Genomic DNA, 100,070 nt, shown 5'->3' with positions numbered 1-100,070 from the left:
AAACAGACGGTATTAAATGATTTAACCTTTAGTAAGATGATGGTTGCCATGAAATCCGTAATAGCTACTGAATACACAGCGAAATGCCCGGTTTGCGGTGAGAAAATGGCTGTCGGCGAAGGGGTTTTGCGTGGAGAGGTAGGAGAAAAGGGAGTAAACCATGCCTATGTGTTAGCGGAGGTTGATATACACTGCTGCCCTAATATCAATTGCGGACACTTTATAGTAGAAAAGGGGTGAGGAATAATGGAAATAAAGTATTGTGTAGGTACAGAAGGATTTGACCTTATAATTACTCCCCTCAAATGGGTTTGGGGTATGGGCATGTATCTGGTGAATGAAAAGCATGAAAAAGAATTTGTTCAATATATGTATAGGACTGTATGCAAACGGTATAAAGGCACTAGATTCAATAGAATAGTACCAGAACGCGGGAGGGGAAAAGAAGAAATTAAATGCATAAATGGCCGTGTTTATCAGGTAGCTGATATGCAGCATACTATACAGTGGTATTTCGACAACGGCTTTTTCTATATCGACCCTCACTATGAAGAAGAATTCATTCGCAATAAGGGAAAGGTTGATTTTAAGAATGCTATGAGGATTGAAGCATAGCAAGTTTAACGGTCAGGGTTAATTCCTGGCCGTATTCTTTCTTGGAGCGGGCGACGAGATTCGAACTTGGGACAGCATCAATATTTCGCTAGAAATTTGATGCTATATACCTCGGTGCTATCCTTGACTTTTTATACACTCCTATAGTACAATAAATCTGCATTAGGAAGCCGGTTAAAAAGACGGCTAGAGGTTGATATATCTAGGTTTGCTGAAAATCAATTTCTCCTTGGGAAGTATACCTCAAGCCGTTTTTGAGGTATATTAAATCTTACTGATTTAGTGTGAATTCAGTAAAATCAATACTTTTGCGGGCGTAGCTCAGCGGTAGAGTACCGGCTTCCCAAGCCGAGGGTCGCGAGTTCGAATCTCGTCGCCCGCTCCAGAGAATTTTTAACCTTCCAGGTATTTCTGGAAGGTTTTTATATTAAAAACTGCAGAATAAGTTATAGGAGAGGTGAAATATGATGACTATCATTGCCGTTAACGGCAGCCCGCGGAAAAATTGGAATACTGGTATTCTGCTGCAAAAAGCGCTGGATGGTGCAGCGGCAGCAGGGGCGCAGACCGAACTGGTCCACTTGTACGATTTAAGTTACAAGGGCTGTACCGGTTGTCTGGCATGTAAACGCAAAAAGGGAGCCAGCCTGGGACGCTGCGCCATCCGGGATGATTTGCAGCCGGTATTGGAGCGTATCGGGGAGTGCGACGGTTTGATTCTGGGCTCGCCGATTTATTTCAGTGAGGTCACCGGTGAGATGCGTTCATTTTTGGAACGGTTGCTGTTTCAGTATCTGTCTTACGACCAGGAGCGTGTTGCGCGCACGCCCCGGCCAATCCCCAGTGCCTTTATTTATACCATGAACGTGCAGGAAGCGATGCTGACCAATATCGGCTATACAGCCAGGCTTGAAGGCTATAAAAGTCTGCTGGAACGGGTTCTGCTGAGCCCCTCCCGTTCATTAGCCGTTACGGAGACACTGCAAACCGAGGATTATAGCAAATATCATATGAGTATGTTCGATGAGGTCCAGCGCCGCAGCCGCCGTCAGGAAATCTTCCCGGTTGACTGCGAGAAGGCCTATGCCCTTGGCGCCGCCCTGACAGCAAGATAGAAAACGGCAGACGATATGTCCGGCGACCATAAAAACGAAACAGGAATGATGTCAATGATCTATGAAAATATCTGCTCCGGAATCTTTCTTTCCCGCCCTAACCGGTTTATCGCTCAGGTGGAGATCAACGGCAGGATCGAGACATGTCATGTGAAGAATACCGGCCGCTGCGCGGAACTTTTAATCCCCGGCGTGACGGTCATGGTCCAGCAGGTAGACAGTCCTGGCCGCTTGACCGGGTATGATTTAATTTCTGTCTGGAAAGGCGACCGGCTGATCAATATGGACAGCGCCGTGCCGAATAAGATCTTTGCCGAATACCTGCGGAGCGGCCAATACATAAAGGGCCTGACTCTCATTAAGCCGGAAACGGGATTTGGCAATTCACGCTTTGACTTTTACCTGGAGGCGGGAGAACGGAAAATTTTTATCGAGGTCAAGGGAGTGACGCTGGAAGAAGACGGCGTTGCCCTGTTTCCCGATGCGCCTACCGAACGCGGCGTGAAACATCTGCGGGAATTGATCCGCTGCCTGGATGCAGGCTTCGAGGCTCAGGCAGTTTTTATCATCCAGATGAAAGGATTGCGCTATTTTACCCCCAATGTCAGAACTCACGCCGCGTTCGACGAAGCTTTAAAAGCTGCGAACAAAGCCGGTGTAACCGTCAGGGCCATGGATTGCTGGGTAGGGGACAATCGTATCGCAGTTGCTGATCCGGTACCGGTAAAATTATAAGCAGCTTACGGGGATGGCAGTCTAACGGAATAGGCACAGTCCGATGTTATGTAAGCTTGTTTAGCCTTTAGCGCTTTTGCCGGAGGCTTTTGTTCTAATTTATTCCAAAAAAAGGATGTTGACGATTGGTGTAGAAGTTCAATAAAATGTTGTAATTGTTTCCGAAGTTATATGGTGTGTTCCGCAGGCGGAAGGGGTGAAATATCGGATGATCTTCGCGATTAGGCCGATCAAACTGTTAAAAGCATTGTCGCAATCCCTTGAACTGACTGTCAACAAGACGTCTCAGCATCATTGGCGGACGGCAATGATTGCCTATCGGATTGCCGAGTATATCGGCATGAATGAAAGGACGCAACAAGCTCTGGTATATGCCGCTTTATTGCATGATATCGGCGCCGCTTCGGATTGGGAAGAAAGACGAAAACTGCAATCGTTTGAGATCAGCAATGAGATGCATCACCATGCCTGGTCAGGGTATGTCCTGCTGAAGAATTCACCCCAATTGGGCTTTTTAGCCGATTATATCCGCCACCATCACGATTTTTGGGACGGGTCGAGCCCGAACGGCAAGGCCGGGACGGAAATTCCCCTGATTAGCCGCATTATTGCACTGGCCGACCGGATTGAGGTATTGCTGCAGGACGATGTATATATACTGGACCAACGCCGGGACATATTGACGGCAGTTCGCAAGGGAAGCGGCACTGTCTTTGAGCCGGAATTGGTCGGGGTGATCAGTGAAATTTCCTGCCAGGAGAGTTTTTGGCTGGACTTAATGAACGCCAACTATTATACAGGATTTTTCGAGATGTTTGACTGGGGACGGTTCCGTTACAGCATTGATGATATGCTGGATATCGCTGAAGTATTTGCGACGATTATCGACCGTACCAGCCAGTTTACCGCCGCCCATTCCCGTAAGGTTTCCTGCCTTTCCGCCTTCTTAGCCCAGGTCAAGGGCTATAGTGAAGAAGAAATTAAATTGATGCGGATTGCCGGATTGATGCATGACCTTGGGAAACTGGCGATTCCCAATGAAATTCTGGAAAAGAACAGCCAGTTGACTGAACAGGAATACGCGATCATTAAACAGCATACCTATTATACTTACCGGCTGCTGGAGCAAATCGACGGATTCCAGATGGTTGCCGAGTGGGCAGCATATCACCATGAAACCATTGACGGCACCGGCTATCCCTTTCGGATCGGAGGCGCCGGCTTATCTCTGGGGTCCCGCATGGTAGCGGTTGCCGACGTGTTTGCCGCCTTGGCTGAAGACAGGCCATACCGGAAGCCGATGGAGTTTGCCCAGTTGGTCAAAGTAATGCAGAGCATGGCGGAATGTGGGAAAATTGACGGCAGCCTGGTGAAGGACCTGTTTAGTCATAAAGAAGAGATTTATGCCCTGCTGGCCGGAATCCAAAGTAAAGTGGCAGTATAGCCTGAGTGCAGGCGATTCTTGACTTTGCGTCAGCCGTGCGCTATAATATTAAGGTGTTCACGCCGGTATAGCTCAGCTGGTAGAGCATCTCATTCGTAATGAGAGGGTCGCAGGTTCGAATCCTGTTATCGGCTCCAGAAAAGCATAGAAGTTTCGGGCCCTAGCGGGTTCGGAACTTTTTTATTTATGTTAATATATGTCCCTTTCTGTGTCCACAAGAGGGTAAAAAATAAGATTTATGCAGTTTTAAACAGTTGTAAACACAATAAAACACTGACAATCATTTTTTAAATCTCTCCTCCAGTGCCTTGAGCGATTCTCTTTTCTCCAATGGGATGAAGTGTGAGTACTTATTATAGGTAACATAGATATCGCTATGGCCCAAGCGCTTGGACACATAAAATAAATCTTCCCCGGCGGCCAGGAGATGGCTTGCATGAGTATGGCGGAGACAGTGAAATCCGAGCCGGGTGATACTGACCTTCTTACAGAAGTCCGGGAACCAGGAACTTATGGTATCGGGATGGCTTTGCAGGCCATCTTCACGGCAGAATACGAGCCCAAGTTTATTATATTTATCTTCTAGGCGAACTTTAAACGGTGCCTGTCGGCACGCTTCGGCCCGAAAAGCATTCAACACCTCATCGGTGACCTCTATACGGCGCCGCTTTTTATTTTTTGTGGACTTAAATTCGTATCCGTTAAGCTTAGTATGTACCAGGGCGCGACGGACCCAAATAGTATTGTTTTTAAAATTAATGTCTTCCCATCGTAGGGCCAGTAACTCACCTCGTCGCATGCCCGTCCTCAGGGCGACCGCGATTAGATTTATGTAGGGGGCGGCCGCAGGATCGTCGGCGGCTGCACTCTCTAGTTTAATAATTTCGTCCTGGGTGAAGACCTTGACTATTTCTTCTTCGTTGTCGTCGTCTACCGTTGCGACTGGGTCCGGCAATGTCATTTTTATGGCAACGTTTTTTTCTAGAATTCCATCCTCATAGATAGCGTCCTGGAGCAGCCGGCGGATGAAGGCATGATGATATTTAACGACATCTATGCCTACTTCTTTTCGCTCCTCAGTTTCGCCGCGCAGTTTTTTAGGATAGATTTTCGATGGTTTGAGATTATCAAGATGTCCCACGCCAATAATCTGCTGATAAAATTTATTTAGATCATCTCGCGCCAACTCCCGAGGTTCAATTGTCCCGATCCATGGTATAATTCGTAAATCGGCACATCTCTTGTAGCTTTCATAGGTCTTAGACTCTAATTTTTGGGCTGCTGGTGTTTTAAACCAATGTTCAATATATTTTTCCAGTGTGATATGACTGGGCGGTTTATATGTCTTTTGAGCTAACTGCAGTTCAATTTTCAGCTTTTCTTGCTTGGCAATTTCTTCGTCTGTTGTTTCGATGACATATGTATCCTTTTTTCTCTTCTGGTCAACCGGATCAATACCATGGTCAATAATCATAGTTATTGATTTTTTTGATCGTTTCTCATATCTGACTGTAGCCATGATTCCTCCTTCGAAAAAATATGTTGTTTGATGGTCGGAAAAGTAACCTAAAAGGAACGATTGAAAGGCACTTCTTTGTCTTTGATTACAAGGGGTTGTACTTCCCTATTCTGAACTACTTCAAGTCGCTTTAACACCCAATCTGCGGACGTTTGATCCGTGAATTCTTTAAATGCGATGTTACAACTGTTCTTACTAGAATGTGCGCAATGAATATTGCTGACCGAATATGAATTCCATATAGAGATCCATTTGCCTATGTAATACATTTGGTTCTTAAAAACAACTGGATCGCCAGGGAACCAGCTTGAACAATATGCGTATAGTTTCTCGCTTTTTGGAACAACTTGCTTGATATAAGCAAGACTATTATATTCACAAAATGCCTGTAGCAAGCTGGTTTGAGGGGTATATGCTGAAAAGCCATGTTCTTTCCCTGTTAGCATAAACCAAAATAATCCTTCGCCTTTTCGCTCTATATCTATTATTGATAATTGCTGATGAAAATCGTTTAGTTCGTTCCGCGTTGGATGAAAAGATTTACTTTTGGGAATTTCTAGAACGTTTTTAATAAATGGATCAATCTGATCGCGATAAAGCGTTCCACCTATACTGAAATACATAACTGTGTCAGAATTATCAAATGGCCACATTGCAATACCTCTCGATCTCTTACTGATGAAGGACTACCACTTCTTTTTTGACTCCAATACTCTGCCAATAATGCAAACATGCTCTAATTCTTGACCGGTTACAATTCTAGGAGGATACGCCTGGTTGAACGAGTGCAAAAACAGGCTACCGTTATTTCTATAAACTTGTTTTACCATGGTTTCGTCGCCAATTGATAGAACTGCAAGTTGGCCGTTATCAACAGATGATTGTTCAGCAACAATGAGATGATCACCCTCTTTAATGTCGGGGGACATACTATCGCCACGTACTTTATAAATGATGCAATTTTTCCCGGCTATCGTTGTCTTTTCAACGCGTTCCCAATCAATAATGTCAGCCTCGGCATAGGAAATCCCATTAGGTCCCCCCTTGACATCGGCAAGTATGGGCAACCAGACGAAGTCTGAATGGTTTATTGATTGTGATTCAGTTCCTTCGGCAAACTCCTGAAATATAGATTTGTTAGGATTGTTTGATCGCCCCAAAAGATAATCCGTAGTAACTCCAAAGAAATTAGCAAGCTTAATTAACATATATGGATCTGGGGTAGCCTTATCGGTTTCCCACTTTGCAATGGCTTGTTGGCTCATTCCAAGATGAGTCGCTAAAGCTGACTGTGAAATATCTTTCTTGGCTCTTAATTCTTTTAGTCGTTGCACAAACACAATAGAAGCCTCCTTTTATTTTCATTCTACTACTAATAGTAGTGAAATAAAAGGGCGATATTTAGTAAATTTAGTAGTTGAAATACTATTGACAACTACTAAAGGTAGTATTACAATAAAATCAAGAATTATACTGCCATGGGTGATTGGATGGAGGTGATGATTGTGCGTGAAAAGCTGACTGAATTTCGCGGTGAACGTACCCAAGAAGAAATGGCAGGTTTATATGGTGTTTCTCAGCAATTGTGGAGTAAATGGGAAAGAGGAGCTTGCTGCCCCTCTCCGGCAATGATGAAGCAATTGGAGGTGGATACAGGAATACCAATGGAGACTCTTTTTTTTGACGCTTTCAACAACCAAATGGAGTTAAAAGACGAACCTGCAACCAAAACAACGGCGTAAAACGGTAAGAAAGTGAGGTGAGAATATGAAATGTTCAAAGTGCTCTACTGCACTTAACGGAAATGAAAAGTTTTGCGCAGAGTGTGGCACTCCGGTACCAAAACCTGAACCAAAGATGCCAGAACCACAAGAAAAGATATCTTCGATCATGACAATGAGCCAAGCTGCCAAATTCATGAAGGTATCGCGTTGCCAGATATATGTCCTGATAAAAAACGATGGATTACCGTATTTCTGGCTTGGAAAGCGACGCCGGTTTATCAAAGATGAACTGCTTGCTTGGTCGAAAAACAGACAGGTTTCTGCGTAAGAAGGACTAGCGGCCTACCCAGTGGGGAAGGACGGAAAGGATGGCATTCCTCGTGAGTATGCAACATGTGTATGTAGTTGATCTAAAAGGAGCCAAATGGGAAACCCACCACGGAGTCTGTTTTGTGGACCCCAGGCATTTGAGGGAATTCGTGGATGTGAGTATCGGCTATGGAGATACTTTAGTTTTTATCCCGCATCGGCCAGAGACGGATGTTTGTGAATCAATTCCGCTTGACGGACCGGATGATGAGTTTTAACTTTTCGGGACTGATACCAGCGGCGATAGCTTCGTCAATTGCTTGATTGTAAGCCGAACGATTATTGGATGCGTCAACGGCGTCGTCCAACAAGTAACTAGGCGGCACGTTTAATGCTCTTGCCAGAATTACAACTTTTTCAATTTTTGGTGTGCGCCGGTTGTTTTCAATATGAGTTATATATGATTGGGTAGCGCCAACTTTGGTCGCTAACTCTTCTTGTGAAATTTGAAGCAATTCCCGCGCATGCTTGACTTTATCGCCGAATTTCATGTGATTCCCTCCGTGTAAACATTATCCAGTAATCATAGTTTAGTGTTTTTGATGTCATTAGACAAGGGGGTGATAAAACTGTTTGACGGCAAAGAGAAACCCGCCTCTGCAGCAACAGAGACGGGCCAGGTACATCCACTATTTAAAAGTATTATCAATGCTCATTTTAACATAATGAGCGAAGGAGGACAAGTAGATGAATGGATTAATCGATCGGGAAAACATGGTGAAACGTTTGCTGGCACTGCCGGCGGAAATATACGAAGCGGAAAAGAAAGTGGCTGCAGCCTATGAAATTCAAAAAACAGCTCAATCGCTGTTGAAAGATTTGGAAGACAGCTTGTTGTTTGCTGTTAAAGAGGACGGCACTAAGTTTATTTCGGGAAAAAACGAGGCTGAACGGTCAGCGCAGATTCGTGAACACACAAAAAGTAGTCGGGAGACATTGCAATCGTTGGAGGACGCGGTCATTACCAGTCGGCTAGAACTAAGCAAGCTGCAAAATGAGTTGGCGTCTATGAAAGCCATTGCGCGGCTGCTGGAGGTATCTGCATGAACGATCTGTTGGAGATTGATACCAAAAAGTACAATGTCTTAGCTCCAACGCCAAGCTTAAAGAAAATTTCGCAGTGGCAAAAGGCGAGTTTCACAGAGGTTTCCGTCAACCTGGACCCGGATGCCGGCGATATCTTCAAGGTTGGCAGTCGAATGGTAGGGCAGGGCGACAAAAAAGAATTTGTTGATTTATACAGTCCGGCCAAACCTTTATTAATGCGTATAGCAAATGCGGCCGGTGTCGTTTGGAACTGGCGCGACAGCGGCCCCATTGGACAACCAACCCGCGACTATATCATGTACCGGGCGATTGGAGCAGTGAAACTTCCTGACGGGACCTATCAGTCAATCATGGCAACGAAGGAACTTGACCTGACAATTATTGAGGATGAACTGCGCGAACAATTCACCAAAAAAGCGGGGTATCCGCAGGACGTTAACCTGCAGTACAAATACAAAGGTGAGATTAGAAAAAGGAAAGACACTAAAGGGAAGGACGTTGAAAAGTTCTACCTGTCAGATGTAGATAAGCCGCGCTGGGTAGAAGACAACGTCAATACGAATATGATTCAGTGGCGCAAGAGCAAAACGGCTAAAGCGGAGACAGGCGCCATTCTCAGGGTAATCAGGTTGGCGTTTGGGATGAAAGGGCAGTATACCAGGACGGAACTTGAAAAGCCTTTTGTGGTTCCTCGGTATGACTTCTGCCCGGATATCTCCGATCCGGATGTTCGGCAATTACTGATCGCTCAAGGCAACATGTCCCTTAATAGCCTGTTTGGGGCGGTGCCGGAGTCGATGATCATGCGGCCTCACGTATTGGAAGTGTCGGGCGATGATGAAGAGGATTCAACCCATACCGTTTATCCCTTGCCGCCCGATGAATTGCCGGTTGAAACAAAAGAGAGCGCCGGCACTGATAAGGCTCAGGCGGCGCCGAAAAGCGACAATCCAGTCCATAAAGATGTTTGCAGTGACTGCGGCAAAAGCATTACGGCAAAGGTTGCCAAGTACAGTTCTGATAAGATTGGCCGTGCGCTTTGCATGGATTGCCAGAAAAAATAAGGGGGCAACGGCGGTATGAGAATAGTGAAAATGGCGCATGTAGCCGACGCGCACTGGGGCCTGAACTACCCGGGCCCCAACCCTTCCTCCAGGTTCGAAGATATTTCTCGAACCATGGATTGGGTAGCGGATAAAATCATTGCTGAACGCTGCCAGTATGTGTTGTTCAGCGGCGATGCTTTCAAGGATTCTAATGTGATGATTAACCGGGCCAGCGTCGAGATTAAAGCATTTGTGACATGGATTCGGAAATTGACGGCTCACGGCATAAAAGTGGTTATCATATCGGGAACTCCGAGCCACGATTCTGTAGCTGCCTACGAGATCATTAAGGAAATGGATCTGAAAAACACTTATATCTACACCCATCCCGGGATTATTGATTTTAGTGACTTTGAAGTAGTGTGTTTCCCAGGATTAAACCGGTCATCGATCCTGACGCAGGAAGAATACCGGGGGCTACAGCCGCATGAAGTACATCAGGAAATGACCAGTAAAATCGCCATTGCCTTGAAGGGGCTGAGGGCACAATGCTCTTGCAGTGAAACACCGGTAGTCTTGATGTCGCATATGACTTACGCTCAGGCCGATACTGGATTCAGCGACTTACTCATGCAACATGAACCGGTTTTGACGGATGAATCAGTATCGGAATTCGACCTGGTTGCGCTGGGACACATTCATAGACCCCAACAGGTTAGGAACGTATTTTATTCAGGAAGTCCGGAGCGTCTGAGTTTTAACGATGAGAGTGTGAAGGCCGGCTTTTATGTCCATCAGTTGGAAGACAAGAAGGTACAGTCGCGATTCATTGAAACGCCGGCACGGAAGTTTGTGACTCTGGACTTAACTGAGAAAGAAATCTCCGATTTCGTTGAGTATGATGCCATGGCCGACTGGGTGCAAGATACGGCCGAAAAAGTAGCTGATTCCGTTGTCAGGGTGCGGTATTCGTGTTCAGAAGACCTGAACAAGCGCTTCAACAAAAAAGCCATGGAACGAGTATTGGTGAGCGTGGGAGCACATTTCATACATGCCATTGAAGGGGAAATCCAGAGGACAGACCGGCAGCGATCCGAGGAAGTTACGGAATCTCTTACCCCGGTGATGGCAATGGCAGTTTGGGCGCAACAACAAAGCATTAGCCCGGAGGAAATTTCCGAACTTTCCGGCATGACAGAGACTTTGCTGGCAGGAGGGATGGAAGTATGATTCCACTGCGGATTAAAATTCAGAACTTAGGGGCTATCCCACAGGCGGATATCGACTTAACCAGCGTAGGGCTTTGCTCACTGGTTGGCCCGAATGGCGCTGGTAAGAGCACTGCCCTGACATGGGCGCCGTTATTCGCACTGTATGGGGAAACGAAAAACGGATGCTCGGTTGACGACCTGGTTCGCCGAGGAACTACAGAAATGGCTGTGGAGTTTGATTTTGAACACCATGGCGACACTTATAAGGTGCTTCGAACTCGGTCTACAAAAGGCCGGGGGAAAAGCACACTGGAACTGCAAAAACAGGCCGGCGATATATGGGTGAGCGAGTCAGGAGCGTCGATTGCTGAAACTCAGGAAAAGATTAACCGGCTGTTGGGACTTGATGCGAACACAATGGTTTCGTCGTCGATGATTCTCCAGGGAAAGTCTGGAGAATTCACGGCGAAATCCAAGGGTGAACGCAAAGCAATTCTGGCGCAAATACTGCAGTTGGACCAATATGGCGATTTGCAGGAAAAGGCCAGGGCGAAGGCTGCGGTATTAAAAGCAGAAATCGACAAGGTGAACAATCAAATTGAAGTTCTCAACGGCAGGTTGACCGGGATGGAAGAAACAGAGGCTGACTATCAGGCCGCTAAGGTAGAATTGGATATTCTTGCGGCAGCCGTAGCAATTGATGAAATCGAGTTGCAGAAGGCGGATGCTGAACTGGCCCGGGTTAATGCAAGGGTTGAACAGATAGACAAGCTTTTTGCAGAAGCAGATACCATCCGGGCTGATGTCATAAGGAAAACTCAGGACCGAGACGGTTATCTGAAACGCATTGAATCGGCAAAGAAAATCCTTGACCAAGAGTCCGAGATAACGGCCAGGGTTGCTGAACATGAACAGGTTAAGGAATCCATCACCGTCCTGAAAACCAAACAGCAGCGGTATGGACAGGTTCTTAGCGAACTATCTAAGGCGAAAACTGACATGCTTGAAGTAGATGCCGCAGTGGCCAAGGTTGCAAGTCAGATACTGAGCGTGAAAACGCTTCTGACTAATACTGAAACACTCAAAACGGCGGCTGCCGAATATGACCTACTTGCCGACAAACTCACCAAACTGGACCAGTTACACAGCCAATACGTGGAATTGGGCCGGCAAAAGGCTGAGACGAACGCTAAATTGCTGGTTGCCAAAAATGAACTGACCAGTAAGCAAAACAAGTTAAAAATGCAGATTGAGAACTGCGCAGTAGCCGCGACAATGCTACAAGATTGCGAATGCGTTGACATTGAAAAAGCGAACTGCAAATTCCTCGCCAATGCAAAACAGGCTTCGGCCGATCAGGTCCAGTTTCAGGCTGATCTTGATGCCTTGAAAAGTGATGATGTTGACATGTATGCCGACGAATTACTGCTCATGGATGAACAAATTCAGACTCTGGGGTATTCACCCGAAGAGCATTCGAAGAGTAGAACAGAATCGATGCGGTTGAAACCTCTGGCAGACCAATATGCGCAGTTATCCGGAAAAACAGAATTACTGGTCACTCTCAGCGAAACGGAGAAGGGGCACTGGGAACGGAAATCCAGCCTGGAAGCCAAAGTGGCTGAACTCCAGGCAGAACACGATTCTTTACTGAAAGAGTTGTCTGGATTATCTGCCATGCAAGACAAGCTACAGCGATTAGAAATTTGGGTAAATCTGCAACAACAGATCCCGGCCGCGAGGGAAATCCTGAATACAACCCAGCAGCTGGCTGATCGTCTGGGTACGGAAATTACGGCAGGGACCACTAAGGCAGACGAACTCACGGAAGAATACCTTAGCACGGTTTCTGGTGTTAAGGATGAGCAGAAAACGGCTCAGGAACGGTCGGAAGAACTGCGGCGAGGGGTAACCCTCAAGAGGGGACAAGAAAACGCCCTACACGCCAAAATTGGTGCATTGGAGACGAAGATTGCCGATATGCAGATGGCTGGGGAAGAACGCAAGAGACTGGTCGCAGAACTTGAGCCACAAACCAAGAAACTGGTTCGATGGCAGACGCTGGTGAAGGCATTCGGGAAAGACGGAATTCCCGCATTGATCATCGAAAACGCGGTCCCGGAACTGGAACGAATCGCCAATGAGATTTTGGGACAGATGTCTGCCGGCAAGCACCATCTCCGCTTTGAGACGCAACGGGAACTGAAATCCCGGGAAGGGGTTGCTGAGGCTCTGGATATCATTGTCGGCGATTGGTCCGGGGAACGGCCGTACGAAACGTTCTCGGGCGGGGAGCAACTTCGGATTGACTTGGCGATACGGTTTGCATTATCTGAACTGCTGGCGCGTCGGGCCGGGTCCAAGGTTGAGTGGGTTGTCATCGACGAGGCACTTTCGAACCAGGACGCAAAACATCGGCAGATGGTTGTGGACGCGATCAAGAATGTTGCTGACCGGTTCAAAAAGGTAATTGTAATTACTCACGATCCGGAGTTGATGGATGCTTTTGGACAATCCATTCAGTTCTCCATCAAAGAAGATAATACCCGGGAAGTGATGGTCGCTTAGCTGAAAGGATAGGTGGTTTCTATGCCAATGCTCACTGTCTATGTCAGCGATCGATTGTATGATATGTTGGTCAAACATTCTGAGTTGAGAAATAAGGAGCGCAACGGCGAGAAATGTCACATGACTACTCCGGAACATTCTTTGGCTGTTGCTGCGCATATGTACCTAGATGAATTATTCTCAGAATCCTACGCTCCTGATGTCAGTGAAGATAAAATTCTAGAGTGTTTTGAAGGGGGTGGCGATCGTGCTAAAAAGAGCGTTTCGCTGGGTAAATTGGGACAAGTATAATAAACAGCCTATTAAGACTCGGGTTTACTTCATGTTTCGGATATGCTGGGCGGTTGTTAAAATGATTTTCTTGGTTTTCCCTTTGTGGCTATTGTCTATGGTGATAGTAGGTTTAGCTTTAATGATCAGTTCGGTTGCCGTGGGTCTTAATGCTATTGATGATGTGACCATCGGCAAGTTTAGCCGCTGGCTTATGGGGGGAGATCCGGTGTTGCGAATGACTTTAGAGTGTGCAGTATATCCCCCTCGGGAACACAAAGTGCATCGGCCGAATGCAGCCGACTTTAGACCACCGAGCACTGCCGAAGTAAAGGAGGTAATTGAATCATGTCAGGAATAGTAGTGACTGCCGAAGTTGATGTTGATGTAACTGCAGTCGAAATCGTAGACCAACTTGAGGACCAAGAACTGATTGACGAATTGCAAGAACGGGGTTATATGACCAGCGGTAGTTCGTTGATGGATATATCAAATTTTCTCGAATCGGAACGCGGCGCGCAGGTTTTTCGCACTTGTATAGATGACACTTTCTCGCTTTTCATCGATGGTGGCGATAGGGCGCCCAAATCGGTTTCGGGCCGTGGGGTTGCAACTGTCATTATCATCAAAGAGTAAAAGTGCTTCGACGACGGACAAGAACTCAAAAAAAGTGGAAAGGATGTGTCATTATGGGTTTAGATTTCAGCCACTGCCAAGCACATTGGGGATATATAAGTTTTAATCGATTCAGAACCAAGTTGGCCGCTGAAATAGGAATGAATCTGGATGCTATGCAAGGATTTAATGGGGATAAGCCGTTTAGCGATTACAATGATCCAATTATTCCGCTGCTTGATCACTCTGATTGCGATGGTGAACTTACACTGGAAGAATGCAGACAAGTGGCTCCACGCTTGCGCGAACTGATTTCCAAGTGGCCTGATGATGATCGGGATAAGCAGGAGGCGCTGAACTTGGCTGACGGCATGGAACGCGCCGCGCAAAACGATGAAAGTTTGCAGTTTTATTGATAAAGAGAGGATTGAGACGATGCTCAAGATCACGATTGAAGGCGAAAACATGATTTATGTCGATTCGATAGTTCCGGGGCAGGCTTACAACATTATTGAAATGCTTGTCCGATCAAAAGCAAGAGTTAGGGGAGTTTTTATTCGGGAAACACCGAATGATAAGCTGCAAAATGAAGTATGCTACCGCGACGCCAACGGAGGGCCGGATGAATGAGCGAGATTACCATGTGGCGTTATCACATACCACCCGAAGACGGACTGTCAGGGTGGGGGACTTTCATTCTTGATTCTACTGGGTTTTTCGCCGCTGTCACTGATTTTGGGAACTTTGCTTATCGGTGGACTCACCACGGACGTAAGGATTTCCGCGAGTTCATCATCGAATTGGCTAGGGACCCATATTATCTGCTCGGGAAAGTACGCCCTTCTGGCGAGGTATACAACGGCGAAAAAACTCTTAAATCCATCTGGGAACATATCCGCGAATATCGGCGTTGTGGTTGGTACACCAAAGAATTCGCCCGTGAAGAGTTCAACCTCATTCGCGAGTGTGATGACCTTGATGCAGAGCACGATTTTTATGACTGGGTCCGTCAAACAAACATCCAAGACGCCTATGAGCATCACCAAACAGCCTACCGTATCGACGACCTTTGCTTCGCAGACGGGCTAATGCCGCGCCTGGCCGAAGCGATTAAAGCAGAGTTTCAAAAGCTGTATCATGAAAACTGATTCTGCCGGCAATCGAAAACGGGTGGACCATAACCATTGTAGACTGCCATATTTGATTTTACAAAAATAAAACTGGAGGAATGACGATCATGGAATATACCGGAGTATTAGAAAAGGACGCAACAAAAGAAGAAATCGCGAAGGCTAAAAAGACCGTGCAGGTTATCATTGAAATTGATGGCAGAAAATATGTCACTAGCCATGACGGAACGACCGCACTAGTGGTAATGGCTACGAGCGGAATTCAAGGAACTGGAACGGTTTCGGGCGATGAAAAACAACTATTCATTATAGTAAATAAAATACTGGATCAATTGCCACAAGAACTGCTCACCCTGATTTTGGCGAAACGTGTTCTGCAGTTAAAACCGTGACGGGATAAAGTGCAGTGCTAGTAGGAGGTACGTAATGAACGAAAAGCCAAACACCGACACAAACGGTCACGTATACGCTAACTCCAAACGTGAGGCTGAAACAAAGCTCAAAGAATTCCAACTCCAAGGAAAAGTGGCGCGGGGGAATGTACTGGTTCACCCGGCAGTACAACAATATCACTTTGCGAATGGACTGCTCCGCTGGCACTTCCGAGTGGAGAAACTGGCTTAAATAAAGTAGAGAGGGGAAATAGCATGAATTTGACATTGGGGAATGATATCGGGTTCGGAAACTCAAAACGGTATTCTCTCGGGAGTATCCCGGCAATCATGCGCTCCTATGTGGGAGCCTTCCGGGAACAGTCGGTAGCTGCCGGGGCGAACGATAGTCCTATAACCGTATTGCCGCCGGATGAACATACTAATATGTCTATTAAGCAAATAAACCGGATGGCAATTGAGTACGAGGGCAAGCGGTATGTCCTGGGGCAGGGGGCTGTGGATGTCAGCGATGCCCAAAACACCACGGATAAGAACCGCACTATTGAAGAAGAGGGGATCGTCCTGTTCGCTGCCATGCTGGCACAATTCGCCGGCGAAGGCGAACACACGGCTAAGATAGTAGCCGGCTTGCCGGGGTTTCATTATCGCTCAAAGGGGATGCGAGAGAAATACCATGAAGGAATTTGCAAAACCCATAAGGTTAAAATCCTCCACCCGACCGGTGCGGAAATTTTTGAATCCGTGATTGATGTGACCAAGAGTATGATTCTCCCGCAGCACTACGCTACCGGCTATCACATTGCCACCCAGCATAAGACGGATTTACAGGGAAAGCGATTTGGGATTCTCGACTGGGGACAGTACACTGTTGGCCTGACATGGATAGATCCCGGTATCAGTTATAACGAAACAAAGTCAACCAGCATTTCAGATTGGGGCATGATCCACCCATTTAGGGAAATCAGAAACAGACTGGCGCAGGAACTTAATATTGATGTCCAGATTGAACATGTAGATCCCATTGCAAAGTCCAGGAAAGCAATGTCATACGGCAAGATGATCGATGTCGGGCACATTATCGACGAAGTCTATCAGGAAATGGTGCCGGTTATTTTGTCCAAGATTAAGTCCGAATGGACGGACATGTGGCGCCTAGAGGCGATTTATCATACCGGTGGCGGCGCCGATCCGTTATCCCCTTTCTTGATGCCGCAGTTTCCAGATGAACAGGCCCACATTGCGCCGAATGCGCCAATTGCAAACGCACTCGGGATGGGAGAGTTAGCGGCAGGTGATTGGTAATGTACCACTCCCAGATAGATCTGTTTAACCGCTGGAAACATGCTTATCCGGTGCCGGCCGTAGCCATTGCACTGTGGCATGAACTGGCGATTATTTGGCGGGATACAGGGTATCTATCATCGTTTAGTTATCCAAACCAGAATCTACAGGCTCTATGCGGGTTAAGCCGCCGGGAGTTCGATCGGGCACGAAATGTGCTCATCGACTCCGGGCGCATCCGGTATCGGGAGTCAGGACAAAAAAATAAAGCCGGGGAATATGAGTTTATACCGCTTACTGGTAACGAGCAACAGACTGTACAACGAAACGTACAACAGATTGAGCATAAAGCCGTACAACAACCTGAGCAACGAACCGATGCACAGCCGGAAATGGCTAAAATTGTACAACAGACTGCACAGCAGAATGAACCACTAAATGTACAACGGAATGAGCAACAAAATGAACAAGCTGATAAAAAACCGGCAGGATTGTTTTCTCAGTTTTCCGTTATGGCGCGTAAGGAGTGATGATTATGGCGATTATTCGGGTTAAAAAGCGTGAAAATCCTTATGTGATGATGGACAAGACAGGACTTAAAGACCCGAATCTTTCTTTCAGGGCAAAGGGGATGCTGAGTTATTTATTGAGTAAGCCGGATGATTGGCAGCCAGTTCTTGAAGAAATGGTGAAGGCCTCAAAGGATGGATATGATTCAGTCAAAAGTGGATTTGCAGAACTTCGCCGGTGCGGCTACATGAAGAAGATCCCCATACACGGCCCTGACGGGAAATTCATGGGGTGGGAAAGAGCAGTTTATGAGGTTCCATTGCCGCCGGAGGAACGAAAACCGGACAGAAACAGCCACAAGGAGGGAAAACCACCCGGTGGAAAAACCACCGAGAGGAAAAACCATTCGGTGGAAAATCCCCGACTAATAAATAATGATTTATTAATAAATAAAGATTTAAATAATAATATTGTCCCTTTTGCTGAAATCATTGACTACCTCAACACGAAATGCGGTACCAAGTATCGGGTTATTGATTCGAACCGGAAGCATATCCGTGCTAGATGGGAAGAGGGGTTTCGCCTTGATGATTTTAAGACCGTGATTGATAAGAAGTACGACGAGTGGGTTGATACGGAGCAGGCTAAGTACCTGCGGCCTGAAACCCTATTCGGAACGAAATTCAACAGCTATTTGAATCACCCTGTTGTTAAAAAGGCGGGGAAACAGAACAATAAACCGGTCATTGGAAAGGGGGATGCATGTGCAGGAGATTACAGCGAGTATGACCGATGATATGCGGAAATTCATTGCTGAGTCTGGACTGACGATTCAGGAGAAAGATGTGCCGGATTACTATGTCATGATCAGCGATGCTCTTGAAAGTGCAAATATGTGCCGTGACTGCAAGGGACTGAGTCAGTGTAAAGCCGTTGGTGACGGAAAGGGGATGCAGTACGTCCTGCGGATGGACGACGGCGGCAAAATATCTCCGGCGTACCGAGTATGCGGATATGGGGCAATGTACAATCACGCGAAGAGGACTGAACAGGTTTTGGCTTCAGCGCGGGTGCCGGAATTTTTAAAGGAAAAAGCCTTCGGAAATTTCTGCAGGGAGAATAACCCCGAGGCTTTTATGGCCGCCCAAAAGGTTGCCAATGATGTTGGAGGAAGGGGTGTTCTGTTATACGGCAAGCCCGGGACCGGTAAAACGCATTTGGCGGCGGCTATCTTGAATTTGCGATTAGCGCAATGCTATGAAGCCATATTTGTTACCGTTCCTGAACTTTTCGCGGATATTCGGGAAACGATCCGGCGGGAGAAGGATACCAGTGAGTTGCTTGAAATCGTGAAAAGTACGGATTTGCTTGTCATGGACGACCTAGGGGCAGAGCGAATGACGGCATGGGTGGCGGAGCAGATGTTTTCGGTTATCAACGCGAGGTTGCTGCGCAAAAAACAAACCGTCATCACGACAAACTATAGTCCGTCTGAACTCATCGTGAAGATGGCAGTACGAGACAAAAGCGGCAACATTGAGGATGACATACCGGGAAAACGCATTGTAAGCCGTATCCTCGAAATGTGCTACAAAATAGAGGTTTGTGGACGCGACCAAAGATTGGGGAGTGCTGCGGTGTGAATACGATGAGAATTGCGATAGCCGGGGCGCATGGGATCGGCAAGTCGTTTCTTGCGAATCAACTTGTTGAGCAATGCGGGTATCCCCTGTTGACTGGTGTGGCGGGAAAAGTAGCAAACGTTATGGGAGTAAAAACCATTAAGGACATGGAGGATGAGTCCATAGAGACGAAGATGGCGTATCAGTCTCTGGTTTATTGGGAAATGAAGGAACTCGAATTGGAACACCAATCATTCGTTGCGGACCGGTCCCTGTATGATGTGATTGCCTATATGGTATGGTACGGGATTCCGGCGCATGTTGGCATGTTTTATCACGAATTGGCGGAGAGCCAACCGTATGATTTGATCATCCACTGCCCGATTCCTGACGGATTCGCGCCTCCCGAAGTGCGGAATGGATATAAGGGGAACAGCCGACACGAGTTGTTTAATGGCATTTTGGAGGTATTGCTTAGAAGATCCCAGAGAGACAAACAGATTTTGTGGTTGCCAAAGGAGCGGGACCAATGGTTGTCTATTTCGATGAACGCGATTAAAGACATGTTGAATTAGGGGGTTAGACGATGAATATCACAGTGGCTAAGGCTGACATAAATAATGCCCTGGCGATAGTAGCCAAAGCATTACCAGGGAAATCAGCGTTTACAATTTTGACTTGTGTGAGCATCCATGCCGAAAACGGCAAGGTAACATTACTCGCCGGCGATGGTTGCACGACAATACAACATGCCGTTTCTGCGGATGTGAAAGAGCCTGGGATGGTAGTTGTGTCTGGAAGAAATCTTATAGATATCTGCAAATCACTCCCGGGCGATGTGGAAATGGCAACGGATGGGACAATGTTAACGGTAAAAAGTGGACGCTCTAAAATTAATTTAATCTCTGTGGGCGAAAAACACCCCGATAGTATTACCGGTAGTATACCCAGCGGCAAAACAATTATTCTGCCAGGCGAAGTGTTGAAGTTCATGGTCCACAATACAGCGTTTGCGTGTGCATCTAAAGAAGCAAGGCCTGTGTTTAACGGTGTATATTTTGAGTTTGGGGAAAAGACGGTGGCGGTGGCCAGCAATACGCATAGGATGGCTACTGCAACAGAAAAAACTCCGGAAATAGGGCCTGATGAATCTGGGAATGTGATTGTTCCGGGTACTGTTGCTAAAGACGTAGCCAGTATGGTTCAAAGTGATTCCGATGTTCAGATAACTTATGGTCCTGCAATGATTGAGTTTTGTTTTGGTGATACGGTTGTAAGGACAAGGCTCATCGAAGGTATCTATCCAAATTTCCGACGGGTCATTCCAGAATCATCTACGATTACGGCAAAAGTAAAGTCCAATGAATTTCTAGACGCGCTGAAACGGGCTGCAATCGTTGGCAAGAACAGTGAATATAGCACTGTGAAATTACAGTTTGAAAATGAATCGGTAATGATTACTGCGACTGATGCTCATGTTGGACAGTTAGAAGAATCAGTTCCTATTGAGCTCTCAGGGGAAGCCGTAACGATGGCAGTGAATGTGACATATTTGCTGGATTATCTACAGACTTCGACCAGCGAAACAATTACGTTCAGAATGACCGGACCGCTTGTCCCGTGTTTACTTCAAGACGAAGATGACTCCCGAGTGTATATCGTGACTCCGGTGCGTATGCATTGATATGCCGAAAATCATGACAAAATGGAGTAGCTGAGACTGGAAAGGAGATGAGACGATGAAAGTCCTGACAATGGTCGTAATGATGCTGCTTGCCATGCAGCAGATGGCAATTGCAATTGGCAAAATCCCGGCACTGGAAGGGATGAAAAACAATTCGGTTGCCGAGACACGAGGGTATGTCATGACTGTAACGGCCACCGCCTATACGCCCTTTGAGCCCGGCATGACCAGCGGCACAGGACTGGCATATGACGGCCGACCGGCGATCCCATATAAAACGGTAGCCGTGGACCCAGATGTGATACCTCTGGGGAGTCGGGTGTGGGTTCCGGGGATAGGATTCATGCTCTGTCATGATACCGGCAATTTGATTAAGGGGAACATCATTGATGTTTGCCTAGAAACAGAAGAAGAAATGATCCAATGGGGCCGTAAGACATTGGAAATCTTAGTTATTCCACCGGATAAGCCCTATTTGATGAATTGGTAGGTGAATGACAGATTGCAAAAATTTATACGAAAATGCGAAGTATGTGGCACAGAAAATAACAGGGTGTGCGTATACAGACCAACCAATATGCTATTGTGCGAGAAACATAGAGCACACATGCGCAAATTCGGAAGGATTTTAACTGTCACAAGATTTGACAGGAACGAAGTTATATACGGCGATATCTTTGCAATCATCGTACTGCGAGACACTAAGCATATAGTGCGTGATTTCGCGGTTATAGATTGCGAAGATGTCGGGAGAGTATCAAGACACAAATGGCATTTAAGTGATAATGGATATGCAAAAACAAGGGTTAACAAGAAAACAACGTACCTGCACAGGTTTATCATGGAAAGTCCGGATGATTTGTATGTGGACCATGTAAATCATGACCAGCTTGATAATAGAAAAATCAATCTGAGGGTCTGCACTCCACTGCAGAGTAGCTTTAATCGTGGATTAAGAAGTTGCAATACATCTAATGCGATAGGAGTTAGCCGTTGTAGTCATAGGCCAGACCTTTGGAGAGCAAGGATTACGGTCAATCATGAGGAGATGAATTTGGGAGTTTATAAAAATAAAGACGATGCTGTTTGGGCGAGAGAAAGAGCGGAAAGAAGGTATTTCGGTGAGTTTAGATATCAAGGCCGACACTGAGTTAGATACTAAAGTGGCTGAGTGGGGACGGCGAAGCGTGGAGATTCTGGTGGTGCCGCCTGAAAAACCGTTTAGGATGGAGTGGTGATGAGATGCTGGTAGAACATACGCTTTTCGGAATCAGAGATAAAGTGCAGATAGCAATTGACCGGATACGCCAGTTTGAGCCGCCAGAAGGGTACTATGTGGCGTTTAGCGGCGGGAAGGATTCGTGTGTGACTCTTGACCTCGTGAAGCACGCCGGCGTGAAATATGACGCCCACTACAACCTGACTACCGTTGATCCCCCTGAATTAGTGCAGTTTATCCGGCGGGAGCATCCGGAAGTTGAGCGCCATTTACCTAAAGAAACAATGTGGCAGTTGATAGCCCGGAAAGGAGATTTGCCATTAAGACACCGCAGGTGGTGTTGCGCTGTACTAAAAGAATGCGGCGGAAAGGGAAGACTGGTTATCACTGGCGTAAGGTGGGAAGAAAGTTCAAGGCGAAAACGGCGCGCAATGGTTGAACAATGCTATACGGACAACTCAAAGCGGTATTTTCATCCTATCATAGACTGGACTTACCATGACATTTGGGAATACATTCGGTCAGTAAAATTGCCTTATTGTAGCCTATATGACGAAGGGTTTGAAAGATTGGGATGCGTGATGTGCCCGATGCAACACGATATCTCCAGAGACGCAACCCGGTGGCCCAAAATTTACGAAGCTTATAAAATGGCCACTCAGATGGGATGGGATATCCTAAAAAAGCGGAAAGACGCAAAGGGAGAAATCATGACTTGGCAATCTGCCGAAGATTGGTTTAATTGGTGGGCATATGATCGGGACGGTAAAGGCAAAGAGAATCCAGACCAGACCGTAATGTTTGAGTAATGGTGATATTTGCGGCGATAGCCGAGATTGAGAGGTTAAACCGTGCAAAAGAAAATTCTTGACGCATGCTGCGGATCGCGAATGTTCTGGTTCGACCGGGCAGAACCGCATACGGTCTATGTAGATAACCGGGAAACGATCGACACGCTCTGCGATGGGCGGCAATTGATCGTCAAGCCTGATATCATCGCCGACTTTCGAAACCTGCCGTTCCCTGACAATAGCTTTTACCTTGTCGTATTTGATCCGCCCCATTTAATCAGGGGGGGAGAAAAGGGCTGGATGGTCAAGAAGTACGGAAAGTTAACCGGGAACTGGCGCGACGATATTAAAACCGGATTCTCCGAGTGCATGCGGGTGCTGAAGCCGAACGGAACGTTAATCTTTAAATGGAACGAGGAGCAAATCCCGCAGAAAGAAGTTCTGCAGGCTATTGGACACAAGCCGCTATTCGGGGATCGGAGAACCAAAACACACTGGATGACGTTTATGAAATTTGATGCCGAGATTGAGAGGGGAAAAGATGGAAGGCAACCTACTTGCGAATAGAACCCACGAAAATAGAAGTCCGAGCGACTTTTACCCTACACCACCGGAGGTAACGATTGCCCTGTTAAACTATTTAAAACTTCCGTACAACACTCGGATATGGGAGCCTGCCTGCGGAGAGGGGCACATGGCTAAAACCATAAAACACCAGGGATATCCATTTGTAATAGCTACCGAACTCCGTGACAGGGGATATGGTCGAACCGGAATGGACTTCCTGATATCGCCATTTAATCCCTGTGACTGGATTATAACAAACCCGCCTTTTTCGCTGTCGGAGCAATTTATCCTCCGCAGCATTGAACATGGCAAGCCTTTCGCCTTTTTATTAAAATCGCAGTATTGGCATGCAACCAGTAAGCTGAAAATCTTTGAGCAATATAGGCCGGAAGCGGTACTACCGCTTACATGGCGCCCGAATTTTCTCTTTGACCAAAAAGAACGCAAGTCGGGCAGTCCCCTGATGGAGGTTTACTGGACGGTATGGGGCAGCAAGCCGGCCAAGCAGACAATATACTGCCCGTTGCCAAGGCCGAAAAGTGACAAAAAGCGTGGTGATGAGTATGGACTATTCAAAAATTATTCGAGTATTCCCCAGGCGGAATAGTTATACGCCGGATGACGATATGTGCTTTTTCGGTCCTCCTGAGTTGTTTATTCCTGCCCATGATGAAGTTCATGTTTGTTGTGTATTTACCTGGGATAGAGAGTGGTGCCAGGAACTGCAGTACCAATGGGGGGGAGCTACTGATAAACCTGTTAAGATTGGCGGGCCGGCCTTTGGCGATGCCGGCGGCGATTTTGTTTCAGGAATGTATGTCCGCAAGGGCATGACATTCACGTCCCGAGGATGCCCGAATAACTGCAGTTTTTGTTTTGTTCCCAAGAGAGAGGGGAAACTACGCGAACTGCCGATTACTGAAGGGAATATCATTCAAGACAATAACTTTCTGGCGTGTTCTCAGGAGCACCGGGCGAAAGTATACGACATGCTCAAGAAACAGAGCAGGATAGAGTTTAAAGGCGGACTGGAGGCAGTTCGATTAACCGATTGGGATATTGAACAGATGCGGTCGCTGAAGATTGATAAACTATGGTTTGCAGCGGACTGTGACGGCTCGGTGCCGGGGATAAAAAAAGTTGCTGCTAATCTCCTAAAGGCTGGGTTTAGACGGGACAACTTGCACTGCTATGTGCTCATTGGCGATGATATGGCGAAAAACGAAGCCAGATTAAAATCGGTAGCGTTTGCCGGAATGTTGCCTCGTGCACAACTATACCAGCCGAAAGAATGGATAGAGTACAGCGAGGAATGGAAGAAATTTCAACGATATTGGTATAGACCGGCCATTTACTGCAGTGATTTAGGATTGCGGTCGAAGTTTCCAGTGGCAAAAGAACATGAAGGGGAGTGGACAAAATTAATAAAGTCATACTCGTTGGACATTTGGCAAAAGATCCAGAAGTCCGTTACACACAAAGCGGAAAAGCCGTAGCGTCTTTTACTGTAGCCGTAAATAGGCAAAGTTCGTCACCGGAGAAACGGGAGGCGGATTTCATACCAGTAGTCGCCTGGTCGAAGCTGGCCGAGGTCGCCGGTAATAATCTGACCAAGGGCCGGCGGGTGCTGGTGGAAGGACGGATGCAGGTCCGTAGCTATGAAACGGCTGAAAAACAGCGCCGCTATGTAACCGAGGTTATTGCTCAAAACATTGAGTTTTTGGACAGTAAGAAACAAGGTGCCCCAGAAGCCGGGTCAGCGCCCGTAGATATGAGTTCATTCGGTAAGGACGTATTTCCAGATGAGGAGATTCCTTTTTGATTAGCGAGATGGGACGTGATTCCGTGAACAAAGAAAGTGTCATCGCCAAAGCCATACTGGTCATGCATAGTACTGGACATGTGCAAGCCGACCAGGCTCAGAAGATTTTGGATCGGACTCCTGGCCGGATGGTTGAAATGATCAGGGATATTCTGTATCGGCGGGGGCTCCTGCAAAAGAGAGTAGCGACAGGTGATTACAGCCTGTCGTCGCTCGGAGAAAAATGGTTAAAAGACAATGCCGAGATTCAACAGCGTTTCTGATTTGATTAAGGCTGGTGTGCGAATCCCTGATGGTGTGCTGAGGGAATTAAAGGCGGCCGACAAAACGCCGAAAAAACAAAAGTATAACGCCACAAAGACTGAAGTTGACGGCATTGTGTTTGCCAGTCAGAAGGAAGCGGCAAAGTACCAGGAGTTGAAACTTCAAAAGAGGGCCGGGATTATCCAGGACTTTCGAATCCAGGTGCAATATATCGTTCAGGATGCGTTTAAAGCCGGCCGCCAAAAAATCCGGGCCATTGCGTATATTGCAGACTTCGAGGTAGATGAGTTGGACGGGTCCCTGACGGTGATTGATACCAAAGGGTATCGAACCCCAGTATACATGATGAAAAAGAAGATGTTTATGAAGCGGTATCCGCATATCAGATTTGTTGAGGAATAAGGTGAGGAGGTTCTAACATGCCAAAGATTGATGATGTTTACTGGCTGATACGGGCTATAGGTGATCGTGACTACTCTAATGCCAGACGGCAAATAGTAGCGATGATTGCCAACGAGAAGAGTAATGGTCGAGATAAGGCAGTAGCACAGTTGGAACAGGCTTTGAAGTCGTGGGGAGACAATAATGCGAAATTGGTTGAACTCCCCCAGAATATTAAGTCGATGTTGTATCAACCGGAGTGTCAGAAGGATTTGCCCCAGATGTTTTTGGTGGACGAAGTTCTGGCGGCAGTAAATGATTTTATGAATGAAAGGGATTTCGCTGAAAATTTAAGAGAAGCAGGACTGCTGACCCGTAATAGAATTCTGCTTGCCGGTCCGCCGGGGAATGGAAAAACAACGTTGGCGGGAGTGATCGGGAAGGAATTAAACCTGCCGGTACATATTCTGAAACTGTCTGGCGTAGTTGATTCGTATCTCGGTTCTACCAGTAAAAATATCAATGCAATCTTTGAATACGCATATGGCAACCGTTGTGTACTGTTTTTGGATGAGTTGGACGCCATTGGAAAGGCGAGAAGCGGGGCGGTAAGCGGAACTGGCAAGGAGTACAGTCTAACCCTTAACACGATGCTTACTTGCCTTGATAGACTACCGGCCAGTGCGGTACTTATCGGAGCCACTAATATGCCAAAACTACTCGATCCGGCTCTTATACGAAGGTTCGAATTGAAACTCTGGTTGGACAATCCGAAGGCAGAAGCAATTGAGCAATACATTACGGATTATATGGAAAAACACACAGTTTATTTTGATCGTAGTCATAACCTTATCGGGCAACCATGGTCGAAAGTTGAGGAATGGTGCATAGAGAAGCATAGGAACGTTATCCTCGGCAGGGACGGGGGATGCACGACGAACTGGATCGGGGGCTACGAATGAAGGAAATGGGTGGTGGGCCGACATGAAACGATTTTGGGCCAGCTGGTATTCAGGAAATTATGTTGATGAAGGCTGCACTAAACCACCATTCAAGATCTGGATATCCGAATATGAAGAATATGAAATTGTTCTTCGTGATGATAATTCTGGCCGTGAAGATTGCACCATTTATGCTGTAATCGACATTGAAAATGAAGAGATGTTGTGGGCTTTGGTTGAAGAACATTATCCGGATTTCAGAGAAAGATTCTGCATTGAAAAGCCATTAGACTGGAATCCGGGAGAGAGATTTCGATAAAAAAATGCTACAAAGGGGGAAGCAATGTGGCAACGGATTACAAAAAATTAACTGATGACTTAATAAGGGCCAAAAGCACCGCAGTAGCGTCTACATCAGGGAGTGACGATGGAGGAACGGCCAATAGAGATACCATGGTTTTGCGCATTCCGAGAGCGAAAGAGGACAAGGTGTTGGAGGCAATAAAAGCAGCTGGGTTGCATTGCCGAGGAAAGAGCAACTGGCTTGGCCCAGGATACTTTATTTATCCACCGGGTGGTGGTCAGGGGAATTCCCGGGCGAAAGCTGTTGAAGCCATGGCAAAGAGCATGGAAAGCGATGGTTGGAAAGTACACATATATTATCAAATGGACTGAATGCCGGTCTTTCTATGACAAAAATTATGACAAAATGGAGTGATGTAATTGCTAAGGGCACAAATTTACGAAAACAAGGTAATTCATCTATGTTGTGGCGCAGGCATGGCAGCATTCGGGATGCAAAAATCTATCGGAGAATACAAAGGAGCTGTCGGTCGATTCCGGACATTGAAAGGATTTGACGTTGATCCGCTGGCTTGCGAAGATTTTGAAATGATGACTGGAGCACCAGCAGTCAGAATGGATTTCTTCAGCTGGCAAGATTATATTGACTTTCACGGAAAGGAACCACCTGAAGGTTGGCGGGAAGTGACGCCTGATGATATATACGAGGCAACCGGTGGGGAATACCCGGATACCGTATTTATTTCCGGACCGTGCAAAGGGTTTTCAGGGTTATTGCCGAGGAAAGCAGCTGAAAGTAAAAAATATCAGGCTTTGAATCGCCTGACGTTGCGATGCATATATCTGACTCTTAAAGCGTTTGAGCTCAACTTGCCGGGAATCATCATTTTTGAAAATGTGCCACGGATACGGACTAGAGGAGCGGAATTGCTGAAAGAAATCAGACGTATGTTGAAATCGTTCGGTTATGAGATTGTACATAAAGAAAATGAAATCCACGACTGCGGCGAGATCGGAGGGCTGGGGCAGAGCAGAAAAAGATTTTTGTTGCTTGCCAGACAGCCTGATAAAGTACCGGCGTTTGTATATAAACCGCCAAAACTTCCGCTCAAAACAGTTGGCGATATAATTGGCCCCATGCCATTGCCTGATGATCCGGCCGCCGGCCCGATGCATCGGATGCCACGGTTGCAGTGGAAAACTTGGGTACGCCTAGCGCTTATTCCTGCTGGCGGCGACTGGCGGGATCTGCAGAACATAAACCCGGAGCAGTACCGTATTGAACATGAACCGCGTAAAAGCACTTTTGGAGTTATGGACTGGGAAGAGCCGAGTGGAACGGTTACCGGAAATATGCGTCCCGGGGGAAGCACGGCAGCCGCCATACCAGACCCGAGAATGACTTTAAATGCGGATAGTACCCATAAAACAATTTACAGGGTCAGCCGATACGATGAGCCAGCCAATACGGTGACTGGGGCGTTTAGACCGAACAACGGTGCTACGGTTATTCCTGATCCAAGACTGCAGGCATGCGAAGGGAAGCATCCGGCAGTTTACCGGGTTGTAAAGTTTGACGAAACAGGACCATGTGTGACGGGAACAAGATTCGGTAGCGGGGCGCCGGCGATATCGGACCCACGGTTTAATTGTAAGATGTATCCGGATAGCTACGGTGTTCAAAAATGGGATGAGTCTGGTGTCACGATTCGCGGCAACATGCAAGTCATGGCTAGTAGGGCTTCAATATCAGACCCACGGATAACCAGAGAAAAAGGCTTTAGCAACAAATATCAGGTTGGCGAGTGGGATAAGCATGCAACAACGGTAACCGGAATACAGGACATACAGGCTGGTGCTCAATCAATCCCGGACCCGCGTTTTGGTTGCACCGTCAGAAACGGTACGATGGGCGTAACCCAATGGGACGAACCGGCAAAAACAGTAATAGGCTCTGCAGATGTTCACGCTGGAACGGCGGCGGTCGCCGATCCGAGAATCCCGGCGGACAATGAATCCGGTGTGTATGTGATTATCGCTGAGGATGGGACATGGCACAGACCGCTGACTACCCTTGAACTGGCTGCTTTACAGTCCATACCTCTGACCATGCCAGACGGTTCACCCCTGGTACTGGCCGGTAAATCGGATGCTCGGTGGCGAGAAGCAATCGGGAATGCAGTTCCGCCGGCTGCGGCTCAGGCGATGGGAAATCAGATATTAGTTGCCTGGATGGCCGGTAAGCTTGGCTGGGAATGGGAGCTTTCTAACCAAGAAATCTGGGTGAAACAGGATGAAGAGTCGGCGATAGAGAGGGGATTGTTATGTCGATCATAACGGCCATTAAAAAGCTATTTGGAAAGCCGGAGTATAAATACTTTGTGTCATATGCCTGCCAGACAGAAACAGGGAACGGCTTTGGAAGAATAACCTTCAATACCAATTTTAAAATTAATGAAATCGGCGATATCGAACGCATTAGTGATTTGATAGCACAAAAAGGAAAATGCAAAGCCGTTGTTGTCTTAAACGTTATTCTGCTGAATAAGCGGAGGGGATAAAAGCATGAAATTGACAGTGAAAAACATCTGCGCAGAACTCCTTAAAGAAGAAAACAGCATATGCCCCTTCTGCGGGGCTGATGCTGAAATCTGCGCTTTGGGTGGCAAGAAACAATACGAGGTCAGGATTGTTTGCAATGATTGCGGCGCCCGGATAGACTTCCGGGACTGGCTGATCAAGTTGGAACGAGGGGAGGAGATGGGAAAATGAGCATATTAGACAGGCTTAATCGGGGAGAAATAACCGTCAGTATCGGGGTGGACAATCACAACAGAACCGAAGATCAGATTATGGCGGCGGGGGAACTTCTTGAACTGGCCATGGCAGGGGATCGCATGCGGTGGATACCGGTTACAGAGAGAATGCCGGAAGGCGGGGAGCCGGTTATTGTCGCGGTAGGAAAACCGGAAAGATACGTCTTAAAGTACGCAGCTTATGTACCATCGGGCATTGAGGAAATAGAGATTGGAAGGTTTGGGACCATGTTTGCGTCAGATTTTGCGCAGGGAGACGATTACACGCCCGAATTTATTCCGGAAGGGTGGCATGAAATCCAGAATCTATTTGGTGATACTGAACTTTTGCTTGAAGTGGACGAAAATGTATTTGCATGGATGGAGCCGCCAACATTGTCGGGTAGGGAGATGGCGAGATGACATTGGATGAGCATATTTATTCTTGCTCCGGGACAGAGCATGGATTGGAATTGAAAAGGTTGTTACAAGAACTGAAGCACCGCCGGGAAACCGAGATCAGGCCGGCGACGCGGTTTCTGGGAAATACGCTATTGCAGCAGATCGGGCACGTTCAGAGTGAGAACCTTGAAGAGAAAAAAGCGCTTGAATGGTACCTTGCACATCCTTCCCCGAAATCGAAAGAGGAATATGCGATGGAACTTGTTGACGGTCAGATGAGCCGGGAAACCGAACTTGCAATCCTGGGGTATGACGATAAGGCCCGGGCGGAAGTCAGGCGGAAGGTGATCGAAAAGAATGCGGCGAGGGGGTATTACGAAGATGCCAGGTAAAAGGGGATTTGAAAATACGTTTAAACCGTACAAACCGGACGGAATCCAACTCATTGCTGCCGAAAGAAATAGGGAAATAGCTCCAAATCTGCGGCATGATTATGACGAATTAGCTTTAGCTGCGGCAGCATATGCCATACCGGCCAGGCTGAGAGAGCGTTTTGCGGATAGAATTGGCGGAAGCATAATAATCTGGTGGCCTTGGCAAATAAGATGGTGGCGACCAACCCCAGACAACCGGATTCGCGAATTGACCAAGGCCGGGGCGCTGATTGCGGCCGAGATAGACAGGTTGATTGCCGAGGGAGGGGTGAGCGGCGATGAGTTGTAAACATGATGGCGGCTTTGCTGTAATCAGATCAAAAGAAACTGGTAGATTAATGGACGCGGTATGCGAAGATTGTAATGAATCGCTCCTTGTGATTATCGAGGGGCAACGTGATAGGATAGAAGCACTAGAAACTGCCATAAAATCCATACAAAAATCCCCACGGATAAATTCAGCCGTCAAGCGGATTTGCGTGCAGGCGTTGGGGGTAAGCGGCGATGAGTGAAACAACCTGCGTTGAATATCAATGCTCATTAAATGAGGTGGAAGAGGATGATTGAAAACAAAACACTTCTGGAAGAGTTGCTTACACGGCCTAAAACAGGCTATCCGAACCTTGACCGGATATACGACAGATTGCGAGGAATACCCGGTTGGGCCAGGGAGTTGATCGGAAAGCTGATGATTGATGTTGAGTTGCTGAAAAAAGAGGGTGTTGGCCTGCGGCGGCAATGCGATTCGTTGCGCGGTACTATCCAGACTATGGCTGACAATCACGTCGAGGAAAAGGCAAGGTTGGAGCAGGAGCGGGACGCCGCCCAGGCCAGGGTGGCGAAACTGACGGCGGCGCTGGAAGAAATTGCGTGGATTGAAGTTGACGACAAGAACGATTGGATTAATCGTCCTGAGTTGTATAACGTTGTCATAATGTCCCGCGTGGCCCTCTCCGCCCCGAAGCGAGAGGAGCGCGAAGCATGAAACTGCGCTACAAAGCCCCTGAATGGATGACAAAAGAGCAGATAGAGCAGTTAAACGATGTCGCTAAATTTTGGGGACTTGGAATGATGGAGTGCATGTTGAACGAAATGATTAGACGCCATGAGGTGGCACTAGCCATTAAACAAAGACAAGCGAAGGAGGAACATGATGGGTGACAAATTACCCGAAAACATAGTCCAACTATCCACTTTCCGCATCAATCGAGGGAAAGAAAAGCATTGCTCCTGCTATGAGTGGATGACCTTCCCCAAAAAGCCGCTTGCATTTGAATTCGATCCAAAAAACCGAGAAGTATTCTGCCGGCATTGCGGAAATAAGATCGATGCGTTTGACGCGATGCTCCTGTGTGCCGAACAGGACGAACGGAGGAATAGCGAGCTTAAACAGCTTTTCGAACAGGCCAAGGAACTATCCGAATACAAGCCATGGCTGATACGAGCGCGTGAATTCGAACGGGAATTACGGGCAGGGATGATACCGATATGCCCACACTGCAGTCGAGGTATTTTACCGGAAGAACTTACCAGATGGGGAAATAAAGAGCGTGAACTGCAGGCGAGAAAGTTTCAAAAGCAAAAGGAGGAATCCTGATGGACAAGATGACGTCGGAGAAGGCGATAGAGATACTCAGAGACAAATTTATAGAGTTTTATCCGTCGGTTGCAGGCGTGAAGCCAATATCAATTCGCAGAGCAATGGAGATAGTTGATTTCATCAAGGATCAGCAGTCCCGAATTGTGGAGTTGGAGACGGCATTATTGGCAGCCAAGCCATGGCTTGAAGACCGCGGGAACGATGTGGGCGATGGTTCTGTTCTAACTTTACTATACGAGGCATTGAAGGAGCGTGAAGCCGGTGAGTAGGGAGATAAAATTCCGGGGGAAAAGCTTAGCGACCGGCAAGTGGGTAATTGGGTACTTAGTTAAGATGTTCGGTGTAATATCGATCATGCAGTTCGGTGACGAAAACACGGTTTATTCTGTTGATCCGGCCACGGTCGGGCAGTATACCGGATTTCAAGATCTTTACCGAGGCGATATCTGCAAGGACGAAACGGGAGCAATAGTTGAAATTATATGGTCTGACCGCCACCAATGGGCCGGACTGGTTATAAAAGGACACCGCTTATCTCAAGGGCAGACTTTCCCGCTATGGCAATGGGACCCGTCAAAAGCGGACTTAGGGCAGAAACTTGAAAAAATCGGCACTAGGTGGGACAACCCGGAACTGTTAGGAGGCGCGTCGTGAAAACAGAGCGGGAAATAAGGGATGAAATCGAAGCTACGCAACGAGCCGCTCAAAATTGCCGTAGATCGTATCAGAACAAGAAGATATCCCAAGAAGTCCTAAAAGACATGCTGATTGACTGCCAAGCAACCGAAGATGCTTTGCGTTGGGTACTTGGCGAAAACGATCGGTATGATTAGGAGGCGGTCAGGATGGTGCTTGAAACACGGTATATACAGTTAGCCATGTGCCCCAAAAAGAAAAGGGAAATAAATATAGCCAAATGTGACAAATGCCCTCACTTAATTGGACAAAGCGATATGTGGCACATCGAATGCACTTACAAGCCGAGGAAGAGGGGAGGCGACGGAACAAAATGAAAATAGGAGAATTGGATCAGCATTGTGCGAATTGCAGTGTTGGGGAGTTTTGCGGAAGTCCATGGGGGTATTGCCTTTGTCGCGATGATAGGTTCGTCGCCGTAGAGGACAGCGAATACTGGGATATTGCCCAAGCCGCTACAGCAAAACCTCTTGACGTTTGTAATGGGTGCAATCGCCCGGATTGCGAACCGTATAGATACAGCGACGTTGATTACGCGGATGAATCCTGCGAATACAGCGACGAAGCACGGGATTATCGTTGCGAACAGATAGCGGACTATGCAGAGAATACCTTGGGGGGAGGCGGTAAGGATGCCTAAGACTGGGTTTATTTGTGTCTGCGGTGAACCAATGCGATATATCCATGGTGATGACGGATGCGGCGACATACGGTGCATTGCCTGCCTGAGATCGTCGGGATATTGCGGGAGTATTTCGGAAGCAATGCGCGAATACGAGCGGATCAACGGGAAAAATCCATTAGAGGCGGTGAAAGACGATGCGTGACCGGGCCAGGGAAAAGGAGATTATGGCGGCCAAAACTCCAGGAAAATGTCTGTACGAATACCAGGAGGGAGACGGCCATGTGCTGCGAATGGGGACAGCCTTAGTAAGTCGAGCAAGCTATGAAACACAGCACATTATCAATTATGATCATAACCTTTACCCCGAAGATGGCGAACAATTTGACGAAGCGAAAGCGAATGCCCAGTTTATTGCCAGGGCGTGGACCGGCTGGCCGGAGGATATGGAAAGGTTGGAACGGTGCGAAAGAATGCTGAAACGTATTCAATTTTGCTGCGGTCAAATATATGGAGTTTGCCTAGTGTGCAGGAGGGAACGCGATGCTGGGCATAAGCCCGACTGCGAACTTGCCGAACTGCTGCCGAAGGAGGACGTCCATGTTTAATTGCCCGTCAGAAAAAGAATGCCAGAGGAAATGCCAATTATGCGGGGAGCATCCGGGAACCCATGTCATCAAAAACAAAATAAACGGAACAACATTAAATATATGCCATGTCTGCCTGACTGAACTGGGCATAAGAAAGGAGGCTGACAGTGATGTGTGATTGCCAAAATAGAGTTTGTACCGAGCTGAAAAAAGCATTTCCCACGGCGCGTAGAGTTATTATGCCAGTGGAACTTTTGTCGAACCGTATTTATATCGAAGCCACAGCGGATGTTATAGGTGAAAATGGTAAGTTAAAAGATAAAAAAATCAAGGTCATGGTCAGTTATTGCCCGTTCTGCGGTGAGAAATACCCGGAGAAGGGAGAAGAAAGTGTATAGAAATGTCGATCTTAAAAGACACCTTCCGTTATTAGGCTGCTTGTCGCTATTCAATTTGATTGATGCGTTAGTGTTATATCCATATGAAATAAACTATAGGGTCGTTGTGAGGTCCGAACTGCCCCGGTTGTGGGAAGAAGCGGATGACGCGAAGCTTACCTTTGACGATAAGGTAATAGATGTAAAACCATATGTTATCAAGATATTGAGGGATATGCGAGACGAAATAAACGCAGCAGAAGCGGCGGCGCAAAAGGCCATACGAGAACTGGAAGAGTACAAGAAAAAGAATAAGGAATTTGAACTGTTCAATAAGTTTAAGGAGGATCGAGGATATGGTAGGTGATGACTATGACTAAGTATCTTGCCGATTGCGACCAGGCTACCCGGTATCAAGTGTATCACAATACTCCCAATGACACGGCGGCGGCCCGGTTATTAGGAGTATCGCATAAGATATTTTCGACTTGGCGTAAAAATGCTGGACTACCAAAAAAGCGAGATGGCCGCACAAAGAAGATGGATTATTCCCTGACACTATCAGGCGGAGTACCATTCCGGAATGTTTTTCAGGGGGTCGAGCGACAAAAATGCGAGATATACCTGAAAATGATTGCTACTGCAGGGCAGGACCGAAGCCGGCCGATCGGGGATATATTGCATGCAATACATGTTTATTCCCAGGGAGCAGATATTATGGGACTTGGCTGACTGTGTCCCACTTAGGCACGGGATACGGCTCCTGGCTCCACTAATTACCATAAGGAAAGTGAGGAAGTATCAAATGGGGGGTACTGATTATGGACCAAGTACCGCAACAGATTGAACGAAAAGAGCTCATTGTCCAAGCACTGAATGCCTCAAGGAGAATTAGTCAGGCCGCGATTAAACTCGGCGTCACAGAGCGGCACCTTCGGAGGTTGATCGAAAAGTACAAAATCAATAGCCGCTGGCATTAACGGGTAATCGCAGGATGAAACATTCCTGCGATATTTTTTTGGGAAATACGGGAAATGTCCGGTTTCGGACATATGTTGTGGTTTAAAATTGCATTAGACACAATATATGGTGATAAAAGAAAATAATTATTCATTGAGAGGGGAAATAGGACTGTGAAAAAATCATTAATTTTGGGAGTGTGCGGGGTCTTTTTAATCATCATTTTGTTATTCGGCATGATAACAACAATTGAAACCGGTGAACGCGGGGTAATAACCCGCATGGGCAAGTTACATGGGATCATGGACGAGGGCTTGAACTTTAAACTGCCGTTTATCGACAGTGTGAAGAAAATGAGCATCCGAGAACAGAATTTTCCTCTGTCCTTGGAGGTATCTAGTAAGGACATGCAGACAATTAAGGTGGATGTGAGTTTGGTTTATGCCGTGAACCCCGGTGAAATCGGAACAATCTATCAAAGATTTGGCACTGAATATCAGACTATTTTGGTGTCGCCGACGTTGGCCGAAACTGTTAACTCCATGGTTGCGGAATATCCGATTGAATCATTTGTGGAACGGCGCCAAGAAATTAGCGCCAGGATTAAGGCAGTATTTGTTGAAAAAACGACTGGCAACGGTCTAGTTGTCAAGGATCTCTTGATTACTAATCATGATTTCAGCGACGAATATAATCATGCAGTAGAAGCCAAGAAAATCGCAGAACAGGGAGTTTTAACGGCACGGTATAACAAGGAGCGGGTTGCCCTGGAGGCTGAGGCTCAAAAGACGAAGCATACCAGCCTGAGTCCGATGGTATTACAGGAAATGGCGATTAATAAGTGGGATGGAAAGCTGCCGGCTTATTGGGGTGGCAATACGCTGCCGATGCTGAACCTGAACAAGTAGGCACAATGAAGCGAACGCCACTAAAAAGAAAGACGGCGCTCCGAGCTAAAACGGCGTTAGGGTCCAAAACGAAGCTGAGAGCCCGGGGCAAGAAAAATAAGCCGGGGCGGATAGCCGGGGAAGCACTTGCGAGGCTCAATGAGGATATATGGGAACGAGATGAGGGTAGATGCATTATCTGCGGCAGGCCGGTTCATCAGGGAGTAAAATTTCATCACGAACCTACTAAATCACATGGGGGAAAGGACCGGTTGGAAGACGGCTGTGTTCTTTGCCAAGATGGGCCTGACCCGTGCCATTATCGACGGCATTTTGGGAAGGATGGAAGCCAGGATATTCGGCAGAGATGTTTGGATTACCTGTATGGATTGTATCCAGACACGAAATAGGGGGTTGGCTATGGAAACTATTGAGGGAGAAATAGAAGTTCTAAAACACAACATAGCTGTGCGACTAGACGATTATATTGCCAGCATACGTCTATGGCGAGATGAAAATTATCGTCACAAAGAGATAGTATACCGATTGACTTGTGCGGTTGCGTCGATATTCATGGACGAGATCAATATCCGCTATCCGACTACATGGTGGGATGGGTTCAAAGAACAATACTTCCCTGCGTGGTTTCGAAAACGGTTCCCCGTGCGATATACGGAACACAATTACTCGGTTAAGGAGTATTTCCCTAAGATGCCGATCAGAGACGATCAGGCGAAGGTGTATTTTGTGAGGCTCCAGACTCCACTGTTAGCCTACCAGGAAAAAGAAATCAAAAAGGGGGAAGCAAATTGAAAGCGACAGGAATTGTAAGGGAACTGGATGATCTCGGAAGGATCGTAATACCCAAGGAATTGCGGCGAATTTACGGCATTGATACTGGAACGCCAATTGAAATTTTTACTGACAACGACAAAATAATTCTCCGCAAGTACAGCCAGGTGTGCGCCGCCTGCAATCATCCCGAGGTTGTGAAGGAAATCGGTCATATCGGTCTGTGCCAGAAATGTGTTGGCCAAGTAAAACAATGACTGCCGAACAGTTAGTCCAGCACTGCCAAGCATTGACGAACGTTTACCGGGTTATCGCCGAACTTGAAACACAACCGCTGACTGAAAAAGATTTGATCCTCGATAAACTGCAGTACATAAGCGCGGTGAAGGCCAGAGTAGGCCGGCTGGCTGGGGAAGCGCTGGAATTGGCCGGAATAGCCGAAGCGGAAAGAAAGAGCGGAACGGCTGAAGACTGGGTAAGCCGGCACAGGGAATATATCACACAAAGCCAATCCTTTACCGCCAAGCAGCTCGACATGGAAGCTGAAGCGGCGGCAAAGGAAAAACGGCTGGCAGAAGCGAGGGCCCTTGGACTATACGAAAAACTCAAAAACTTGCGGAGTGACCTGGAAAGTGTAGAGAACACACTCAAATTCCGGGGCCGGATGCTTTTCGGAGACTGGAAGGACGCATAAGGGGATAGGTGTATGAAAAAGAAGTGGAGTGTGAGTACCATTGATTGAGATTATTGAGCGTTCCTGCTACAATGAAACCTTTGGCACTGAAAAATTACCTATCGCTAAGGTTGAAAAGATGGAAATTAACGGATTAAGGGTCCAGGCGAGTTATAATTCGGATGGACATTTAGTCGTAAGAGCACTTCAAGGGAAAGGGTCTGATGGATATCCAAATGACACACTAGTAGTCTTTGATCAGGCTGCCAGTGATGTGATTATTTCATTCTGCCGAACGATCGGTATCAATGAACAGTTCGTTAACCTGGTGGCTAAGCATGCCACTCAACTGCCGTTTTAAGCGAGTGGAGGTGGGCGCCATGACTGTGTTCGAGAGCATTCAGGAAATCATTATGAACCAGACGAAATGCAATATGGCGGATGTGACTATTGAAGCCGATCTGGTTCGGGACTGTGGCTGTGACTCATTAGACTTGCTGGAGATCGTCCTAGAAGTAGAAGACAAGTACAATATCGACGTGACTGAGGAATCGGCCGGCAAGTGGAAAACCGTCCGAGATCTTGTGGAGCATGTGAAAAAGGCGGCAGGAATTGATGAGTGAACGATATGACTCATCATATGATTCGTATTGGGCATTGGTTTTATCGTCAACCCCGGACTTCCCGGGGCCGTGTGTGCTGAAAAGTCAAAGCAAGCGTGAATTGCACATTTTAGTTCGCCAGGCAAAGTGGCGGCGAAGGAACAAAGCTAAAACACAAAGAGGTTTAAGAGGATTGACTTTCTACGCGGGAGAGTGAACAGTAATGAGAAAATTTTTGAGCATGATAATTCTGGTTGTCGTAATGTTTGCGGCGGGATGCACAAGTCAAAACGCTACAAAGAACTTCGGTGGGGAAACCGTAATAGAGTTGCCAGCCAAGACAAAATTCGTAAATGTCGAATGGAGCAAAAGTGACCTTTGGATTATTCAACGGCCCATGCGGACAGAAGAATATCCTGAAACAATCACAATAAAGCAACATTCTTCATGGGGCGTGTTGAGCGGGACAATCATAATTAAGGAGAGTCGGTAGCAATGGATAGAGTGGGCTTAGAACCAGGCAACTTAGTTATCACTGTCGGACTGCCTTTGAGCGGTAAGAGTATATTAGCGCGGCGGTGTGCAGAGTCTGGCCCCAAAATTGTTGTCGTGTGCCCGGATACAATTCGTTTGGCACTGCATGGTAGTCAGTTTGTGGGTAGCGCAGAACCGTTTGTATGGGCTATCGCCCAAACCATGGTCAGAACCCTTCTAAAAGAAGGATATACCGTTATCGTTGATGCAACAAATACAACGGTAGAGCGGCGCCGGATTTGGGTGCAGATGTCCAAAGAATTCGGCAAGCGGGTAGCTATCTATCATGTGGATACTGATTATGCAACTTGTTGCGCGCGAAATCAGCGGCATGGGCGACTGGATTCGGCGATTATTGACCGTATGCATCGACAATTCGAACCGCCTGCAAAAGCGGAAGGTGATATCTTTACGGCAGCACAGGTCGAGAAGTATCTGGATGAGTCAACGGATGACTGTGACGTCACTGATAGGTAAAAAGTAAATAACAGACAAATAGCGTCGTGGTTTCGAAAGCCGGACGCTATTTTAAGGTGGTGGATACATCGTAACTGGGATAAAATGCGGAACGTGCAAGTATTGGGACCCGAGCAAAAAAGAACCGAAGGTCTGCAAGAGATGCGCCCATCCGAGGGGATGGAACGGGACCGTTAGGCCATTTTGGAAAAGAAAAGAGGTGCAATATGGGGGAGAAAGCAACGTGGTATCCAGAGACAGAAAGAGTCATTAGGTTATATTTTTGCAACAAAAGCCGGCTGGATCGCCTAAGGGCTACTGAGAAGACCCTGCAGGCCAATCTGTATGAAATCCAGCAGACACTGGGCAGTTACAAAAGAATCCCCGGGTTAACAGCAAAATATGGGCTGTGTATCGGCGGCGGGAATATGAATGCTGGACTTGAATCCCTCATGGGGGAATATGAGGAGCAGACTGAGCAGATTGTTAAGCAGATGGGGAAGACAAGCCGGCGACTGATAAAGATCCAGTGCCGGCGAAGAGAACTTGAAGAATGGGCGGCGCCGTTCGATGCGTCCATTGAAAGACTGAGCCGGGAAGAGCAGACACTGCTGGAACAGAGATACACATACCGGCGGAGCAATTATATTATTGCGGAACTTCTGCATTGCAGCGAGTACCGGGTGCGGTATATGTTGTCCGGGATCATTACGGAAATGGCCGGGTGGGTACGGCCTAAACAAAAGGCAGAAAACAAAAGAACCCCGGACTAGATCCGAGGTTCTTCTTTTATTCGTCTATGTACTCCATGATGTCACCGGGCTGACAGTTGAGGGTTTTACAGACACGGTCAATGATTTCTATATTGACTGTTTTATGTCCTGATAGCTTAGCCACAGTGGCGCTTGAAAGACCGGTTATTTCGGCGAATTGGCCCTTCGATATTCCCTGCCGCTGCAGCATATCCAATAACTTATAGTATTTTATTGCCATGATGCACCTCCTGCCTATAGACTACCACTATTTCAAACGTTTGTAAATATATTTATGCGATCGGTGATTTATTTTCGCAAACGCACTTGACAAGAATTTATATACGCGATAATATTTAATTAAACACAAAGATAAATTTACAAATACATAATACGGAGGCGGTAAGGATGAAATTAAAAAATATTGTTGTATTAAAAAATCAAAATAGAACTGTTTTAAAAAGATTAAACAAACAAACTGGTGTTTATTGTTACGTCATTATATTAAATGATAAAACTAGAAAACCATTTATACTAACCGACATGTATGGAAGGCAAATGCTTTATAAAAACGGCGTTGATTTCCGGCAATTATCGCAAAAACAATCTGGAAAGTTTGAGATTTGGAATAAATAACATTGCAGAGCGACGGCCTTCGGGCCAAATAAATAACCGGCGGGTAACAAGCCCGCCGCGAAGGGGAGAAAAAAGCCAATGAAATACAAATACAACGTCTATAATAACTACCTCCCAAACCGACCACACATAATGACCATCGAAGCGAACAGCCCGGCAGCCGCCGTTAAAAAGGCATATTTCGATTTTGTGCTGCAGGAAGGTGGCAAAGTAGAAAAGACCAGGCGCGGCAAAGGCTACACCAACACGGCAATCTACATATATTTGCCGGAGCAGGTCGCTGCAGGAGCCGGGCCGGAATGGACAATGGAAAGAGTATTCTGATTCAGCCCCGGCCTAGCCGGGGTAATGCGGAAAGGAGAAAAAAATGAAAACATGGGACGTATTGGTAACGAGAGATTGCACAGAAAGTACGATTATCCAAGTACAAGCGCAAACACTACAGGAGGCTATGGACTTAGCCGTGGGAAAAGCTCAGCAAGATTATACGCTGACTTGGACAAGGGACGGCAGCGAGGATATTCCCTATATAGTAGACGATAGTTGCGTTGAAGAAAATGACCCCGCCTGAAGATGGCTACACGGGAAGTGTAAAAGTGAAAGGATGGATGGAGAATGTTTGCAAAGTTTTGCCCCTTCTGCGGAAAAGAAACTGTATCCAGCACCCGCCCTGCATATATCGAAATTGGAGAATGGGACGAACATGCAGATAAGTGGGAAGAAGAGTACGGAGTAAGTGAATATGTTTGCAGTGAGTGTAATTGCAGGTTCTTTGCCTAACCCCGCCTGAATGAGAGCTTGGAGGGACCAGGCCGAAACCTACCGGCGTTCGCCGGGATGGTCGCGGGATACCGTAGAAAGGATGAGTGTCCATGGCAAAGATTAGTGAGTCGATGAAAGGGACGACGGTAAAACAGAGGGCCAATGCGGCATTTAACGAGGAAAACGATCTCTTTTGTGAATACCGGGAGGCGCCGAAAGATGATCTGGCACTACCCGGCATAAGAAAAACGATCAAGATGGTCCAAAAATCCCTTTCTTAACAGATGCGCCCCGGACTTCGGTCTGGAGCTTTATTTTTTCTATAAAAAGTTTCAATTCCTTATTGACGTTGAAATAATTATGGTATATACTTAAATTAAAGATAAGGGAGAGCGCAGGAGCGACAAGGCTCCGGCTTACGGAGGAAATGAAAATGAAAAGCACGATTCAGTTTGAAACTATCACCGACATTCTGAGCGAAGAACTGTACCAAACCCGATACATGATCGGGCAGATCGACGAAAAACATTACATCTACATATGGACTTGCCGCACAGGAGAAGAAGTAGTTGAAGTATCAACCGAAATGTTAAACTCGCCGGCCCACGACCACGGTGCTATGATCGGAACCGCTCAAGAGATCGCAGACCATATTGAGGTTTGTGTAGGACTCCACCGAGACGACCCCGACGAAGTTACCGCAGAAGCAGCCGAGGAAGTTGTAGCCGAATTACGCGAAGCCCTTGGCCTGTAAAGAATACGCCGAGCCGGGCGGCTAAACCCGGCAGAAGGAGGAATGAAAGTGGAAAATTTTGAAAGGGTTTTAGCCAAAATGAAGGGTCGAACTAATACTATAAATCATTTTGAAAAAGAGGCAAGTTCCGACCCGGTTATAATTCGCGAACTGGAAAACGCCCGAGCCTCCATGCATTGGGCGGTGGAAATTCTTAACACAACCGACTTAGATCATCATTGGTTTTTTGAACAGGATACTATTTTTCATGAATGGCACGTAGGCCGGGTAGCGTACCCCAGCACGGGGAGATCATGGCTTATCCCGCTGGATGTTCCGAACATTTATGGCGAATACCCCGAGGAGGAGTGACACGTATGTCTAATTGTCCATTTTGCGGCCGGCCGACCATCGGCCGCGCCCGAATATGCGAGTCAACAGAATGTGCCAAGCGACAGCAGGATTCATGGTTTGATGGCCAGATTTCAGTTCCGGACGGATTTCTTACGGCAGCCGACTTCGCGAAGGAAAGGGGAATATCCCGTCAGATGGTGACTCGAAACTGCACGAACGGGAAATATCCTGGAGCCTTCCAAGACCCGCAGTCTGGCCGCTGGTATATCCCCGATGACGCTGCCAGCAGTGGAAAGGTTGGCAGGCCGCCGGTACTGGACCGGCGAAAGGCCAGGCAGCCGATAAAGGCCACAGACGCCGAATGGAAAGGGATTGTCGAAAAGGCAGCCGTAACGGGACTGCCGGTAAATGAATACATGATTCGAAAGGCTCTCGACAAGCCTATCAATAAGAAAAAATAGATTAGCCCCGGCTCTGGTCGGGGCCTTTATTTTTTTGCAAATAGATAAAAATAACCACAAAAACATATTGACACATATACGTATATATAGTAATATATAATCAAGAGGTAAGGAAATACCTCAAATAAACTGAGACGGCTGGCACAGCGCAGCCGCAAGGAGGATAATATTATGGATTTGGTAAAAACGGAAAGAGAATTTGGCAGCGTGGAGTTTGAAGGCAAAAAGTACATCCTAACCAGTCAAGCAGACCTTACCGGCAGATTAATCCAACACAACGGCTACAATGACCCGGATGACAACGGCGATTATGATTTTGAGATGTCGGCCAGTGCGGTTGACGAATGCGGAGATGAATACACGGTGTACTGGATTTTTAACACCAGAAAAGACGCAGACGGCGTTGATAAAGAACTTGACCAGTATGATTATGACGAGGTTGATCGGGTAGTAGAACGGTACTAAAAACACATGCCGAGCCGGGCGGCGAATCCCGGCGCAATGAATGACGGGGCCGCAAGGACCCTGCAATATTGGAGAGAAAGATAATGGAAACAGATAAGTGCTCCAATTGCGGCATTAGAGACGCCCAAATCAAGGGACTCTGTCAAACATGTTACAAAAAAGCGTACCGGCAGAGCTTTATTGATAAGGGCATTTGCCCTGTATGCCGCAAAAATCCTCTGGCAGAAGGGCTTGCGACATGCGAGCAGTGCCGGGAGAGGATTAAAAGGGTAAAGCGCAAGGAAATGGCAAATAACGGCCCTCCAAATGGCTTGTTTTGTAGATATTGCGATAAACCTTTAACTGGGCATGCTCGTGTTGTCTGCGATGACCCAGAGTGTTTGCGCAAGAATCACAACAAAAAAGAAAGGGAAAATTATGAAAATAGAAAGCCTCAGCGCGACTTTGGGAAAAATATTACTTGGATTAGTAAAAAAGGTGTGCCTAAAAAGAACACGATTTACAGGGATAAAACACCCTTGCTAAAAATATCCAAGCATAACATGCTGTCTTTTAACCCTGCGGCGAATCTGCAAAATACAATTGGTTGTGGAGTAGGGGACCGTATTGATGTAGGTATCGTGGGTGATGATGCAAAGACCATAGCCGTCAAAAAAGGGAAAACGTATAAATTGACAAAACAGCCCCGGGGGAGCGCACTGTATGTTGTGTCAAAGCTAACAAAGGACGCTTTGGTGGAATGTGGGATTAAACTCCCCGCAACATATAAAATATCTTACATGGAAGAGTTTAAAATGCTTATATGCGAATTACAGGAGGGACCAAACTGTGAAGAAAACAATATGGATGAATGACCCGCTGATCCGCCTGCAGGAATCACTTCCGGACGCGTCAAGCCCAAAGAATAGACGATCCGGTGGATTTAGTCAGAGACTAGGGGACGTGGTGGAACGGTATGAAATAATGCTCAAACTGACTCCGGCACCGGCACTGACCGAGGAAGAAACGATGATCATGAGCGAAGTCGTCTGCGGCAGTATGGTCAGCGATCTGAGCATAAAATACATGCAGGACAGTATTCTGGACGCCGCCACCGGCACAGCGGAGGAAAGGAAGGCTCTGTCTGAAAAGGCTGCTGGGTGGTCGCCGACAGAGCGCCTGGCGTTGATCGAATCGATGGGACAATGATGACCGAGGATTGGATCATAGGGTTTGTCTGGGGCATTGGAACTATATCCGATGCCCGTCTATATATCCGTTATCACGATAGGGAACTTTTGCAAACCATAGCTGAAACGATCAATACTAGGTCACGTCCGTTCAGTCCGACAGTCGGCAAAATAGGTTTGCGCATACGTTTGGATCATCCCTTTTGTCAAAAGCTATTACAACTGGGGTGGACGGGGCGAATGGATAAGTCCAGGCTATACCCTACAGGAGAAATCGATCATATTGAGTTTATCCGAGGATACTGCTATACAAAAAGCGTTGTAGATACCTGGAAGAGAAAGACTAGAAAGGGTGATGTTATTCGATCGCCGCGTTTACGTATTTATGGCAGTCAGGATATTGTCTATCATATTGATCAGTATTTTGCGAAAAACATTGGCACTACCCCGAAAAAGCCGGCATTGCACACAACGAAGCAGGGTGATTGTTGGGTAATTTACTATCTATCAATTAAAGAAATACCGGTATTGGTAAGCATACTGGAATTATCACAGAAGAGTATACAAAAGCAGTGACCGTGCCCCTGCCGAGAGGTAGGGGCTTTCGTTTATTTACCATCAGCCAACTTCTTTACAAAACGTTTGTTCGGTGATATGATGATAACAAACACATGTTCTAAAAGGAATGAAGGAAGAATAGGGGGCGGCAACTATGAAATATACCGTTAAGGGCATGATACACGGACAAGACGTAGAGGTGACATGGGAAGATGGACGCCTAACGGGCGATCCTGATGTTATTAGCCTGGTGCAGTTAAATGCCATGGCTAAAGAGGGGACGGAGGTTGGTTGGGAAGGGCAGCGAAAGACCAAAACAAATCACTTAGACGACCCTGGGACAGCCGCCTATCTCATATACATAGAGATGGACGAGGTAACCGAATTTATAGGTGATAAGCTACTAATTGCTGCCGGGTGAAAATCATCGCAAAACAATCGCAACAAATAGGAGAAAAGCAGATATAATAAAAGTGTGGATGAACCGAAAATCCACCATGCTGTTGCCCTCCTTTCATACAATGCCCTGGGCTAGTACACCAGGGCAGAAGACAAAAGCCACTCAGAATAAATCTGGGTGGCTTTATTATTTGCACGAGGAAGTGAAAGCGATGTGGATTAAACTTAATCAACAGAACATAGCGAAGTCGGTGGGAACTGATGTATGTAGAGGGAGATAGAGTCATTGTCCCAGTCAAAGGAAGGATAGTAACGAGACGCTCCAAAACAGAAATGGAAGTAGATGAGAAAAAGCGGTTTGACATATCGCTGGAAGTCCCCGGACATGATGGATACCTGGAGAAGGATTATAATACCGAAGAGATCCAGTGCTATGATTGTGAAATATCAGAAGAGCTACGGCAACTAGGAGACAGAGTTATCTCCAAAAGGCCGGAGCTCTTTTATATTGATGAGTATATCGGCAGGGAGAACATTTGCTATGTGCTGTCATACGAACCGAAGATAGACAGAAAAACCGGTGGAGTAGTATTTGCTGATTGCCGGATGGTTACAGGGCCGTTTAGGGCACTGATGGATTACCGGTATATAGTGACGTTTTACGATCCGCACGTCCAGGACTTGACGGAAAACCAGAAAAAGGTATTGATGCTGCACGAGTTGTTGCATATCAAGGACGATGGAAAGATTAGGCCCCATGATATAGAGGACTTTTCGATGATACTAAGGCAATACGGCCTTGATTGGAATGACCCGTACAGGACGATAGATATTCCTGACATATTGAGTGAATACGGTGGTGGAGATGATGACGCAGGAAAAGCAAACGAAAAAAAGCCAGGAAAGAAAAAGACCAAAAACCGTTAGTGTTTGGACACCACGGCCTGAATTGGTCAGAGTGACTGAGATGCTTTTAAATCCTGACGATAGAAGGTCAAAGGCGGAGAAGATAAAAGCCGCTGGACTAACAGAACAGGTTTTTTACCGGTGGATGAAGGATGAAAGGTTTGTAAACTATCTCAATAAACAGATCGATAAATACACCAACAGTGAAATAAATGAAGTCTGGAAGGCACTGGTGCGCAAATGCAAGATAGGTGATACCAGCGCAATAAAGCTGTTTTTCGAACTAAAAGGTCTATATAAGGACCAAAAACAAATCGAGCATACCGGCAAAGATGGTAAACCGATAGAAACTGAAACCCGTATCATTATAGATTACGGCGATGGTGCAGATGGCTAATGTCATTCGCGTCCAGTTTAATCCCATTTTTCGCGAATTCAACAGGACAAGGTGCCGATATCGTGCGGCAAAGGGTAGTGCCGGTAGCGGGAAGTCGGTCGATATAGCCCAGGACTTTGTTGTAAAGCTGATGGATGATAAATACGCCGGAGCGAATCTCCTGGTAGTCAGAAAGATTGACGAATCAAACCGAGATAGCACATACGCAGAAGTCAAGGCCGCAATCAACCGTGTTTGCGGTGACATGGCTAGTGCGTTGTGGACAGTTAGGCAGAGCCCGCTTGAAATGGTGTGCAACAAAACAGGAAATAAAATCATCTTTCGTGGCATGAAAGACGATAGCCAACGAGAAAAGATTAAGTCCGTCACGTTTGAACGTGGGAAACTCTGCTGGATATGGCTTGAGGAAGCCACTGAGTTCGATGAGGACGATGTTGACATCCTTGACGACCGCCTGCGCGGCGAACTGCTGAATCCTAATTTGTATTACCAAATGACATTCAGCTTCAACCCGGTTGACGCGAATCATTGGATTAAAGCGAAATACTTTGATATTGAAAGTCCTGACATTTTTACGCACCATAGCACATACCGAGACAACCGGTTTATTGACGAAGCATACTATCGACGCATGGAACTGCGTAAGATTCAAGATCCAGAAGGGTATAAAGTATACGGCGAGGGAGAATGGGGCGTCACTGGAGGACGCTTTTTTACTTCCTGGAGTAAAACGATCCATGTGTGCAAGCCTTTTGCAATCCCGACAGGATGGTTGCGGTTCAGGTCGATGGACTGGGGGAGTTACCGGCCATACGCAGTTGGGTGGTATGCGGTTGATTATGACTCCATGATTTGGAAGTACCGTGAATTGTATGGCTATGGAGGCAAGCCGAACGTGGGAACTGGAGAAAACGCCAGGCAGGTTGCAATGAAGATAGTCGAGGCAGAAAAGGAAGATAGGGAAATTTCATATGGGGTACTTGATAGTGCGTGCTGGAATGCATCTGGTACGACTGGGCCTACTGTGGCCGAAGAAATCAACAATGTTTTGTCAGAGTATAAAAAGACCACATTCGCTAAATCAGAGAAAGGCCGGGAAAATGGTGCAGAGCAGCTGAAGTTGCGACTGGATGGATACAAAGGGCGTGATGGTAAACAGGTTCCGGGGATCGTCTTTTTCGAGACTTGTTTCCACAATATCCGTACTATACCGGTCTTAACGCATGATAAGCGGCAACCTGAGAAGGTCGATACAACCGGAGAGGATCATTGCTTCGACGAAACTGCCTATGCCTTGACGTCACGACCGTGGACGCCGAAGAAGCCAGAACCAGAAGGCAAGCGAGACGCATACAGTCGCAAGCGTGACAATGGACTTGACTGGATGGCAATGTAAATAGTTATACAATTCCGTGCATAAAATGATCAAAATGCCGGGGTTATATAAAAATAAAACGAAAAATTATTCAAAAGGGAGAGAAGAAAATTATGAGTGAAATGATTAAGGTAGCTGCAAAATCCGATTCTAACAAGGTGGCCGGCGCGATTGCCGGCATGATTCGCGACGGGAAAAGCTTTGAGATCCAGGCAGTAGGCGCAGGAGCATTGAATCAGGCTATGAAAGCTATTGCGATTGCAAGAGGGTTTGTGGCGCCGAATGGAATTGACCTTGTTTGCGTGCCAGCGTTTGCCACGGTGGAGATCGATGCCCAAGAGCGGACGGCGATTCGGCTGATTCTGAAAACAGCATAGGATAGGATGGAGACTGCCACAATGCGGTGGCAGGGGGTGGGATAGGGGTATGGTGTTTAGTCTTTAGGGTGATAGGCCCCGTCGAAAGGCGGGGCAGTTCATTTCCTCCAAAGAAAAAAAGTAAATGCAAAGGAGAAAATATGGACGCAATACTCAAAATTATTGTTTCTACCTGCATAATCATGTCTCTTGTCTCAGTGATTGGCATGGACGACTATGTGAGAGCAACGTACTTCATGTCGTGGGCGATTTTTAATTTAGTACTATTGTCATGGGACCGTTAGGGGGAAGGTAAAATGTCTGACGTTATAGGCAAAGTAGTGATCAATGGTGAGCCCTATGCCGTAGTCAGAGACAGGATTTTAGACGTTGAGACGGAGATTGTAGAGGTAGGATTGCGCCTCATGCAGACGCCGCCACCCGAAAATCTTACCGATTACGGTAAACAACGATGATTTTATTGTAAACTTAACGGTATTTCCCAAACATAAAGCCTGCAAGGCCAGTAAAATCAACAAAGTGCAATTTACATAAGAATGGTTATTGGTCGCAACGATGATTATTAGTCGTGCAGGATATGGAGTAGTGATAGTGATGAACAGGCCTAAAATTACATCGATCATTGGTGTGCGTGGAGAAGCTGGCCGCGCAATGTTTATTGACCATGTTGTTTTCTTCGACGATGGGCGGCAAATTAAAGTAAGGGAGTCCGTCAAAAAACGTGGTCAGCACTTATCAAGGGCAGAAATTGCGGAAATGGCGATAGAATACCGGAGAACCCGGGCGACTATGGGAGGGGAATAGCAGTATGGAGATACCGGCAATAATTTCAATTAAGTCTGATCTGGTTGATTCCGGCAACGCCAGAGAATATGTCGTGACGTTTGCGGACGGAGATGCTTACGGATTCATAACGCAGGATATCAAAGAAGACATGGCGGCTGTTATTGCTGCCGCCATCTGTCGGCGAAAATCCGAGATGATCGACGCTAAACGATCCCGCCAGGGAGAACCTGTTGGCACAATGCTGCATCAATGCCACGATATTATTTTTGGTGATTGGAAAATAAAAAAATACAATACTGGATGGAGACTGTATGCGCCAGATACGTACTTTAATGTCGCGATTGCTTATTGCCCATTCTGCGGAAGACGACTACCGCAAGCAGGGGAAATGCTGTATCGGTCCCCGGCTCCGACAGACCTATCTACTGTTTCCCATGACGGCAAGATGATTTGCTGGCAAGAAGGAAATGTTAATGGGCAAGGGCCGGAGGGCGAATAAATGGAACGGACCATCATTGACTGGATGTTCGAGCATCCTTGGCTGACGACTTTTATTTTGTGGGCGTTTGCCGCAGCTCTTGGACGGAGATCCAGCGCGTAAAACAAGAAAGGATAGGTTGCAAGGATGTTCATGATTGTTTTGTTGTATCGAGTTGAAGGGAAATACCCGATGTCATACTTTCCCTTGCTTGCAATTGTGTACCCCGTATTAGCGATTCTCTGTATTCTGTACATGTTTCGTGACTTTCTGTTTACGGATGAGCAAGAATACTCCTTTGAAGTCGGCAGACTTTCGATTCACAACAAAGTGCAGTGGGACTTGATGGATGCATATAGACCATTGGTTTGCTTTCACTGGTATATAAAAGATGGATCAAAACGAATTTTGTGTATTTAAATAACGCCGCCTTCGGGCGGTTTCTCTATGTCCGAAGGAGGTGGTACGTTGGCAAAGGTAATTCCAATCAGCGTGGGAATAGCGCGGCGGTGGTTTAAGGATGCTGTAGACGGCATGCAGGACTGGCGGCGAGAAGCCAGGGAAGATTATGAGTTTTATTTCGGAATACAGTGGGATGAGGGAGCGATCGACAAACTGCGGAAGCAGGGGCGACCGGTCATCACAATCAACCGGGTTAAGCCCACGGTAAACCTGCTGTCTGGCTATCAGCGCCTGAACCGCTATGAACCATCATTCAAGCCCCGCACTGCCGACGACCTGAAAAAGTGCAAAGTCCGGGAGGGCATGACTAATTTCGTCTTTGATGCCAGCGACTTCGAGTCAGAAGAGAGCGACATATTCTTGGATGCGGCCATTGCCGGCAGGGGATTCGCAAAAATTACATATGAGGTTGACTACGACACGATGGACGGTGAGGCCCAAATTAAGCGGGTTTCGCCGTTTTCTATGTATGTTGACCCGGAGTGCCGGAAAGCAGACTTATCGGATGCGAAGTTTGTCTGTGAGGGGCGCTGGGTTGATAAAGATGAGGCAATGGAGGTCTACCCGGAGCATGCCGAGGCCATTGAACAGATGGTGCATGAGTATGATACCGACGAACAGGACTCATATGGTAGCGACATAGCGGAGCCATTGTGGTATCAAAAGGACGGACATAAGGTCCGGCTCATCGAAATGTGGTATCGCCAAAAGCGAATGACCAAGTTTTTTGTTATGCAGGATGATTCGTTGCTCCCGCAATCACAAGTGCAGATCAACATGCTGTCGCAAATGGTCATTGTCAATGGTCAACCTCAGACGGTCGAAAAGCCGCAGAAGGTAGTGCGTGTTAAGGTCATGCTGGGTCAGATTGAACTTGAAGACATTGAGAGCCCTTACCAGCATAGGGACCTGCCGTATGCGCAGCTCACCGCTTACTATATTGGCGAGGGAGATACCCCGTCCGGCGTTGTCAGGAATATGAAGGACTCGCAAAGGGAAATCAACAAACGGCGTTCTCAGCGTCTTCATATTCTTAACACCCAGGCGAACAGTGGCTGGATCGCCGAAGATGGGGCACTGACGCCAGAGCAAGAGCAAAACATTCGGAACTTCGGCGCCACTCCTGGTGTAGTAGTCAAACACCAGAAGGGAAGCAGCCTGCAACGAATTACCCCTTCCCCATATCCGACCAATGTAGCGGAGGAAGAACAGATATCGACAAACGATATCCGGGAGTTGACCGGTATTAACGAGGCCATGATGGGTAGCCAAGATGCGGCAGGTCAGTCTGGCCGGGCAATAGAGCTACGGCAGAAGCAGGCTATCACCCATGTGGCCGCACTGTTTGACAATCTGCGGAAGTTTAAACGCAGGATACTCTATCTTCTTTGGGGCAAACGGAACTGCCCGGGGATTATCCCGCAGTATTATACCGAGTCCAAAACTATCCGGATCATCGGCGAAGATGGCCATGACGATTTTATCCAGGTCAATGACGCACAGGTTATTCAGGACCCTAACACAGGGCAGTGGTTTGAGACGACAATCAATGACCTGTCTGTTGGTGAATTCGACATTGTCATCACGGATACGCCGTCAACTGCCACTCAGCGCATGGCCCAATACTATATGCTCCTGGAGGCGGTTAAGGCCGGAATACCGGTTCCGCCGGACGTGATACTCGAAGAGTCCGACATCCCGCGCCGGGACGAAATTGCCCGAAGAATCCGGGAAGAAAAAGAAGCTCAAGCCCAAGCGGCGGCGCAAGAAGCGCAGGCAAAACAACAACCGCAGACCAATCCTCCCCGGATATCTCTGAATTATCGGGACTTACCGCCGGATGGAAAGATGCAGGCGGCGGCGCAGGCCGGCATTCAGATTCAGCCGCCGGTGGACATGGGTCAAATAGTACAGCAGGCGCAAGCCCTGCAACAGCAACTTGCGACATTGCCGCCTGAACAGCAAATGGCGATCATTCAGCAGCTGATGATGGGCGGCGGACAACAACCGGTTATGCAACAGCAGATGCCACAACAAGGGCAGGTGCCACCGATGCCGCAGTCCCAACCTCAGGGACAAGGAATGCCTAGTTGGCAGGGACCGGCGATACCGCAGAATCAAGTAATTAATAGCATGAGAGCGGCATTATAATCAAAGGAGTGTGAATCATGTGCGAGTCGGATACATCTTATATTTATAGCGAAGAACAATTGATTGTGCTTTGTCGGGAATGGCAGCAACGCCTGAGACTGGAATGCTGGGAAGTGGCTTTGCGCATTGCACGTCAACGAGATTTTGATTTAAAGAATGCTCAGGGGGAGTGTTGTTACACGAAAGAAACCGCCCTGGCAACAATCAAAATATTAGATCCGACTGATTACCCGCAATCGCCGTTTAAGTATGATATGGAGATAGTATTAGTTCATGAATTATTGCATTTACATTTTTGCATGTTTGATAAAACCGAGTACGGTTCATTAGATGAAACTATGATGGAGCGCTCAATTGACCATATCGCTAAGGCATTGGTTAAACTGAAAAGGCAATCAGGACTGAAAGCCGAAAACGCGGTAATGAGGGGGCGATATCCGTGACCTGTAAGGGCAAAGGAGGCAACAAGCGCAAAGGCGGCAGAAAGACTTAGGAAAGGTGGACATTCCATGCCACTACCGAAAGACCATATGTTCTTTGGCCTTGGGCCGAAGCTGACTGCTAAGCAGAGACAATATGTTGATGCGGTTTTTGACAAAAAGGTCATTGTGGTTCCGTCCAAGGCGGGAACGGGGAAGACACTGCTTGCTGTAGCGGCCGCCAAAGTAATGGAGCGGGATCTTGTGTATGTATTCCCCAATGTGTGTGAAGATGAGTTCGGGTATTTGCCGGGTTCGCTGTGGGACAAGTATTATCAATACCTGGGCCCACTGTTTGATGCACTGGATGAAATTCGCGAGAGACCAATGACCTGCGTGTCGCGGGAGGATGCAAACGAAGATAGCAACTCCGGAGGATGGAAAGACGGGAATGTCTGGGTGTACCCAAAGCCGCATACTTTCCTGCGTGGCCGCAACCTCAAGGGGAATAAGATCATCATGGTTGATGAAGCCCAAAACCTTACCAAGCCGCAACTCAAGAAGATTATCACCCGGGTACATGATGACTGCACGGTGATACTGGCCGGTCATATGGGACAGTGTGACCTACCGGACCCGTCAAAGAGCGGCTTCCCCGCTTACATTGATTTTTATCGGACGCGGGATTATGCGGCGGTTGTGGAATTGACGCAGTGCTTCCGGGGTGTGATTGCTTCGGAAGCCGACGAAGTATAAAAAATAGGAGGATGATTTCAGATGAATGGTATGAAGTATGGGGTCGGTATAACCGGAGCGTTTGCCGGTGGTTACGATGGAAACGATTGTGCTGCCCAGCAGGTCCAGCGAAAACAAGGCCAAGTCGAAAAAAGTCTCAACGAAATTTCGGACATTGCGGACACTACGCTGCGACTGGCCCGTGAGATTTTGGATGCGGTTTCTCTTCCTAAGCCTCAGCAGGCATGCAATGGTGCTGGTGTACCGGAATCATTTGACACCGTAGCGGGGCGGCTGCAGACGACCGGTTCTGTTTTGATTGAAGCGAATAACCGTCTGCACGAGATCCTTGAAATTCTGCAAGATCAACTTGGCGATCAAAAGCTGGTGTAACCTATGGACTTTTAAATAGTCGGAAGGATGGTTGAGATGGTTCAATGGTACCGTAAGAAACCTGTCAAGGTTCCAACTCTGGAATGGACGGGAAGTAACCATAGGGAAATGTTCGACTTTCTAACGGGGACTCATGATAGACCAATGGATGTTGTGGGCGAACATTTTTACATTGATCACAATAAAGTTCACGGTGGCTTGATTATCAAGACCAAAGAGGGAGAACATTTGGCGTCAATTGGTGATTTCGTTATTAAGGGTGTTGTTGGCGAATTCTACCCATGCAAGCCGGATGTCTTTGAAATGACTTACGAGAAAGAAGAAACCAAATATGTAAAATTACAACACGACCTGCTCACGAGCAAATATACCGAAGTTTACCACGAACCGGGAAGCGAAATGCAATACGGCGCACCACATCGCTTTACGGTCATTGGAAACCATGATGACTACTTCGGTATTCCGCTGGCGGAAATTCATTTCCAAGAAGGTCCTATTAAAGAATGCGGCGTAAATGGCGTCTGCAATGAGGACTTGATTGCCATGGTCATCTGCCGGCTGGAGCATTTCCAGAAAGGACAGTTTGCCTGCAGGGAAAACGCTTTGGCAATTACCAAATTGGAAGAGGCGCTGTTGTGGCTGCGTAAGCGGACAATGGGCCGGGAGCAACGTGGCGTTGAAGGAACCAATCAAGTATAAATAATTAAGCAGAGGGTGAATGATATGGGAATCCAAACAAAAACGCAAACCGACTTACAGATGAAAGCGAAGAAGGTCATTGAGGAGTTCGTTGATCTTACGCTTATGGCAATTGATGAACAAAAAAAGCGTCCGTTTAAAGATACCTACGCAATAAACCAATTGGAGCAAAGCGTCATGTCGATCTATGCAATTCTGTTAAATCGGGGTGATCGTCAATGAGACAAACCAGACCAAAGACCGAGAAGAAAGCCGAAATAGCAAAAGTCGCTGAGAAGGCAATCGGCAAAGCGGTAAAACTTCCGGCTGATGCTCCATCGGGTATTGCAAGGAAAGACGTTCCGCAGGAAATCGAGGTTGTACCCGCTATGGCCGGTGAGAGAGTTGACGCGCCGCCTGAGATGAAACACTTGGCAGAACTCGTGCAAGAACCTGGCGTGATTAGTGTCGCCGAACCGGCTGACCCGGCGGTGGCGGAGTTTAATGAACTCCGTCTGAATTATGCTAAGGTATGCAACAAAATGGCAGAAAACGTACTCAATGGCAGAGTGGTTGATAATAGTCATATTGATATTCTCAATGCTCTGACTGAGGCAGTGCTGGCTACCAGCACACCTACCTATGTTTTAAAGGGATAAGCCCGGGAAACCGGATTATCATATATTCGCGGCGCGACCGGCGTACTGGCCGCACCAGACCAACCGTTTGTGGTGGTCTTTTTTATTGCCCTTTTTTCGCGACGACGGCGATACGGTCGTAATACATCGTCCATCCGGACGTAAAACGGAGGTTGGAAAGTATGGCTAAAAAATCAAAACTGCCTGATTGGATGAGCGAACTGGAAGAACTTGATGCTGATGCGGCAAGTGATTTCGCCCGTGAGAATGGTTTAACCGGCGAAGAAGATGACGGCGATACTGGCGCCGATAACAACCAGGATGCCGAGGATGACCAAGACGCTGACGAAATCGAAGAGTCAGATGACTCTGATGGCGATGCCGCAGATGAAACCGGCGACGACCAGGACGACGATCAGAGCGATGAGGACGGCGAGGAAGATTCTGCTGAGGATGACCAACCCGACGAGGACTCAGAGGAACCCGATGATATACCTGCCCCTGATGCTGGAAAAGACAAGGGAAAAGGGAAGGTAAAACAGGTTCCGTATGAAGCCCTTCACGCGGAGAGAAAAAAACGGCAGGATCTACAACAACGGCTAGAGGCGCTTGAGTCTCGCATTGCACAACAAACCGTACAACAGACCGCACAACAAAGCGTACAGCAAAATGAGCAACAAGACGTACAACAAACCGAACAACAGCAAAAAGAACAGGCCAATGCCTATGTTGAGTGGATGGAAGCGGAAGCCGAAAAGCAATTCAAGGCGCAGTTTGGGTATGCCCCGAATGAGCGGATTGCCGCCAGGGCTAAGGAAGCGTTCAATGAAAAATTCGGGCGTGAACCGGACAGGTACGACGAAGATGACGGCGCTGCCATGGATGACATTAAGGCCGACCTGATTAAACGTGATACGTCCCGACTTGCAAGCATTTCCACTCAGATAGGTCAGCATGTTCAATCACAGTTGCAGTCCCGGCAGACGGAACAACAACAGCGGCAAAAGATGAACAGTGACTATATGAACAGCTTCAAGTCCAAGCCGGATGCTCAAAAAATCTTCGACTATGCAAATCAGCGGTATGCAAAATTGACGGATGCTGAAAAGGCGGTTTTGGGCCCGGCGGCAGACCGCGTCGGGAAAGGACAGGGCACTGCTGATGATGTCTTTGCCTTCAAGACCTTTATGGATTTATCCGAAATGGAATGGCGCCAGCAATCCGGAAAGGCCCCGGAGGAATCAACGCCGGGTGAAGAGCAAAAACCGACAGCTCAGCCCAAAAAGAAATCGACCTCGCAAAAGGTCAATGAGTTAAAGAAACAACCACGGAGTACCATGATCGGTGGCAAGGGCGATTCGAGCGGCACCAATAGAAATGCTGAGGCTGACCGAATCATGCAAACCGAACCATACGAGAAATGGCCGAAGTGGCTAAAACGAATGTTCGAAGGGGGATAAATAAATGGAAGTTGACAATCAGACCAGGGTACCAGCGAATCTGGTAGAACGCTACTGGAGACGGGTACTTTGGGAAACTACCAAGAAGGAACTGTATTGGAATAAATTCATCGGGGAAGGCCCGAATAGCATCATCACCAAAATGACGGATCTGAAAAAAGAAGCCGGCGACAGAATTGTCGTTCCGCTGCTGCCGAAATTAATCGGTCCCGGCGTCACCGGCGACGATGTCCTGGAAGGCAATGAAGAACCCTTAATGTACCAGGATTTCAGCGTTGTGGTGGATCAGATTCGCCATGCTACGATCATCAAGGGTCGCTTCGAAGAGCAAAAAACCCAACTCAAAATGCGCCGTGATGGACGCGATGGCTTGTCGATGTGGCTGAAAGAAAAGATTGACTATGATATCTTTAAGGCTCTGTCCACGACGGCCAGCCCGAACCGACAATTATCCGCAGGTAGTAAAGCCGAGAACTTGCTCACTGATACTGACAAGTTCACGGCTTCTTTAATTTCCAGGGCAAAACGCAAGGCAAAGCTGGCCGGATCGCCGGTAAATGTAACGTTGACCGGCACTGTTGCTGTGCAAGCTGATTCGTACATTATCACTGGCACAACCACTGAATTTACCACCGAATTAAAGGTGGGCGACGTGGTAACTGTAGCGTCTCAGGAACGTATTATTGTCGAAGTATACAGCGACACTTCGGCAAAAGTGCATATGAAGTGGAAGACGGCGTCTTCCGGCAATGCAATGGGTTGCAAACGCTACCCTGGTGCGCGTTGCAATATGCGCCCTGTAAACGTCGACGGGCAGGAACTGTTTGTCATGGTCATTCATCCGTGGCAGGAACGCGATCTGTGGGCCGATCCGGTCTGGTACGAGGCACAGAAGTATGCTAACGTTCGTGGGAGCAAAAACCCGATCTTTACCGGCATGACAGGGATATATGATGGTTGTGTGATTCATAGTCATGAAAACATCAACATTTCTCTCTCCGGCGCTTCTGGCGCGAACGTCGCCCATTCTCTGTTCTTGGGGGCACAGGCCTGCGGCATGGCAATTGCGCAGGAGCCTGAATGGGTAGAAGATGAAAGAGATTATAAAAACAAAGTTGGTATTTCGACTGGCATGATCTGGGGCGCCGAAAAAGCCAAGTTTAACGGCGAGGACTTCGCCTGCCTCAAGGTGCTGACTGGCGCAGCCGCCGACTAGGGTTAGTTACAAGAGGGGCAGGGCATTCCTGCCTCTCTATTATTTATTATTGGGGGTGCGATCATGCCCGGTCTATGGGGACAAGCAGCAGGTCTGGCTACTATTGACGACCAGAATATCAGCACAGATAAGGTATGGTCAAGCGACAAAACAAATGCGGTAATTACAGAAGTAGCGGATGAAATTCGAGAACAAATTGAAGAGATAGAGGGCGCTCAGGGACCACCCGGCCCCACCGGTCCGCAGGGACCACAGGGGTTAAGAGGGGCAATTGGCCCTCAAGGTGAACGAGGGCCGCAAGGACTGACAGGTCAACAGGGACCACAGGGGCCAATGGGATTGCAAGGACCGCAGGGAGACGTTGGTGAACAAGGGCCAGAAGGTCCTGCTGGGCCAACCGGTGAGACAGGTCCGCAAGGTGTTCAAGGACCACCGGGACCGCAAGGAGAACAGGGACTGCCGGGACCTGCGGGACCTGTTGGGCCGGCTGGGCTAACGTGGCGCGGATTATGGGATAATGGAACGGCCTACGTTAAAGACGATGCGGTGGGCTACAGTGGAGCATCTTATTTTTGTCTAACTGAACATACAAACGTTCCGCCAACCGGAGACCCGTCATCAAGTACTTATTGGGCCCTACTTGCTTCTCAAGGTGCTGTAGGTCCGCAGGGACCACAGGGCATTCAGGGATCGCAGGGGCCGCAAGGACTACAAGGTCCTATAGGACCTGTTGGGGTGAATTGGCGCGGCGAGTGGGATGACTCCGAAACATATGTAGAGCGAGATGCTGTACGATACGATGGTTCGGCTTATTATTGCTTAGAAAACAACTCGGCTATCTATCCGACAGGAGATGTAGCTTCAGAAATATATTGGAATCTCATCGTCGAAAAGGGCGAAACCGGTCCGGCTGGTCAACAAGGAGATCCCGGCAATATAGGAGAACCGGGACCGGAAGGACCGCCGGGGCCAATGGGTCCCATGGGACCGCAAGGAGAACAGGGGCCGCAAGGCATGCAAGGAGTTCAAGGACCAATCGGGGAGCCTGGCTTGCAGGGGGCTCCAGGAGCGGCAAGTCCTATCGGCCTTGCGTGGCAGGGTGCGTGGAACTCAACAACAACTTATTTTCAGAACGACGCTGTTGGGTACGAGGGAGCATCGTATTTCTGTTTATCCGGGAACACGAACATGCCTCCTAGTGGCGACGAATCGTCAGAGTCGTATTGGGCACTTCTGGCGATGTATGGTCCACAGGGACCGCAGGGTCCAAAGGGACTACAAGGATCACAGGGACCCGCCGGTCCACAGGGACCGCAGGGTATTCAGTTCCCTCCATGGATTTCAGGGGCAAACTATACCATAGGAGAAATCATTTTCAGCACTAAGCTTCCCAGTTATGCTTATGCCGAATGCGTAATTGGCGGTATTGCTTACGAGACAGAACCGGAATGGCCGGCACTTGGAGAGATAGTAACGGATGGAGCTGTCACGTGGATTGTAAAGGATAGACGAAACGCAAGAAAACTAGATACTGCACGAACAATCTCTCTTGAAGGCGATGTAACTGGAAGTGTCAGTTTCGACGGTAGCGGCGACGTTGTTATAGAGACAAGTATTGGTCAGGTCAGGCAGGTTGCGCCCAGTGTCGCAATACCAATTATCAATCCGGTCAACAATTCCTGTTCTGCAATTCTTTTACTGCGGTCTGCCAGAACGTTAAAAACTTTGACAGTACAATCAACAGATAATACGAGTTTAAATGCAGGCATTGTTCCTAATTCCGAAGTCACATTAAGACTATATAAAAACGATGCCGAACAATACAGCTTTTCGTTTTCGACTGCAGAGGCGACAACTGATGTGACAGCAGTGCCATATGCGGTGGGGGATACCTTCTGGTACAAGGTCGAGAGTGCGGCGACGAACATTAAAATGCTCAATGTCTATCCGGAATTTGAATAGGAGGGCTTATGGAGTTAGTTAGTTCGATTGCAATATCGCCGTCTGGCACAGCGGTAACGGTTGGCGGAGGATATTTGTACGTATTTGTGTATCATCCAACGGCTATACGGAGATATAATTTAGACACTTTGGCACTGGTCGATAACACGCAAATATCCTCTGTATCTTCGAACGATATTCGTGGCGCAGTGTATAGTGACGGATTAGTGTATGGGGCTTACTATTCCGGGGCTTATGTGTTGAAAGTCGATTACGCGGCAGGCTTGATTACTCCCGTAGCCAGGGCAAACGGGAATATGCTACATGCGGTTACTACAGACGCTAACTATGTATACTTTATAATGGCAAACGGATATAGGGACAAATACACTAAAGGGGGCCTCTCTTTAGCAACAAGGTATTATTCTTCTGACGCCCGCACCAGAACGTGTTCTGGTGCAGTTATAAGCGGCAGGTATCTTTATACAGCTAATAGCATGACGCCAGGTGCCTTTACAAAAATTAATTTAGACACCTTGGAGACTGTTGCAAACCTATCCTTTCCCACAGTTATAAATAACCGTTGTAATGATGTCAGTATAATCGGAGATCATTTGTATTCGCCAATGTACATGGCCCCTGGAAAAATTGCGAAAGTCGATTTAAGCAATTTCACTCAAGAGGGTGTGACTGTAACGACCCTTCCTTTGGGGGCGGGTAACAATGAAAATACCAACCCTGAAAGGTGCTTGGCAGTAGGTGGATATCTATACGTACAATGTCGCACAAGTCCGAATAGCATTATCAAGGTTGACCCGAATACGATGCAAATTGTCGATACAATTTGGCACGCGGATTTAGGTTCTTTTGTGCAGTGTAGGGGGTTGGCATATGCAGATGGGTACTTGTATTCTTTGACAAACACTCGTTTGGCAAAGATTTATGTTGGCGGGGACGAGCCGGCGGTGCAATCTTACTCTTTTGTGATAGGGGGCGACCTATGATGTACGCATACCTAATCGAGGGAGATACGGCAGTAAAAACCTACTATGGCGACAACCCGCCTGATGGTTGGTATCAGTCCAAATCTCCTATTGATTGGTCGAAATATTATTGGGATGGCAACGGACCTGCCCTAAAAGCTGTAGAGCCGCAACCAGAACCTGAGCCATATGTGCCGAGTCTGAAAGATTACAAGCAATGGAAAGTTGCGGAAGTTAACGACGCCTGCGGCCGGATATTGCTATCTGGTTTTTATTGTGATGTTCTGGGCGAACAGCACCGGTACGATACTGATATAGTTGATCAAATTAATTTTGCTCAGGCTATGCAAGTAGCACAGTCAACCGGGAAACCGACATCATACCGCATATGGAATACTGATGATGTCACAAAGGAATGGTATCCGCATACATACGAGCAATTTCAGGCCGTGATGATTGCCGCAGCAGATTGGAAATATCGAAAGTTATATTTATGTAGTGAGTACAAAAACGCCATCGAGAGGGCGCAGTCGATTGAAGAGATTGACACCATTGTGACAGGCGTTGACTGGGAACAAAAAGTTAACGTGTAATTCATTGAAAAAGAGCCGCAAGGCTCTATTTTATTTTAGGACGGTGAGACAATGTTAGTCTCAGAACTCGTAGAGCGTGTCCGATATCGGATTGTTGATACACAGAACATTGGGTACAAAACACCAGAATTATTGGATTACATCAATGAAGGTCATAAATTTTTGCGGCGCACTGTTTCTAAGCATGCGCCGCTTATGCTTTCCACGGCTGAAACTGGATTTACAGAACCAGGCGTTGCGACTAGTAACTTGTCCTTGAAGGCGGTTAAAATACTGGAGTTGCGGATCAACGGAAAAAAGATTACAAAAGTAGACCTTGATTCAGTCCAAGACTTAACATCTACGGGAGTGCCAAGTAAATATTTTTTACCGAACTTCATCCACTGGGTTCCAATCCCGGATGGAAGATATCCTTTCATTGCTGTTTATATCCCGGAGGCGCAACGGTTGTTGGAGAAATTTGATTCCGGTTGGCCTTCTGATTATGAAGATTTCATCGTTGAGTACGCAACGATCCGGGCCGGCATGCGCAATGAGTTTTCGGTTAATGTGGAAGAACAGTTTATGGCAATTTTCGGCGAACAGATTAAGGACTTGCTGAATAACATGACGACTGACTTTACCCTGGTCAAGGGGTATTTTTGATTCAAATAAAGGTGGTGACTTCTGATGTTTCGATCAACAAAACATAGAACGTCGAACGTGATTGACCTATCAGATTTTCGCCGTGGCATTGTTTATACATCAAACCCGGAATCACTACCGCCGGATGCTCTAATTACAGGAACAAACATAGAATTTGATAATATCACCGGCGAACTGAAAACAGTGGCCGGGTATCGTGTGAGGATGCGGCATGAAACACCTATTATAGCCGCAGTTTACGATGAGATTCATAACACAATTTTGTTTGTGGCTGATGTTGGGAAAAAAGTCCGTGGAAACCTTTATAGCTATGACAGAACGACAGATATGAAAACCTTAATAGGAGAACTATCCGGCAGAGAAAAGCCGGTTTTTTGCTTTTATGGGCGAGCTGTTTTAATTGCTTCCGGCGGACTGTTGCAGGCTTATGGTGTTTCAAGCTTATTCCCCGTTGGAGATGTTGGCGAAGGATTGCCCATTACAACACTAGTTACTGCAGGGAATATGGGGTTTGCTACCATTAACACGCAGGCTCCATGTAACATTGTCTTTCAGCGAAATGGCCGAGTAGTAGTTTCCTGTACCGTGTCTGCTAACATTACGACATATGGCGACGAAGGCAATCCAATCATAAAAGACTGTAAAGATTATCTTAGGTATTCCGGTACTGGAGATTTTCTAAACTGGGAATTTGATACGCAGGCTGCCAATGCAAAGTTCATTGAAGTGGGATATCAGGACTCTGGTGATATTGTCGCCATTGTTCCGTTATCCCAAGACATTTTAGTGTTTAAGTCCAACAATATCCTTTACCGTGTGATCGGTGAGTATGAGTCAAAAGATTGGAATGTGAAGGAGATATCGCGCGGAGTGAATTGCATGAATGCCTTTTGTGCAATATCTGCGGCAAACGATGTATTTTTCATGGGACAATATGGATTCCATAGTTTAGCCACGGTTCAGGAATATGGGTCTATTAAATCGAATGAAGTTGGACGAAATATAAACTCCGTCTTGGCGCCAACGATGAGCCAGGATGCCAGGGTGTGGCATATTCCAACCAAACAGCAGGCTTGGTTAAAACCCAACAAAAATGGGAGCGTGTATATTTACCACTATTTTACGCGGTCGGCTGACTGGGTTGGGTCCTTTACTCACCGATTATTTACTCAGGACCTTATTGATTTAATGCTCATTCAAGAGAACATGTGGGGCGTTATCGGCGATACCATTGTTGAGTTTGATGACGAGCTGTCTACAGATGACGGCGTGGAAAAAGAAGCTCTGATTGGCACAAAATTGTTTTCAACGGCAGCGGATGTTGTCATTAAAAAAGTTGAATTGTACTGGTTTCCGACTACGGAAGGAACCGGCGTTGTCCAGATCGGCGATATATGGTTGCCTTTTGTCTTTGAACAAGGCGGCATTGAAATTTATGGAGACGAAGAAGATATTTTCGGTGACTACGATGATATCTGGGAGAAGCCGGTTACGGAAAAATATGAGAGGTTTAATTACCGGGTTGATGAGTTTGATGTAAAAATTCTGATTCAATCCGGCAATATCACCATACGCAAAATTATTATTCATGTGGCGGAGGTGGGGTCATAGTGACGCATTTTAACAGGGCACATTTTTTGAATATAGTAAAGGGCGGAACAAAAAGGATGCAGGGATTCCAGCTGTTAGATGCGGCTGTTGATGCTCTGTATGAAAACGACAATGCCCTTTACGATGAAATAGGAAGCCGTGTAAATAGTTTGCCGCAATTACCGAGCGAAAACAGGCAGTCGATTATTAGAGGAAGAACCGCCACCGGCGGTTTTGATTTTTTAGAGACGGGATCTAACGCGCTGTCTTTGACAATTAAAGCCGCTGTCACAAGCCTAATCGTTACGTTCGCTGATGGATTTAGCGATGAGCAGGGGGCTGTTGACTATATTGAATCTGTTACAGATGATGTGGTTAACGCATACAGTAACTTGCCGGCCAATTCAACGGTATACCTCTACATAGAACGAATCGATAAAAACTCTCTACAGTTCGGCTATAGCACGATCCAGCCAAAATATCAAACGATGGCCCCGGCAATGGATAATGGGGCTCATTGGTTTGACACATCATCCATGAAGATGTTCTATTACAATGGGACTACTTGGATCGGGACGAAGCGATTGTTTATTGCCCGGGTGCAAACCGGTGCGGATGCTATTGATTCGGTTTTGGTAGTAAGCAGATACCAGGATTTCATGACCAGGTCGCAGGGCGACTTGTCTCCACTCATTGATTATAACTATAATCAGGCTACCGACCAAATAGAGACGATTCCTATTATTTCAGACGTGCAAGGGATACCGAGCGCTGGGTTTATTATGTTGAAAGGAGTCCCGGCAAAGGAAAACCCGTCTACTTTGAAAGTCTCTTTCCTTGATTGGTTGAGGGGCCCTATACTGAACACTACACAGACGAACATAGCAGTGAATGATCTTAACCTTTATAAGGTGAATGACATTATTGTCATTGGAAACGAAGCCATGAAGGTTACGAATAAATCAAACTCCACTATAGTAATCACACAACTGTCTGCCGCTATATCCAGTACATCCGCAACAAGTATTTCGGTAGCGTCAGGGACCGGTTTTTCTGGTGTTGACGTCATTCAAGTTGACAATGAAAAGATGCAGGTTGCTTCGATCAACGGGAATACATTAACGGTTACGCGTGCTTATGGCGGAACTACAGCGGCCACACATAGATCGGGAGCGAATGTGCTTGGCCTTACGAACTTAATTGTGCAACGGGCGCAGGAAGGCACTCTTCCGGACATTCATTTGGGTCTTGATTATGTTCGTATCCGAATGACAGAGGTTCCGACAGAACCGACACAGGGGCAATTCTTAGCGAATTATAATACCCAGGGCGAATGGAATACGGGGAAAATATACTTTAATGAAGAGGACGTAGGAAAACCTGTTATTGCTGATTATCAAAGTATTGGCAGGTTGGTTAGAAGGTATAAAAACGAGAGCGAGAGCGGCGTTCCAGATTGGCTGCGGGATTTCGGTTCAGGGATAGACGGAAATTATATTAGCACGACGAGAAATGTCGCACTGTCCGAAGGGATATATGAGTTTAATAACTTTATAGTATTACCAGGGCATACCCTGTCGCTTCCCACTTCAACAATCATTAAATGTCGTGGAACTGCGATGATTTTCGGTACGGTAACCGTTGCTCCACACAATGCAGGAAAGGGGACTGGCGGTGGTGCTGGCGGACGTGGTGGCAGAAGCCATAGCAGTGCCGCTACTGATAACGGATATGTGTCTGAAATAAACATTAATGATACCACTTTGTTGGTGGCCTCATCAGGAAATACTCCGACCAGTTATTGGAAGCGAAGAAGCTTAATGTACCAGCAATTAAAAAAAGGGGGGAATGGAGGGAAGGGGAGTAGTTTCTTTACTGGTCTAAATACATACGCTGGTGGCTCCGGTGGACGTGGCGGTGGTTGTTTAATATGTATTGCCGAATCTTTTCTGTTTACTGGTACCATTAATGCCAAGGGGGAAAATGGAAAGACCGGAGTTGTTTCTTATCGTACTGGCGGTGGCGGTGGCGGCGGAGGTGGATGTGTTATTTTATCGACGCGCAATATGATGATTGACACTGGTACAATTAACTGCGATGGAGGAATTGGCGGTATCAGGGGAGAGCAATACGACAGTGGTTATCATGAAAATGGTCAAAAGGGAGCCGCCGGATGGTGGAAAAAACTAATTGTCTCGTAGGATGTGATCCAAATAAAATCATACGACAAATGGCTATCGTTCTACAAATCCAAAGCAAACAGCGAACCATTCTTCGAGAAAGAAGATATTATCATTTATGATAAAAGAAAAGGCATCTTCTCGTATCAATACGATGAAGATGCCTTATATATTAAGCTCGTAACTGGAGACGGGGAGCATTGGCAACGGTTTGCCGAGGCTCTCTGTTCTCGTTTGGGGCTGTTTGTTGTTTTGTTTGCAACCAGAAGAAACCCTAAAGCATGGGAGCGAAAATTTGGGTATCACCTGGTGCGAATATCGCAAGGGTGGTGTATTATGAGAAAATTTATTGAAGGGGGTATTCCCAGTGGGAAGCGTAAAGAAATCCCTATTTGGAAGTAGCGACAAGATAGTCCGGCCGCAGACGACGCAGGAACAAAAGAATCTTGATACTGGACTGTCACAGTATGGACAAAACATGCTCGGCACTGCTAACCAACTAGGCACGATGGCCAATGATGCGGTGACCCAAACGAACCTGCCGAATTTATTGCAATCGTCCATTGCCGGGCAGCAGGCGGTTGCTAATCTGGAACTGCCGCAAGAGTACATGGACAAGAAGACCGGACTGGTCGCCCAAAACATGAATGAGGCGAGAAGCAACAACATAGCGCAACTCGGCCGGCGCGGCGTGATTAACAGCTCTTTGTTCCAGGATTCTGAGGACGATTTAAACAAGTATGCTGCTAATGCGATTAACAGTAACATTGACCAGGGCTTGCAGTTATACAGTCAAATGGCGAATCAGCCATACCAAACGGCTGTGAGTGGCATTGGTCAGCTGGGATCTCTGGGACAGTCGTTTACGGTGCCGGCGGCCAGCCAGTTGGACAGGTTGAATCAACAGCAGAATGCTGCTACCTATGTGAAACAAGGCAGTTCTGGATTGCTTGGCGGTGCGCTCGGCGCTGTGACTGGCGGTTTAGGTTCTGCGTTGGGTAATCGCTTGGCGAATCAGTGGAATGGGAATAGTACGCAGGCACAGCCGGCATATTCGTTCCCGTCATGGAATCAATTCAATTCGATGCCTCAGAACTATCTCCCGAATACCCTGGGAGTTAATTATGGCTTTGGGGTACCGAATCAAGGTTGATGGGTGGCGACGATTGCCTTAGCTCTTTCAATTCTGCCAGTATCATCTCTGCCGCCATCGTTGGGTACGGCATAAGTTAGAAACAATTTGTATGATGCGATTGCTTCTTTTTTCCTACCAAGAAGTTCATTGGCTAACCCCTTGTTGTAATATGCAATTGCCTCAGTAGGATTATAATGGATTGCTGAATCGAAATCGGTGATCCCCTGTTCGTATAACGACTTTGCGCAATACATTACGCCGCGGTAAACATATGCTTTTGAATAACTCTTGTTCAACTCAATGGCTTTGGAAAAAGCCATAATTGCATCGTCGTAACGGCGCTGGACATCGTACTGCTTTCCGATCAAAAACCATTCAGTTGCCTTTGCAACATCGGGAGTTTTGACCTTCTCAGGGTCAACCTTAGCTTTGATTCTTACATAGATCATTACGGCGTTGTTTTCGGTGAAGACTCTCTTTTCAAGGATAGTAGTCTCCATCATGCCGGCAGCCATGGAACGAATTTCGTCCCGGGTTAGCTGGTTGTTCACCACTTCGATATAGGATTCGAGATATGTACCAGCCTGCTCCATGGCGATGCGCTTAGCCTGAATAATGGCGTTTTGTTCGGCGCTGGACATGTTTTCATTGTTTCCAACGGAATAGGTGTATTCGGCAAAAATTTCTTGGGGCTCAGCAAAACTGATAGATGTAAAGCACATAAAAAGTATGGATGTCCAGATGAGTAATGATTTCCGCATATGGCATACCTCCGAGCAAAATATTCTATGGAATTTATTTCTGCGGCAAAAAAGGGAATTCCTTTGTGTGGCGCGGTAATGCGTATTCTTTACAATCCGAAAGGAGGATGTAAAATTGATTGTCTTACGGGGTAATCCCAATGTTGAAAATGTATCCAATGCCCTGGGTCAGGGATTAACCCAGGGGTATTCGGCTAAAATGAATGATCTTGCTTATCAGCAGATGGTTGCTGACAGGCAGCAAAAAGAGCAAGATGCCCGGAATAAGATAGTGGATCTTTACGGGCAGATTCAGCAACGGAAGAAAGAATCTGAGATTTCACCGTCGTCGGCTATGGGCGGCTACGATACTCAGCGTCGATTAAACGATGAGGCCAATGCGCTGAGGACTCAACTTCGCCAATATGGCATTGATTCAAGCCAGATTGAAGAAAATACCCTGAGTGGTGATGCCCAAAGCAACTGGAACAAGAATGTGGCTATTGAAGATGCCGCCAGGAGATACGTTGCTCAGAACCTTGACCCTGCGGCGGCCGCCGTCAAGGCAAGAAATTTCGTATTGGGCGGCGGTGGCACGAATTTCGATGAAAACATGTTTAATGCCGCCAATCAATATTATCGGCAGCAGGCTCTTGGAAACAAAAAGTTCACTACCGAGAATAGGTCAAAAGATGGGATTCAATACGCGCAGGATTACATGATCGACGAAATGTCCGGGTTGCGGGTTCCTGTTGGAAAAGAGCGCCAAGTAAGCGACCAGGGCCAGTGGGCGGCCAATCAGCAGCGGGCGTTGGCGTCAATACGAAGTGCTGGCAGCAGAGGAAACGACAACTCACCCGAAACGCTTGGCGGCCTGGACGTGGATCAAATGAACGCCATTGCAGACAAGGGGAAAGAACTGCAACAGCAGATTGGCGAAAATACTATCACGGCGGATCAGGTAAAAGGGCAGATTGGTCTTTTGGCCAGAAAATACGGATTGAAACCTGATGAAATAGCGTTATTGATGGGGTTCCAAAGAAAAGGACAGGTGTCGGCTAACATGCAATCTCAAGCACAGTTAAATACGCCGTCGGCAGGTAATGGCAGAAACCCGACGGCGATTACTGGTTTCAATGATATCCCGAACGTGAACTATGCGGAATACCTGAATGGATTTGGTCGGTAACTGCGAAAGGGCGGTGTAGATAGAATGGCGAAAAAGAAACAAGGGTGGACAGAGGAAGAATATCAGCAGCAAATGCAGACATTAGATGATTTTGATTTTTCACCGACTATGCCCACGGAGACACCTACCCCCCAAAAGAGGAAGGACTTTTCTCCTTTCTGGGGAATTTGTTCGGTGATAATGGTGCAGCGAATGCACCTCAGCCTCCTGCTATGCAAGCGGATTATCAAACTCAACCATCGGATATTGATTCGGTTATCAACAACTACAATGGAGCGGCTGCTCAACAGAGCAAGCCGCTTATTAATTTGCCGGCGTCTTCCGGGCCGGCCGAACAAGGTAATATTGATCTTTCCAATCGCCCCGTTGTGCGCAATGCAGACGGATCGATCAGCACGGTTCGGTCTATGAGCATTAATATGGACGGAAGAGAAGTGCTGATTCCCACTGTTAGCGACGATGGCAGGATATTAACCGAGAACGAGGCCGTAGATCAGTACATTAAAACCGGCCAGCATCTTGGCAAGTTCGACACGCCGGAAGCGGCGACGGACTATGCGAAGAAGTTACATGATCAGCAGGACGAAATGTATTCCCAGAGACCAGCGAGCTTAGATGATTTTGACTTTCAATCCACCCCGGTTCCTCCCAAAAGAGCGACCAATGACTTCATCGCCGGATTTGGTCAGGCACAATCTGGCTATGGCACTGGTATGCGATATATGTCCAATGCTCTTAATGCTCCTGACTTAGTAAGTGATATTGTAAAAACCACGGCTAGTCCAGTGATTGCCGGGATTGCGGCTCTGACTGAAAAAGAAAAGCAGGTTAAACCCATCCCGGCCCCGCAGCCAGGGTCATTCACTCACTGGCTGGAGAATAAAGGACAGGAGTGGGAACAAAGCGGCAGAGAAACTTATGAGAAATATAAAAGCGATGATCTTACGGAAGAAGACCGGGAGCGTCTTGGCCCTATCCAGTCAGCGCTGGTCGAAACCTGGACGGATGTCCAGCGAAATATCCCATTCACTATTACCAACCTGCCGTTAAATGCTATTCCGGTTGTTGGTACTCCCCTGGCCGCCATGGCTGAAGCATCGGTAGAAGCAGGCAACCGATACGATGAGGATTATAAACTGTATTATGATGAAGGCATGCGGCAGGGAATGTCCTTAAAAGATGCGGATGAATACGCCCGGGGACAGGCAGTGAACCGTGCTGATAAGGTCATGGTCGGGAACACCGCTCTGCTGGCTGTAACGAATAAGCTGGAATGGGGACTGTTTACCCGTGGTGCCGGACCGATAGCAAAACGGTTTGGCGGAAGGCTTGCAAAACAATGGGACAAACTGAGCCCGGGGGCTAAGGTAGCCGCCACATTGATAGCTAATGGCCTGAGTGAATCCGTTATGGAAGAACTACCGCAGAGCAATATCCAACGCTATGTCACGGGGGAAGGAATGGACTGGAACCCGTTCTCTGATGAGAACTTCCGAGAAATGCGTTCAGCTTTTGCAATCGGGGCGGTATCCGCTGGTGTCGGCGCAGCCGGACGTGGGGTGATGGACTCCCGGCGCCGCAGCGGAGTCACCAAAGAATTGCAAACTCTTTCCGGTGGGGCGGTCGATCCCGTTACTCAGAAACAGGTCGAAAATGCGGAAAGAGAACTGCAAAACCAGATAACAGCGAATTTTGACTTAGCCCGTCAGGGAGAAAAGGCAATCAAGCAGGGGAAGACGGAGCAAGAAACACAAAAGGGTCAATTCATGATCGATCTCGCCACCAAAAATCTGTCGCAAATGGATGCCCAATATGGGATATTCAACGAAGCAGGTAAAATCAATATAACCAACTCCACTATTGCGAAGGCAGGGGTAGATTACGGTGTTTTCAAAATTACCCCGCAGGAACAGCAACAAGAGCAAGTACAGGACGAACAACAGCAGGGTCCATCCTTGAATGATGAGGATTTTTTCAGACTGGCAACGGAATTTAATGCCAATCAAGCCAGTCAGGCAACCGAGGACCAAACTCCTGCTCCGGTGTCGATACCGCAACCGCAAGTAGTCGAGTTTTCCGATGCCCGGCAGGCCGAACAATTTGGTCAGGCTAATCCCGCATGGCGCCGGTATAATGTGGGGGGCGTACAATACTTTCAGGCTCCGTCGCCTGGCGTAACTCCGTCCATACCGGGCGGCGATCCGGGTACATCCATTGAAATCCCTTCCGGCAGTGGCATAACGCTGACACAGGCAAGGGAACAGATTCCTCAATCCGTTGATGGAATGACCAACGCACAGAGATTCGCCGTTGAAAAATCAATGGATAATGCGGCTCGGGCGGGAGACTACCGGGCGGCCGCCGGTATGGCCCGGCAGCTTGGCAGTGAACAATTGGCGCGTAAATACGAAGAGGCTGACTCCGAGGAACAAATTACACGGGCATTGAACAGTCGGAATTACCAGGAGGCAGCCAGACTGGCGCAGGCTAAAGGAGATGCCGCAAGGGCTCAGAGATTTATATCCTTGGGAGAACTCATAGCCAATACGCCGCAGCAACAGACTTTTGCCAAACAAGGTCAGCCGGGTGAAGCGAATACCAATGCGGCCTTATTCCGGGAACAGCGGCGCATGGCACAGGCCTACCAAAACCTTTCGGGTGACGAACAGTACTTCCTGGATATCCTTCGGTCCTATAATGTAAGCTTAGATGCGGTCAGGGATGAAATTACAGGAGAAATAAACTCCCGGATACAGCAAGAAGTTCGTTTGTTGAAGCAGGAAGCGGCAGAAGGCGGCGTAGAATTAATATCTAAACAAGATGGTGAGGGGAAAGTCCGCGCAAGTACTAATCCTGATTGGTATCGCCAATTGTATCCGATGAACAATCAGAAGTATCACGATTTGGCTGTCAGTATCCTGCGCGGCAGCCGGCGCCATTGGTCTGTAGATGAAACTATCAGCGATGAGTTTAGCGCACTGGAGGCGACTGTAAATGCAATCGAAACAACCCGGGAAAACATCAACCAGCAAGTCCCCGAGTGGGTTCAACCATCTGTCGCCGGCGGCACAGGCGGCAATCGGGATCTTCGGGGGGCAGCGGAACAATTCCAGTCCTTCGGCCGATCCAGTATCGAGTCAGAGGAATCCCGCGCCGCACAGTCCCGAAAACAAAAACAAGTAGAAGAAGCACTGCGCAGCGAAGCCCTACGGAAGAAGATGGACACTCCGGAAGGCCGTGCTCAGGTTGAAAAACTCCCGGATCACATCCGGACGGCGCTGAAAGAACGGCAACAGCAGGAGCAGGGTGAAAGCCAGGTACAAAAGGCAAAACCCTTTTTAGCGCAAACGGAAGTGGACCGACAACAGGAAAGACAGGAACTTGCTGCGGAACTGGTTTCTCAGGGAATGAGCGAAGACCATGCGCAGCAGACTGCAAACAGCTTCATTGAGCGCAGGAAAGCCCCGCGCGTTGTTGATGAAACCATTGGGTATCAAGTCAAGGGGCAATTCACGCCCACAGTAGAACGGGCGTGGGATGAGTTTAAAGCGAACGGCCGGCAGTTTGCCTTTGCTAACGTGGACTTCCTCAATCTGGGCGGGTTGAATGGCGTTGCTGGAAACGAAGCGGCTGATAAACACTTACGAGTGATCACCAAGATCGTTTCCGATGAAGTGGGCGCCGTTGCTGACCATGCACAATATTTCAGATGGGGTGGCGACGAGTGGCGCATATTGACCCCGGATATATCAAAAGAAACGTTGGATACTGCGTTACAGCGTGCTCAAGCCCAAATTGCGGACTATGCTAAGTCGAATGGCTTGGATAAACTGATGCACGGTAAAAAGACTCACCTGCAAACGGGTATTGGTATCCACTATGCGGCAGATGAGTTTAATGGATATCCGTCATACCAAAACATGATATCCGACTCGGAACTCGCTGTTTTAAACAAAAAGAATCAGTTGTTTGCTGAACTGGAGAAACAACTGAAAGAACAAGGGGGAAATTCTAATGTCATTCGAGTCGAAACTGAAAGCGTTGGGTCTGGAGCATCTGGCGAACAATCCGGAAGAACTGGACAAGGAAATCAAGAGACGGAGAGCGGAAATCGCCAAAAGGAAAACAACATATCAGAATCCAAAAGTGGATCGCGCCCAGTAAATGAAGCGGAACCGTCAATAAAACAACAAGGCGCACAACAGACCGTACAACAAAGCGAACAACAGTCTGTACAACAGACTGAGCAACTTCCCGAATCCGGCAATAATATCACCGGATTCGATGGGAGCCAGGCAAATCGGGATAGGCTTCGCAATCAACTCCTGGAGTTAACCGGCAAGAAACCGAAGCAAAAGAAGCTGAATATCGTGGATGACAGCGATGCGGCTTTAGCGCAGGCCATGAAAGAGCTTCAATCCGAACTCAGCAAGATTAGTTCCAATCCCGTATTTAACCCCACGTTAATGGGAGCGGCGTTTAAGGTCGGTGCCATTCACATGCAGCGGGGTATCAATAACTTCTCTGATTGGTCCGCTACAATGGTAGATACGGTGGGAGAAAGAATCCGGCCTTATCTGAAAAGCGTTTGGAATTCCATCACGGCGTGGCCGGAAGATGTCAAATATAATGATCGGGTAGCCAACTCTTTGTTTGAATATGCGGGAATCCTCTATCAGGACGGGGTTACGAATCAGACTGGGATGGAGCAGCGGATACAAGAGGATCTGGGGGCAGATTTTGTCCCCATGGTAAAAGCAGCATTTTCCGGCGTTTCTGAATGGCCGGGATTCGAGGGAGGGAGTCAGTATGGTGAACGTGGCCGCGAGAATCTGGAACGAGATAACGCAACTGTGCCCAATCGAGACGGGGTGGGGCCAGAAGTACTTCGCAATGAATCAGCAGGAAATCGCCGAGGCGATGGACAAGGAAGCGAAGAGACTGGAGAAACAGGGGATCGACAGCCGGGTAATAGACGGGTTCCTTCTGGTGGCGCCGCTCGTGGCGGAAGCGAAAGGAATCAGGGAGTACGCGGCGGAACGGCCGTGGATCAGGAACGTGCTGCCGGAAGTGAACTCCCTGGAGGAAGCAGCCTATTTAGCGACGAAGGAGTACAATCTGACCCGTCAGCAACAAAAGGACTTGCTGCAATTGCTGCAGACCGAACCGAAACTGAAACCGGCGGAACATCCTTAGCTTCCAAACTAGAGGCACAGAAAAAAGCTGAATCCATACCAGTAAAGGTGGCGAACCTGGAGAACATCCGGAAAACGCTGCCTTTTTTAATGCCTGAACAACAGAACGATGTCCTGTTTGCGGAAGAAAGGTTTTCGAAGCCCGACGGCTATGGCGTATTGTTTACCAACGGGACTGGTACGGGGAAAACCTTTACCGGAATTGGCATTGTGAAGCGCTTTGCCAGACAGGGAAAAAACAATATTCTCATTGTTGCCCCTAACGATAAAATCATTGCTGGGTGGATTGATGCCGGGAAGAACATGGGATTGGATATCACAAAACTTGAGGATACCAAGAGCGCCGGCAAGGGTATTGTCATAACCACTTATGCTAACCTGGGGCAAAACCAAGAATTGGCGAAACGGCATTGGGACCTAGTTGTTCCCGATGAGTCCCATTACCTGTCCAGTAGCGAACAAGGGGATATCACCGGTGCAGCGTCTGCGCTCCGAGCTATTACCCTTCATCGCAATGGGTATCGTCAGCGATTTGATGACCTTGAACGGGATTTGGTTGAAAAAGAACGCAGCGCCTATGAAGAACTTAGAAACTTTAAGCCCGGAACGAAAGAGGAACGGGAACAGTATGATGCTCTGGAGAAAAAATCCAGGGACTTATCCACTGGTATTGAGAATCTGCGCAAAGAACGGTATGAAGAGTGGGACGCTGTTCCTCCAGAGAAACGAAGCAGAGTGGTTTTCCTGTCGGCGACTCCTTTCGCCTATGTAAAAAACGTCGAATATGCCGAGGGATACCTGTTTGGTTATGGTCAGGATACGGACGAATACCGCGGGTATAATCAACCGGACTCCCGGGAGAATTTCTTCATTACCCACTTCGGCTATCGGATGCGCTATAACAGGTTAACATCTCCGGATGCCAATGTGGATAATGAGATTATGGAACAGCAATTCCACGAGTGGCTGAGAGGCCAGGGCGTATTGTCCGGCCGGATGCTGACGGTGGATAAAGACTATGACCGTAACTTTGTACTGGTCAATGATGCCATAGGCGGCAAGATCGATGAAGGATTGAATTGGCTGTGGGAGGCAGAAGACAGAAAGTATAGCCCTCTGTATGATTTCATCGACGACCAGTTTGCTTATCATCAAAAGATGTATCTTCTGGAGTCCATTAAGGCCAAACATGCGGTAGGATTGGTCAAGGATTACCTGAAACAGGGTAAAAAGGTAGTGTTGTTTCATGACTTCAACAAGGGCGGTGGATTCCATCCGTTCAGGCCGGAATTCATCCCCGAAGACCTTCGGAGTTTGTATCATGAATTTACTGCCAAGCGCCCGGATTTGCTCAAATTGGACCTTTCTGAATTGCTGTCGCCGATAGAACAGGTGAAACAGTCATTCGGCGAAGATGCTATGTTCTTTAATGGCACAATTCCCAAGAAGGTGCGCGGCAAGAACGTCGATTTATTCAATGATGATGACAGTGGTAAGGACCTTATCGTAGTGCAATCTGATGCCGGCCGGGAAGGGATCAGCCTGCATGACCGGACAGGCAAACACCAACGGGTCTTGATCAACCTGGGCATGCCGGTCCGTCCTACGGCGGCTATTCAAATTGAGGGCCGTATCTATCGAACGGGTCAGATGTCGGATGCCATATTCCGCTATCTGAATACTGGAACCACCTTTGAACGCCTTGCCTTTGCCACTAAAATTGCAGAACGTGCGTCTACGGCAGAGAACCTGGCGCTTGGCGGTGAGGCGCGGAGGCTAAAGGATTCGTTCATTGAAGCCTACGAAATGAGCGGGGAATTTCCGGCTGGGATGGACGCCGAAGGAACGGGCGGAAAAGCAAAAGACCGGGCAAATCGGCGGGAGATGACGGAATTCCAACGGGCAAAATCCTATTATTTCTCTCAGCAGAAGAAGACCAGTCAAAACAAGTCGGCAGAAGGCAATGATTACTATGCGACGCCGGAACCTATTGGATATAAAATGGTGGAATGGGCGAACATGAAGCCCGGGGAACGGGCCATGGAACCTTCTGCGGGACATGGAGCTATTGCCAGGTTCTTCCCAGGCCATGCAGATCACGTGATGATTGAACCGAGCCTGCAATTGGGGCCCCGTGCAGTGATGGTCAGCCCGGCAAAACTGGTATCCAACCGGTTTGAAGACTATCATATTATCAATAAATTTAATGCAGTGGTTATGAACCCTCCCTATGGCCATGGCGGGAAAACCGCTATAGAGCATTTAGGGAAGGCGTATAAACATCTTTACGACGGCGGCAGGATCGTTGCGCTTCTTCCTGATGGCGGCCTGGCAGATAAACGGCTGAATGCATGGTATGACTCCGAAGAGGCAACCGGCGCCTATCCGGTTGCTGAAATCAAATTACCGTCCGTTACGTTTGAAAGAGCCGGCACAGGAGTGCGAACCAAGATTGTTGTCATTGAAAAACATATAGATGCTGCCGGCACGGAAGAGATAGACAATCGTCATATTGATTTGTCCGATGCCGAAACAATCGGAGAATTATTTGACCGGATCGAAACCATTTCTCTCCCCGACAGGCTTCAGGTTCAATCGGCGCGGTCTGCAACCTCGCCAATCTCCAGCCAATCCCGTGAAACCGAAAGCGCAACGGAAGAAGCAACGCAGGAAGATAATTATTCAAAACATGAATTCCGCCATACGAAAAATAAAAATCTGATCTATATCGCCAAAGCGAAGAAGTATCTGCGAGACAACTTTGATCAGCACATGAATATTGCAAAAAGACATGATGGATGGTGGAATAGCTGGGAAAAAGGGGATGCCGTCAAGGGGTTCGCCTTTAACACGGATGCAGACCGGAAGGCATTTATCGAAGAATCCAGCAGCGCCTTACGCGAAGCTAAGTTCTCCAGCGACGCCGGGATCATCGACAATGCAGAAAGTGTTGACCCAACCACGAACGAACAGCGGATCATAGACCTTGCTAATAATTTAGGCGCCAAGGCCGAAATAATAGACCACGCAGATACTTCCCTGCGTGGTTTTTACATGGATGGCACACTGTATTTAAACCGTAACGGCAATCTGTCGCTGGAATGGACGCTGGGCCATGAATTTACTCACTGGTTAGCCGAAAATCGCCCCGGTGTGTATAAGGCGATGCGGTCAGCGGTCAGCAAGGTTACGGACGCGCAAGTTGATGCATACCGCCGGCGTCTGGGAGAGCGCGGTAAAGCGATGGACCGGGAAGCTGTCATTGAGGAAATGATAGGCGATGAAGTTGGTAACGGCTTCGGCAGTGAATCACTGTGGGAAAAAATACAGAAGAAGTCGCCGGCGCTGTTTAAGCGTATTGTTCAATCGGTGCAAGAATGGTTGCAGTTTCTGACCGGGAAACGTTCATACAGAAATAGCGGCTTAACTCGGGAGCAAATTTCGGAAATTGAGGCAGTGCTGCCGGATATTGTTATTAGGTCGCTAAAGGACAGTGGCTATGAGGTTGGCACGGCAGGTAAAACTGCTGCTTCACAAGATAAAAAGTTTGCACCGGCGCCGAAGGGTGTAAAGCATGTCAATATTGCGGGGATTCCTGCCGAGATGCTTAAAGAGTCCTGGGTACGGTCGTGGGCCGAGCACTTCTGGGATACTGTCGGAGTTAAGTCGCCGTTCTTCCGCAGTTGGTTTGGTGATTGGCGCGTTAACGATCAGACCCATGTTCCCATTACCACTATCACGGGAACAGAGGCAACCCAGTCTAAAAATGTAAAAGCTGCTGCTAAAGAAGCGACGGCATGGGCCAAGAAACAGCCTGAATTTCGTGGAGAACGAAAAAATAAAGATACTGGATGGGATATTAATATTTCAAAAGCAGTGCTGAATGAAACGTCTTATTATGCCATCACAAACGGGAAAATCGATTCCGTCAAGGCCATTGCTTCCATTCCTGATATTGTTGAAAATGCCATATTAGTTTCTACTGAAACCAATAGGCATGATGTGCCAGAAGTTCCATTTGTACACACCTTTGTCGCTCCGCTTTCAATTGGCAACAATGATTATTTAACTGAGCTAACAGTGAAAGAAACATTAAAAGGAAAACAGGCTTATCATCTGAATGCCATAAAAATTACACCGCTGGATTCTCATGTCCTGGGCCGGAATAAATCTGCCCCAGGATTAAGTGAGAAAACCAACGGTGTTTCTGCTAATACAGTAGCAGATTTGTTGAATCTCGTCAAGCCGCCTACTGGCACAAATTATGGGAAGAGTTCGGCCGTTGTTGACAAACAGGGTATGCCGCTCATTGTCTACCACGGTACAAAACAATCATTCTCTACTTTCGATCCACAAAAGATAGAAAGTGAGGACGGATTCTTCTTCACTACTAACAGGGATACTGCCAAAGAATATGGCAACATCATTCCTGCGTATTTGAACATTAAAAATCCATACCGCTATACCAATAAGCAATGGCAAAATGGCGAAGGATTTGATTTAAAACAAGCTAAAGAGGCCGGGTTTGATGGAGCTATTATAAAAGGGCAAGACGGCGGGGACACATATATTGCTTTTTATTCCAATCAAATTAAGTCTGCCACTGATAACATCGGTACATTTGATAGCAGCAATCCAGACATTCGTTACTCCGGCGGCGGTCAGCCTCAACGCTCAAAACAGAGCTATACACCCAAAGAAATTATGGACAATATCAATACCTTTTCGAGAGAAACCCTTATTGATCTGTTAGAACAAATTGACCCGAATGGTGTATGGTCGGACGCGGATAACGCTGCCGAAGGATATGACCCGATCACCCTCCGCGAAAGCAGAGACTATGTTCGTCAAAAGTTCGATGATATGAATATGCTGGAGCAGCAGGTCAGAAAACGTGGATATAAATTATTGATAGATGCTGATAAGGTTCGCTTCTCAAAAGACGCGCAACTTCCGGACAAACTGACCTTCTCCAAAGTCACCCAGAAAGGCGATAACTATAAAAAGCTTATCCAGGCGCTGAATGAGCGCAACTGGACCCGCGAAGAAAAGCCGGACGGGACAATCATTTACACTAAGCCGACTCCACAAAAGGAACCGATCCAGAAAAAGCCGGTCGCCGGTGATAGGTTCACATTCCAAAACGAGGAGACACAAAGACGGGCGGAAAAGGCCATGCAGGGCGTTATTGGTGCCAAAGAGTCCACCAGTATTAAAGATAGCCTAAAGAGCGCGTGGGACTTGTTAAAACGCAAATTTGGCCGGGAGTATGAGCATATGCCGCATACCGCTGAGTTCTCCGAAATTCGCTTTGCTCTGCAGAAGCTACAGCAGCAAAAAGGGGTAGCCAACGACAAAGTCATCAGGATACTCGACGATATCACGAAGAATCTGTCCAAGGACGAATACTACCACTTTTCGCTGAAAGTCCTATTGGATGATCTGCAACATGAAGAAGGATCGCTACCGTTTGGACTGACCAAGGAAACGTTACCGGTTGAACAGGAACGGCTTGATGAGCATATTGCCGCCAACTATCCCAATGTCACAAAGGCAGTAGAACAACGGAAAGAAGTTTGGTCTGACATTAAGGACAGGTACATTGCCGTCATGAAAAAAATCGGCTTCAATGTGGAGAACAAATTCGCCCGGGAAGATTACTACCGACACCAGGTGTTGGCGTACATGGATCAGAAGAGAATAGCCGGTATTGGCCAAAAGCTGAAGGCGCCGACGAATAGGGGATGGCTCAGACGCCGTGAAGGCAGCGAAAAGGATATCAACCTAAATTATATGGAAGCCGAATTCGAAGTCATGCGTGACATGCTGTATGACATGGAGGTAGCCAAGACGATCAAGTTGGTGGATGATCAATACAACATCATCGACCGGCTGAAGGCCGAAGCACTCACGATGAATGACCAGAATGTCATGCAGGTATTCCGTGATATGGTTGAAGAGTTTGGCATTGTGAGCGATGATATGACCGTCGAATCCATGGCGCGGAAAATGTATAAGCAAACGTTGAACCGCAAGCAGGCTATGGCTTTCGCGAAATTGAGCGAACTGGCGGCAAAAGATGAATTGCCATATGGGCCGAATAATAAGTATCAGGACGTTGTTGAAAATCTGGCGCAGGAATACTTTGCCCGTAAGGAATCATCGGATGCACAGGGGATGGAGGATGCCGTTGCAGACAAACTCCAGGATCAGGAGCAAAATCACGCCAAGCTCATGGAATATGCCGCCTACTTGCTGAAAGAGCAGGGCGGAAAGCCTGGCAGTGGAGCCGCCGCAATGCTGTTCCGGGGGATACAGGACAAGAAACAGTTCGTCCGGGGTGCTCTTGGCGAGCGGTATGTTACCTGGCGCGATTTGATCCCCGAAGGATATTCTGAATGGCGGCCGAGAGAGGGAAATGTATTCTTCCGGGCCCGTACCGTCCCAGAACAGATGGTTGAAAAACTGATGAGTGAATCGCTCAATTCCCTGGGCGTATCTCCCGAACAATTGAAAACCGCTCTGATTATAGGCGGCCGGCGTGAAGGGTATATTGTCAAAGAAGAAATTGCGGCTACATTGGAGAAAATGACGCCTGATTTCGTGAATGACACGGGAACCAAATGGTCCCAATATGTGATTACTCCATGGAAAATATGGCAGTTAACCAGTCCGTCCCGGATCATTAAGTATAATTTGAGAAATATGACGAGCGACTTAGACGCGGTATTAGCCGGGAATCCATCTTCCTTGCGAAAGGTAAGCCAATCTATGAAGGACCTGAATCGGTACTTCTATGGAGACGGCGAAATGACGAACGAACTGCGGGAGTGGTTCGAACGTGGCGGAATGCAGACCCTTCTGCAAGTGCAGGAAATTGGCGATATCAATAAGTTGAAGTTGTTTATCCGGTTCAGTGAGCAAAAGGATGGTCTGGAAAACGCATTAAAAACCGGTGCGGCGAAGGTATGGGATGGATACTGGGGCCGTGCCCGGAAGGTTACGGATTTGCGGGAGGCACTGCTCAGATACGCGAATTATCTTGAATATCTTGAGCAAATAGAGAGCAATAAAGGCAGGCCGAAAAACTTCGGGGCAAGCATGTCAGAAGAGGTTATGGCTCTATCGGACAATCGGGACAAGGCTTTCAAGTTGGCCAACGAACTCCTTGGAGATTACAATGCTGTTTCCGTTGCCGGCAAGGAACTGCGAAAACATCTCATTCCTTTCTGGTCTTGGACAGAGGTCAACGCAAAACGCTATATTAACCTGTTCCGGAACTGCGCGTCCAATGAAGGTATCGCGAAAACAGTCGGCAAGAGGCTCTTGACGAAAGCGGCTGTTTACTCTCCGTACCTGGCGGTTCAGGTCGGGGAGTTTGCAGTAAAGGCTACTGGGATGTGGATTCTTCTGCAGATGTATAATTTCGCGCTCTGGCCGGATGAGGAAAAAGAACTTCCTCCAAATATAGCTGGGCAGCCGCATATCATTCTCGGCCGCGATGCTGATGGCAAGGTAATGTACTTCAATCGCCTCGGGGCATTCGCTGATTTCCTTGAATGGTTTGGACTGGACACACCGGTTAAGACCGTTACAGACTATCTGAATGGCAAAAAGACAATTGCGGAGATTGCCGGTGACATGGTTAAGAATCCGGTCAATAAGTTCGTCCAGGGCATTACGCCAACCATTAAAACCACGGGCGAATTGTTGATCGGGCGCCGGCTGTTCCCAGATGTCTTTAAGCCCCGGCGGATTCGCGATTATCCAGAGTACATTTTTGATAGCTTTGGGCTGGGAGACGAATATCGTTTGGCCGCCGATAAGCCGCATCCTCGATATGACGTAATGAAGTTTCTACTCTATAAAACTGAGCCTGATAAGACGGCCTATTACAACATCATGGAGGAAAAGAATCGTTTTTTAAAGAGCATTGGCAAGGGCGGCGATGGAGACTATATGTCTGACCAGTCAGAAGCAATCCGAAACTACAAGATGGCTCTGCGATATGGTGATAAGAAGATAGCCGCAAAGTACCTGATGGAGTATAAGGCACTGGGAGGCACGAAACAGAGCCTTGCTACTGCCCTGGCTAATATGTCCCCATTGGCCGGACTCACAAGGGATCAGAGAAAGAAGTTCTTACAGGGGTTGTCTGGTGAGGATAAAGCCGAATTATTAAAGGCAGAGCGGTATTACAAGACGGTATTGCTGGGCGGGTTTAGGTCACGTAAAACAAGTTCCGGAACTGAAAAGGTGACAATCCCTTGGAATGTCGATCTTCCTAATAAAAAACGATAGGAGAGGTTTAAACCTCTCCTATTTCCTTTCTAGTGAAAGGGGGTGGTATGAGGTACTGCGCATTGGCGCTATTTTTATTTGGAGGCGATGTGTTTGGATTGTGTACAAAAACTTATTCGGATGCTCAAAAATGGTCTTGAAAACATTATGGACTTTTGGCCAGTAAAGGTATTGGCGTCAGCACTATCATCTGCATTTGTGTTTCTTTTCGGAGGCAGCGAGGTTATATTCGCTGTCGTTGTTGTGTTCGTGCTGCTGGATACGCTGACGAAATGGGCGGCGATCACAAAAAAATATTTACTCAGTATCGGTGTATCGGCTGAATCTATTAACGCATGGACGATATTTTGGGGCTTTTGGAGTGCCTGGCGGCCGGGGTTTCTGACCAGCACTGAACTGCGACAGCGATGGAGTGAGAAGATATTTACCTATGTGGTGCTGGTCGTCTGCGCCGGCTTAGTCACGAAACTACCGGAAATTATATTGTTTGGAACACCGGTGAACCGGTCTATTTCCGGAGGAATTTATACGGTTATCGCGCTCACGGAATTGATATCGATCACTGAGAACCTGGAGCAAATGGGGAATACACGTCTGGCGCAGCTGAAACAGATTTTTGCCACATTGGCAAACCGGGTCACCGGCGGTAATTTTAATCTGCCAGTGCCTGGCAGCGATAAGAAGGAGAAGTAGAATATGAAAGTATTCATCAACCCCGGCCACGCTCCAGACGGCAATCCAGACCCCGGTGCCGTCGGTCCGTCGGGTCTCCAGGAATCTGACGTGGCAGCTGCGGTAGGCCGGATGGTCGCGAATATTCTGGATGGTGCCGGCTATGACACGTTCTGCTATCAGTCAGATAGTTTGCAGGATATTTGCGGCCAGGCAAATTCCTGGGGTGCTGACCTATTTATTAGTATCCATTGCAACGGGCATGACGATCCAGCAGCACATGGAACTGAAACATGGTGTCACTTGGACAGTCAAAGGGGATATGACCTGGCTCAGTCCATTCAGATTGAACTGGTAAACGCCACGGGGCTTATTAACCGTGGCGTTAAGCTTTCTGTTGGGTTATACGTCCTGAAATATACCAATATGCCGGCGGCACTGGTTGAATTGGCGTTTATTACCCATTCAGCCGAGGAAGCGTTGCTGGGCACTGAGGCATATCAAGACGCGGCTGCGAGAGCAATTGCGTCTGGTATAGAAAAATATTTATTAAATGGAGGAATGTAAAAATGGCTAATAAGGAAGAAATCAAAGAAAAGGCAAAAGAGGTAGGTAAAAAACTCGATGAATCCGGACATGAACTGGACGGATGGGTAAGAGGGAAGGCTGAAAAACATAAGTTCACGAACTTTCAGGTTTGGGTGGGCCTGGCTATCTTGGGCCTGGCACTGATCGGCCTGGCGAAGGTTGCAGGCCTTTTGTAAGATAGCGCATTGATTGGAGTTAGGATGAATAGCGGCTTTTACAGGAAACTGCAAAAGCCGCTTGTTGTCCTAATACAGAAGGGAAGTGCCGATCGTTGGATAAACATCTGAAATATCTTTTAGAGGTGTTGCTATGCGAGAACCTGATTTAATAATTAGGGGTATACCGATACATGTCGATTGCAATATTACTGCTGATGAGGTAAAAAAATTGGTCAATGAGGAAATCGACATGTTGTCCAAGCAGAAGTTTCCTCTTGCGTCTATTCGTATTTTTCAGAATGACGGGAAACTAATGATCCAAGCATTGGCGAAAATAAAAAGACTGAGAAGAATCACCGGATATCTTTCCAGTATTGACAACTTTAACGATGCAAAGAAAGCTGAACTAAATGCGCGAGTGGCGCATATTGACCCCGGTAAGAACGCTTAAAGGGGGCTATGCGATGAATGAATTTCGGGCTATCGTCGTTTTCGTTGTAGGGGTAGCAGTCGGTGCCGTCGGAATGTATTTCGGCCGGCCGGCGGAACTCCGAGTGGAAAGGGTTCCGGTTGTAACTGAAAAACTGGTTACAGTGACCAATACAGAGGTCAGATATGTCCCCAAAAGTGGCCCGGGGGATGCAGATGTTGAGGCTAAAATCGATCAGCCTGGTGTCAGTGTCCGGGTCAACGATAAACCCTATCAATTTTCCTTGTTGCAAGACGAAACACAGAAATTTGAACAGGGGAAGGTCAGTCTGCAGCAGACGTCCGATATTAACCTGCGCATTGAAATTCAACCCGAAGATAAGACGAAAAAACGCTCCCTAGGAACTGGCTTCCTGGGGAGCGAAGTGTTTGGATCAATTGGCTACACGCCCAATAACCATATCGAATATAAGATAATTGGCAACCGGGATCATCAGGGCGGGATGGTTGAACTTCGCTTCTAACGTAGGCCCGGCTCCGGTCGGGCTTTCTTTTTTTTGGTCTATAAATCGCGCGTGGTGGAATACATATATAAGCGAAGAACGCTGTTAAGGTAGCAATCTCACTGCAGTCATTTAGTAGGGAGCAGAAAAAAGAGATGGCCGGAATTTTTGAAAAAATATTGTAAACGGGGTTAAAATATTTGAATTCGGGGAAAACTAACCACTGTTTATGAATTCACATTTTCAATGTTTGGAACATAGTATAACAATATAAAGAATGGTATTAAGAATAGTATTTTGACCGTTGCTTGACTTTTTATTCAATTTGGTATTGCTATAGTGATAATCAGTGTCTATAATGTAATTATCGGTAATCCGTTATAGTCTTATTATTTCCTTTTTGGGTAATAATAAAACGAATGGAATGGAGAATGTATATGGCAACTAAGAGTTTTATAAAAGAATTTGCCGTTAGCAAGCGAAATGCTAATAAAGTGGCGTTTGCGCTGAAATCGCCCAAGCCGATAACGTTATGTTCAGGCGTAAGAACAGAAGATGTAAAGAAAGATCAAATTAAAAGATTTTTTAATTTGGAAAATTAATCCATGGCTTTTTCCGTAATACATCTTGGCGATATGATTGATGAGCTTGGCGAGGATGAGTGTAAGAAACATCTCGCCGTCTTTTCGTGTTCATTGGACGGTGATATTGAATTTTTTTTAAAAGAAAAGGCTATTCTTTTTCAAGTGATGGGAGTTTCTAGAACCTATCTTGTCTACGCATCTTATAAAGACAGTCCTATTTTAGTAGGGTATTTCTCTTTAGCCTCTAAAGGATTAAGCGTAAGGAAAAATGTTAGTGGGTCATTACGCAAAAAAATCACAGGGAGCAAGTCTAAGGAGATATCAGCAATTCCGGTATTTCTTATTGGACAAATATCTAAAAATTATGCTAATGACATGGACAAGCTCCAATTAATAAGTGGTTCTGATTTGTTACGATTAGCACTTATAAAAATTAAAGAAGCACAGCACATTACTGGAGGCAGAATAGTCCTGATTGAATGCATCGGCCATAATAAATTAAAGGAATTTTACGATAAGCACGGCTTTGTTTTTTTAGACCAAGATGGAAATGATGGATTGTTGCGATATATAAGAGAAATTAACCATATAGATATAACTTGATATGTAGTTTTAAATTGTTTAAATAGCAGTGACCAATTGGTCACTGCTATTATTGTGTCCAAAGTAGTGTCCATGGACACAAACAGTAAAATATACTTCCATGCATTTATGGACAAAAATACTGTGGTTGCGTCACCGCAATTCAACATAATACAATAATGTACATATGGTAATTCATTCGTAATGAGAGGGTCGCAGGTTCGAATCCTGTTATCGGCTCCAGTGAAAATTAAGGGTTTGCGGATTGCCGCAAGCTCTTTTTTGGTTTCATACGGCAGAATGATATTCATTAATTTTTCACAATCTTATGATATGATTTATCATGAGTAGAATTAATTTTTTGAAATAGGGAGGCTGTCATGATGGCTTATACTGCCCTGATCGTGGATGATGACGTTAAAATAGCCGCCTTGCTGAAAGCTTATTTTGAAAAAGACGGGTTTATCGTGATTTTGTCCCACGATGGGGGGCAGGCGGTGCAGATTGTGCGGGAGAAAAATCCGGACATTGTTATTTTAGATATCATGCTGCCGGGGCTGGACGGCTGGGAAGTATGCCGGCGTTTGCGCCGGAACAATGATGTGCCGATTATCATGCTGACTGCCCGGGACGAGGAAACGGACCGTTTGATCGGTCTGGAGATCGGCGCCGATGACTATGTGACCAAGCCTTTCAGCCCCCGGGAGGTTGTGGCCAGGGCCAGGGCTATTTTGCGCCGCCTGCAACGGATTACCAGGAAACCGGACGTTATCCGCATCGGTCATATGGCGGTTCATTTGCAGGAACATATCGTAACCGTGAAAGAACAGCCGATTGAACTGACGCCGACAGAGTTTAAAATTTTGGAACTGCTGGCCACCAATCCGGGACGGGTGTTCAGCAGGCTGCAGATCGTGGAGCAGGTGCAAGGATTCTCGTTTGAAGGATATGACCGGACGATTGACGCCCATATCAAAAATTTGCGCCGCAAGCTGGAGCCGCAGCCGAAAGAGCCCCAGCTGATCCAGACTGTATACGGCGTCGGTTATAAGTTGGCCGGGGATGGCATGGAATAGGGGATAGCCGCGGCAGAACGGTAAGAAGGAATAAGTAAAGGCCTTTGGCAAACCAAAGGCCTTTACTTATTTTAAAAAATTCCTAAAAACTTGCCTTTTTCTTTAGGCGGCGGAAACTTTATAGCAGCATAGTCCGTTACCGCGTTATAAATTCCTTCAGCCGCAGTGCCGGGCACGATGTCCTGCCACCGGTGGGCGTCATAGGTGAACTTGTTACCGGGGCCTACCTGTCCATCAGAGGCCAGATCAAAAGAGCTCATCAGCTGAATCTGTTTTGTATTCAACCGGAAGTAGTATTGCTGCAGAACGATGCTGCTGGATGCGGTCCTATTCGGGGTAATAACACGGACCCAGGCTTCTACCAGTTGCTCATCCCGATAGGGGTCATTGATCTTCTGGAGAGTGTGCGTATCAAATTGAAAGGTTTGACCGCCGCCGCTATAAGCCCACTGATAACGTTCTGACGGTCTTTCCGGCTGCGGGGTATTCTGTCTATCCTGGGGAGTTGGGGTGGTATCTTGCTGGGTATTCTGAGTATCTTTGGGAGCCTTTGCGTTAGCGGGTATCGTCGTCACGCACGGTACTATAACCGCAATGAGCACCAGGCAGCAAAGAATCCGGATCAGAGTATTTCGCATTGCTTGATCACCTTTCTCAGTTACTTTGTTCATACTCTACGAATCACATGATTTTTATTTCTCATCATCATCCAGGCAGTTACGAATATAGCGCGCCAGGATCTTAACGGCGTCGTCCTGGGAACGGCCTGGGGCGCCGGCTTTCAGCTGCTCCAGGGCGGCGTTGGCGGTTTGCTTCTGATGCCACTGAGAAAAATGATGTAAGAAAAGCGGCGTCAGAAAGCCATGCTCTGCTGTTAGGCGATCAATTTCCCGAGTATATTCCCGGGCGCGGGGACCGCGTTTCATCTTTTCAATGGCCTCCTGGGCTTCTTGTTGTGTCACATCATCCACCTGCCTTATATTGCCTTGCTATTCTCTGTAACAAATTCGACAAATAGCAAGATATTCCTACGGATGATGGTCCCGATTGCGACAAATTTTTTGGAGGACAGATTCCAATAAAAAAGCATCGCCTCCGCGATCTTGTCAGTGGCTTGGGATTGACAATGCAGGTTTATTTGCTGCAGTAATAGAAGAATATGACAAGTATCGCAAGCGTGAAAATAGGATAGAAGCCGGGGGAGTTGCCCATGACAGCCGGTAAACCGTTGTTTAGTCTGCAAACCCAAATTACCATACTGGTCTGCGGTGTGGTTGCCTTGTCACTGCTGGTGGCTAATGCTCTGATTACCACCAGCGTGGCGGGCATCGTGGAGGAGGAAATCGGAGAGAATGCAGCCGATATTGCCCGCATTATGGCTCGTTCGCCAGTGGTAGTGGAAGGGCTGACCGGTAAGCGGGACGAAACAGATATCCGCGGCTTTGCCGCTGAGATGCGTAAAGCCACGGAAGTGGAATATATTGTGATAATGGACATGAACGGGATTCGCAAATCTCATCCCAATACCAGCATAATTGGCAAGCATTTTGTCGGCGGTGACGAGGGTCCGGTGCTTTTGGACAGCCGGGAGTATACTTCCACTGCCAGAGGGACGTTAGGCATGTCACTCAGGGCCTTTTCCCCGATTTTTAACACTGACGGCAGGCAGGTGGGCGCGGTATCAGTAGGTATTTTGCTGGATAATGTGCAGAAGACCATCGCACAAAGCCGGATTATCATTTACTTTGCCACCGGGGTGGGGTTTTTAATCGGCATTGCCGGCGCTTTGGCCCTGGCCCGGAATGTAAAGCGGACCTTGTTTGGACTGGAACCCTTCGCCATTGCGGAGCTTTTGGAGGTGCGCAGCGCCATGCTGGAGTCAGTGCGGGAGGGTATTTTAGCGATTGACCAAGATACAAAAGTCACCATGGTGAATAAAGAGGCTGTCCGGATTTTGAATCTGGCAGGTATCGAAGAAGATTTAATCGGCAAACCGATAGAAGAACGCGTGGTCAACACCCGGTTGAAAGAAGTGCTGGAAACAGGGCGGGTGGAATTGGATCAAGACCAGGATATTAACGGGGTGATCATCCTGACCAACCGGATGCCGATCAAGGTAGACGGACAGGTGGTAGGCGCCATTGCCACCTTTCGCGATAAATCCGAAATCCGGCATTTGGCCGAACAGCTGACCGGCATTCGCAACTATGTGGAGACTCTCCGGGCCCAGGCTCATGAATTTATGAACAAACTTCATGTGATCCTGGGGATGGCCCAGATGAAATGTTACGATGAACTAGGGGGCTATATTAACGGCATCGCCCAGCAATACCAGGAGGAAGTCGGTTTTGTGGACCGCCGGGTCAAAGATCCGGTGCTGGCCGGATTTGTGTTGGCCAAACTGAGCCGGGCCAGGGAAATGGGAGTGGATTTGGTTTTGGCCGATGCGAGCTATCTTCCTAAGCCGGCAGCCTCCTGTATGGTTCACGAACTGGTCACGATCATGGGCAATCTGATGGATAATGCCATAGAGGCTGTCAGTCAGTCAGATGCGAAACGGGTGGACGTATGGTTTGATTACACCGATGGGATCCTGAGCCTGGAAGTGACTGATACCGGACCGGGCATTTCACTGGAAATACAAAAAGAAATATTCGCTAAGGGGTATTCGACCAAGGCCGATAACCGGGGACTGGGCTTATTCCTGGTACAGCGCAGCGTGGCTAAGCTGCAGGGCGATATGAAACTGTATTCTCAGTTAGGGCAGGGAACCCGGTTCCGGGTGGATTTGCCCTATCAAACGGGAGGTGATGGGAGTGATTCGGGTTCTGATTGTGGAAGATGATCCGATGGTAGCGGAGTTCAACCGGAGATATCTGGCTCAGATAGAGGGCTTTATCCTGGCCAATATGGTCCGTTCGGCTGCGGAAGCTTTAATTGTATTGGAGAAACAGGAAGTGGATCTGATTTTGCTGGACATTTTCATGTCCCACATGAATGGACTGGATTTATTGTCCCAGATTCGAAGCATCGACAGCAACGTGGATGTTATTGTTGTATCGGCAGCCTGCGATAACCATACGATTCAGAAAGCATTGCGCTATGGTGTTGTGGATTATCTGATCAAACCCTTTGAGTTTGAACGGTTTCAGGCGGCCTTGTCCGCCTACAGGGACCGCCTGCTGTTTATGCAGGGGCAGGACAGCATTCAACAAGCGGAGCTGGACCGGAAAATCCTGTTGAAAGACCAGCCGCTGCTCAATGAATTGCCGAAAGGCATTGACCGGAATACGCTGAAAATCGTTTGGGAGCATATCAGAGACGGCGAGGGACATGATTTTACCACCGAAGAAATGGCCAGACGGGTAGGCGTCTCCCGAGTATCCATGCGTAAATATCTGGCCTTTTTGATGGCCCTGGAAATCCTGCGCCGGGAGGTGGCCTTCGGGTCAATCGGCAGGCCCATGTATAGGTACCGGTGCATCAATCCCAGGCCGGACCTGATCAACCGGCTCCAATAACCGGGGCCGCCTGTAAATATGAGGTTAAGAATTAGCAGAGGGCAGCTTCTGTTGATTCTTAACCTTAGTTATTTTCATTACTAATCTACTTTAATTACAAAAAGATAAGTTTAATTTCCTTTTGGCTTTTTTAGTTAATTAAACTGTCAGAAAATAAAAAAATATTTATGATAGTTATAAAAGTATAAAAACTTTACATTCTTTCTTTTGGCTGCTTGGAGGTGATACGGTCAGTGTGCCCGTAAAATCCGGGAACAACAAAATGGAAGGGGATTGGACATGAATAGAAAACTTTTGTATGGTCTGATTACCGTCGGAGTCGGAGTCTTGATCTGGCTTCTGCCCGTACCGGCCGGGCTCAAACCTTCGGCTTGGCAGCTCTTTGCTCTTTTCGTCGCTACTATCGTTGGTTTTATTCTCCAACCTATGCCGATTGGAGCCATCGCATTTCTCAGCGTAGGTTTGGCCGGCTTTATGAAAGTTATTTCTCCGGCGGATGCCCTGTCGGGATTCGGCAATACTACCATCTGGCTGATCGTAACCGCATTTTTATTTGCCAAAGGATTTATTAAAACCGGTTTGGGACGGCGCATTGCCTACACTATTATGAATCTGATCGGCGACAGTTCATTAAAACTGGGCTATGCCCTAACCCTGAGCGACCTGGTCATTGCGCCGTTCACTCCCTCCAATACCGCCCGCGCCGGCGGCATCCTGTATCCGATTGTCCGCAGTCTGTGTTCGGCCTTTGACTCCGAGCCGGGGCCAAGCTCCCGTAAGATCGGTTCCTATTTGATGAAAACCAGCTTTCAAATCAATGGTATTACCTCGTCTATGTTTATTACCGCTGTGGCTCCGAATTCCCTGGTCGTCCTCCTGGCGGCAAAAACCGCCAACCTTAATATCAGCTGGGGAATCTGGGCCTTGGCAGGTATTGTTCCTGGCCTGGTGGCTTTGGCCGTGACCCCTTATATTCTCTATAAACTGTATCCGCCGGAAATCAAGCATACCCCCGAGGCCAAGGAACTGGCTTACAGAGAATTGGAAAAAATGGGCCCCATGTCGCGGGGCGAAAAAATTGTCGCCAGTGTCTTCCTGCTGGCTCTGACCCTTTGGGCCACATCCTCCATTACCGGTCTGGACGCTACCATGGTAGCCATGGTTTGCGTTGGCATTATGATCATTGGCCAGGCTATTGAGTGGAAAGATGTTGTGGAAGAAAAAAGCGCCTGGGATACCCTGATTTGGATGGGAGCGCTGATGAGTCTTGCAGGCGCCCTGACCAAAGTGGGGCTGATCGCCTGGTTTGCCAAAGAGGTCAGCGGGCAGTTAGCCGGTGTTTCCTGGTGGGTTGCCCTCGGCATTCTGCTGTTGGCTTATATGTATTCCCACTATGCCTTTGCCAGCCTGTCCGCCCACGTTACCGCCATGTACGCGGCATTTTTGGCTGTGGCTGTGGCTGCCGGCGCTCCGGTGTTTTTGGCCGCTATGGGTCTGGGCGTTATCTCGGGTTTCATGGGCGGGATCACTCACTATGGAACCGGGCCGGCTCCGATTTATTTCGGCGCAGGCTATATTTTCCAGGGTACCTGGTGGAAACTGGGCTTCGTTTTATCCGTCAGCAACATGATTATCTGGATCGGGCTGGGTGGATTCTGGTGGAAGTTACTCGGTTTGTGGTAAAATAGATCTAAAATATTAAAGGAGAACGACAGTATGGAAAACCTGACCAATCGGGAGGAAGCATTGAAAATTCGCCAGGAGCATCAAGGCATCCTGGAAGTGGCGGGGAAGGTGCCGCTGAAAAACCGGCACGATCTGAGCGTTCTCTATACACCCGGAGTAGCTGAACCATGCAAGGACATCAAGCTCAATAAAGATTTGTCCCTTGAACTTACCTGCCGCGGCAACATGGTAGCGGTAGTCACCGATGGCACTCGGGTCCTGGGACTGGGAGACATTGGCCCGGAGGCAGCTATGCCGGTTATGGAGGGAAAATGCATCCTGTTTAAGGTTTTCGGTGACGTGGACGCTGTCCCCATTTGCCTGGATACAAAAGATCCGGCCAAGATCATCGAAACCGTGAAACTGCTGCAGCCTACCTTCGCCGGCATCAACCTGGAGGACCTTGCCTCACCTAAATGCTATGACATTGAGGACACTCTCAAAGAGCAAATGGATATTCCCGTATTCCACGACGATCAGCATGGCACGGCCATTGCGGCCCTTTCGGCCGTTATTGGCGCCCTGCGTCTGGTGAAAAAAGACCTGAAAACGGCCCGTATCGTCGTCAACGGCGCCGGCGCCGCTGGCAGCGCCATCGGCAGGCTGTTGGTCAGTGCCGGGGCCCGGAATTTGACTATGGTGGATATGAACGGCGCCCTGTATGACGGCATGCCGGGTCTGAACCGCATTCAGGCTGAACTGGCAAAAAGCACCAACCCCGAGAAAAAACAAGGCAAACTGCCTGAGATCGCCAAAGGCGCCGATGTCCTCATCGGCGTGTCCGGTCCCGGTCTGTTCACTAAAGAGATCATTGCCGGCATGAATAAGGATTCAATCGTCTTCGGTCTGGCTAATCCGGTGCCTGAGACCACCTATGAAGACGGGAAGGCAGCCGGGGCCCGCGTCGTTGGAACCGGCCGCTCCGATGCTCCCAACCAAGTCAATAATGTCACCGTGTTTCCCGGCATCTTCCGGGGAGCGCTGGATGCAAGGGCTCGCCGGATCACTGAGGAGATGAAGCTGGCTGCGGCTTACGCCATTGCCGATCTGATCCCGGAAAAGGAGCTGCGGGAAGACTTTGTGGTAGTGGATGTCTTTGATCCCCGGGTAGCTCCGGCAGTAGCTGCCGCTGTGGCTAAAGTGGCGGTAGAGACCGGCGTGGCCAGGGTGAAAGTCGATCCGGAAGAAGTAAGGGCTAAGACTGCAGCCCGGATTAAAATGGGAAAATAGGATTCTGGCTGACACACGAAAAAGGGGTGTCGCAAAACGCTTTTTGAAAAAGCGCAATGCGGCCCCTTTTTTTGTATGAACAGGAAAGATCGACTATCTGCCTGAAAAGTAGTGTAACCTGACTAAATCAGCCCTGGCAATCAGAACCAAATAAGATTGACATAATTATCATAATTATCATAATTATATATAATATATTATATATATTACAAATTGTTCCAGGATTCCGGGGTATTGTGGGAAAAGTAGGTTTTGTATAGTCTGTCTGACTGGGGATGGTCCTGCCGTTTTTTGCTGGAAAGCCGGAACACTATATGAAAAGGAGTAACGCAATGGGATTTTTAATTGCCCGAATTGTCGGTAGATTAAGCCTGAAACAGAAATTGATTGCTTGTTTTATTTTGGTTGCAGCTATTCCACTTATCTTGACTACAATGGCCACATCCTATCTGAGTCATTCAGCTTTGGTTGATTCCATCTATAAGGATAACCGGCAAGCGGCCAGGTTCCTTGCCAGGGAAATGGATAATGCACTGATTTCTACGGTCCAGTTATTGCAGACCCTGGCGGAGACTGCCGATATCCAGTCAATGGATAAGGCTAAGCAACTGGCAATTATGAAAAAAGTGACCAGCCGGTCTGATATTATCAAAACGATCATTGTCAATGACACTAAGGGCGTTCATACGCTAAGAACTCAGGGGAATTTGGCCAGGAACGGCGAACGAGAGTATTTTAAACAGATAGCTGATGGAGCGGATTACGCTTTCTCGGATATTCAGATTGGCAGTAGTACGGGCCAGGCATCGCTCGTTATTGCCGTGCCCATTAGAGATACGCAGAAGAACTTTCAGGGAGCTTTGCTAGGGGTTATCGATCTTGAACAATTAAGTAAGAATATTGCTACGACCAAGGCCGGACAATCCGGCTACGCTTTCTTAGTGGACCGCCAAGGTAAAATCGTCACCCATCCCGATCGAATGAAGATGCAGCAAATGGCAGATTTCAGCCATCTTGCGCCGGTTCAAGGAGCTATTAGCGGACAAAACGGCGTGGCGGCTTATACTGATGAAGAGGGGGAAAAACTGGCCGGATACAGTGATATTACCGTGAGCGGTTGGGGTGTTGTGGTTCAGCAGCCTATGAGTGAAGCCATGGAAAAAGTCAACGAGATAAGACTCACAGGCATTATCCTCACGCTGCTCGTGATCTTGTTCGCCGTGCTGGTAGGCATTTTTGCGTCCAAAGTTATCACTAAGCCGATATTTGAACTGGCGGGGATTACTCGCAAACTGGCGGCAGGCGATTTGACTGCCAAAGCCAATGTAACCGCAAAAGACGAGATGGGTCAACTGGCCGAAGCCTTTAATACTATGGTAGAGCACCTGCGGCAGATTATCAGGACCGTAACCTATACTGCCAGTCAGGTCGCATCGTCTTCACAGCAGCTTTCGGCTACAGCCAACGAAGCAGAGCGGGCTGTCAACCAAGTTGCTACCACTATGACCGGTTTTGCCCAAGGATCTCAGAAGCAGACGGCAGAAGTCGAAAAAACACAGAAGATAGCGGACAATTTGATTGAGATATCGCGGGATGCAGCGAATAAAGCTATGTCGGCATCCGACCTGTCGGCCGACATGGCCAGAGCGGCTGAGACAGGTGGGAGCGCAGCTGGTAATGCCATAGAAAAAATTAATGAGATCAAGGAAGTCACCGTAACGACAGCTGAGGTGGTCGCTACGCTGGGGGAAAAAAGCAAGCAAATCGGTCAGATCCTGGATGTCATCAGCGGCATTGCCGGGCAAACTAATTTACTGGCGCTCAACGCCGCGATCGAAGCTGCCCGGGCGGGTGAACAGGGGCGCGGCTTTGCTGTAGTAGCCGAGGAAGTGCGCAAACTGGCCGAACAGTCCCGGCAAGCCACCGAGCAGATTTCCCAGATTGTTTGCGAGATCCAGCAGCAGACTGATGAGGCCATCCGGGCGATGGACAGCGGTAATAGCAAGGTCAGCGAAGGCGTCGATGTGGTACAGGCTGCCGGACAGGCACTGCAGAATATCCTGGCTCAGATCGGCAGGAGTGTAAGCATGATCAGCGATATTAATACCGCTAGCAATCAACAGCTCCAGGGAATGCAGCAGATGGTCAGCAGTGCGGGGAATGTGGCGGTGATTGCCAGAGAATCCAGCATCGGCGCCCACACAACAGCGGCAGCCATCGAGGAGGTGACCGCTTCTATGGAGGAAATCAACAGCGCAGCCGAGGCATTGGCTAAAATGGCCGGTGAGTTGCAAATCATGGTGACCAAGTTTAAGCTCTAATATATTTTCAATATTTGTCTGTGCTGCATTTTCAGCAGTCCATCCCCTCTCGATTCAAAAAGAGCGCCGCCAACGTTTTCCCTGAACGTTTGGCGGCGCTCTTTTCTTTTTGTTGCTGCGTTATCGCTGCAAATGAGTCACGCAGGACACCTGAAAGGAATTGACCGGTTGTCCCACAATCAGCTTGACCACATCGCCGAACAGGTTTTCAACCTCCCGGATCTCAATACCGGCCTGGAGGACCAACGGGACTGTAGGATGGTTGATATGATTACCCAGCAGCCAGACGGTAACCGGATTCAGCCAGTCCATAAATTTGCCCAGCCAGTCCTGGCTGCTGCGCATGTATTCCACCAGAATAATCGTGCCGTCGGGCCTGCAGACCCGGCTGATTTCTTTCAGGCCTTTCAGCGGGTCCGGCACGGTGCCGAAGACGCAGGTGGCAATGACCGTGTCAAAGCTGGCGGTCGAAAACTCCAGGGACTGAACATCCATCTCGTATAAAAATATTGGGACTCGCGCCTTATTAACCCGGCGTGCTGCTCTGTGCAGCATGCCCAGACTCGGGTCGATGCCGACCACTTCGGAACAGGCGGCAGTGTACAACGGCAAATTGAAGCCGCTGCCTACGCCGACCTCCAAGACCCGGCCATGGGCAAAGTGCAGCGCCTTCAGACGCCACTTTTCCGGAACCAGGTCGTTCACGATGTCTTGGATAATGGCAATGCGGTCAAAGTTTTTCTTGGTTTGGCTGCTGTCGTTTTTATGCATTGGCTGCTCCCCGGATGGAACCTTTTACAGTAGTTTACTGTAGGATATGCATAGATGAGCCCAATCATTCGTTTATCCCGGCGTCAGGCTTGATCCACCAGCTGTCATGTTGCTGATAATTTTTTCTGACAACCGAAAGTTCCTTGCGGCTGGCGATATAATCATCTTTGATGCCCTCCAGCAGTCTGCCGTGTTCGGCCATGCCGGCGGCTGAAAAACGCGGGTGCCCGGAGGGGACAAAGCGGAGGGCGATGCCGGCATCGGCGGCAGTAATCCGCCCGGTACAGTTGCACATCACACAGCGGATATCACCGGTGGGTTTGAGCTGCAGGAGACTGCTGCCACAGGCCGGGCAGCAGCAGTCCGGCCTGGGAGTGACGCCGGCTTGTCCGGGGATCAGACGTTCTGCCAGTTTCCTGGCTTCCTCCAGGATCGCCGGTTTGATCGCTGTGCCGGGATTGGCCGCTTGCACTGTCAGACTGCCCACCACATCCAGATGAAGGAATCCGGCAAAATTTCTGACTGCTTCCCGCCCATAGCCTTCCCAGCCGGGCACTCCATATGTCAATACAGTGGCGCATTTTTTGCCGGCGTAGCGGGATCCTTCCTGCAGCACAGAAATCAGCCGGTCTCCAATAGTTTTGATACTGGTATGGGGCCCGAGAAAATAGCAGGCTGAACTGATAATGACGGCATCTGCCCAGCGGATTTCCCGCAGGAGAAAGGTCATATCATCTTTGATCACGCAGTCCTTTTCAGCCGGCAGACAGGCATAGCAAGCACGGCATTGCTCAATCCGGAGGTCCGTTAACCGGATCATCCGCCGTTCGGCAGCCGGCAGGCTGGCCAACATTTCTTTTGCTAAAATTTCCGAGTTACCCAGTTTTCGCGGGGATGCAACAAGTGCTAACGCTTTCATGTAGGCCTCCTGATAAACCTGTTTATTTTTAGTATATCACATCCATTATTAAAATTTTCCATGTGGAATAAAGGGATAGTAACTGGTTTGAGAGAATAACTCGATAGCATCCGCTTGCTTCATCTAAACAGACTAAATTACGAATGACATCATGAAGAGGTGACTGTTGTGAAAGGTACAATTGTCGGGACATGGGTCAATACAGCCCGGAAAATTTGGGGTGATGAGGTAACCAACCAGGCCATGGAGCGTGTCGGCTGGCCGAAAGAAAAGATTTTTGCACCGCTGGAAGACATAGCTGACGCAAAGCCCAGAGAATTCGTTCAATATTTATCCACCCATGCCAGCAAACCAGTGGATGAAATTTGGCAGATCATCGGCAAAGATAATTTGCGGACCTTCTCGGAGCATTATCCGGCCTTTTTTCAGCAGGAGAACTTATATTCTTTTTTACGCTCAATGTATGACGTACACATGGTTGTGGTCAAACGAATTTCGGGCTCCGTGCCGCCGGAAGTGCTGATGGAGCCCATATCCAGCCATGAAGCTATTATGAGCTACCATTCCAAGCGGGGCATGTTCGGTTATTTCAAAGGGCTGCTGGCCGGGGCGTCTGAATATTTTAAAGAAGAGATCGAAACTGAAGTGCTGGATTCCTCGGCGGAACATATGCGGGTCAAAATCCGGTTTTCCCGTCCCATCAGCCATACAGTCCGCTACAGGTTTAATATCATGGCCTCTTTTGGTTTTATCCGGAACATACCGGGCAAGGCCGGGGTCGTGGCCATGCTTCTCAGTGGAGCTGTCCTGCTGCTTTTAACCTTGGTCGGAGTCCGGGCTCCACTGTGGCTGGCGCCAGTCAACGGCGTCATTGCTGCTGTCAGTACCTGGCTTTTGTTCCGGCCGTTTAATGCCCTGAAAGAGCAAATTCATTCGATTCAGAGCTATAAGTACTATGAGGAACTGAAACTCCGCTCGGCGGATGAATTTGAAGACCTGATGGCCATGCTGTTTGAATATAAGCTGCGGGTGAAACGGGAATTTATCGGCTTTAAGGGTGTCACCGACGAAATGAACCGCTATGCGGATAATTTCAACGGATTGGCTGACAACATGCGCAGCACCTCCAATGAAATATCGGGGGTAGTCCATGACGTAGCCACTGCCGCTACCAGTCAGGCCTCGGAAACCGAAATTTCGGTAGGAATTTTAAATGGTAACCTGAATACCCTGCGGCTGGTGGTCACTGAGCAAAGTAAAAACAAAGAACAGCTAGAGGCGGCAGTGGATGCCATTTCCAAAGGATTTCAGGAAGTACAGGCCTCCAGCGGCAAATTAACCCATAGCATGGAAAAATTTGCTGAAGTAAAAGAATCGGCGGAGAACCTCCAGTCCCAAGCCACCAAGATCACAGAAATCACCGGTTTGGTGGCGGCAATTGCCGGCCAGACCAACCTGCTGGCTTTAAACGCCGCTATTGAGGCCGCCCGGGCCGGAGAACAGGGCCGGGGCTTCGCCGTGGTCGCTGAAGAGGTCCGGAAGCTGGCCGAGCAATCCCAACAGCATTCAGAGAGCATTTCTCACGATTTAAAGGTCCTGACTGAGATTATCAGCGGCGTTGTCCGACTGATTGAAGCAGAGTACGAAGTCCTGGCGGTGGAAAGCAAACAGCTGAACTCCGTGGTGGCCGGCAACAACCAGCACGTGGATAACATTCACGGGGTGGCTGATAATATTGTTGTGATGGCCAATAAGCTGGAACAGGAAATGACCAGTCTCAATCAGGTATACGGCAAAATCGAATCCCTGGCAGCTATCTCTGAGGAAAACTCCGCCGCCAGTCAGGAAGTCAGCTCCGCGGTGGCCATCTATAACGATAAGTTGCAGGACCTGATGGAAAAGATCCGTGAATTCAAACTCGTGATCCAGCACTTCAGCGAAGACATCGGACAATACCGGACCTGATCCGGTCGGACTATGAAACATAAAAAAGTAGGCATTGCGCCTACTTTTTCTATGTAGTTTCCAATTCTATCGTTGCCGCTATCGTTCCTCCCGCCTCGCATTTGGGGCCGTTCAAAAAGGTTCAGATGCTAGGAAGGACGAGGACGGGCGTGAGACTGTACGTTTG

General features: G+C 47.7%; 124 protein-coding genes, 2 tRNA genes and 1 pseudogene. 116 read left to right on the top strand and 11 right to left on the bottom strand.

Annotated elements, in window-relative coordinates; all coding sequences use genetic code 11:
• From ALO_RS23175 to ALO_RS12175, 7 genes are all read left to right on the top strand, one after another.
• On the top strand, positions 1-240 hold a 240-nt coding region (locus ALO_RS23175), incomplete at its 5' end, for a hypothetical protein (RefSeq protein WP_004096315.1).
• Between the two features lie 6 nt (positions 241-246).
• Entirely contained in the window at positions 247-615 is a 369-nt protein-coding gene (locus ALO_RS12200) for a hypothetical protein (protein WP_004096314.1), read from the top strand.
• 310 nt (positions 616-925) lie between these two features.
• Positions 926-1,000, top strand: a tRNA-Gly gene (locus ALO_RS12195).
• Between the two features lie 82 nt (positions 1,001-1,082).
• On the top strand, positions 1,083-1,730 hold the full coding sequence (locus tag ALO_RS12190) for a flavodoxin family protein (protein WP_040293325.1): 648 nt from the start codon (positions 1,083-1,085) through the stop codon (positions 1,728-1,730).
• A gap of 54 nt (positions 1,731-1,784) precedes the next feature.
• Positions 1,785-2,465, top strand: a complete 681-nt coding sequence (gene sfsA / locus ALO_RS12185; RefSeq protein ID WP_040293282.1) for a DNA/RNA nuclease SfsA — start codon at positions 1,785-1,787, stop codon at positions 2,463-2,465.
• Positions 2,466-2,661: 196 nt separating this feature from the next.
• Positions 2,662-3,909 carry an HD-GYP domain-containing protein gene (locus ALO_RS12180; RefSeq protein ID WP_238528263.1) on the top strand — a complete coding sequence of 416 codons (1,248 nt, stop codon included), beginning with the start codon at positions 2,662-2,664 and terminating at the stop codon, positions 3,907-3,909.
• A gap of 61 nt (positions 3,910-3,970) precedes the next feature.
• Positions 3,971-4,046 (top strand) — tRNA-Thr (locus ALO_RS12175).
• A 143-nt stretch (positions 4,047-4,189) separates the two neighbouring features.
• Here the strand turns inward: ALO_RS12175 and ALO_RS12170 are convergent.
• Genes ALO_RS12170 through ALO_RS20935 form a run of 3 tightly spaced genes read right to left on the bottom strand, consistent with a single transcriptional unit; the run spans position 4,190 to position 6,768 of the window.
• On the bottom strand, positions 4,190-5,428 hold the full coding sequence (locus ALO_RS12170; protein WP_004096308.1) for a site-specific integrase: 1,239 nt from the start codon (positions 5,426-5,428) through the stop codon (positions 4,190-4,192).
• 47 nt (positions 5,429-5,475) lie between these two features.
• Positions 5,476-6,081 carry a hypothetical protein gene (locus ALO_RS12165; RefSeq protein WP_004096299.1) on the bottom strand — a complete coding sequence of 202 codons (606 nt, stop codon included), beginning with the start codon at positions 6,079-6,081 and terminating at the stop codon, positions 5,476-5,478.
• A 33-nt stretch (positions 6,082-6,114) separates the two neighbouring features.
• Positions 6,115-6,768: an XRE family transcriptional regulator gene (locus ALO_RS20935; protein ID WP_004096297.1), complete on the bottom strand. Its 654-nt coding sequence runs from the start codon at positions 6,766-6,768 to the stop codon at positions 6,115-6,117.
• Between the two features lie 165 nt (positions 6,769-6,933).
• On the opposite strand from ALO_RS20935, the gene ALO_RS12155 reads away from it, so the two are divergent.
• Entirely contained in the window at positions 6,934-7,170 is a 237-nt protein-coding gene (locus tag ALO_RS12155; RefSeq protein ID WP_050807007.1) for a helix-turn-helix transcriptional regulator, read from the top strand.
• 25 nt (positions 7,171-7,195) lie between these two features.
• The gene (locus ALO_RS23795; protein WP_004096292.1) at positions 7,196-7,480 is read left to right on the top strand and encodes a helix-turn-helix domain-containing protein; all 285 of its coding nucleotides are present in this window, start codon (positions 7,196-7,198) and stop codon (positions 7,478-7,480) included.
• Positions 7,481-7,703: 223 nt separating this feature from the next.
• Here ALO_RS23795 and ALO_RS12145 read toward each other — a convergent pair whose 3' ends face one another.
• A complete protein-coding gene (locus ALO_RS12145) occupies positions 7,704-8,012 on the bottom strand; it encodes a helix-turn-helix domain-containing protein (RefSeq protein ID WP_004096290.1) in 309 nt (102 codons plus the stop codon).
• 196 nt (positions 8,013-8,208) lie between these two features.
• Between ALO_RS12145 and ALO_RS12140 the strand changes: the two genes are divergently transcribed.
• From ALO_RS12140 to ALO_RS11855, 54 genes are all read left to right on the top strand, one after another.
• Positions 8,209-8,568, top strand: coding sequence for a hypothetical protein (locus ALO_RS12140; RefSeq protein ID WP_004096280.1), 360 nt, complete (start codon positions 8,209-8,211; stop codon positions 8,566-8,568).
• Entirely contained in the window at positions 8,565-9,632 is a 1,068-nt protein-coding gene (locus ALO_RS12135) for a hypothetical protein (protein WP_004096278.1), read from the top strand. Before ALO_RS12140 ends, ALO_RS12135 begins: the two co-directional genes overlap by 4 nt.
• A gap of 15 nt (positions 9,633-9,647) precedes the next feature.
• Positions 9,648-10,844, top strand: a complete 1,197-nt coding sequence (locus ALO_RS12130) for a metallophosphoesterase family protein (protein WP_004096276.1) — start codon at positions 9,648-9,650, stop codon at positions 10,842-10,844.
• Positions 10,841-13,393 carry an AAA family ATPase gene (locus ALO_RS12125; RefSeq protein ID WP_004096274.1) on the top strand — a complete coding sequence of 851 codons (2,553 nt, stop codon included), beginning with the start codon at positions 10,841-10,843 and terminating at the stop codon, positions 13,391-13,393. The genes ALO_RS12130 and ALO_RS12125 overlap by 4 nt, the downstream gene beginning before the upstream one ends.
• 21 nt (positions 13,394-13,414) lie before the next feature.
• Entirely contained in the window at positions 13,415-13,684 is a 270-nt protein-coding gene (locus tag ALO_RS12120) for a hypothetical protein (RefSeq protein WP_040293277.1), read from the top strand.
• A gap of 61 nt (positions 13,685-13,745) precedes the next feature.
• A complete protein-coding gene (locus ALO_RS12115) occupies positions 13,746-14,024 on the top strand; it encodes a hypothetical protein (protein ID WP_004096269.1) in 279 nt (92 codons plus the stop codon).
• On the top strand, positions 14,012-14,299 hold the full coding sequence (locus ALO_RS12110) for a hypothetical protein (protein ID WP_004096267.1): 288 nt from the start codon (positions 14,012-14,014) through the stop codon (positions 14,297-14,299). Before ALO_RS12115 ends, ALO_RS12110 begins: the two co-directional genes overlap by 13 nt.
• A 53-nt stretch (positions 14,300-14,352) precedes the next feature.
• A complete protein-coding gene (locus tag ALO_RS12105) occupies positions 14,353-14,694 on the top strand; it encodes a hypothetical protein (protein WP_004096258.1) in 342 nt (113 codons plus the stop codon).
• Between the two features lie 19 nt (positions 14,695-14,713).
• Positions 14,714-14,908 carry a hypothetical protein gene (locus tag ALO_RS12100; protein WP_004096256.1) on the top strand — a complete coding sequence of 65 codons (195 nt, stop codon included), beginning with the start codon at positions 14,714-14,716 and terminating at the stop codon, positions 14,906-14,908.
• On the top strand, positions 14,905-15,426 hold the full coding sequence (locus ALO_RS12095; protein WP_004096254.1) for a hypothetical protein: 522 nt from the start codon (positions 14,905-14,907) through the stop codon (positions 15,424-15,426). The genes ALO_RS12100 and ALO_RS12095 overlap by 4 nt, the downstream gene beginning before the upstream one ends.
• An 89-nt stretch (positions 15,427-15,515) precedes the next feature.
• Positions 15,516-15,800 (top strand): hypothetical protein, encoded by a 285-nt coding sequence (locus ALO_RS12090; RefSeq protein ID WP_004096252.1) that lies wholly within the window; start codon positions 15,516-15,518, stop codon positions 15,798-15,800.
• A gap of 34 nt (positions 15,801-15,834) precedes the next feature.
• Positions 15,835-16,032: a hypothetical protein gene (locus tag ALO_RS12085; RefSeq protein ID WP_004096250.1), complete on the top strand. Its 198-nt coding sequence runs from the start codon at positions 15,835-15,837 to the stop codon at positions 16,030-16,032.
• A gap of 23 nt (positions 16,033-16,055) precedes the next feature.
• Positions 16,056-17,105 carry a ParM/StbA family protein gene (locus ALO_RS12080; RefSeq protein WP_004096248.1) on the top strand — a complete coding sequence of 350 codons (1,050 nt, stop codon included), beginning with the start codon at positions 16,056-16,058 and terminating at the stop codon, positions 17,103-17,105.
• The gene (locus ALO_RS12075; RefSeq protein ID WP_004096246.1) at positions 17,105-17,614 is read left to right on the top strand and encodes a hypothetical protein; all 510 of its coding nucleotides are present in this window, start codon (positions 17,105-17,107) and stop codon (positions 17,612-17,614) included. Before ALO_RS12080 ends, ALO_RS12075 begins: the two co-directional genes overlap by 1 nt.
• Positions 17,615-17,619: 5 nt before the next feature.
• On the top strand, positions 17,620-18,390 hold the full coding sequence (locus tag ALO_RS12070) for a conserved phage C-terminal domain-containing protein (protein WP_050807006.1): 771 nt from the start codon (positions 17,620-17,622) through the stop codon (positions 18,388-18,390).
• On the top strand, positions 18,359-19,237 hold the full coding sequence (locus ALO_RS12065) for an ATP-binding protein (RefSeq protein ID WP_169313145.1): 879 nt from the start codon (positions 18,359-18,361) through the stop codon (positions 19,235-19,237). The genes ALO_RS12070 and ALO_RS12065 overlap by 32 nt, the downstream gene beginning before the upstream one ends.
• 5 nt (positions 19,238-19,242) lie before the next feature.
• The gene (locus ALO_RS12060) at positions 19,243-19,791 is read left to right on the top strand and encodes an AAA family ATPase (protein ID WP_238528264.1); all 549 of its coding nucleotides are present in this window, start codon (positions 19,243-19,245) and stop codon (positions 19,789-19,791) included.
• An 11-nt stretch (positions 19,792-19,802) separates the two neighbouring features.
• A complete protein-coding gene (dnaN, locus tag ALO_RS12055) occupies positions 19,803-20,900 on the top strand; it encodes a DNA polymerase III subunit beta (RefSeq protein WP_004096237.1) in 1,098 nt (365 codons plus the stop codon).
• Between the two features lie 55 nt (positions 20,901-20,955).
• Entirely contained in the window at positions 20,956-21,390 is a 435-nt protein-coding gene (locus tag ALO_RS23530; protein WP_004096235.1) for a 3D domain-containing protein, read from the top strand.
• A 752-nt stretch (positions 21,391-22,142) separates the two neighbouring features.
• Positions 22,143-22,928: a phosphoadenosine phosphosulfate reductase family protein gene (locus tag ALO_RS12040; RefSeq protein ID WP_004096231.1), complete on the top strand. Its 786-nt coding sequence runs from the start codon at positions 22,143-22,145 to the stop codon at positions 22,926-22,928.
• A gap of 42 nt (positions 22,929-22,970) precedes the next feature.
• The gene (locus tag ALO_RS12035) at positions 22,971-23,477 is read left to right on the top strand and encodes a class I SAM-dependent methyltransferase (RefSeq protein ID WP_004096229.1); all 507 of its coding nucleotides are present in this window, start codon (positions 22,971-22,973) and stop codon (positions 23,475-23,477) included.
• A 127-nt stretch (positions 23,478-23,604) separates the two neighbouring features.
• Positions 23,605-24,084 carry a hypothetical protein gene (locus tag ALO_RS20930; protein ID WP_004096227.1) on the top strand — a complete coding sequence of 160 codons (480 nt, stop codon included), beginning with the start codon at positions 23,605-23,607 and terminating at the stop codon, positions 24,082-24,084.
• Positions 24,041-24,973, top strand: coding sequence for a radical SAM protein (locus ALO_RS12025; RefSeq protein ID WP_139025386.1), 933 nt, complete (start codon positions 24,041-24,043; stop codon positions 24,971-24,973). The genes ALO_RS20930 and ALO_RS12025 overlap by 44 nt, the downstream gene beginning before the upstream one ends.
• A complete protein-coding gene (locus ALO_RS12020; RefSeq protein ID WP_040293308.1) occupies positions 24,898-25,299 on the top strand; it encodes a single-stranded DNA-binding protein in 402 nt (133 codons plus the stop codon). The genes ALO_RS12025 and ALO_RS12020 overlap by 76 nt, the downstream gene beginning before the upstream one ends.
• Positions 25,296-25,562 (top strand): hypothetical protein, encoded by a 267-nt coding sequence (locus ALO_RS12015; protein WP_004096221.1) that lies wholly within the window; start codon positions 25,296-25,298, stop codon positions 25,560-25,562. The genes ALO_RS12020 and ALO_RS12015 overlap by 4 nt, the downstream gene beginning before the upstream one ends.
• On the top strand, positions 25,537-25,965 hold the full coding sequence (locus tag ALO_RS12010; RefSeq protein WP_083821088.1) for a DUF1064 domain-containing protein: 429 nt from the start codon (positions 25,537-25,539) through the stop codon (positions 25,963-25,965). Before ALO_RS12015 ends, ALO_RS12010 begins: the two co-directional genes overlap by 26 nt.
• 17 nt (positions 25,966-25,982) lie before the next feature.
• Entirely contained in the window at positions 25,983-26,906 is a 924-nt protein-coding gene (locus ALO_RS12005; RefSeq protein WP_004096217.1) for an AAA family ATPase, read from the top strand.
• 22 nt (positions 26,907-26,928) lie between these two features.
• Complete coding sequence (locus ALO_RS12000) at positions 26,929-27,204, top strand: hypothetical protein (protein ID WP_004096210.1); 276 nt, start codon at positions 26,929-26,931, stop codon at positions 27,202-27,204.
• A gap of 26 nt (positions 27,205-27,230) precedes the next feature.
• Positions 27,231-27,560 (top strand): hypothetical protein, encoded by a 330-nt coding sequence (locus ALO_RS11995; protein WP_004096208.1) that lies wholly within the window; start codon positions 27,231-27,233, stop codon positions 27,558-27,560.
• Between the two features lie 48 nt (positions 27,561-27,608).
• Positions 27,609-29,525, top strand: coding sequence for a DNA cytosine methyltransferase (locus ALO_RS11990; protein WP_004096206.1), 1,917 nt, complete (start codon positions 27,609-27,611; stop codon positions 29,523-29,525).
• Positions 29,513-29,749 (top strand): hypothetical protein, encoded by a 237-nt coding sequence (locus ALO_RS11985; protein ID WP_004096205.1) that lies wholly within the window; start codon positions 29,513-29,515, stop codon positions 29,747-29,749. The genes ALO_RS11990 and ALO_RS11985 overlap by 13 nt, the downstream gene beginning before the upstream one ends.
• A 4-nt stretch (positions 29,750-29,753) precedes the next feature.
• Positions 29,754-29,960: a Lar family restriction alleviation protein gene (locus ALO_RS11980; protein ID WP_004096203.1), complete on the top strand. Its 207-nt coding sequence runs from the start codon at positions 29,754-29,756 to the stop codon at positions 29,958-29,960.
• Positions 29,957-30,406, top strand: a complete 450-nt coding sequence (locus tag ALO_RS11975) for a DUF551 domain-containing protein (protein WP_004096201.1) — start codon at positions 29,957-29,959, stop codon at positions 30,404-30,406. Before ALO_RS11980 ends, ALO_RS11975 begins: the two co-directional genes overlap by 4 nt.
• Positions 30,403-30,777, top strand: coding sequence for a hypothetical protein (locus ALO_RS11970; RefSeq protein ID WP_004096199.1), 375 nt, complete (start codon positions 30,403-30,405; stop codon positions 30,775-30,777). The genes ALO_RS11975 and ALO_RS11970 overlap by 4 nt, the downstream gene beginning before the upstream one ends.
• Complete coding sequence (locus ALO_RS11965) at positions 30,767-31,108, top strand: hypothetical protein (RefSeq protein WP_004096195.1); 342 nt, start codon at positions 30,767-30,769, stop codon at positions 31,106-31,108. The genes ALO_RS11970 and ALO_RS11965 overlap by 11 nt, the downstream gene beginning before the upstream one ends.
• A 270-nt stretch (positions 31,109-31,378) precedes the next feature.
• Positions 31,379-31,804 (top strand): hypothetical protein, encoded by a 426-nt coding sequence (locus ALO_RS11955; RefSeq protein ID WP_004096187.1) that lies wholly within the window; start codon positions 31,379-31,381, stop codon positions 31,802-31,804.
• A complete protein-coding gene (locus ALO_RS11950) occupies positions 31,801-31,980 on the top strand; it encodes a hypothetical protein (protein ID WP_004096185.1) in 180 nt (59 codons plus the stop codon). The genes ALO_RS11955 and ALO_RS11950 overlap by 4 nt, the downstream gene beginning before the upstream one ends.
• On the top strand, positions 31,973-32,416 hold the full coding sequence (locus tag ALO_RS11945) for a hypothetical protein (protein WP_004096183.1): 444 nt from the start codon (positions 31,973-31,975) through the stop codon (positions 32,414-32,416). The genes ALO_RS11950 and ALO_RS11945 overlap by 8 nt, the downstream gene beginning before the upstream one ends.
• Positions 32,416-32,688, top strand: a complete 273-nt coding sequence (locus ALO_RS11940) for a hypothetical protein (protein ID WP_004096181.1) — start codon at positions 32,416-32,418, stop codon at positions 32,686-32,688. The genes ALO_RS11945 and ALO_RS11940 overlap by 1 nt, the downstream gene beginning before the upstream one ends.
• Positions 32,681-33,073 carry a YopX family protein gene (locus ALO_RS20925; protein WP_004096180.1) on the top strand — a complete coding sequence of 131 codons (393 nt, stop codon included), beginning with the start codon at positions 32,681-32,683 and terminating at the stop codon, positions 33,071-33,073. Before ALO_RS11940 ends, ALO_RS20925 begins: the two co-directional genes overlap by 8 nt.
• Positions 33,070-33,252, top strand: coding sequence for a hypothetical protein (locus ALO_RS11930; protein ID WP_004096179.1), 183 nt, complete (start codon positions 33,070-33,072; stop codon positions 33,250-33,252). The genes ALO_RS20925 and ALO_RS11930 overlap by 4 nt, the downstream gene beginning before the upstream one ends.
• 495 nt (positions 33,253-33,747) lie before the next feature.
• Positions 33,748-33,942: a hypothetical protein gene (locus ALO_RS11920; RefSeq protein WP_004096176.1), complete on the top strand. Its 195-nt coding sequence runs from the start codon at positions 33,748-33,750 to the stop codon at positions 33,940-33,942.
• Positions 33,935-34,345, top strand: a complete 411-nt coding sequence (locus tag ALO_RS11915; RefSeq protein WP_004096174.1) for a hypothetical protein — start codon at positions 33,935-33,937, stop codon at positions 34,343-34,345. Before ALO_RS11920 ends, ALO_RS11915 begins: the two co-directional genes overlap by 8 nt.
• 152 nt (positions 34,346-34,497) lie before the next feature.
• Entirely contained in the window at positions 34,498-34,725 is a 228-nt protein-coding gene (locus ALO_RS11910; RefSeq protein ID WP_004096169.1) for a hypothetical protein, read from the top strand.
• The gene (locus ALO_RS11905; protein ID WP_004096166.1) at positions 34,718-35,071 is read left to right on the top strand and encodes a hypothetical protein; all 354 of its coding nucleotides are present in this window, start codon (positions 34,718-34,720) and stop codon (positions 35,069-35,071) included. The genes ALO_RS11910 and ALO_RS11905 overlap by 8 nt, the downstream gene beginning before the upstream one ends.
• Positions 35,072-35,525: 454 nt before the next feature.
• Positions 35,526-35,684: a helix-turn-helix domain-containing protein gene (locus ALO_RS21435; protein ID WP_004096161.1), complete on the top strand. Its 159-nt coding sequence runs from the start codon at positions 35,526-35,528 to the stop codon at positions 35,682-35,684.
• Between the two features lie 153 nt (positions 35,685-35,837).
• Positions 35,838-36,572, top strand: a complete 735-nt coding sequence (locus ALO_RS11895) for a prohibitin family protein (RefSeq protein WP_004096159.1) — start codon at positions 35,838-35,840, stop codon at positions 36,570-36,572.
• Positions 36,573-36,971: 399 nt separating this feature from the next.
• On the top strand, positions 36,972-37,364 hold the full coding sequence (locus ALO_RS11890; RefSeq protein ID WP_169313143.1) for a hypothetical protein: 393 nt from the start codon (positions 36,972-36,974) through the stop codon (positions 37,362-37,364).
• Positions 37,361-37,600, top strand: a complete 240-nt coding sequence (locus ALO_RS11885; RefSeq protein ID WP_004096156.1) for an AbrB/MazE/SpoVT family DNA-binding domain-containing protein — start codon at positions 37,361-37,363, stop codon at positions 37,598-37,600. The genes ALO_RS11890 and ALO_RS11885 overlap by 4 nt, the downstream gene beginning before the upstream one ends.
• Positions 37,597-38,037, top strand: coding sequence for a hypothetical protein (locus ALO_RS11880; protein ID WP_004096153.1), 441 nt, complete (start codon positions 37,597-37,599; stop codon positions 38,035-38,037). Before ALO_RS11885 ends, ALO_RS11880 begins: the two co-directional genes overlap by 4 nt.
• Positions 38,038-38,077: 40 nt before the next feature.
• Entirely contained in the window at positions 38,078-38,377 is a 300-nt protein-coding gene (locus ALO_RS22495; RefSeq protein ID WP_004096151.1) for a hypothetical protein, read from the top strand.
• Positions 38,378-38,396: 19 nt separating this feature from the next.
• Positions 38,397-38,639 (top strand): acyl carrier protein, encoded by a 243-nt coding sequence (locus ALO_RS11870; RefSeq protein ID WP_004096149.1) that lies wholly within the window; start codon positions 38,397-38,399, stop codon positions 38,637-38,639.
• A gap of 474 nt (positions 38,640-39,113) precedes the next feature.
• Positions 39,114-39,629 (top strand): ATP-binding protein, encoded by a 516-nt coding sequence (locus tag ALO_RS20920; RefSeq protein WP_004096145.1) that lies wholly within the window; start codon positions 39,114-39,116, stop codon positions 39,627-39,629.
• A gap of 206 nt (positions 39,630-39,835) precedes the next feature.
• Positions 39,836-40,381, top strand: a complete 546-nt coding sequence (locus tag ALO_RS11855) for a hypothetical protein (protein WP_004096143.1) — start codon at positions 39,836-39,838, stop codon at positions 40,379-40,381.
• 16 nt (positions 40,382-40,397) lie between these two features.
• Here the strand turns inward: ALO_RS11855 and ALO_RS11850 are convergent, their stop codons facing one another.
• Positions 40,398-40,601 (bottom strand): helix-turn-helix domain-containing protein, encoded by a 204-nt coding sequence (locus ALO_RS11850; RefSeq protein ID WP_004096140.1) that lies wholly within the window; start codon positions 40,599-40,601, stop codon positions 40,398-40,400.
• Between the two features lie 167 nt (positions 40,602-40,768).
• On the opposite strand from ALO_RS11850, the gene ALO_RS11845 reads away from it, so the two are divergent.
• From ALO_RS11845 to ALO_RS11665, 36 genes are all read left to right on the top strand, one after another.
• Positions 40,769-40,996, top strand: a complete 228-nt coding sequence (locus ALO_RS11845) for a hypothetical protein (RefSeq protein WP_004096139.1) — start codon at positions 40,769-40,771, stop codon at positions 40,994-40,996.
• A 78-nt stretch (positions 40,997-41,074) separates the two neighbouring features.
• On the top strand, positions 41,075-41,320 hold the full coding sequence (locus ALO_RS11840) for a hypothetical protein (protein ID WP_004096136.1): 246 nt from the start codon (positions 41,075-41,077) through the stop codon (positions 41,318-41,320).
• A 43-nt stretch (positions 41,321-41,363) separates the two neighbouring features.
• Positions 41,364-41,567 (top strand): hypothetical protein, encoded by a 204-nt coding sequence (locus tag ALO_RS11835; protein WP_004096134.1) that lies wholly within the window; start codon positions 41,364-41,366, stop codon positions 41,565-41,567.
• A 301-nt stretch (positions 41,568-41,868) separates the two neighbouring features.
• Entirely contained in the window at positions 41,869-42,039 is a 171-nt protein-coding gene (locus ALO_RS22490) for a hypothetical protein (protein ID WP_004096130.1), read from the top strand.
• Between the two features lie 152 nt (positions 42,040-42,191).
• Positions 42,192-42,512 (top strand): La RNA-binding domain-containing protein, encoded by a 321-nt coding sequence (locus ALO_RS11830; RefSeq protein WP_004096122.1) that lies wholly within the window; start codon positions 42,192-42,194, stop codon positions 42,510-42,512.
• Positions 42,513-42,560: 48 nt separating this feature from the next.
• On the top strand, positions 42,561-42,863 hold the full coding sequence (locus ALO_RS11825) for a hypothetical protein (RefSeq protein WP_040293270.1): 303 nt from the start codon (positions 42,561-42,563) through the stop codon (positions 42,861-42,863).
• A gap of 5 nt (positions 42,864-42,868) precedes the next feature.
• A complete protein-coding gene (locus ALO_RS11820) occupies positions 42,869-43,306 on the top strand; it encodes a plasmid mobilization protein (RefSeq protein WP_004096120.1) in 438 nt (145 codons plus the stop codon).
• A 171-nt stretch (positions 43,307-43,477) separates the two neighbouring features.
• Positions 43,478-43,771 carry a hypothetical protein gene (locus ALO_RS11815; RefSeq protein WP_004096119.1) on the top strand — a complete coding sequence of 98 codons (294 nt, stop codon included), beginning with the start codon at positions 43,478-43,480 and terminating at the stop codon, positions 43,769-43,771.
• Between the two features lie 83 nt (positions 43,772-43,854).
• Complete coding sequence (locus tag ALO_RS11810; protein ID WP_004096117.1) at positions 43,855-44,625, top strand: hypothetical protein; 771 nt, start codon at positions 43,855-43,857, stop codon at positions 44,623-44,625.
• Positions 44,600-44,959: a hypothetical protein gene (locus ALO_RS11805; protein WP_004096114.1), complete on the top strand. Its 360-nt coding sequence runs from the start codon at positions 44,600-44,602 to the stop codon at positions 44,957-44,959. The genes ALO_RS11810 and ALO_RS11805 overlap by 26 nt, the downstream gene beginning before the upstream one ends.
• 221 nt (positions 44,960-45,180) lie before the next feature.
• The gene (locus ALO_RS22100; protein ID WP_139025385.1) at positions 45,181-45,516 is read left to right on the top strand and encodes a hypothetical protein; all 336 of its coding nucleotides are present in this window, start codon (positions 45,181-45,183) and stop codon (positions 45,514-45,516) included.
• Between the two features lie 136 nt (positions 45,517-45,652).
• Positions 45,653-45,919: a hypothetical protein gene (locus tag ALO_RS11795; protein ID WP_004096111.1), complete on the top strand. Its 267-nt coding sequence runs from the start codon at positions 45,653-45,655 to the stop codon at positions 45,917-45,919.
• A 239-nt stretch (positions 45,920-46,158) separates the two neighbouring features.
• The gene (locus ALO_RS11785; RefSeq protein WP_004096104.1) at positions 46,159-46,824 is read left to right on the top strand and encodes a putative metallopeptidase; all 666 of its coding nucleotides are present in this window, start codon (positions 46,159-46,161) and stop codon (positions 46,822-46,824) included.
• Complete coding sequence (locus ALO_RS11780; protein WP_083821086.1) at positions 46,763-47,200, top strand: phBC6A51 family helix-turn-helix protein; 438 nt, start codon at positions 46,763-46,765, stop codon at positions 47,198-47,200. The genes ALO_RS11785 and ALO_RS11780 overlap by 62 nt, the downstream gene beginning before the upstream one ends.
• On the top strand, positions 47,184-48,596 hold the full coding sequence (locus ALO_RS21775) for a PBSX family phage terminase large subunit (RefSeq protein ID WP_083821085.1): 1,413 nt from the start codon (positions 47,184-47,186) through the stop codon (positions 48,594-48,596). Before ALO_RS11780 ends, ALO_RS21775 begins: the two co-directional genes overlap by 17 nt.
• Before the next feature lie 92 nt (positions 48,597-48,688).
• Positions 48,689-48,952, top strand: a complete 264-nt coding sequence (locus ALO_RS11770) for a stage V sporulation protein S (protein ID WP_004096098.1) — start codon at positions 48,689-48,691, stop codon at positions 48,950-48,952.
• 296 nt (positions 48,953-49,248) lie between these two features.
• Entirely contained in the window at positions 49,249-49,407 is a 159-nt protein-coding gene (locus ALO_RS22485; RefSeq protein WP_004096094.1) for a hypothetical protein, read from the top strand.
• Positions 49,408-49,546: 139 nt separating this feature from the next.
• On the top strand, positions 49,547-49,756 hold the full coding sequence (locus ALO_RS11765; protein WP_004096092.1) for a hypothetical protein: 210 nt from the start codon (positions 49,547-49,549) through the stop codon (positions 49,754-49,756).
• Between the two features lie 4 nt (positions 49,757-49,760).
• On the top strand, positions 49,761-50,237 hold the full coding sequence (locus ALO_RS11760; RefSeq protein WP_004096089.1) for a hypothetical protein: 477 nt from the start codon (positions 49,761-49,763) through the stop codon (positions 50,235-50,237).
• A 447-nt stretch (positions 50,238-50,684) separates the two neighbouring features.
• On the top strand, positions 50,685-52,829 hold the full coding sequence (locus ALO_RS11750) for a portal protein (protein ID WP_004096081.1): 2,145 nt from the start codon (positions 50,685-50,687) through the stop codon (positions 52,827-52,829).
• A 17-nt stretch (positions 52,830-52,846) separates the two neighbouring features.
• The gene (locus ALO_RS11745) at positions 52,847-53,272 is read left to right on the top strand and encodes a hypothetical protein (RefSeq protein ID WP_004096079.1); all 426 of its coding nucleotides are present in this window, start codon (positions 52,847-52,849) and stop codon (positions 53,270-53,272) included.
• A gap of 66 nt (positions 53,273-53,338) precedes the next feature.
• Complete coding sequence (locus ALO_RS11740) at positions 53,339-54,004, top strand: PhoH family protein (RefSeq protein WP_004096077.1); 666 nt, start codon at positions 53,339-53,341, stop codon at positions 54,002-54,004.
• Positions 54,005-54,025: 21 nt separating this feature from the next.
• Positions 54,026-54,376, top strand: coding sequence for a hypothetical protein (locus ALO_RS11735; protein ID WP_004096075.1), 351 nt, complete (start codon positions 54,026-54,028; stop codon positions 54,374-54,376).
• 36 nt (positions 54,377-54,412) lie between these two features.
• Positions 54,413-55,075 (top strand): hypothetical protein, encoded by a 663-nt coding sequence (locus tag ALO_RS22835; RefSeq protein ID WP_202945773.1) that lies wholly within the window; start codon positions 54,413-54,415, stop codon positions 55,073-55,075.
• Between the two features lie 24 nt (positions 55,076-55,099).
• Positions 55,100-55,297, top strand: coding sequence for a hypothetical protein (locus ALO_RS11720; RefSeq protein ID WP_004096071.1), 198 nt, complete (start codon positions 55,100-55,102; stop codon positions 55,295-55,297).
• Entirely contained in the window at positions 55,294-55,713 is a 420-nt protein-coding gene (locus ALO_RS11715) for a hypothetical protein (protein ID WP_004096068.1), read from the top strand. Before ALO_RS11720 ends, ALO_RS11715 begins: the two co-directional genes overlap by 4 nt.
• A gap of 161 nt (positions 55,714-55,874) precedes the next feature.
• Positions 55,875-57,152, top strand: a complete 1,278-nt coding sequence (locus ALO_RS20915) for a hypothetical protein (protein WP_004096066.1) — start codon at positions 55,875-55,877, stop codon at positions 57,150-57,152.
• A gap of 4 nt (positions 57,153-57,156) precedes the next feature.
• Positions 57,157-58,368 (top strand): N4-gp56 family major capsid protein, encoded by a 1,212-nt coding sequence (locus ALO_RS11705; RefSeq protein ID WP_004096064.1) that lies wholly within the window; start codon positions 57,157-57,159, stop codon positions 58,366-58,368.
• Between the two features lie 364 nt (positions 58,369-58,732).
• A complete protein-coding gene (locus ALO_RS23525; protein WP_004096062.1) occupies positions 58,733-58,864 on the top strand; it encodes a hypothetical protein in 132 nt (43 codons plus the stop codon).
• A gap of 239 nt (positions 58,865-59,103) precedes the next feature.
• Positions 59,104-60,330, top strand: coding sequence for a collagen-like protein (locus ALO_RS22700; protein WP_238528265.1), 1,227 nt, complete (start codon positions 59,104-59,106; stop codon positions 60,328-60,330).
• 8 nt (positions 60,331-60,338) lie between these two features.
• Positions 60,339-61,313: a hypothetical protein gene (locus tag ALO_RS11695; protein ID WP_004096060.1), complete on the top strand. Its 975-nt coding sequence runs from the start codon at positions 60,339-60,341 to the stop codon at positions 61,311-61,313.
• Positions 61,310-61,885: a DUF4376 domain-containing protein gene (locus ALO_RS11690; protein WP_040293269.1), complete on the top strand. Its 576-nt coding sequence runs from the start codon at positions 61,310-61,312 to the stop codon at positions 61,883-61,885. Before ALO_RS11695 ends, ALO_RS11690 begins: the two co-directional genes overlap by 4 nt.
• A 51-nt stretch (positions 61,886-61,936) precedes the next feature.
• A complete protein-coding gene (locus ALO_RS11685; protein WP_004096058.1) occupies positions 61,937-62,530 on the top strand; it encodes a phage adaptor protein in 594 nt (197 codons plus the stop codon).
• Between the two features lie 24 nt (positions 62,531-62,554).
• Positions 62,555-64,141 carry a hypothetical protein gene (locus ALO_RS11680; protein WP_004096057.1) on the top strand — a complete coding sequence of 529 codons (1,587 nt, stop codon included), beginning with the start codon at positions 62,555-62,557 and terminating at the stop codon, positions 64,139-64,141.
• Complete coding sequence (locus ALO_RS11675; RefSeq protein ID WP_040293267.1) at positions 64,141-66,321, top strand: hypothetical protein; 2,181 nt, start codon at positions 64,141-64,143, stop codon at positions 66,319-66,321. Before ALO_RS11680 ends, ALO_RS11675 begins: the two co-directional genes overlap by 1 nt.
• Positions 66,322-66,778: 457 nt before the next feature.
• Positions 66,779-67,453, top strand: coding sequence for a hypothetical protein (locus ALO_RS11665; RefSeq protein WP_139025384.1), 675 nt, complete (start codon positions 66,779-66,781; stop codon positions 67,451-67,453).
• Here ALO_RS11665 and ALO_RS20905 read toward each other — a convergent pair.
• Positions 67,444-68,196 (bottom strand): tetratricopeptide repeat protein, encoded by a 753-nt coding sequence (locus ALO_RS20905; protein ID WP_004096052.1) that lies wholly within the window; start codon positions 68,194-68,196, stop codon positions 67,444-67,446. The two genes, ALO_RS11665 and ALO_RS20905, sit on opposite strands and share 10 nt — an antisense overlap.
• A 115-nt stretch (positions 68,197-68,311) precedes the next feature.
• On the opposite strand from ALO_RS20905, the gene ALO_RS11655 reads away from it, so the two are divergent.
• A complete protein-coding gene (locus tag ALO_RS11655; RefSeq protein ID WP_004096051.1) occupies positions 68,312-69,364 on the top strand; it encodes a hypothetical protein in 1,053 nt (350 codons plus the stop codon).
• A gap of 314 nt (positions 69,365-69,678) precedes the next feature.
• Positions 69,679-69,957: pseudogene (locus tag ALO_RS23925) on the top strand (hypothetical protein); the annotation flags it as partial.
• 1,104 nt (positions 69,958-71,061) lie between these two features.
• On the opposite strand, the gene ALO_RS22470 reads toward ALO_RS23925, so the two are convergent.
• Complete coding sequence (locus ALO_RS22470; protein WP_169313142.1) at positions 71,062-71,370, bottom strand: hypothetical protein; 309 nt, start codon at positions 71,368-71,370, stop codon at positions 71,062-71,064.
• Positions 71,371-71,730: 360 nt separating this feature from the next.
• Here ALO_RS22470 and ALO_RS11650 point away from each other — a divergent pair, with 360 nt between their 5' ends.
• From ALO_RS11650 to ALO_RS11615, 9 genes are all read left to right on the top strand, one after another.
• Positions 71,731-82,860: an ADP-ribosyltransferase-containing protein gene (locus ALO_RS11650; RefSeq protein WP_169313141.1), complete on the top strand. Its 11,130-nt coding sequence runs from the start codon at positions 71,731-71,733 to the stop codon at positions 82,858-82,860.
• Between the two features lie 93 nt (positions 82,861-82,953).
• Positions 82,954-83,553 carry a phage holin family protein gene (locus tag ALO_RS11645; RefSeq protein ID WP_004096047.1) on the top strand — a complete coding sequence of 200 codons (600 nt, stop codon included), beginning with the start codon at positions 82,954-82,956 and terminating at the stop codon, positions 83,551-83,553.
• Between the two features lie 3 nt (positions 83,554-83,556).
• On the top strand, positions 83,557-84,099 hold the full coding sequence (locus ALO_RS11640; RefSeq protein WP_004096046.1) for an N-acetylmuramoyl-L-alanine amidase family protein: 543 nt from the start codon (positions 83,557-83,559) through the stop codon (positions 84,097-84,099).
• 2 nt (positions 84,100-84,101) lie between these two features.
• On the top strand, positions 84,102-84,296 hold the full coding sequence (locus ALO_RS11635) for a hypothetical protein (RefSeq protein ID WP_004096045.1): 195 nt from the start codon (positions 84,102-84,104) through the stop codon (positions 84,294-84,296).
• 133 nt (positions 84,297-84,429) lie between these two features.
• The gene (nrdD, locus tag ALO_RS11630) at positions 84,430-84,729 is read left to right on the top strand and encodes an anaerobic ribonucleoside-triphosphate reductase (RefSeq protein WP_004096044.1); all 300 of its coding nucleotides are present in this window, start codon (positions 84,430-84,432) and stop codon (positions 84,727-84,729) included.
• 13 nt (positions 84,730-84,742) lie between these two features.
• On the top strand, positions 84,743-85,231 hold the full coding sequence (locus tag ALO_RS11625; RefSeq protein ID WP_004096043.1) for a hypothetical protein: 489 nt from the start codon (positions 84,743-84,745) through the stop codon (positions 85,229-85,231).
• Positions 85,232-85,647: 416 nt separating this feature from the next.
• A complete protein-coding gene (locus ALO_RS22465) occupies positions 85,648-85,812 on the top strand; it encodes a hypothetical protein (RefSeq protein WP_004096042.1) in 165 nt (54 codons plus the stop codon).
• A 3-nt stretch (positions 85,813-85,815) separates the two neighbouring features.
• Positions 85,816-86,397 carry a hypothetical protein gene (locus tag ALO_RS11620; protein ID WP_004096040.1) on the top strand — a complete coding sequence of 194 codons (582 nt, stop codon included), beginning with the start codon at positions 85,816-85,818 and terminating at the stop codon, positions 86,395-86,397.
• A gap of 359 nt (positions 86,398-86,756) precedes the next feature.
• Positions 86,757-87,452, top strand: coding sequence for a response regulator transcription factor (locus ALO_RS11615; protein WP_040293265.1), 696 nt, complete (start codon positions 86,757-86,759; stop codon positions 87,450-87,452).
• A 71-nt stretch (positions 87,453-87,523) separates the two neighbouring features.
• Here ALO_RS11615 and ALO_RS11610 read toward each other — a convergent pair whose 3' ends face one another.
• Together ALO_RS11610 and ALO_RS11605 are read right to left on the bottom strand one after the other, a co-directional pair.
• Positions 87,524-88,090, bottom strand: a complete 567-nt coding sequence (locus ALO_RS11610) for a hypothetical protein (protein WP_004096036.1) — start codon at positions 88,088-88,090, stop codon at positions 87,524-87,526.
• A gap of 54 nt (positions 88,091-88,144) precedes the next feature.
• A complete protein-coding gene (locus ALO_RS11605; protein WP_004096034.1) occupies positions 88,145-88,414 on the bottom strand; it encodes a hypothetical protein in 270 nt (89 codons plus the stop codon).
• A gap of 248 nt (positions 88,415-88,662) precedes the next feature.
• Between ALO_RS11605 and dcuS the strand changes: the two genes are divergently transcribed.
• The 5 genes from dcuS (at position 88,663) to ALO_RS11580 (ending at position 96,249) form a co-directional block, all read left to right on the top strand.
• Positions 88,663-90,297, top strand: coding sequence for a DcuS/MalK family sensor histidine kinase (gene dcuS, locus ALO_RS11600; protein WP_004096032.1), 1,635 nt, complete (start codon positions 88,663-88,665; stop codon positions 90,295-90,297).
• Positions 90,269-90,973, top strand: coding sequence for a response regulator (locus ALO_RS11595; protein WP_004096031.1), 705 nt, complete (start codon positions 90,269-90,271; stop codon positions 90,971-90,973). Before dcuS ends, ALO_RS11595 begins: the two co-directional genes overlap by 29 nt.
• Before the next feature lie 279 nt (positions 90,974-91,252).
• Positions 91,253-92,656, top strand: coding sequence for an anion permease (locus ALO_RS11590; protein WP_004096030.1), 1,404 nt, complete (start codon positions 91,253-91,255; stop codon positions 92,654-92,656).
• 33 nt (positions 92,657-92,689) lie between these two features.
• Positions 92,690-93,928 carry an NAD(P)-dependent malic enzyme gene (locus ALO_RS11585; RefSeq protein WP_004096029.1) on the top strand — a complete coding sequence of 413 codons (1,239 nt, stop codon included), beginning with the start codon at positions 92,690-92,692 and terminating at the stop codon, positions 93,926-93,928.
• A gap of 332 nt (positions 93,929-94,260) precedes the next feature.
• Positions 94,261-96,249, top strand: a complete 1,989-nt coding sequence (locus ALO_RS11580; RefSeq protein ID WP_004096026.1) for a methyl-accepting chemotaxis protein — start codon at positions 94,261-94,263, stop codon at positions 96,247-96,249.
• A 120-nt stretch (positions 96,250-96,369) separates the two neighbouring features.
• Here the strand turns inward: ALO_RS11580 and ALO_RS11575 are convergent, their stop codons facing one another.
• Positions 96,370-97,020, bottom strand: a complete 651-nt coding sequence (locus ALO_RS11575; protein WP_004096024.1) for a class I SAM-dependent methyltransferase — start codon at positions 97,018-97,020, stop codon at positions 96,370-96,372.
• A 64-nt stretch (positions 97,021-97,084) separates the two neighbouring features.
• Positions 97,085-97,939: a flavodoxin family protein gene (locus ALO_RS11570; RefSeq protein ID WP_004096022.1), complete on the bottom strand. Its 855-nt coding sequence runs from the start codon at positions 97,937-97,939 to the stop codon at positions 97,085-97,087.
• A gap of 168 nt (positions 97,940-98,107) precedes the next feature.
• Between ALO_RS11570 and ALO_RS11565 the strand changes: the two genes are divergently transcribed.
• Positions 98,108-99,904, top strand: coding sequence for a heme NO-binding domain-containing protein (locus ALO_RS11565; protein WP_004096018.1), 1,797 nt, complete (start codon positions 98,108-98,110; stop codon positions 99,902-99,904).
• Positions 99,905-100,070 lie beyond the last annotated feature (166 nt).

This window comes from Acetonema longum DSM 6540, from assembly GCF_000219125.1.
In the GTDB taxonomy this organism is placed as follows: domain Bacteria; phylum Bacillota; class Negativicutes; order Sporomusales; family Acetonemataceae; genus Acetonema; species Acetonema longum.
The sequence above is the reverse complement of the archived record's forward strand: the minus strand, read 5'-3'. Positions and strand labels throughout refer to the sequence as shown.

What these genes read in the sequence shown, in the direction of transcription:
- ALO_RS12200 (WP_004096314.1), top strand. Translation starts at nt 247, where the DNA reads ATGGAAATAAAGTATTGTGTAGGTACAGAAGGATTTGACCTTATAATT.
- ALO_RS12190 (WP_040293325.1), top strand. Translation starts at nt 1,083, where the DNA reads ATGACTATCATTGCCGTTAACGGCAGCCCGCGGAAAAATTGGAATACT.
- sfsA (WP_040293282.1), top strand. Translation starts at nt 1,785, where the DNA reads ATGATCTATGAAAATATCTGCTCCGGAATCTTTCTTTCCCGCCCTAAC.
- ALO_RS12170 (WP_004096308.1), bottom strand. Translation starts at nt 5,428, where the DNA reads ATGGCTACAGTCAGATATGAGAAACGATCAAAAAAATCAATAACTATG.
- ALO_RS12165 (WP_004096299.1), bottom strand. Translation starts at nt 6,081, where the DNA reads ATGTGGCCATTTGATAATTCTGACACAGTTATGTATTTCAGTATAGGT.
- ALO_RS23795 (WP_004096292.1), top strand. Translation starts at nt 7,196, where the DNA reads ATGAAATGTTCAAAGTGCTCTACTGCACTTAACGGAAATGAAAAGTTT.
- ALO_RS12145 (WP_004096290.1), bottom strand. Translation starts at nt 8,012, where the DNA reads ATGAAATTCGGCGATAAAGTCAAGCATGCGCGGGAATTGCTTCAAATT.
- ALO_RS12140 (WP_004096280.1), top strand. Translation starts at nt 8,209, where the DNA reads ATGAATGGATTAATCGATCGGGAAAACATGGTGAAACGTTTGCTGGCA.
- ALO_RS12135 (WP_004096278.1), top strand. Translation starts at nt 8,565, where the DNA reads ATGAACGATCTGTTGGAGATTGATACCAAAAAGTACAATGTCTTAGCT.
- ALO_RS12130 (WP_004096276.1), top strand. Translation starts at nt 9,648, where the DNA reads ATGAGAATAGTGAAAATGGCGCATGTAGCCGACGCGCACTGGGGCCTG.
- ALO_RS12125 (WP_004096274.1), top strand. Translation starts at nt 10,841, where the DNA reads ATGATTCCACTGCGGATTAAAATTCAGAACTTAGGGGCTATCCCACAG.
- ALO_RS12120 (WP_040293277.1), top strand. Translation starts at nt 13,415, where the DNA reads ATGCCAATGCTCACTGTCTATGTCAGCGATCGATTGTATGATATGTTG.
- ALO_RS12115 (WP_004096269.1), top strand. Translation starts at nt 13,746, where the DNA reads ATGATTTTCTTGGTTTTCCCTTTGTGGCTATTGTCTATGGTGATAGTA.
- ALO_RS12110 (WP_004096267.1), top strand. Translation starts at nt 14,012, where the DNA reads ATGTCAGGAATAGTAGTGACTGCCGAAGTTGATGTTGATGTAACTGCA.
- ALO_RS12105 (WP_004096258.1), top strand. Translation starts at nt 14,353, where the DNA reads ATGGGTTTAGATTTCAGCCACTGCCAAGCACATTGGGGATATATAAGT.
- ALO_RS12100 (WP_004096256.1), top strand. Translation starts at nt 14,714, where the DNA reads ATGCTCAAGATCACGATTGAAGGCGAAAACATGATTTATGTCGATTCG.
- ALO_RS12095 (WP_004096254.1), top strand. Translation starts at nt 14,905, where the DNA reads ATGAGCGAGATTACCATGTGGCGTTATCACATACCACCCGAAGACGGA.
- ALO_RS12090 (WP_004096252.1), top strand. Translation starts at nt 15,516, where the DNA reads ATGGAATATACCGGAGTATTAGAAAAGGACGCAACAAAAGAAGAAATC.
- ALO_RS12085 (WP_004096250.1), top strand. Translation starts at nt 15,835, where the DNA reads ATGAACGAAAAGCCAAACACCGACACAAACGGTCACGTATACGCTAAC.
- ALO_RS12080 (WP_004096248.1), top strand. Translation starts at nt 16,056, where the DNA reads ATGAATTTGACATTGGGGAATGATATCGGGTTCGGAAACTCAAAACGG.
- ALO_RS12075 (WP_004096246.1), top strand. Translation starts at nt 17,105, where the DNA reads ATGTACCACTCCCAGATAGATCTGTTTAACCGCTGGAAACATGCTTAT.
- ALO_RS12070 (WP_050807006.1), top strand. Translation starts at nt 17,620, where the DNA reads ATGGCGATTATTCGGGTTAAAAAGCGTGAAAATCCTTATGTGATGATG.
- ALO_RS12060 (WP_238528264.1), top strand. Translation starts at nt 19,243, where the DNA reads ATGAGAATTGCGATAGCCGGGGCGCATGGGATCGGCAAGTCGTTTCTT.
- dnaN (WP_004096237.1), top strand. Translation starts at nt 19,803, where the DNA reads ATGAATATCACAGTGGCTAAGGCTGACATAAATAATGCCCTGGCGATA.
- ALO_RS23530 (WP_004096235.1), top strand. Translation starts at nt 20,956, where the DNA reads ATGAAAGTCCTGACAATGGTCGTAATGATGCTGCTTGCCATGCAGCAG.
- ALO_RS12040 (WP_004096231.1), top strand. Translation starts at nt 22,143, where the DNA reads ATGCTGGTAGAACATACGCTTTTCGGAATCAGAGATAAAGTGCAGATA.
- ALO_RS20930 (WP_004096227.1), top strand. Translation starts at nt 23,605, where the DNA reads ATGGCTAAAACCATAAAACACCAGGGATATCCATTTGTAATAGCTACC.
- ALO_RS12025 (WP_139025386.1), top strand. Translation starts at nt 24,041, where the DNA reads ATGGACTATTCAAAAATTATTCGAGTATTCCCCAGGCGGAATAGTTAT.
- ALO_RS12010 (WP_083821088.1), top strand. Translation starts at nt 25,537, where the DNA reads ATGCCGAGATTCAACAGCGTTTCTGATTTGATTAAGGCTGGTGTGCGA.
- ALO_RS12005 (WP_004096217.1), top strand. Translation starts at nt 25,983, where the DNA reads ATGCCAAAGATTGATGATGTTTACTGGCTGATACGGGCTATAGGTGAT.
- ALO_RS12000 (WP_004096210.1), top strand. Translation starts at nt 26,929, where the DNA reads ATGAAACGATTTTGGGCCAGCTGGTATTCAGGAAATTATGTTGATGAA.
- ALO_RS11985 (WP_004096205.1), top strand. Translation starts at nt 29,513, where the DNA reads ATGTCGATCATAACGGCCATTAAAAAGCTATTTGGAAAGCCGGAGTAT.
- ALO_RS11980 (WP_004096203.1), top strand. Translation starts at nt 29,754, where the DNA reads ATGAAATTGACAGTGAAAAACATCTGCGCAGAACTCCTTAAAGAAGAA.
- ALO_RS11975 (WP_004096201.1), top strand. Translation starts at nt 29,957, where the DNA reads ATGAGCATATTAGACAGGCTTAATCGGGGAGAAATAACCGTCAGTATC.
- ALO_RS11970 (WP_004096199.1), top strand. Translation starts at nt 30,403, where the DNA reads ATGACATTGGATGAGCATATTTATTCTTGCTCCGGGACAGAGCATGGA.
- ALO_RS11965 (WP_004096195.1), top strand. Translation starts at nt 30,767, where the DNA reads ATGCCAGGTAAAAGGGGATTTGAAAATACGTTTAAACCGTACAAACCG.
- ALO_RS11955 (WP_004096187.1), top strand. Translation starts at nt 31,379, where the DNA reads ATGATTGAAAACAAAACACTTCTGGAAGAGTTGCTTACACGGCCTAAA.
- ALO_RS11950 (WP_004096185.1), top strand. Translation starts at nt 31,801, where the DNA reads ATGAAACTGCGCTACAAAGCCCCTGAATGGATGACAAAAGAGCAGATA.
- ALO_RS11945 (WP_004096183.1), top strand. Translation starts at nt 31,973, where the DNA reads ATGGGTGACAAATTACCCGAAAACATAGTCCAACTATCCACTTTCCGC.
- ALO_RS11940 (WP_004096181.1), top strand. Translation starts at nt 32,416, where the DNA reads ATGGACAAGATGACGTCGGAGAAGGCGATAGAGATACTCAGAGACAAA.
- ALO_RS11920 (WP_004096176.1), top strand. Translation starts at nt 33,748, where the DNA reads ATGCCTAAGACTGGGTTTATTTGTGTCTGCGGTGAACCAATGCGATAT.
- ALO_RS11915 (WP_004096174.1), top strand. Translation starts at nt 33,935, where the DNA reads ATGCGTGACCGGGCCAGGGAAAAGGAGATTATGGCGGCCAAAACTCCA.
- ALO_RS11910 (WP_004096169.1), top strand. Translation starts at nt 34,498, where the DNA reads ATGTGTGATTGCCAAAATAGAGTTTGTACCGAGCTGAAAAAAGCATTT.
- ALO_RS21435 (WP_004096161.1), top strand. Translation starts at nt 35,526, where the DNA reads ATGGACCAAGTACCGCAACAGATTGAACGAAAAGAGCTCATTGTCCAA.
- ALO_RS11890 (WP_169313143.1), top strand. Translation starts at nt 36,972, where the DNA reads ATGGAAACTATTGAGGGAGAAATAGAAGTTCTAAAACACAACATAGCT.
- ALO_RS11880 (WP_004096153.1), top strand. Translation starts at nt 37,597, where the DNA reads ATGACTGCCGAACAGTTAGTCCAGCACTGCCAAGCATTGACGAACGTT.
- ALO_RS11870 (WP_004096149.1), top strand. Translation starts at nt 38,397, where the DNA reads ATGACTGTGTTCGAGAGCATTCAGGAAATCATTATGAACCAGACGAAA.
- ALO_RS20920 (WP_004096145.1), top strand. Translation starts at nt 39,114, where the DNA reads ATGGATAGAGTGGGCTTAGAACCAGGCAACTTAGTTATCACTGTCGGA.
- ALO_RS11855 (WP_004096143.1), top strand. Translation starts at nt 39,836, where the DNA reads ATGGGGGAGAAAGCAACGTGGTATCCAGAGACAGAAAGAGTCATTAGG.
- ALO_RS11850 (WP_004096140.1), bottom strand. Translation starts at nt 40,601, where the DNA reads ATGGCAATAAAATACTATAAGTTATTGGATATGCTGCAGCGGCAGGGA.
- ALO_RS11845 (WP_004096139.1), top strand. Translation starts at nt 40,769, where the DNA reads ATGAAATTAAAAAATATTGTTGTATTAAAAAATCAAAATAGAACTGTT.
- ALO_RS11840 (WP_004096136.1), top strand. Translation starts at nt 41,075, where the DNA reads ATGAAATACAAATACAACGTCTATAATAACTACCTCCCAAACCGACCA.
- ALO_RS11835 (WP_004096134.1), top strand. Translation starts at nt 41,364, where the DNA reads ATGAAAACATGGGACGTATTGGTAACGAGAGATTGCACAGAAAGTACG.
- ALO_RS22490 (WP_004096130.1), top strand. Translation starts at nt 41,869, where the DNA reads ATGGCAAAGATTAGTGAGTCGATGAAAGGGACGACGGTAAAACAGAGG.
- ALO_RS11830 (WP_004096122.1), top strand. Translation starts at nt 42,192, where the DNA reads ATGAAAAGCACGATTCAGTTTGAAACTATCACCGACATTCTGAGCGAA.
- ALO_RS11820 (WP_004096120.1), top strand. Translation starts at nt 42,869, where the DNA reads ATGTCTAATTGTCCATTTTGCGGCCGGCCGACCATCGGCCGCGCCCGA.
- ALO_RS11815 (WP_004096119.1), top strand. Translation starts at nt 43,478, where the DNA reads ATGGATTTGGTAAAAACGGAAAGAGAATTTGGCAGCGTGGAGTTTGAA.
- ALO_RS11810 (WP_004096117.1), top strand. Translation starts at nt 43,855, where the DNA reads ATGGAAACAGATAAGTGCTCCAATTGCGGCATTAGAGACGCCCAAATC.
- ALO_RS22100 (WP_139025385.1), top strand. Translation starts at nt 45,181, where the DNA reads ATGGATAAGTCCAGGCTATACCCTACAGGAGAAATCGATCATATTGAG.
- ALO_RS11795 (WP_004096111.1), top strand. Translation starts at nt 45,653, where the DNA reads ATGAAATATACCGTTAAGGGCATGATACACGGACAAGACGTAGAGGTG.
- ALO_RS11785 (WP_004096104.1), top strand. Translation starts at nt 46,159, where the DNA reads ATGTATGTAGAGGGAGATAGAGTCATTGTCCCAGTCAAAGGAAGGATA.
- ALO_RS11780 (WP_083821086.1), top strand. Translation starts at nt 46,763, where the DNA reads ATGATGACGCAGGAAAAGCAAACGAAAAAAAGCCAGGAAAGAAAAAGA.
- ALO_RS21775 (WP_083821085.1), top strand. Translation starts at nt 47,184, where the DNA reads ATGGTGCAGATGGCTAATGTCATTCGCGTCCAGTTTAATCCCATTTTT.
- ALO_RS11770 (WP_004096098.1), top strand. Translation starts at nt 48,689, where the DNA reads ATGAGTGAAATGATTAAGGTAGCTGCAAAATCCGATTCTAACAAGGTG.
- ALO_RS22485 (WP_004096094.1), top strand. Translation starts at nt 49,249, where the DNA reads ATGTCTGACGTTATAGGCAAAGTAGTGATCAATGGTGAGCCCTATGCC.
- ALO_RS11765 (WP_004096092.1), top strand. Translation starts at nt 49,547, where the DNA reads ATGAACAGGCCTAAAATTACATCGATCATTGGTGTGCGTGGAGAAGCT.
- ALO_RS11760 (WP_004096089.1), top strand. Translation starts at nt 49,761, where the DNA reads ATGGAGATACCGGCAATAATTTCAATTAAGTCTGATCTGGTTGATTCC.
- ALO_RS11745 (WP_004096079.1), top strand. Translation starts at nt 52,847, where the DNA reads ATGTGCGAGTCGGATACATCTTATATTTATAGCGAAGAACAATTGATT.
- ALO_RS11740 (WP_004096077.1), top strand. Translation starts at nt 53,339, where the DNA reads ATGCCACTACCGAAAGACCATATGTTCTTTGGCCTTGGGCCGAAGCTG.
- ALO_RS11735 (WP_004096075.1), top strand. Translation starts at nt 54,026, where the DNA reads ATGAATGGTATGAAGTATGGGGTCGGTATAACCGGAGCGTTTGCCGGT.
- ALO_RS22835 (WP_202945773.1), top strand. Translation starts at nt 54,413, where the DNA reads ATGGTTCAATGGTACCGTAAGAAACCTGTCAAGGTTCCAACTCTGGAA.
- ALO_RS11720 (WP_004096071.1), top strand. Translation starts at nt 55,100, where the DNA reads ATGGGAATCCAAACAAAAACGCAAACCGACTTACAGATGAAAGCGAAG.
- ALO_RS11715 (WP_004096068.1), top strand. Translation starts at nt 55,294, where the DNA reads ATGAGACAAACCAGACCAAAGACCGAGAAGAAAGCCGAAATAGCAAAA.
- ALO_RS20915 (WP_004096066.1), top strand. Translation starts at nt 55,875, where the DNA reads ATGGCTAAAAAATCAAAACTGCCTGATTGGATGAGCGAACTGGAAGAA.
- ALO_RS11705 (WP_004096064.1), top strand. Translation starts at nt 57,157, where the DNA reads ATGGAAGTTGACAATCAGACCAGGGTACCAGCGAATCTGGTAGAACGC.
- ALO_RS11695 (WP_004096060.1), top strand. Translation starts at nt 60,339, where the DNA reads ATGGAGTTAGTTAGTTCGATTGCAATATCGCCGTCTGGCACAGCGGTA.
- ALO_RS11690 (WP_040293269.1), top strand. Translation starts at nt 61,310, where the DNA reads ATGATGTACGCATACCTAATCGAGGGAGATACGGCAGTAAAAACCTAC.
- ALO_RS11685 (WP_004096058.1), top strand. Translation starts at nt 61,937, where the DNA reads ATGTTAGTCTCAGAACTCGTAGAGCGTGTCCGATATCGGATTGTTGAT.
- ALO_RS11680 (WP_004096057.1), top strand. Translation starts at nt 62,555, where the DNA reads ATGTTTCGATCAACAAAACATAGAACGTCGAACGTGATTGACCTATCA.
- ALO_RS11665 (WP_139025384.1), top strand. Translation starts at nt 66,779, where the DNA reads ATGCTCGGCACTGCTAACCAACTAGGCACGATGGCCAATGATGCGGTG.
- ALO_RS20905 (WP_004096052.1), bottom strand. Translation starts at nt 68,196, where the DNA reads ATGCGGAAATCATTACTCATCTGGACATCCATACTTTTTATGTGCTTT.
- ALO_RS11650 (WP_169313141.1), top strand. Translation starts at nt 71,731, where the DNA reads ATGGCCCGGCAGCTTGGCAGTGAACAATTGGCGCGTAAATACGAAGAG.
- ALO_RS11640 (WP_004096046.1), top strand. Translation starts at nt 83,557, where the DNA reads ATGAAAGTATTCATCAACCCCGGCCACGCTCCAGACGGCAATCCAGAC.
- ALO_RS11635 (WP_004096045.1), top strand. Translation starts at nt 84,102, where the DNA reads ATGGCTAATAAGGAAGAAATCAAAGAAAAGGCAAAAGAGGTAGGTAAA.
- nrdD (WP_004096044.1), top strand. Translation starts at nt 84,430, where the DNA reads ATGCGAGAACCTGATTTAATAATTAGGGGTATACCGATACATGTCGAT.
- ALO_RS11625 (WP_004096043.1), top strand. Translation starts at nt 84,743, where the DNA reads ATGAATGAATTTCGGGCTATCGTCGTTTTCGTTGTAGGGGTAGCAGTC.
- ALO_RS22465 (WP_004096042.1), top strand. Translation starts at nt 85,648, where the DNA reads ATGGCAACTAAGAGTTTTATAAAAGAATTTGCCGTTAGCAAGCGAAAT.
- ALO_RS11620 (WP_004096040.1), top strand. Translation starts at nt 85,816, where the DNA reads ATGGCTTTTTCCGTAATACATCTTGGCGATATGATTGATGAGCTTGGC.
- ALO_RS11615 (WP_040293265.1), top strand. Translation starts at nt 86,757, where the DNA reads ATGATGGCTTATACTGCCCTGATCGTGGATGATGACGTTAAAATAGCC.
- ALO_RS11610 (WP_004096036.1), bottom strand. Translation starts at nt 88,090, where the DNA reads ATGCGAAATACTCTGATCCGGATTCTTTGCTGCCTGGTGCTCATTGCG.
- dcuS (WP_004096032.1), top strand. Translation starts at nt 88,663, where the DNA reads ATGACAGCCGGTAAACCGTTGTTTAGTCTGCAAACCCAAATTACCATA.
- ALO_RS11590 (WP_004096030.1), top strand. Translation starts at nt 91,253, where the DNA reads ATGAATAGAAAACTTTTGTATGGTCTGATTACCGTCGGAGTCGGAGTC.
- ALO_RS11585 (WP_004096029.1), top strand. Translation starts at nt 92,690, where the DNA reads ATGGAAAACCTGACCAATCGGGAGGAAGCATTGAAAATTCGCCAGGAG.
- ALO_RS11580 (WP_004096026.1), top strand. Translation starts at nt 94,261, where the DNA reads ATGGGATTTTTAATTGCCCGAATTGTCGGTAGATTAAGCCTGAAACAG.
- ALO_RS11575 (WP_004096024.1), bottom strand. Translation starts at nt 97,020, where the DNA reads ATGCATAAAAACGACAGCAGCCAAACCAAGAAAAACTTTGACCGCATT.
- ALO_RS11570 (WP_004096022.1), bottom strand. Translation starts at nt 97,939, where the DNA reads ATGAAAGCGTTAGCACTTGTTGCATCCCCGCGAAAACTGGGTAACTCG.